This window comes from Novosphingobium sp. (assembly GCF_036820275.1).
Classification (GTDB): Bacteria; Pseudomonadota; Alphaproteobacteria; order Sphingomonadales; family Sphingomonadaceae; genus Novosphingobium.
The window spans coordinates 1-99019 of sequence record NZ_DAISLT010000015.1; the positions used below are offsets into that span (position 1 = coordinate 1).

98 protein-coding genes and 3 tRNA genes are annotated in these 99019 nt (G+C 65.4%); 62 read left to right on the forward strand and 39 right to left on the reverse strand.

Annotated features, from left to right (window positions below; genetic code table 11):
- Window positions 1-208 (forward strand): BlaI/MecI/CopY family transcriptional regulator (locus V7066_RS13310; RefSeq protein WP_334183528.1); only part of this gene is annotated, 208 nt, incomplete at its 5' end.
- Window positions 205-1887, forward strand: a complete 1683-nt coding sequence (locus tag V7066_RS13315) for a M56 family metallopeptidase (protein WP_334183529.1) — start codon at window positions 205-207, stop codon at window positions 1885-1887. The genes V7066_RS13310 and V7066_RS13315, both read left to right, overlap by 4 nt.
- Before the next feature lie 42 nt (window positions 1888-1929).
- On the opposite strand, the gene V7066_RS13320 is transcribed toward V7066_RS13315, so the two are convergent.
- Together V7066_RS13320 and ypfJ are read right to left on the reverse strand one after the other, a co-directional pair.
- Window positions 1930-2589, reverse strand: coding sequence for a hypothetical protein (locus tag V7066_RS13320; protein WP_334183530.1), 660 nt, complete (start codon window positions 2587-2589; stop codon window positions 1930-1932).
- 76 nt (window positions 2590-2665) lie between these two features.
- Window positions 2666-3535 (reverse strand): KPN_02809 family neutral zinc metallopeptidase, encoded by an 870-nt coding sequence (gene ypfJ / locus V7066_RS13325; RefSeq protein WP_334183531.1) that lies wholly within the window; start codon window positions 3533-3535, stop codon window positions 2666-2668.
- A gap of 212 nt (window positions 3536-3747) precedes the next feature.
- Here ypfJ and V7066_RS13330 point away from each other — a divergent pair, with 212 nt between their 5' ends.
- The 4 genes from V7066_RS13330 to V7066_RS13345 all read left to right on the forward strand — a co-directional run bounded on the left by V7066_RS13330 (window position 3748) and on the right by V7066_RS13345 (window position 8790).
- The gene (locus V7066_RS13330; protein WP_334183532.1) at window positions 3748-5295 is read left to right on the forward strand and encodes a M28 family peptidase; all 1548 of its coding nucleotides are present in this window, start codon (window positions 3748-3750) and stop codon (window positions 5293-5295) included.
- Window positions 5296-5578: 283 nt separating this feature from the next.
- Window positions 5579-7036, forward strand: coding sequence for an IMP dehydrogenase (gene guaB / locus V7066_RS13335; protein WP_334183533.1), 1458 nt, complete (start codon window positions 5579-5581; stop codon window positions 7034-7036).
- A 25-nt stretch (window positions 7037-7061) separates the two neighbouring features.
- The gene (locus tag V7066_RS13340; RefSeq protein ID WP_334183534.1) at window positions 7062-8234 is read left to right on the forward strand and encodes an RsmB/NOP family class I SAM-dependent RNA methyltransferase; all 1173 of its coding nucleotides are present in this window, start codon (window positions 7062-7064) and stop codon (window positions 8232-8234) included.
- A gap of 49 nt (window positions 8235-8283) precedes the next feature.
- Window positions 8284-8790, forward strand: coding sequence for a tetratricopeptide repeat protein (locus tag V7066_RS13345; RefSeq protein ID WP_334183535.1), 507 nt, complete (start codon window positions 8284-8286; stop codon window positions 8788-8790).
- Between the two features lie 209 nt (window positions 8791-8999).
- On the opposite strand, the gene V7066_RS13350 is transcribed toward V7066_RS13345, so the two are convergent.
- Window positions 9000-9482, reverse strand: a complete 483-nt coding sequence (locus V7066_RS13350; protein WP_334183536.1) for an RNA pyrophosphohydrolase — start codon at window positions 9480-9482, stop codon at window positions 9000-9002.
- Window positions 9483-9760: 278 nt separating this feature from the next.
- Between V7066_RS13350 and V7066_RS13355 the strand changes: the two genes are divergently transcribed.
- Together V7066_RS13355 and V7066_RS13360 are read left to right on the forward strand one after the other, a co-directional pair.
- Window positions 9761-11728, forward strand: coding sequence for a 2-oxoacid:acceptor oxidoreductase subunit alpha (locus V7066_RS13355; RefSeq protein WP_442947328.1), 1968 nt, complete (start codon window positions 9761-9763; stop codon window positions 11726-11728).
- A 17-nt stretch (window positions 11729-11745) separates the two neighbouring features.
- Window positions 11746-12759 (forward strand): 2-oxoacid:ferredoxin oxidoreductase subunit beta, encoded by a 1014-nt coding sequence (locus tag V7066_RS13360; protein WP_334183537.1) that lies wholly within the window; start codon window positions 11746-11748, stop codon window positions 12757-12759.
- Here V7066_RS13360 and V7066_RS13365 read toward each other — a convergent pair.
- Window positions 12752-13474, reverse strand: a complete 723-nt coding sequence (locus V7066_RS13365; protein WP_334183538.1) for a phosphatase PAP2 family protein — start codon at window positions 13472-13474, stop codon at window positions 12752-12754. The two genes, V7066_RS13360 and V7066_RS13365, sit on opposite strands and share 8 nt — an antisense overlap.
- A gap of 41 nt (window positions 13475-13515) precedes the next feature.
- Between V7066_RS13365 and V7066_RS13370 the strand changes: the two genes are divergently transcribed.
- Both V7066_RS13370 and V7066_RS13375 read left to right on the forward strand, forming a co-directional pair.
- Complete coding sequence (locus V7066_RS13370) at window positions 13516-14892, forward strand: cryptochrome/photolyase family protein (protein ID WP_334183652.1); 1377 nt, start codon at window positions 13516-13518, stop codon at window positions 14890-14892.
- A gap of 74 nt (window positions 14893-14966) precedes the next feature.
- Window positions 14967-16268, forward strand: coding sequence for a cyclopropane-fatty-acyl-phospholipid synthase family protein (locus tag V7066_RS13375; protein ID WP_334183539.1), 1302 nt, complete (start codon window positions 14967-14969; stop codon window positions 16266-16268).
- Here V7066_RS13375 and V7066_RS13380 read toward each other — a convergent pair.
- From V7066_RS13380 to purF, 3 genes are all read right to left on the reverse strand, one after another.
- A complete protein-coding gene (locus V7066_RS13380; protein WP_334183653.1) occupies window positions 16265-16615 on the reverse strand; it encodes a PilZ domain-containing protein in 351 nt (116 codons plus the stop codon). The genes V7066_RS13375 and V7066_RS13380 overlap by 4 nt on opposite strands.
- Before the next feature lie 95 nt (window positions 16616-16710).
- Complete coding sequence (locus V7066_RS13385; protein ID WP_334183540.1) at window positions 16711-17442, reverse strand: SDR family NAD(P)-dependent oxidoreductase; 732 nt, start codon at window positions 17440-17442, stop codon at window positions 16711-16713.
- Entirely contained in the window at window positions 17439-18887 is a 1449-nt protein-coding gene (purF, locus tag V7066_RS13390) for an amidophosphoribosyltransferase (RefSeq protein ID WP_334183541.1), read from the reverse strand. The genes V7066_RS13385 and purF overlap by 4 nt, the downstream gene beginning before the upstream one ends.
- Before the next feature lie 312 nt (window positions 18888-19199).
- Here purF and V7066_RS13395 point away from each other — a divergent pair, with 312 nt between their 5' ends.
- From V7066_RS13395 to V7066_RS13410, 4 genes are all read left to right on the forward strand, one after another.
- Window positions 19200-20441: a lipoprotein-releasing ABC transporter permease subunit gene (locus V7066_RS13395; RefSeq protein ID WP_334183542.1), complete on the forward strand. Its 1242-nt coding sequence runs from the start codon at window positions 19200-19202 to the stop codon at window positions 20439-20441.
- A complete protein-coding gene (locus V7066_RS13400; RefSeq protein ID WP_334183543.1) occupies window positions 20434-21108 on the forward strand; it encodes an ABC transporter ATP-binding protein in 675 nt (224 codons plus the stop codon). Before V7066_RS13395 ends, V7066_RS13400 begins: the two co-directional genes overlap by 8 nt.
- An 88-nt stretch (window positions 21109-21196) precedes the next feature.
- Entirely contained in the window at window positions 21197-21481 is a 285-nt protein-coding gene (locus tag V7066_RS13405; RefSeq protein ID WP_334183544.1) for a hypothetical protein, read from the forward strand.
- Window positions 21465-21962 carry a glutathione peroxidase gene (locus V7066_RS13410; RefSeq protein ID WP_334183545.1) on the forward strand — a complete coding sequence of 166 codons (498 nt, stop codon included), beginning with the start codon at window positions 21465-21467 and terminating at the stop codon, window positions 21960-21962. Before V7066_RS13405 ends, V7066_RS13410 begins: the two co-directional genes overlap by 17 nt.
- A 19-nt stretch (window positions 21963-21981) precedes the next feature.
- Here V7066_RS13410 and V7066_RS13415 read toward each other — a convergent pair whose 3' ends face one another.
- A complete protein-coding gene (locus V7066_RS13415) occupies window positions 21982-22599 on the reverse strand; it encodes an RcnB family protein (protein WP_334183546.1) in 618 nt (205 codons plus the stop codon).
- A 298-nt stretch (window positions 22600-22897) separates the two neighbouring features.
- Here V7066_RS13415 and dnaE point away from each other — a divergent pair, with 298 nt between their 5' ends.
- A complete protein-coding gene (gene dnaE / locus V7066_RS13420; RefSeq protein ID WP_334183547.1) occupies window positions 22898-26497 on the forward strand; it encodes a DNA polymerase III subunit alpha in 3600 nt (1199 codons plus the stop codon).
- A gap of 19 nt (window positions 26498-26516) precedes the next feature.
- Here dnaE and V7066_RS13425 read toward each other — a convergent pair whose 3' ends face one another.
- The 3 genes from V7066_RS13425 to V7066_RS13435 form a co-directional block, all read right to left on the reverse strand.
- Entirely contained in the window at window positions 26517-26804 is a 288-nt protein-coding gene (locus V7066_RS13425; protein WP_334183548.1) for a hypothetical protein, read from the reverse strand.
- A gap of 76 nt (window positions 26805-26880) precedes the next feature.
- Complete coding sequence (locus V7066_RS13430) at window positions 26881-27231, reverse strand: hypothetical protein (protein WP_334183549.1); 351 nt, start codon at window positions 27229-27231, stop codon at window positions 26881-26883.
- A gap of 163 nt (window positions 27232-27394) precedes the next feature.
- Window positions 27395-28477 carry a PA0069 family radical SAM protein gene (locus V7066_RS13435; RefSeq protein WP_334183550.1) on the reverse strand — a complete coding sequence of 361 codons (1083 nt, stop codon included), beginning with the start codon at window positions 28475-28477 and terminating at the stop codon, window positions 27395-27397.
- Between the two features lie 100 nt (window positions 28478-28577).
- Between V7066_RS13435 and V7066_RS13440 the strand changes: the two genes are divergently transcribed.
- Complete coding sequence (locus V7066_RS13440) at window positions 28578-29159, forward strand: TetR/AcrR family transcriptional regulator (RefSeq protein WP_334183551.1); 582 nt, start codon at window positions 28578-28580, stop codon at window positions 29157-29159.
- Window positions 29160-29299: 140 nt separating this feature from the next.
- Window positions 29300-30145, forward strand: a complete 846-nt coding sequence (locus tag V7066_RS13445; protein ID WP_334183552.1) for a TauD/TfdA dioxygenase family protein — start codon at window positions 29300-29302, stop codon at window positions 30143-30145.
- 116 nt (window positions 30146-30261) lie between these two features.
- Here V7066_RS13445 and V7066_RS13450 read toward each other — a convergent pair whose 3' ends face one another.
- The 3 genes from V7066_RS13450 to cpdR all read right to left on the reverse strand — a co-directional run bounded on the left by V7066_RS13450 (window position 30262) and on the right by cpdR (window position 32284).
- Entirely contained in the window at window positions 30262-31485 is a 1224-nt protein-coding gene (locus tag V7066_RS13450) for an NADP-dependent isocitrate dehydrogenase (RefSeq protein ID WP_334183553.1), read from the reverse strand.
- Window positions 31486-31697: 212 nt separating this feature from the next.
- Window positions 31698-31772, reverse strand: a tRNA-Val gene (locus V7066_RS13455).
- A gap of 137 nt (window positions 31773-31909) precedes the next feature.
- A complete protein-coding gene (gene cpdR, locus V7066_RS13460; RefSeq protein ID WP_147219209.1) occupies window positions 31910-32284 on the reverse strand; it encodes a cell cycle two-component system response regulator CpdR in 375 nt (124 codons plus the stop codon).
- Window positions 32285-32449: 165 nt separating this feature from the next.
- On the opposite strand from cpdR, the gene V7066_RS13465 reads away from it, so the two are divergent.
- Window positions 32450-33403 (forward strand): N-formylglutamate amidohydrolase, encoded by a 954-nt coding sequence (locus V7066_RS13465; protein ID WP_334183554.1) that lies wholly within the window; start codon window positions 32450-32452, stop codon window positions 33401-33403.
- Window positions 33404-33748: 345 nt separating this feature from the next.
- Here V7066_RS13465 and V7066_RS13470 read toward each other — a convergent pair whose 3' ends face one another.
- Together V7066_RS13470 and V7066_RS13475 are read right to left on the reverse strand one after the other, a co-directional pair.
- A complete protein-coding gene (locus V7066_RS13470) occupies window positions 33749-34528 on the reverse strand; it encodes a SapC family protein (protein WP_334183555.1) in 780 nt (259 codons plus the stop codon).
- Window positions 34529-34684: 156 nt separating this feature from the next.
- Entirely contained in the window at window positions 34685-36109 is a 1425-nt protein-coding gene (locus V7066_RS13475) for an FAD-binding oxidoreductase (RefSeq protein ID WP_334183556.1), read from the reverse strand.
- A gap of 161 nt (window positions 36110-36270) precedes the next feature.
- Here V7066_RS13475 and V7066_RS13480 point away from each other — a divergent pair, with 161 nt between their 5' ends.
- Together V7066_RS13480 and V7066_RS13485 are read left to right on the forward strand one after the other, a co-directional pair.
- On the forward strand, window positions 36271-36876 hold the full coding sequence (locus V7066_RS13480) for a hypothetical protein (protein WP_334183557.1): 606 nt from the start codon (window positions 36271-36273) through the stop codon (window positions 36874-36876).
- Window positions 36877-37081: 205 nt separating this feature from the next.
- Window positions 37082-38518, forward strand: a complete 1437-nt coding sequence (locus tag V7066_RS13485; RefSeq protein WP_334183558.1) for a DEAD/DEAH box helicase — start codon at window positions 37082-37084, stop codon at window positions 38516-38518.
- 95 nt (window positions 38519-38613) lie between these two features.
- Here the strand turns inward: V7066_RS13485 and V7066_RS13490 are convergent, their stop codons facing one another.
- Genes V7066_RS13490 through V7066_RS13500 form a run of 3 tightly spaced genes read right to left on the reverse strand, consistent with a single transcriptional unit; the run spans window position 38614 to window position 42954 of the window.
- Window positions 38614-40911, reverse strand: coding sequence for an ATP-dependent helicase (locus tag V7066_RS13490; RefSeq protein WP_334183559.1), 2298 nt, complete (start codon window positions 40909-40911; stop codon window positions 38614-38616).
- A 49-nt stretch (window positions 40912-40960) separates the two neighbouring features.
- Complete coding sequence (rsmD, locus tag V7066_RS13495) at window positions 40961-41536, reverse strand: 16S rRNA (guanine(966)-N(2))-methyltransferase RsmD (protein ID WP_442947330.1); 576 nt, start codon at window positions 41534-41536, stop codon at window positions 40961-40963.
- 11 nt (window positions 41537-41547) lie between these two features.
- Window positions 41548-42954, reverse strand: coding sequence for a pseudouridine synthase (locus V7066_RS13500; RefSeq protein WP_334183561.1), 1407 nt, complete (start codon window positions 42952-42954; stop codon window positions 41548-41550).
- Window positions 42955-43053: 99 nt separating this feature from the next.
- Between V7066_RS13500 and V7066_RS13505 the strand changes: the two genes are divergently transcribed.
- Window positions 43054-44727 (forward strand): AmpG family muropeptide MFS transporter, encoded by a 1674-nt coding sequence (locus V7066_RS13505; RefSeq protein ID WP_334183562.1) that lies wholly within the window; start codon window positions 43054-43056, stop codon window positions 44725-44727.
- Here V7066_RS13505 and V7066_RS13510 read toward each other — a convergent pair.
- The 3 genes from V7066_RS13510 to trpB all read right to left on the reverse strand — a co-directional run bounded on the left by V7066_RS13510 (window position 44724) and on the right by trpB (window position 48161).
- Complete coding sequence (locus tag V7066_RS13510; RefSeq protein ID WP_334183563.1) at window positions 44724-46019, reverse strand: bifunctional folylpolyglutamate synthase/dihydrofolate synthase; 1296 nt, start codon at window positions 46017-46019, stop codon at window positions 44724-44726. The genes V7066_RS13505 and V7066_RS13510 overlap by 4 nt on opposite strands.
- A gap of 102 nt (window positions 46020-46121) precedes the next feature.
- Window positions 46122-46916 carry a tryptophan synthase subunit alpha gene (gene trpA, locus V7066_RS13515; protein WP_334183564.1) on the reverse strand — a complete coding sequence of 265 codons (795 nt, stop codon included), beginning with the start codon at window positions 46914-46916 and terminating at the stop codon, window positions 46122-46124.
- A 3-nt stretch (window positions 46917-46919) separates the two neighbouring features.
- Window positions 46920-48161 carry a tryptophan synthase subunit beta gene (gene trpB, locus V7066_RS13520; RefSeq protein ID WP_334183565.1) on the reverse strand — a complete coding sequence of 414 codons (1242 nt, stop codon included), beginning with the start codon at window positions 48159-48161 and terminating at the stop codon, window positions 46920-46922.
- A 244-nt stretch (window positions 48162-48405) separates the two neighbouring features.
- On the opposite strand from trpB, the gene V7066_RS13525 reads away from it, so the two are divergent.
- Window positions 48406-48873: an outer membrane protein gene (locus V7066_RS13525; protein WP_334183566.1), complete on the forward strand. Its 468-nt coding sequence runs from the start codon at window positions 48406-48408 to the stop codon at window positions 48871-48873.
- A 132-nt stretch (window positions 48874-49005) separates the two neighbouring features.
- Here the strand turns inward: V7066_RS13525 and V7066_RS13530 are convergent, their stop codons facing one another.
- Window positions 49006-49656 (reverse strand): phosphoribosylanthranilate isomerase, encoded by a 651-nt coding sequence (locus V7066_RS13530; protein ID WP_334183567.1) that lies wholly within the window; start codon window positions 49654-49656, stop codon window positions 49006-49008.
- A gap of 47 nt (window positions 49657-49703) precedes the next feature.
- Here V7066_RS13530 and V7066_RS13535 point away from each other — a divergent pair, with 47 nt between their 5' ends.
- The gene (locus V7066_RS13535) at window positions 49704-50126 is read left to right on the forward strand and encodes a DUF4019 domain-containing protein (RefSeq protein ID WP_334183568.1); all 423 of its coding nucleotides are present in this window, start codon (window positions 49704-49706) and stop codon (window positions 50124-50126) included.
- Window positions 50127-50280: 154 nt separating this feature from the next.
- On the opposite strand, the gene V7066_RS13540 is transcribed toward V7066_RS13535, so the two are convergent.
- The 4 genes from V7066_RS13540 to purB form a co-directional block, all read right to left on the reverse strand.
- Window positions 50281-51039 carry an SIMPL domain-containing protein gene (locus V7066_RS13540; RefSeq protein ID WP_334183569.1) on the reverse strand — a complete coding sequence of 253 codons (759 nt, stop codon included), beginning with the start codon at window positions 51037-51039 and terminating at the stop codon, window positions 50281-50283.
- A gap of 150 nt (window positions 51040-51189) precedes the next feature.
- Window positions 51190-51867 carry an orotidine-5'-phosphate decarboxylase gene (pyrF, locus tag V7066_RS13545; protein ID WP_334183570.1) on the reverse strand — a complete coding sequence of 226 codons (678 nt, stop codon included), beginning with the start codon at window positions 51865-51867 and terminating at the stop codon, window positions 51190-51192.
- A 4-nt stretch (window positions 51868-51871) separates the two neighbouring features.
- Complete coding sequence (locus V7066_RS13550) at window positions 51872-52216, reverse strand: LapA family protein (protein WP_334183571.1); 345 nt, start codon at window positions 52214-52216, stop codon at window positions 51872-51874.
- Window positions 52217-52306: 90 nt separating this feature from the next.
- A complete protein-coding gene (gene purB / locus V7066_RS13555; protein ID WP_334183572.1) occupies window positions 52307-53620 on the reverse strand; it encodes an adenylosuccinate lyase in 1314 nt (437 codons plus the stop codon).
- Window positions 53621-54026: 406 nt separating this feature from the next.
- On the opposite strand from purB, the gene V7066_RS13560 reads away from it, so the two are divergent.
- Window positions 54027-55052: an alpha/beta fold hydrolase gene (locus V7066_RS13560; protein ID WP_334183573.1), complete on the forward strand. Its 1026-nt coding sequence runs from the start codon at window positions 54027-54029 to the stop codon at window positions 55050-55052.
- 160 nt (window positions 55053-55212) lie between these two features.
- On the opposite strand, the gene V7066_RS13565 is transcribed toward V7066_RS13560, so the two are convergent.
- Genes V7066_RS13565 through radC form a run of 3 tightly spaced genes read right to left on the reverse strand, consistent with a single transcriptional unit; the run spans window position 55213 to window position 57911 of the window.
- Entirely contained in the window at window positions 55213-56346 is a 1134-nt protein-coding gene (locus V7066_RS13565; RefSeq protein WP_334183574.1) for an endonuclease/exonuclease/phosphatase family protein, read from the reverse strand.
- A gap of 52 nt (window positions 56347-56398) precedes the next feature.
- Window positions 56399-57172, reverse strand: coding sequence for an NRDE family protein (locus V7066_RS13570; RefSeq protein WP_334183575.1), 774 nt, complete (start codon window positions 57170-57172; stop codon window positions 56399-56401).
- A 1-nt stretch (window position 57173) separates the two neighbouring features.
- Entirely contained in the window at window positions 57174-57911 is a 738-nt protein-coding gene (gene radC, locus V7066_RS13575) for a RadC family protein (RefSeq protein WP_334183654.1), read from the reverse strand.
- 41 nt (window positions 57912-57952) lie between these two features.
- On the opposite strand from radC, the gene V7066_RS13580 reads away from it, so the two are divergent.
- The 10 genes from V7066_RS13580 (at window position 57953) to purT (ending at window position 67698) form a co-directional block, all read left to right on the forward strand.
- A complete protein-coding gene (locus V7066_RS13580; RefSeq protein ID WP_334183576.1) occupies window positions 57953-61174 on the forward strand; it encodes an intermembrane phospholipid transport protein YdbH family protein in 3222 nt (1073 codons plus the stop codon).
- Window positions 61171-61458 (forward strand): YnbE family lipoprotein, encoded by a 288-nt coding sequence (locus V7066_RS13585; RefSeq protein WP_334183577.1) that lies wholly within the window; start codon window positions 61171-61173, stop codon window positions 61456-61458. The genes V7066_RS13580 and V7066_RS13585 overlap by 4 nt, the downstream gene beginning before the upstream one ends.
- On the forward strand, window positions 61458-61859 hold the full coding sequence (locus V7066_RS13590; RefSeq protein ID WP_334183578.1) for a YdbL family protein: 402 nt from the start codon (window positions 61458-61460) through the stop codon (window positions 61857-61859). The genes V7066_RS13585 and V7066_RS13590 overlap by 1 nt, the downstream gene beginning before the upstream one ends.
- 389 nt (window positions 61860-62248) lie before the next feature.
- Window positions 62249-62569, forward strand: a complete 321-nt coding sequence (locus V7066_RS13595) for an AtpZ/AtpI family protein (protein ID WP_086493426.1) — start codon at window positions 62249-62251, stop codon at window positions 62567-62569.
- Window positions 62570-62622: 53 nt separating this feature from the next.
- Window positions 62623-63408 (forward strand): F0F1 ATP synthase subunit A, encoded by a 786-nt coding sequence (locus V7066_RS13600; protein WP_021233351.1) that lies wholly within the window; start codon window positions 62623-62625, stop codon window positions 63406-63408.
- 40 nt (window positions 63409-63448) lie between these two features.
- Window positions 63449-63673 (forward strand): F0F1 ATP synthase subunit C, encoded by a 225-nt coding sequence (locus tag V7066_RS13605; protein WP_007013775.1) that lies wholly within the window; start codon window positions 63449-63451, stop codon window positions 63671-63673.
- A 98-nt stretch (window positions 63674-63771) separates the two neighbouring features.
- Entirely contained in the window at window positions 63772-64266 is a 495-nt protein-coding gene (locus tag V7066_RS13610) for a F0F1 ATP synthase subunit B family protein (RefSeq protein WP_334183579.1), read from the forward strand.
- On the forward strand, window positions 64259-64864 hold the full coding sequence (locus tag V7066_RS13615; protein WP_442947329.1) for a F0F1 ATP synthase subunit B family protein: 606 nt from the start codon (window positions 64259-64261) through the stop codon (window positions 64862-64864). The genes V7066_RS13610 and V7066_RS13615 overlap by 8 nt, the downstream gene beginning before the upstream one ends.
- A 278-nt stretch (window positions 64865-65142) precedes the next feature.
- Window positions 65143-66501 carry a magnesium transporter gene (gene mgtE, locus V7066_RS13620; RefSeq protein ID WP_334183656.1) on the forward strand — a complete coding sequence of 453 codons (1359 nt, stop codon included), beginning with the start codon at window positions 65143-65145 and terminating at the stop codon, window positions 66499-66501.
- A gap of 30 nt (window positions 66502-66531) precedes the next feature.
- Entirely contained in the window at window positions 66532-67698 is a 1167-nt protein-coding gene (gene purT, locus V7066_RS13625) for a formate-dependent phosphoribosylglycinamide formyltransferase (RefSeq protein ID WP_334183580.1), read from the forward strand.
- Window positions 67699-67731: 33 nt separating this feature from the next.
- Here the strand turns inward: purT and gloB are convergent, their stop codons facing one another.
- The 5 genes from gloB to aroA form a co-directional block, all read right to left on the reverse strand.
- Complete coding sequence (gene gloB, locus V7066_RS13630; RefSeq protein ID WP_334183581.1) at window positions 67732-68490, reverse strand: hydroxyacylglutathione hydrolase; 759 nt, start codon at window positions 68488-68490, stop codon at window positions 67732-67734.
- A 112-nt stretch (window positions 68491-68602) separates the two neighbouring features.
- Window positions 68603-70315: a 30S ribosomal protein S1 gene (gene rpsA, locus V7066_RS13635; RefSeq protein WP_334183582.1), complete on the reverse strand. Its 1713-nt coding sequence runs from the start codon at window positions 70313-70315 to the stop codon at window positions 68603-68605.
- A 268-nt stretch (window positions 70316-70583) separates the two neighbouring features.
- A complete protein-coding gene (locus tag V7066_RS13640) occupies window positions 70584-71207 on the reverse strand; it encodes a (d)CMP kinase (protein WP_334183583.1) in 624 nt (207 codons plus the stop codon).
- A gap of 26 nt (window positions 71208-71233) precedes the next feature.
- Window positions 71234-71527: a CBU_0592 family membrane protein gene (locus V7066_RS13645; protein WP_334183584.1), complete on the reverse strand. Its 294-nt coding sequence runs from the start codon at window positions 71525-71527 to the stop codon at window positions 71234-71236.
- 49 nt (window positions 71528-71576) lie between these two features.
- Complete coding sequence (aroA, locus tag V7066_RS13650; RefSeq protein ID WP_334183657.1) at window positions 71577-72899, reverse strand: 3-phosphoshikimate 1-carboxyvinyltransferase; 1323 nt, start codon at window positions 72897-72899, stop codon at window positions 71577-71579.
- Between the two features lie 205 nt (window positions 72900-73104).
- Between aroA and V7066_RS13655 the strand changes: the two genes are divergently transcribed.
- The 5 genes from V7066_RS13655 to rimM all read left to right on the forward strand — a co-directional run bounded on the left by V7066_RS13655 (window position 73105) and on the right by rimM (window position 76542).
- The gene (locus tag V7066_RS13655) at window positions 73105-73425 is read left to right on the forward strand and encodes a TIGR02300 family protein (protein ID WP_334183585.1); all 321 of its coding nucleotides are present in this window, start codon (window positions 73105-73107) and stop codon (window positions 73423-73425) included.
- A 395-nt stretch (window positions 73426-73820) separates the two neighbouring features.
- Window positions 73821-73896, forward strand: a tRNA-Ala gene (locus V7066_RS13660).
- A gap of 201 nt (window positions 73897-74097) precedes the next feature.
- Complete coding sequence (gene ffh, locus V7066_RS13665; protein WP_334183586.1) at window positions 74098-75555, forward strand: signal recognition particle protein; 1458 nt, start codon at window positions 74098-74100, stop codon at window positions 75553-75555.
- Window positions 75556-75585: 30 nt separating this feature from the next.
- A complete protein-coding gene (gene rpsP / locus V7066_RS13670; RefSeq protein WP_334183587.1) occupies window positions 75586-76014 on the forward strand; it encodes a 30S ribosomal protein S16 in 429 nt (142 codons plus the stop codon).
- Between the two features lie 18 nt (window positions 76015-76032).
- Window positions 76033-76542 (forward strand): ribosome maturation factor RimM, encoded by a 510-nt coding sequence (gene rimM / locus V7066_RS13675; RefSeq protein ID WP_334183588.1) that lies wholly within the window; start codon window positions 76033-76035, stop codon window positions 76540-76542.
- A 48-nt stretch (window positions 76543-76590) separates the two neighbouring features.
- Here rimM and V7066_RS13680 read toward each other — a convergent pair whose 3' ends face one another.
- The gene (locus tag V7066_RS13680) at window positions 76591-76893 is read right to left on the reverse strand and encodes a hypothetical protein (RefSeq protein ID WP_334183589.1); all 303 of its coding nucleotides are present in this window, start codon (window positions 76891-76893) and stop codon (window positions 76591-76593) included.
- A gap of 101 nt (window positions 76894-76994) precedes the next feature.
- Here V7066_RS13680 and V7066_RS13685 point away from each other — a divergent pair, with 101 nt between their 5' ends.
- The 4 genes from V7066_RS13685 to V7066_RS13700 all read left to right on the forward strand — a co-directional run bounded on the left by V7066_RS13685 (window position 76995) and on the right by V7066_RS13700 (window position 79798).
- Window positions 76995-77909: a LysR substrate-binding domain-containing protein gene (locus tag V7066_RS13685; protein ID WP_334183590.1), complete on the forward strand. Its 915-nt coding sequence runs from the start codon at window positions 76995-76997 to the stop codon at window positions 77907-77909.
- Between the two features lie 60 nt (window positions 77910-77969).
- Entirely contained in the window at window positions 77970-78716 is a 747-nt protein-coding gene (gene trmD, locus V7066_RS13690; RefSeq protein ID WP_334183591.1) for a tRNA (guanosine(37)-N1)-methyltransferase TrmD, read from the forward strand.
- Window positions 78713-79081 carry a 50S ribosomal protein L19 gene (gene rplS, locus V7066_RS13695; RefSeq protein ID WP_334183592.1) on the forward strand — a complete coding sequence of 123 codons (369 nt, stop codon included), beginning with the start codon at window positions 78713-78715 and terminating at the stop codon, window positions 79079-79081. The genes trmD and rplS overlap by 4 nt, the downstream gene beginning before the upstream one ends.
- A 444-nt stretch (window positions 79082-79525) precedes the next feature.
- Window positions 79526-79798 (forward strand): HU family DNA-binding protein, encoded by a 273-nt coding sequence (locus V7066_RS13700; protein WP_334183593.1) that lies wholly within the window; start codon window positions 79526-79528, stop codon window positions 79796-79798.
- Between the two features lie 126 nt (window positions 79799-79924).
- Here the strand turns inward: V7066_RS13700 and V7066_RS13705 are convergent, their stop codons facing one another.
- The gene (locus tag V7066_RS13705) at window positions 79925-80767 is read right to left on the reverse strand and encodes a hypothetical protein (protein ID WP_334183594.1); all 843 of its coding nucleotides are present in this window, start codon (window positions 80765-80767) and stop codon (window positions 79925-79927) included.
- 24 nt (window positions 80768-80791) lie between these two features.
- Window positions 80792-81619: a TrmH family RNA methyltransferase gene (locus tag V7066_RS13710; protein WP_334183595.1), complete on the reverse strand. Its 828-nt coding sequence runs from the start codon at window positions 81617-81619 to the stop codon at window positions 80792-80794.
- A 164-nt stretch (window positions 81620-81783) separates the two neighbouring features.
- Here V7066_RS13710 and V7066_RS13715 point away from each other — a divergent pair.
- From V7066_RS13715 to tsf, 7 genes are all read left to right on the forward strand, one after another.
- Window positions 81784-81869: transfer RNA gene (locus V7066_RS13715), tRNA-Tyr, on the forward strand.
- A gap of 142 nt (window positions 81870-82011) precedes the next feature.
- The gene (locus V7066_RS13720) at window positions 82012-82761 is read left to right on the forward strand and encodes a phosphatidylserine decarboxylase (RefSeq protein WP_334183596.1); all 750 of its coding nucleotides are present in this window, start codon (window positions 82012-82014) and stop codon (window positions 82759-82761) included.
- Between the two features lie 95 nt (window positions 82762-82856).
- Window positions 82857-83663, forward strand: a complete 807-nt coding sequence (gene pssA, locus V7066_RS13725; protein ID WP_334183658.1) for a CDP-diacylglycerol--serine O-phosphatidyltransferase — start codon at window positions 82857-82859, stop codon at window positions 83661-83663.
- Between the two features lie 185 nt (window positions 83664-83848).
- Window positions 83849-84067, forward strand: coding sequence for a hypothetical protein (locus V7066_RS13730; RefSeq protein WP_334183597.1), 219 nt, complete (start codon window positions 83849-83851; stop codon window positions 84065-84067).
- On the forward strand, window positions 84064-84534 hold the full coding sequence (locus V7066_RS13735; protein WP_334183598.1) for a hypothetical protein: 471 nt from the start codon (window positions 84064-84066) through the stop codon (window positions 84532-84534). Before V7066_RS13730 ends, V7066_RS13735 begins: the two co-directional genes overlap by 4 nt.
- Before the next feature lie 609 nt (window positions 84535-85143).
- Window positions 85144-85899: a 30S ribosomal protein S2 gene (rpsB, locus tag V7066_RS13740; RefSeq protein ID WP_334183599.1), complete on the forward strand. Its 756-nt coding sequence runs from the start codon at window positions 85144-85146 to the stop codon at window positions 85897-85899.
- 146 nt (window positions 85900-86045) lie between these two features.
- The gene (gene tsf / locus V7066_RS13745) at window positions 86046-86969 is read left to right on the forward strand and encodes a translation elongation factor Ts (RefSeq protein ID WP_147219298.1); all 924 of its coding nucleotides are present in this window, start codon (window positions 86046-86048) and stop codon (window positions 86967-86969) included.
- A gap of 89 nt (window positions 86970-87058) precedes the next feature.
- Here the strand turns inward: tsf and V7066_RS13750 are convergent, their stop codons facing one another.
- The gene (locus V7066_RS13750; protein WP_334183600.1) at window positions 87059-87667 is read right to left on the reverse strand and encodes an NAD(P)-dependent oxidoreductase; all 609 of its coding nucleotides are present in this window, start codon (window positions 87665-87667) and stop codon (window positions 87059-87061) included.
- Between the two features lie 54 nt (window positions 87668-87721).
- Here V7066_RS13750 and V7066_RS13755 point away from each other — a divergent pair, with 54 nt between their 5' ends.
- From V7066_RS13755 to rpmE, 12 genes are all read left to right on the forward strand, one after another.
- Entirely contained in the window at window positions 87722-88165 is a 444-nt protein-coding gene (locus tag V7066_RS13755) for a winged helix-turn-helix transcriptional regulator (protein WP_334183601.1), read from the forward strand.
- 57 nt (window positions 88166-88222) lie between these two features.
- Complete coding sequence (locus tag V7066_RS13760; protein WP_334183602.1) at window positions 88223-89383, forward strand: DUF1624 domain-containing protein; 1161 nt, start codon at window positions 88223-88225, stop codon at window positions 89381-89383.
- Window positions 89384-89488: 105 nt separating this feature from the next.
- On the forward strand, window positions 89489-90211 hold the full coding sequence (pyrH, locus tag V7066_RS13765; protein ID WP_334183603.1) for a UMP kinase: 723 nt from the start codon (window positions 89489-89491) through the stop codon (window positions 90209-90211).
- A gap of 3 nt (window positions 90212-90214) precedes the next feature.
- Entirely contained in the window at window positions 90215-90772 is a 558-nt protein-coding gene (gene frr, locus V7066_RS13770) for a ribosome recycling factor (protein ID WP_334183604.1), read from the forward strand.
- A gap of 31 nt (window positions 90773-90803) precedes the next feature.
- A complete protein-coding gene (gene uppS, locus V7066_RS13775) occupies window positions 90804-91508 on the forward strand; it encodes a polyprenyl diphosphate synthase (RefSeq protein ID WP_334183605.1) in 705 nt (234 codons plus the stop codon).
- Window positions 91495-92268, forward strand: a complete 774-nt coding sequence (locus V7066_RS13780) for a phosphatidate cytidylyltransferase (protein ID WP_334183606.1) — start codon at window positions 91495-91497, stop codon at window positions 92266-92268. Before uppS ends, V7066_RS13780 begins: the two co-directional genes overlap by 14 nt.
- Window positions 92269-92273: 5 nt before the next feature.
- On the forward strand, window positions 92274-93425 hold the full coding sequence (locus V7066_RS13785) for a 1-deoxy-D-xylulose-5-phosphate reductoisomerase (protein WP_334183607.1): 1152 nt from the start codon (window positions 92274-92276) through the stop codon (window positions 93423-93425).
- Between the two features lie 32 nt (window positions 93426-93457).
- Complete coding sequence (gene rseP / locus V7066_RS13790) at window positions 93458-94858, forward strand: RIP metalloprotease RseP (RefSeq protein ID WP_334183608.1); 1401 nt, start codon at window positions 93458-93460, stop codon at window positions 94856-94858.
- A 172-nt stretch (window positions 94859-95030) separates the two neighbouring features.
- Window positions 95031-97676, forward strand: coding sequence for an outer membrane protein assembly factor BamA (gene bamA / locus V7066_RS13795; protein WP_334183609.1), 2646 nt, complete (start codon window positions 95031-95033; stop codon window positions 97674-97676).
- Complete coding sequence (locus tag V7066_RS13800; RefSeq protein WP_334183610.1) at window positions 97676-98278, forward strand: OmpH family outer membrane protein; 603 nt, start codon at window positions 97676-97678, stop codon at window positions 98276-98278. Before bamA ends, V7066_RS13800 begins: the two co-directional genes overlap by 1 nt.
- Before the next feature lie 21 nt (window positions 98279-98299).
- Entirely contained in the window at window positions 98300-98752 is a 453-nt protein-coding gene (gene fabZ / locus V7066_RS13805) for a 3-hydroxyacyl-ACP dehydratase FabZ (protein WP_334183611.1), read from the forward strand.
- A 134-nt stretch (window positions 98753-98886) separates the two neighbouring features.
- On the forward strand, window positions 98887-99019 hold a 133-nt coding region (rpmE, locus tag V7066_RS13810; RefSeq protein WP_334183659.1), incomplete at its 3' end, for a 50S ribosomal protein L31.

The following is a 99019-nucleotide window of genomic DNA, read 5'->3' on the forward strand; positions in this document are numbered from 1 at the left end:
GCTCGCCACCGAGCCGGACGGCAAGCGCTTCCTCTACTCCCCCCGGGTCGCCCGCGAGGCCTATGTCGGCAGCGAAAGCCGCCGGCTCGTCGACCGCCTGTTCGGCGGCCGGGCCGCGCCGCTCTTCGCGCATCTTGCCGAATCCGATGCGTTGACCGAAGATGACATTGCCGAGATCGAAGCCCTCCTGAAGGAGCTGAAGTCATGATCGAATGGCTTACCGATACGCTCGTGATGACCGGCGTGCTGATGGCGCTGGTGCTGCTCGTTCGCCGCCCGGTTTCGCGCTGGTTCGGTCCGGCCGCCGCCTATGCGCTTTGGGGCTTGCCGCTCCTGCGCCTGGTGCTGCCGCCGCTGGCCTTGCCGAGGGGGCTTTTCGCCAGACCGCAGATCGCCGTGGAGCCGATCACGGCGACGGCCCATGGGGTTCTGCCGCCTGCGTCGCCCATCGTCGAGACCGCTGTCACGGCAGTCCCTTCCGCCGCTATCCCGGTACAGGCCTCGGTTCCGGTCGAGCCCGGCCTGCTTGCGCAGATTCCCTGGTTTTCGGTGCTTGTCGCCGTCTGGCTGCTCGGGGCGGCGATCTTTCTCGTCCAGCGTCTGCGCAACTACCGGCTGATGCGCGCGGAACTGATGGCCGACGCCCGGCTCGTGGCCCATTCCGGCGATATCCGCATCGTCGAGACGTCGGCTGCCGCCTCGCCGCTCGCCTTCGGTGTCCGCGACAGGGTGGTCGCCCTGCCGCAAGGCTTCCTGGCGACCGTCGACTCGGAAAGCTCGGATTTCGCGATCGCCCATGAACTGGAGCATCACGCGGGCAACGACCTGCTGGCGCTGATCGTTCTCCAGCCGCTTTTCGCGCTGCACTGGTTCAATCCGATCGGCTGGGCGGCCTGGCGCGCCTTGCGGGCGGATCAGGAGGCGGCTTGCGACGCGCGCGTCATGACCGGCTGCAACCGCGATACGCGTGCCCGCTACGGCCGCGTGATCGCCTCTTTCGCGGCGGGAAGCCGCCTGACGCTCGCGGCACCGATCGCCGGTGCGCTGGCGGGAGAGAAGCCGATCATCCAACGCCTCAAGGCGCTGGCGACGCTCGAAGTCTCGCCTGCGCGGCGGGTGATGGCACGCAGCCTGTTCGCGTTCGCCGTCGTGGCGGTTCCCTGCACGGCTACGGTCACTTACGCGGCCATCGAGGAGCCGGAGGCGCCTGAAGCCCCGGCTGCCCCGCAAGCCGTCCCCGCTCCGATCGCTCCGGCCGCTCCAAGGGTGCCTTCGCGGTCTGACTGGCAGGACGTACCGGAAGTGCCGGAGCCTGCAGACGCGGCGGTCGCTCCCGAAACCCCCTGGGCGCCGACGCCGCCTACGCCGCCGCCCGCACCATCCGCGCATGTAAGCGAGGCGGACGTGCTGCCCGTGCCTCCGGCTCCACCAATGCCGCCGGAGCCTCCGGTCGCACCGTCACACGCTCGTGCCGAGTACGACCAAACCGCCAGGCGGTGGTCCCAGGATGCCCGGCGCATCGCGGCCGAAGCTCGGCGCAACGCGCCGCAAGTGGAACAATCGACCTCTTCGAACGGCAAGATCCAGACGATTCGCATCATCCGCAAGGACGGCGAGGGCGGGCCGAAGATCCAGCAGACGATCACGATCGACAGCACCTGCCCGGCGGATCGTGCGCGCGCCAACCGAGGTCCCGCTTCGACGACTTACGTCTGCACGGGCGTCCCCCGTGAGGCGCTGAATGCAGCGGCCCGGGCGATCGCTTCGGCCAAGGCGACGGTGGCTGCCAACCACGGGCTGGACGTCACGATCCGCAACCAGATCCTCGCGGAACTCGACAAGGAACTGGCGGACGCCCGCGCGGACATGCAGGGCGAAACGAACTGACGGTGGCCGGACTTGCCCATAGGGCAGTCCGGCCACGAACCTTCAGGGAACCTTCTGAACGACCGGCTGCGACGTATAAGCCACGCCGTCTTGCGTCGCGCCGCGTTCCGCCTTCGATGACTTCTGCTCGGCCTTTGCGTCGCTCTTCTTCGCGTTCTTCGTATCTTCCTCGTGCTGCTGAAGCGCCTTGGCCTGGATGATCGCGGGCGTTGCGGGGGAGGCGGGATAAGCGCAGCCGCGCTGGGCGCCGACACCCTTGAGGAAGCCGCGCCGGGCCACGCCCGCCTGGATCGCCGCGAGCACCGCGCGTTCCTGCGCATTGGCGCCGGATATCTCGCGAATCAGACCCCGGAAGGGGATGAACGATCCGACCACCCACTTCGCGACTTTGCCGGTGCTGACCCGGTCGCGGGCTTCCTGCGGCAGATCGAGATCGTCGCCGAGGATGCCGTCGAGTTCCTGCACCGCCGCGCCGAGCTGGCGGCACGACCGCAAGGACGTGAGATCGTAGGGCTTCTTGGTGGCGGCGATCAGCACCGGGGGGATTTCGGTCTTGTCGAGATTGAGGTCGGTCACCGGCGTCTTGGCCACGTCCATGGCATCCGGATCGTTATCGGTGATCGGCTTGTCCTGTCGCGCCTCGGCCGATGTGGCAGCGGCCAACGTCCCGGCCATGGCTGCAAGAATCAAGAAATGGCGCATCGTGTCCTCCTGAGTGCCCCTGGGCGGCGCGGTCGCACCCACGGGGAAGGAGGGAAGCGCCAGCCTCTAGAATGAATTACTGCTGGTTGAACGTGTCGCAGGCGTCCTCGTTCCCTGTTTCGAGGCCGCGCCGCAGCCATTCCATGCGCTGGGCGCTGGAGCCGTGGGTGAAGCTCTCGGGACTGACGCGCTGGCCGGCGTTCTTCATCAGGGTATCGTCGCCGATGGCGCTGGCGGCGGTGAGGCCTTCCTCCATGTCGCCGGGTTCGATGCGGTCCTTGTTGCGCCCGGCCCAGACCCCGGCATAGCAGTCCGCCTGAAGCTCCATGCGGACCTGAAGGGCATTGGCCTGCTGAGGGTTCTGACGCTGCGCGCGACGGACCTGGCCGTCCAGCCCGAGAAGATGCTGGATATGATGCCCGTACTCGTGGGCCACGACGTAATAGCGCGCGAAATCGCCCTTGGCGCCGAGCTTGCGGTCCATTTCGTCATAGAAGCTGGTATCGATGTAGATGCCCTGGTCGGCGGGGCAGTAGAACGGCCCCATGGCACTTTGCGCAGCGCCGCAGCCCGACTGGTCCGACCCGTTGTAGAAGTGCAGGTTCGGCTGCTCGAACGTGATGTTGGCCTTCTGGAACAGCGGCTGCCAGGTCGTGTTGAGCGAGGCCAACGCGTTGCAGGATTCCAGCGAATAGGCGTTCCGCCGACAGATAGAGGAGGCATCCTTGATCTGGCCGGGAAGCTGCTTCGGCGCAGGAGCCTGCTGCTGCTGGACGTTCTCCAGCGTGCCGAGCATCTGCCCCGGATCGACCCCGAAGACGAGCGCGCCGATCAGCACGATCACCAGCGACCCGCAGCCCAGCTTGCCGCCGGACCCGCCGGGGAAGCTGCGCCCGCCGCCCTGGCTGACGCGAATGTTGTCGGGATTGAAATCGTCGAGCCGCATCGCGTCTGATCCTTGGTCGAAAAGGCTGCCGGAGGCTGGGCATGGCGAGACTAGCCGCAGGCTTGAGGCTTGTTCAATCGAATTTGGTGCGGGGTTGTTCCGGCCCATCCCGGTCGGTTCGTTGCCTTGCGACCACAAATGCGACCGTCCGTTCGCAATTAAGCGAGAAATTGTAACAGCCCAGCGAAATCCGTCGTATAGGCTGAGGCACGATGCACAGGGGATTCACGGTAGGACTTGCACGCGCGGTCGGCGCGGTGACGCTCGGCGCGCTGCTTGTCAGCGGCAATCCCCTGTTCTCGGCAATCTCCCGCGCCGATCAGGAACTGGCCTCGCGCCTGCGGTCGCACATCGAAGTGCTGGCGAGCGACGATTTCGACGGACGGGAGCCGGGCACGGCGGGCGAGGCGAAGACCTTGCGCTACCTCGGCAAGCAGTGGTTCGATATCGGACTGGTTTCCGGAACCAACGATCCCGGCCACGAATGGTTCGCCCCGGTCACGCTCGTCGCCCGCGAGCCCGATTCCTCGGCGGCGCGGTTCCTGCGCAAGGGCGCGCGCTCGACGGTCTCGCCCGAAGGCGTGCTGGTGCTGACGTCGGGCAAGCGCAGCCTTGTGCGCAATGTGCCGATGCTGTTTCTCGGCAAGGGGCGCGGGCGGGACTATACCCGCAACGAACTGGCGGGCCGGGTCGCGGTCGTGCTCGACGGCGACACGCCAAGCGGAGAGCGCCAGAACGACCTGCTGGCGCTGGGCGCCTCGGCGGTGCTGACCGTGCTCGACGGGGATCGCAGTCTCGATCAGGTCGCGGCGCGGCGCAAGCGGACGGGCTACGCGCTTTCGGACGATACCCTGGGCGGCGATCTCGAAGCCTTCATCACCCGCGAGGCTATGGCTTCGCTGCTCAAGGGGACCTCGCGCTCGCTCGACAGTCTCGAAACCGCGGCGGCAAAGCCCGATTTCGTGCCGCTGGTGCTCGATGTGACCGCCTCGCTCGAAGCGACCACGCGTGAGACGACCATCCGCACCCACAACCTGATCGGCAAGCTGCCGGGCCGCCGGTCGGAATCCGGTGCAGTGCTGTTCCTGGCCCATTGGGACCACTTCGGCGAATGCGGCGAAGCGCCCGCCGAGGACGTGATCTGCAACGGCGCGATCGACAATGCCAGCGGCGTCGCGGCGCTGACCGAAGTGGCGCGGCGCCTCGCGCGCGGGCCGCAGCTCGACCGCGACGTCTATTTCCTGGCGACGACCGGCGAGGAACTCGGCCTGCTGGGCGCCCATGCCTTCGCGGAAAATCCGCCGTTGCCGCCGGGCCAGATCGTCGCCGCCTTCAATATCGATTCGATCGCGATCGCCCCCAAGGGCACGCCCTTCGCCATCGTCGGGCGCGGCATGACCGCGCTGGACGGGGAGATCGCCAAAGTCGCCAAGGCTGAGCGCTTCAAGCTGCGCGCCAATGACGATGCCAACGAATATCTGCGGCGGCAGGACGGCTGGGCACTGATCCAGCACGATATTCCCGCCGTCATGGTGACGACCGCCTATGGCGACATCGACCGCATGCGCGCCTTCTTCGACGGCGACTATCACCGCCCCAGCGACGATCTGGCGCATATGGCCCATCCGCTGGAACTGGGCGGTGCGGTGGACGACGTGAAGATGCTCACCGCGCTTGGCCGCTGGTTCGGCGACTTGCGGCGGGTGCCGACCAATCCGGTCGAGCCTGCGGCACCCGCGGGTGATCGCAAGCGCAAGTAACGTCTCCTATCGTCATTGCGAGCGCAGCGAAGCAATCCAGAGCCGCGTAAACCGCCCTGGATTGCTTCGCTGCGCTCGCAATGACGAGATGGGGGTAATGACGAAACAGGGCAGGGGTGAAACGGGGCAGGGCCGAAAGTGAGGGCACTATGCGGAAGCGGAGTTTCCGGATTTCCGCCGTTCGCCTCGTTTCGGTCCGGTACGAAAAGGCTCTAGCCCTGACGCCCCCCTTTGATTACATGGGCCGCCACGATTCTCCCCGGTAAAGGTTATGGTGGCGCTCATGGATATCCAGCTCGGACTTACTTTCGACGACGTACTGCTTCGTCCCGCGAAGTCCGACATCGTCCCCACCCAGGCCGATACCCGCACGCGCCTCACGCGCGGCATCTCGCTCAACATTCCCGTGATTTCCTCGGCGATGGACACCGTGACCGAGGCCGACATGGCGATCGTCATGGCCCAGCTCGGCGGCATCGGTGTGCTTCACCGCAACCTCACGATCGAGGAACAGTGCGCGGCGGTCCGCGCCGTGAAGCGCTTCGAGAGCGGCATGGTCGTCAACCCGATCACGATCTCGCCCGATGCCACGCTTGGGGAAGCGCAGGCGATCATGCTGGCCAACAAGATCAGCGGCATTCCGGTCGTGGAGAATTCGGGCAAGCTGGTCGGCATCCTGACCAACCGCGACGTGCGCTTCGCCGCCAACCCGGCGCAGCCCGTGCGCGAGCTGATGACCCATGAGCACCTCGCCACCGTCAAGGTCGGCGTGGATCAGGACGAGGCGCGCCGCCTGCTGCACGCCCGCCGGATCGAGAAGCTGCTGGTGGTCGACAACGACTTCCGCTGCGTCGGTCTCATCACCGTCAAGGACATCGAGAAGGCCGTCACTTACCCCGACGCCACCAAGGATGCTGCCGGCCGCCTGCGCGTCGCCGCTGCCACCACGGTGGGCGACAAGGGCTTCGCCCGCACCGAGGCGCTGCTGGCGGCCGAGTGCGATGTCGTCGTGATCGATACCGCCCACGGCCACAACAAGGACGTGGCGCTTGCGGTCGAGCGCGTGAAGAAGCTGTCGAACTCGGCGCAGGTCATCGCCGGCAACATCGCCACGGCCGAAGCGGCGCGCGCGCTGATCGACGCCGGTGCGGACTGCGTGAAGGTGGGCATCGGGCCCGGCTCGATCTGCACCACGCGCATCGTCGCCGGTGTCGGCGTGCCGCAGCTGACCGCCATCATGGATGCCGCCGAAGAGGCCGACAAGTCCGGCGTGCCGGTGATCGCCGACGGCGGTCTGCGCACCTCGGGCGACGCCGCCAAGGCGCTCGCTGCCGGTGCCTCGACCATCATGGTCGGTTCGATGCTGGCAGGTACCGAGGAAGCGCCGGGCGAGACCTTCCTCTACCAGGGCCGCGCCTACAAGTCGTACCGCGGCATGGGCTCGGTGGGCGCGATGGGCCGTGGTTCGGCCGACCGCTACTTCCAGGGCGACATCAAGGACCAGATGAAGCTGGTTCCCGAAGGCATCGAAGGCCAGGTCGCCTACAAGGGCCCGGCCAAGGACGTCATCCACCAGCTGGTGGGCGGCGTGAAGGCGGCCATGGGCTATACCGGCTCGGCCACCATCGAGGATCTGCGCAAGAACGCCCAGTTCGTCCGCATCACCAATGCCGGTCTGCGTGAGAGCCACGTCCATGACGTGACCATCACGCGCGAAGCGCCGAACTACCCGACGCGCTGATTTCGCCAGCGTCGAGGGCAGGGTTATGACGCCGGGTGCGCGCGTTCAGGCAGCGATCGAGGTTCTCGACCTCGTGATCGCGGCGGCGCGCGCCAATGGCGCACCTGCCGACCGGCTGATCGGGGACTGGTTCCGCACCCGCCGATTCGCGGGCAGCAAGGATCGGCGCGCGATCCGCGAACTCACTTATCGCGCGATCCGGGCCTGCGGCGAAGTGCCGGAGACCGGACGCGCGGCCATGCTGCGTGTGGCTGCGGAAGATCCGGAACTCGCGGCCTTGTTCGACGGGAACGGTCATGCGCCCGCTGCGATCGTTCCGGGCGAACCGGTGGCCGAAGCGGGCCTCGCGCCGCGCTGGCTGGTCGAGCGCTTTGCGGCAAGCGAGGTGCCGGAAGCCGATGCCCTGGCACTGCTCGACCGCGCGCCGCTCGACATTCGCGTCAATACCTTGCGCGGCGGACGGGTCGAACTGCCCGAAGGCGGCGCGCGTTCGGTGGCCGCGCATGGCTGGCGCTATCCGCCCGAAACCAGCATCGAACAGACCGACGCCTATGTCCACGGCGCCATCGAGGTGCAGGACACCGGCTCGCAGCTGACCTGCGAAGCCGTCGCCGCCCAGCCGGGCGAGACGGTGATCGATCTCTGCGCCGGGGCAGGGGGCAAGACGCTGGCGCTGGCCGCTGCCATGGAGAACGCCGGTACGCTGGTGGCCTGCGACGTGGACCGCACGCGCCTGTCCCGACTCGCGCCGCGTGCCGAACGGGCCGGAGCGACGGGAATCGAGACCGTCCTGCTCGATCCGAACAAGGAAGTGCAGGCGCTCCAGCGCTTTGCCCGTGCTGCCGATGCGGTGCTGGTCGATGCGCCCTGTTCGGGAACCGGCACCTGGCGCCGCAATCCCGAGGCGCGCTGGAGGCTTACCGAGGCGCAGCTGGCCCGCTACGTGACGGTGCAGGCGCGCCTGCTCGATATCGCCGCCGGTCTGGTGAAACCGGGTGGGCGGCTGGTCTTCGTGACCTGCTCGCTGCTCGACGAGGAAGGTGCGAACCAGGCGGAAGGCTTCCTGAAACGGAACCCCGGCTGGCAGGCGGTGACGCCGGTATTGCCCGCCGGAACCCCGCGCGGCCCCGGTCTCAGGCTCTCGCCGTGGCGGGACGGGACCGACGGCTTTTTCGTCGCGCGCTTCGAACGGCTGTGATAGCGTCCGTGTCATGATGAGGACGAAGCCCTCGGCCAAGGACATTTTGATGCGTTACACGCCTGTCGCGATTGCTCTTTCCCTTGTGGTCGCCGTTTCCTCCAGTGCTATCCTTTCCGCGCCGACCGCCGCGCTCGATCCGCGCGCGGCGACGCTGATGACCGAAGGACATGCGGCGATCGGCGCGGGGAACGTCAACGGCGCGATCGATGCTTTCGAGGCTGCGCTGACCGTCGAGCCGGGCAATGTCACCGTGCTTCTCGCGCTGGCCGACGCCACCCGCCAGCAGGGCCTTCAGGGCAAGGCGCTGCATTACTACCGCGTGGCGCTGACCAGCGATCCGCGCAACGTGGCGGCGCTGGCCGGGGAAGGCATGGCGCTTGCGGAAAAGGGCGCGAAGGACAAGGCCAGCCGCAACCTCGCGCGGCTCCAGACCCTCTGCGGCAAGGACTGCGCGGAATCCGAGGAACTCGCTGCAGCGATCGCCAAGGCCCCCACGACTCGCGTCATGACCGCCGACGCCACGGCACCGAAGCCGGTCGTTTCGGAAAACTGAGGTTGGTGGCTGGGCTTCGACAAGCTCAGCGTCCAGGCTGCTGAACTTTCTTCGTCATTGCGAGCGGAGCGAAGCAATCCAGAGTTGCGCAAAGCCGCTCTGGATTGCTTCGCTCCGCTCGCAATGACGAAACGTATCTTGAGGAGGACACCGGGAGGCAAGCGAGGGTATATCGAACCCTCGCAAATGGCCCCCAGCGCCCGGAAGGATCAGATCAGCGCGCGGAATTCTTCCAGCACGGTGCGGTAGACGCGCTTCTTGAACGGCACGATCAGGTCCGGCAGCAGCTCGGGATCGACCCACTTCCAGTCGCAGAATTCCGCAGGCTTGTGGGCTTCCAGATCGATGTCGCCGTCCTTGCCCTCGAAACGGGCGAGATACCAGGTCTGGCGCTGGCCGCGATACTTGCCCTTCCAGAGCTTGCCGATCAGTTCTTCCGGCAGGTCGTAGAGCAGCTCTTCCTTCGTGTGCGAGAGGATCGTGACATGCGCCTCGGTGGCGCCGGTCTCTTCCCATAGCTCGCGCAGGGCCGCGGCCTTCAGGTCTTCGCCATCGTCGACGCCGCCCTGGGGCATTTGCCACCAGTCGCCTTCCTTGGTGTCGATCCGCTTGCCGACGAAGACCTTGCCGTCGGAATTGACGAGCATGACGCCGACGCAGGGGCGGTAGGGGAGGGACGCGAAGTCTTTCATCGGTGAACGGGATTCCATGTTCGTTGGGAGAAGCGTGATTTCGGACAATCTGAGACGATGGCCGGAGCGCATGCCGGTAGAATGACCCAAGCCCGGACGCAATGCCAGCGCCATTTATGGTTCCCCGTTTACTAACCGAAGACAGCCCCCGGTTGTAAGTGAGGCGCGGTTTGCCGCGTCATGCGTTTTTCCATTTTGCAGCGGCAGATAGCGGGCCTAGTCTGCGCGAAGGGAAACAAGCTTCGTCGGCACAAGACCGGCGTTCCCTGGAGAGGACGATGATGGCGACAATCTCATCGGAATATGGCTCATCGGAACATGACGTATCGAGTCACGAGCAACGCGTGGCGGAAGCGGTCGTCGTGCGGTTCGCGGGCGATTCGGGCGATGGCATGCAGCTTACCGGGGGGCAGTTCACGCTCTCCACCGCGCTCGCCGGGAATGATCTGGCGACCTTCCCGGACTTTCCCGCCGAGATTCGCGCGCCGCAGGGCACTCTGTTCGGGGTCTCGGCCTTCCAGATCAACTTCGGATCCAGCGAGATCACCACGGCAGGCGACGCGCCGGACGTGCTCGTGGCGATGAACCCGGCGGCGCTGAAGACCAATATCCATGCGCTGAAGCCCGGCGGCATGGTCATCGTCGACACTGGCGAGTTCGGGAAGCGCAATCTCGAAAAGGCGAAGTACGCGGAGAACCCGCTGGAAGACGGCAGCCTCGCCAAGTGGGACGTGCTCGCCTTCGATATTTCCGCGCTGACGCTGGAGGCGGTGAAGCCGTTCGGCCTCGGCAACAAGGAGGCGCTGCGCTGCAAGAACATGTGGACGCTGGGTCTGGCGCTCTGGATGTTCGACCGCGACCGGCAGCCGCTGGTCGATTGGCTGAAGGCCAAGTTCGCGAAGAACCCGGTGCTGGCCGAGGCCAATATCGCCGCGCTCAATGCGGGACATGCCTATGGCGAGACGGCGGAGCTGTCCGGCCCGCTGCGCAAGCAGCACATCGATCCGGTCCCCAGCGAGCCGGGGCTGTACCGGACGGTGACGGGCGCCGAGGCGATTGCGCTGGGACTGGTCGCCGGGTGCCGGCTGGCCGGGCTGCCGATGTTCTTCGGCGGCTATCCCATCACTCCGGCTTCGGCGATCCTCCACCATCTGGTGAAGATGAAGGAATTCGGCGTCACCACGTTCCAGGCCGAGGACGAGATCGCCGCGATCTGCTCGGCGATCGGGGCGAGCTATGCCGGGCAGCTGGGCGTCACGTCCTCTTCAGGCCCCGGCATCGCGCTCAAGGGCGAGGGCATGGGGCTGGCGGTGATGACCGAACTGCCGCTGGTGATCGTCAATTCGCAGCGCGGCGGTCCTTCGACCGGCCTGCCGACCAAGACCGAGCAGTCGGACCTCTATCAGGCGGTCTACGGCCGCAACGGCGATGCTCCGCTGCCGGTGATCGCCGCGCGTTCCCCTGCTGATGCCTTCGAATGCGCGATCGAGGCCTGCCGCCTCGCCACGCAGTACATGACGCCGGTGATCCTGCTGACGGACGGCTATATCGGCAATGCCTCGGAGCCATGGAAGGTCCCCGATCCGGAGACTTTCGAGCCGTTTCCCGTCCCGTTTCTGGAGGAGAAGAACGGCGGGGACCGCGTGCTGCCCTACAAGCGCGACTCGCGCGGCGTGCGGCCTTGGATCAAGCCCGGCACGCCGGGTCTGATGCACCGTATCGGCGGCATCGAGAAGGCGGTGGACAGCGGAAACATCGACTATGCGCCGGACGTCCACCAGATCCAGACCGATGCCCGCAAGGCCCGGATCGACGGTATCGTGGAGACCATTCCGCCGCAGGAGGTCTGCCTCGGCGAAGCGCGGGGCACGCTGGTCGTGGTCGGCTGGGGTTCCACTTATGGGCCGATACACCAGGCCGTGCGCCGCGCCCGGCGCCGGGGACTGGCGGTGAGCCATGTCCATGTCCGCCACGTCTGGCCGCTGCCCGGCAACCTCGGCGAAGTGCTGGCCGGTTTCGACCATGTGCTCGTGCCGGAGATGAACACCGGGCAGTTCAAGACGGTGCTGCGCGACCGGTTCCTGATCGATGCGGTGCCCTTGAACAAGACCAGCGGCCAGCCTTTCGCGATCGCCGAACTGGAGGAGGCCATCGGCCGCTTCTTCGACCGGATCCCCGGTAACGAAGGCGGCGAGGTGGCGGTCAACGAGACCCAGCTTCCCGCGCCCGAAATCGAGCAGCCCTGAGAGCGAAAGAGCGCATCATGAACGACATGACCCCGATCGAGACCACGCTCAAGGACTGGGAAACCGACCAGGAAGTGCGCTGGTGCCCCGGCTGCGGCGACTATGCGATCCTGAAGGCGGTGCAGCGGACCCTGCCGATGCTGGGTGCGGACCCGAAGAACACCGTCTTCGTTTCCGGGATCGGCTGTTCGAGCCGATTCCCCTACTATGTCGAAAGCTACGGCTTCCACTCGATCCACGGCCGCGCGCCGGCGGTGGCGACGGGCATCAAGTTGGCCAATCCGCAGCTCGACGTCTGGCTGGTGACCGGCGACGGCGACGGCATGTCGATCGGCGGCAACCACACGATGCATGTGCTGCGGCGCAATCTCGATTGCCAGATCCTGCTGTTCAACAACGAGATCTACGGTCTGACGAAAGGCCAGTACTCGCCGACCAGCCGCACCGGCACGCCGTCACCGACTTCTCCTGCCGGGTCGGTCGATCGCCCTGCCAGTCCCTGCGCCTTCGCGCTCGGTTCGGGCGCGCGCTTCGTCGCGCGGGGATACGATGTCTCCAAGGACCTGCCGGACGTGCTGAAAGCCGCCTACCTGCATAAGGGCGCGGCCTTCATCGAGATCTTTCAGAACTGCATCGTCTACAACAAGGACCGCTTCGACGACTTCACCGACAAGGCCGTGGCGGCAGACCGGCAGGTACAGTGCCGCGACGGCGAACCGCTGCTCTTCGCCAAGGGCACAATGGGCCTTGCGCTCGATCTGGAAAGGCTCTCGCTCAAGGTCGTGGATGTCGTCGAGGGAGACTGGCAGGCGGCGGGCGTGCTGGTGCACAATGTCCGCAATCGCGCGCTGGCGCATATGCTGGTGGAGATGCCCTTCGGTCCGTTCCCGATGGCGCTCGGCGTCATTTACGACGATCCGGCGCCGACTTTCGAAAGCGCCGTTATCGCCGAGCGGGAAGGGCTGATCGCGGGCAAGAGCGCCGATCTCGGCAAGCTGCTGGCGCTGGGCCAGACCTGGACGGTCAGCTGACCTTTTCCGGACCGGTGAGTTCGTCGGCGGCATGGACCACCGTTGCAGCGGGGCGATAGAGCAGGGCGCTGGCGAGGAAGGCCCATCCGGCACCGCCCAGCCATCCGGCCATGACGTCGCTCGGCCAGTGGACGCCTAGCCAGACGCGGCTCCAGGCGATGGCGAGGCTCAGCAGCATGGCTCCGGCAACGAGCGTATGCCGCACCGAGGCGCGCGGGCTGAGCGCGGCGAAGGCGAGCGCGAAGGCGATGTAGGACGAGGCGGCGTTGAAGCTGTGGCCGCTGGGAAAGCTGGCCCCTCCGGCCTCGGTAAGGTGCGGCACGATCTCCGGGCGCGGGCGGCCGAACACGGCTTTGAAGGCGACGTTCACGAGGCTGGCGCTGAGCACGGTCAGGGCCAGCAGCACGCCCTCCCGGCGGCAGCGCAGCCAGAACAGCGCAACCACCGCGAAGATCGTGTAGAGCTTGAGCTGCAGGAACCCGCCCATCGCAGTGAGGTCGCGCACCCATTCGAGCAGCCAGGTCGGGCCGAGCGGTCGCAAGTCGTGGGCACGCCAGAACAGCAGGCCCAGCCGATCGAACTGGGCGGTGCGGCCTGCGGGCATGGCCCAGGCGAAAGCCGCGAAGCCGGTCCAGCAGGCGAGCGCGGCGATCAAGGCCTTGCGCGGATCGATACGATGGCGAGGCTTGCGGGGGCTTTCGGAAGAGACCGGCATTGGCTTAGGGAACGAGCATGAGTGAAAAGCGTTCCGGCAGCATGAATTCCCCTGTCATCGTCTGGCTGCGGCGCGACTTGCGCCTGTCGGACCAGCCTGCCATCGCCGAAGCCGCCCGCCAAGGCCCTGTCGTTCCTGTCTATGTGCTCGACGACGAGACCCCCAAACATCGCCGGATGGGCGGGGCTTCGCGCTGGTGGCTGCACCATTCGCTGCAAAGCCTCGATGCGGCGCTGCGGGAGAAGGGCTCGCGCCTGATCCTGCGAAAGGGAAGCAGCGAGGACGTGCTGAAGGCCGTGGCGGAGGAAGTGGGCGCGCGCTCGGTCCATGCTCTGCATCACTATGAGCCGTGGTGGCGCAATGCCGAGAAGGCGGTCGGCAAAGTGCTCGACCTGCACCTCCATCACGGCAATTACCTCGCGCCGCCGGGATCGGTGCTGAATGGATCCGGACGGCCTTACAAGATCTACACGCCGTTCTGGCGGGCGCTGCACGAGCGGCTCCCGCCTGTCGAACCGCACCCGCGTCCGCACCGGATCGAGGCGCCTGCCAGCTGGCCCGGCTCGGACGATCTGGCCGAGTGGAACCTGATCCCCACCAAGCCCGACTGGGCGGGCGGCATGCGCGACATGTGGGAGCCGGGCGAGGAAGGCGCAAAGAAGCGCCTCCACGCCTTCGTCGACGAAGCCTCGGCCTATGAAGCGCAGCGCAACCTGCCGTCGGTCGAGGGCACTTCGTTTCTCTCGCCGCATCTGCACTTCGGCGAGATCTCTCCTTCGCAGGTCTGGCATGCCGTCGCCGACGCGGGCGGTTCGGTGGAGACTTTCCTCGGCGAACTGGGCTGGCGAGACTATGCGCAGAACGTGATCCTGCAATTGCCGGAGTACGGCGCGCGTTCCGCCAAGGAGGACTTCGCGCACCTGCACTGGCGCTCCGGGCAGCAGGCCGAGTCGGACCTGAAGGCATGGCAGCGAGGGCGCACCGGATATCCCATCGTCGATGCCGGGATGCGCCAGCTCTGGCACACCGGCTGGATGCACAATCGCGTGCGGATGATCGCCGCCAGTTTCCTCATCAAGCACCTGCTGATCGACTGGCGCGAGGGTGAGCAGTGGTTCTGGGATACGCTGGTCGATGCCGACTACGGCTCCAACGCGGTGAACTGGCAATGGTCGGCGGGATCGGGCGTGGACGCGCAGATGTTCGTGCGGATCATGGCGCCGCTCACCCAGTCGGAGAAGTTCGATGCCGCCGCCTATATCCGCGAATGGGTGCCGGAACTCGCCGATGTGAGCGATGCGGAAATACACGATCCCTCGCCGGGGCATCGCCCGCGGGGTTACCCCGCCCGACTGGTCGAACACCGTGCCGGAAGAGAGCGGGCGCTGGCCGCCTGGGCTAAATCCAAAGTCAAATGAGTTGCCGCCTAAGGGTCCTCCTAAGCGCCCCCTAAGCGGTTGCCCGGAGGCGATTTACGGATAATATTCGGGACATGAACGCAGAGGCGCCAGGCAGGGGAGAGGAGCTGGTCGAAGGCGGCCGCTCCATCGGCGTCGGCCCGCAATGGCTGGCGAAGTTCTGGTCCGGCGGGGTCTCGCGGGTGCTCGATCGCATCGATGCGGGGCTCCATCGCGGCTCGATCGAGACCATATTGCCCGATGGCGAGACCCGGCTGCTCGGCGGACGAGGCCCCGGATTCGCGGCGACCGTGCATATCCGCAGTTGGCGGGCGCTGCTGCGGCTGGCGACGGCGGGGTCGGTCGGCTGGTATCAGGCCTGGGAAGCAGGCGAGTGGGATAGCCCGGACCCGGTGCCGATCTTTGCCCTGTTCATGGAAAATGCCGTCAGCCTTGGCAATGTCGGCCGCGCTCAGGGGCCGTGGCGGGCCATCGCGCGGTTCCTGCACTGGCTTCACCGCAATACGCGCTCGGGTTCGTTGCGGAACATCCATGCCCACTACGACCTCGGCAACGATTTCTACGAGCAGTGGCTGGGCGAGACGATGCTTTATTCCAGCGGCATCTTCCCGCGTCCTGACGGCGGCCCCAATGCGCTCAGCCAGTTCGTGACCGAACTCGACGTGGCGCAGTCCAACAAGATCGGCGCCATCGCGCATCGGCTTGCGCTCCCCGAAGGAGGGCGGGTGCTGGAGATCGGCTGCGGCTGGGGTACGCTTTCGGCGTTCCTGGCCGAGACCGAAGGCGCGCGGATCGATGCCATCAGCCTGTCCGACGAACAGCTCGCCTATGCCCGCCACCGCTGGAACGGGCGGGTGGAAGGCGCAGGGGGACGCGTCGATTTCCTCAAGCAGGACTACCGCGATGTGACCGGCGCCTACGATGCCATCGCCTCGGTGGAGATGGTGGAAGCGGTCGGGCGCCGGTTCTGGCCCGATTTCCTCGACTGCGTGGCGCGCAATCTCAAGTCCGGCGGCCGGGCGGCGATTCAGTACATCGCCATGCGCAGCGAAATCTTCGAGGCCTATTCCCGCAGCGCGGACTTCATCCAGACCTTCATCTTCCCCGGCGGCCTGCTGATCCACGAGCCGGAATTCCGCCGTCTGGCCGAGGAACGGGGACTCTCGTGGGAAGACCGGCACGGGTTCGGGCAGGACTACGCCCGTACCCTCCACGCATGGCGGCACAATTTCGACGCGGCGGTCAAGGAAGGGCGGCTGCCCGCCGGATTCGACGAGCGCTTCGTGCGCCTATGGCGCTTCTACCTGATGTACTGCGAGGGCGGCTTCAGGGGTGGCGGCATCGACGTGGCGCAGGTCACGCTGGTGAAGGCTTAGGGCAGTTTCCGATCGCGCAGTTCGCGGCGCCATTGTTCGAGCACATTGTCGAGGATGATCGGGTTCAGCAATTGCTCGAAGGCGCAGCCGACCAGGCCGTCTTCCCACCAGACCACGCGGGCGGGCAGGGCTTCCATGCCGGGCAGGGTGAGCCAGCAATAGGTCCCCGGATGGATGCGGCTGATCGCCGTGGCCGAGAACCCGGAAAGCGAGAGATCGCGCACCGCGGTCTGGAATCCCTTGGTTCCGGAGGCCCGGAAACCGGCGGGAATAGAGATGCGCTGGCGAACCGCGCTGCGGTCCTCCTGGGCGGCGAGTTCGTAGATGTCCCGCGGGGCTTTCGTCATCATTTTCCCGAGACCCCCTTTCCTGAAAATCTTGCCTGAAACGGGCGACATACGCGCCGACCATGGCAGGAAATCAGGAATGGGTTACCACAGGGTTAAAATGTGGATGCGACGGTTTCCCGGTGCCGGGTCTCGAACGATTCGCCCAGCAGGGCGACCAGACGTTCCGCCACGACTTCGGGCGGCTTTACCGAAGCCGGAGCCTCACCCGGATAGGCGCGGGCGCGCATGGCAGTGCGGGTGGCGCCGGGATTGACCACGGCGACGCGGACCTTCGAGGTGTTGCGGGTTTCCTCGGCATAGCAGTCGAGCAGCATGTCGCTGGCGGCCTTGGTGGCGGCATAGGCGCCCCAGAACGCGCGCGGCTTTTCCGCGACACCGCTGCTCAGGCCGATCACGCGGGCATCGTCGCTCTTGCGCAGGAGACCGTCGAAATTGGCGATCAGGGCCTGCGTGGCGAGGACATTGGTGGTCAGCGCCTTGTTGAAGGCACGCTGGTCGATGTCGGCCACGCTCGTCAATTCGGGCAGGACCGCCGCGTTGACGACGAGGATATCGAGCTTGCCCCAGCGCTGCGAGACGGCGGTGGCGAGGCGGGCGATGCCGTCCGGCTCGACCAGATCGACCGGCGCGATCGTCGCCGAGCCGCCCGACTGGTAGATCCGGTCCTCGATCGTTTCGAGTGCCTTGGTGTCACGCCCCGTCAGCAGGACATGCGCCCCGGCTGCCGCGAGCGCGACGGCGGTGGCCGCACCGATGCCCCGGCTGGAGCCGGTTACGAGTGCGACCTGACCTTCGAACGGCTTCCCGCCTGCATTTTCACTCACGCTGCGTTGCGCTCCCCGGCGAAACGGTCGGTGAAGTCCGTCAGCTTGGTGGGATATTCGCCCGAGAAGCAGGCGTCGCAGAACTGCGGGCGCTTCTTGTTGCGCTTATCCTCGCCGACCGCGCGGTAGAGACCGTCGATCGAGACGAAGGCAAGGCTGTCGGCCTTGATGAAGTCCGCCATGGCCTGGATGTCCATGTTGGCGGCCAGCAGCTTCGAACGCTCGGGCGTGTCGACGCCGTAGAAGCACGAATGCTCGGTCGGCGGGCTGGCGATGCGCATGTGCACTTCGGCGGCGCCGGCGTCGCGCATCATCTCGACGATCTTCATCGAGGTGGTGCCGCGCACGATCGAATCGTCGATCAGGATGATGCGCTTGCCTTCGACGATGGCGCGGTTGGCGTTGTGCTTGCGCTTCACGTCCGCGTGGCGGGCCGCGTCACCCGGCTGAATGAAGGTGCGGCCGACATAGTGCGAGCGGATGATGCCGAGTTCGAAGGGAATGCCCGACTGTTGGGCATAGCCGATCGCGGCAGGGACGCCGCTGTCGGGAACCGGGATCACGACGTCGGCGAGGGCAGGCGCTTCCTTGGCCAGCTCCATGCCGATCTGCTTGCGCACGCCATAGACCGAAAGGCCGTCCATCACCGAATCGGGACGGCTGAAATAGACGTGCTCGAAAATGCAGGGGCGCGGAGCCGGATTGCCGAAGGGGCGGTGGCTGGATATCGTGCCCTTGTGGTCGACCTGGACCAGCTCGCCCGGCTCGATCGAGCGGATGAACTCGGCGCCGATCACGTCGAAAGCCACGGTTTCCGAGGCGAAGACGGTGGCGTCGCCGATGCGGCCCATGACCAGCGGGCGGATGCCCAGCGGATCGCGGCAGGCGATCATGCCCTCGGCCGTCATGCAGATCAGCGAGTAGGCGCCTTCCACCATGCGCAGCGCGTCGACGAAACGGTCGAGCAGCGTGGGGTAGCGGCTGGTCGCGACAAGGTGGATGATCACCTCGGTGTCGGAGGTCGACTGGAAGATCGAACCCTTCGAAACCAGATCGCGCTTCAGCGTCATCGCGTTGGAAATGTTGCCGTTATGGGCGATCGAGAAGCCGCCCGCGGCAAGGTCCGCGAAGAGCGGCTGCACGTTGCGCAGCCCCGATCCGCCGGTCGTCGCGTAGCGGACGTGGCCCGAAGCCATGGTGCCTGGCAGGGTGTCCAGCTCTCGCTGGGAGAACACCTGCGCCACATGGCCGAGGCCGCGATGGGAGTGGAACTCCTCGCCGCTGAAGCTGGTGATGCCCACGGCCTCCTGGCCGCGATGCTGAAGGGAATGAAGCCCGGCCGCGGCGATGTTCGCTGCGTCCTTGGAGCCGATTACGCCGAAAACGCCGCACTCTTCGCGCAGCTTGTCCCCGTCGGCGTCTCGAAAGGGATGTGTCATGTTCATGGATGTCGTCCGGGCTGCCGTCGCGCCAAATCGCCCGCGCATTTGGAGCGAGTTGGCTTCAAATGCAAGGCCCAGCAGCGAAACGCCCGTGAGTCCGTGAGGACGGCGGCTTTGAGCGCCCTCGATGACGGCCTGATGACGATGCGAAGGAGCCGAATCGCACGCTGAGCGTTTGTGCTGCTTCTTTATGCGTCCATTCCGGATGCACTCCCGTTCATCCTGCCGACACGCGTGATATCCCATCAGCTTGCCAGCTTTCCGACATGTGCTTAATGCCGGGCTTATCTGCCCGATCTCAGACGGACCCGTCGCTTGATCCTATCCCCTTTCGAATGGACCATCGCCAAGCGCTACATGCTGCCCGGAAAGGGCGAGCGCTTCATTGCCCTCGTCGCCGGCATCAGCCTGGCGGCGGTCATGCTGGGCGTCGCCGCGCTGGTGATCGTCATGAGCGTGATGAACGGCTTCCGCGCCGAACTGTTCGACAAGATCGTCGGGCTCAACGGCCATGCGATCATCCAGGCTTACGGCGGTCGGCTCGACGACTGGCAGGGTGTGCTGAAGGACGTTCGCGCGACGCCCGGCGTCACCCGCGCCTCGCCGCTGATCGACCAGCCGCTGATGACCACCTTCAATGGCCGGGTCGAAGGCATTCTCGTGCGCGGCAACACCCGCGAAGATCTGGCCCGCCTCAACGACAAGGTCAAGGCGGGGAACCTCGCCGAACTTGCCGCGGGCAGCGACAATGTCGCGATCGGCTCCCAGCTCGCGCAGAACCTTGGCGCGCAAGTGGGCGACACGATCACCGTCATCAATCCGCTCGGACGCTCGACGCCCTTCGGCACGGTGCCGCGCCAGATCGCCTATCGCGTCGCCGCCATCTTCGAGATCGGCATCTACGACTACGACAAGGCCTATGTGGTCATGCCGTTACAGAATGCACAGACGCTCATGCTGTCCGGCGACGCCATCGGCATGATCGAAGTGACCACCAACAACCCCGACAAGGTCGGCGAAATCCTCGCGCCTCTCGAACGCCAGCTCAAGGGCCGGGCGATCGTCACCGACTGGAAGACCATCAATGCCTCGCTGTTCGAGGCGCTGGCGGTCGAGCGCGTGGCGATGTTCGTGGTGCTCTCGATCATCGTGCTGGTGGCTGTGTTCAACATCCTGTCCTCGCTGATCATGCTGGTGCGCGCCAAGACGCGCGACATCGCGATCCTGCGCACGATGGGCGCGACCCGGCGCTCGCTGCTCAAGGTCTTCGTGACGACCGGCTTCTGCATCGGCGCGCTAGGCACGGTGGCCGGTGTGTTGCTGGGCATGGTGTTCCTCTATTTCCGCCAGCCCATCGTCCATTTCGTGGAGATCGTGACCGGCCAGAACCTCTGGGATCCCTCGATCCGCTTCCTGACCGAGCTGCCCTCGCGGCCCGATCCGGTGGAGATCGCGGTGATCTGCGTGATGGCCCTGATCTTCAGCTTCCTCGCCACGCTCTACCCCGCCTTCAAGGCGGCGAGCACCGATCCCGTGCAGGTACTGCGTTATGAGTGATCCCGTCGTTCGCCTCGACAAGTTGACCCGCAGTTTCGAGCAGGGCGGTGTCCGCATCGATGTGCTGCGCGGCGTCGATCTCAACGTCCAGCCCGGAGAGATCGTTGCGCTGCTGGGGCCTTCGGGTTCGGGCAAATCGACGATGCTCCAGGCCATCGGCCTTCTCGAAGGCGGCTTCGGCGGCCGGATCGAGATTGCGGGGATCGATGCCTCGAAGCTCGGCAAGGACCGCCGCGCCGCGGTGCGTCGCGATCACATCGGCTTCGTCTACCAGTTCCACCATCTCCTGCCCGACTTCAACGCGATCGAGAACGTGGTCCTGCCGCAGCTCATCACCGGCAAGTCGCGCGAGGAATGCGAGACGCGGGCCACGGAACTGCTGGGCGCGCTCGGCCTCGGCCAGCGGCTGGACCATCGCCCGAGCAAGCTCTCCGGCGGCGAACAGCAGCGCGTGGCCGTTGCCCGTGCGCTGGCTAACAAGCCGCGGCTGGTTCTGGCCGACGAACCCACCGGCAATCTCGACGAGAAAACCGCCGACAAGGTCTTCGCCCAGTTCCTCGAACTGGTGCGCGGGCAGGGCAGCGCCGCGCTTGTGGCTACCCACAACGAGCGTCTGGCTGCGGCGATGGACCGCGTGGTAAGACTGCATGACGGGGTGCTGACCTGACGTTCCTCGCCTGACGTTCATCGGGGGAACATCGTTGATGGTCTAAGCGTTTTAGCTATCGAGGCAAGACGCGCGAAAGGAGCGTTTTATGAGCGACTTTCCCACTACCATCCAAGGCCATCCGGCGGGCGAAGGCACCGGCTGGAACGACAGTGCAGAACTGCACAAGACGGCCGACGGTGGGGGTGTATTCAACGTATTCAAGGCTATCCGCAGAGATACCGTGGCCAATCTGATCCGCTACGTCATGCATTTGCCCGAAGCGGACCAGGACAATTATTCCGTTCAGAAGGACGGTGACAGGCTGCTGGAAATCGGGGAGATACGCCGTCTTTATCGAAGGACGGATTTCCCTCATGGCGTCACCGGCTGAACCGCGCACGATCGCGGATTTCGAAGCGCAACTGCCCGGCGGCGAGGCGGTGAGTCTCGCCGACCGGCTCGGCAAGGTCTTGCTGGTGGTCAATACGGCCAGCAAGTGCGGCTTCACCCCGCAATATGCCGGGCTGGAGGAACTCTGGCGCAAGTACCGCGACCGGGGCTTCGAGGTGATCGCCTTCCCCTGCAATCAGTTCGGAGCGCAGGAGCCCGGTTCGGCCGATGAGATCGCGTCGTTCTGCGAGGTGAATTTCGGGCTCTCGTTCCCGCTCATGGGCAAGATCGATGTGAACGGCGACCATGCCGCGCCGCTCTGGACCTGGCTCAAGCGCGAGGCGCCTGGCCTGCTCGGCAGCAAGTCGATCAAGTGGAACTTCACCAAGTTCCTGATCGGCCGCGACGGCAAGGTCGTGCGCCGTTACGCTCCGACAGACAAGCCGGAACGCCTGGAGAAGGACGTCGAGGCGCTGCTCTGAAGGGCAGCGCCTCCCACGCTCAGTAGAATGCGCCGTAGATCACGTCGACGACGCGGCGACTCCGGCGATTCACCAGCAGGAGATCGGGGCCGTAACGGACCCAATAGTAACCCGCGGGCGGCGGGCCGACGCCGATCATGCCGTAATCCTGGAACAGGTAGGATGACGACAGGAAGATCGCCGGCAGCATCATATTGATCGACCAGCGGCGATATGTGTAGCCGCGCGGATATCGGTACGCCGGCGCGCGCATCGGCCGGAAGGTGCCCGGTCGGCCCGCGCGGTTCGCTCCCGGCTGACCGGGGCGGTATCCGCCTTGCGGAGGCCGGTGGTCATTGCCTGCGCCGGGGCGGCCCGGCTGGCCGTGGTTGCCGCCGGGCCGGGTGGGTTGCGGCTGGGGAACCGGCTGCGGAGCGGGTTGCGGCCTGTTGCTGCCCGCACCCGGATTGGTCGGCCTTCCGCCACCGGGCTGACCGGGACGATTGGCTCCGCCGCTACCTCCACCACCGGGCGGTCTCGCGCTCTGGCCGTGCGACCCATCGGGCCGGTTTTGCTGTGCCATGGCCGCGAACTCCAAAGGCAGGATGCCTTCGGGTGCCAGCAGGAGAGGGACGAAAGCGAGATAGGCGAACTTCATTCACGCGTCTCCAGAACTGCCGCTTGGACGAAAGACGTTAAGCGCCGGAACCGGCGCGGCATGTGCATGAATCCTCAAGGGTTCTTGAAGAAGCCGGAAGCGGAATGTCCGGCAAGGACAGGAACATGCGCGACCATGAGCCGATTTCCCGTCGTTTTCAAGGCGCTCTTTGGAGAGCGCGTGGCTGCGTTCCGGCAAGCTCAATCTGCGCCATTTTGGAGATGTCGTTCGCCCTATCCCCCGCCTTATCCCCAGACCCGCCTTGATCGGGGGTGGGGGCAATGCCTAAATTCCGCCGATGGCCCACGCACCTTTCGTACCGCTCCGCATCTTCTCCAGTTTCACGATGCTGGACGGCGCGATCGACCCCAAGGCCGCAGCCAAGCTCGCCAAGGAGCGAAACTTCCCCGCCGCCGCAATCTGCGACCGCAACGGTCTTTACGGCGCGCCGACATATGCCCAGGCCTGCAAGGGCGCCGGGGTGCAGCCGATCGTCGGCACCTTCCTCGCGGTTGCCCGTCCCGGCGCCGTGAAGCAGGGGCAGGACCGCCCGATCGACTGGCTGGCGCTCTTCGCCCAGAACGAGGCGGGCTGGCTCAACTTGTGCGATCTCGTCAGCCGAGCGCACCTCGACCGCCCGCTTCATCTCGAAGCCCATGTCGAACTGGATGACCTGCGCGGCCATACCGACGGCCTGATCTGCCTGACCGGCGGCGGCGAGGGCGCACTCGCCCGGCTCTACGCAGCGGACCGGGTGGAGGCCGCCGAAAGCTATTGCGACAGCCTGCAGGCGCTGTTCGGCAACCGCCTCTACATTGAGATCGCGCGCACCGGCGACGAGGCCGAGGACGGCAGCGAAGAGGACCTGATCGCGCTCGCCTATGCGCGGGATATCCCGCTCGTCGGCACCAACCCCGCGCAATATGCCGAAGCGAAGTTCCACGCCGCGCATGACGCCATGCTCTGCATCGCCAATTCGACCCAGGTCGATGCGGCCGACCGCCCGCGTTCCTCGCCGGAGCGCTGGGTCAAGCCGGTCGAGACGATGCAGGAAATGTTCGCGGACTTGCCCGAGGCACTGGCCAATACGCTCGTGGTCGCGCAGCGCTGCGCCTATATGCCGCCGCGCCGCAAGCCGCTGCTGCCCAGCCTCGCCGGTGACCTCGAAGGCGAAGCGCGGATGCTGGCGGACAATTCGCGCGCGGGTCTGGCCCAACGGCTGGCGCCCTACTGGCCGGACGTCACCGAGGAAGAACTCGATGCCGCCATGGCCCTCCAGGGCGAGGAGCGCGAGGCCGCCTACAGGGAGCTGGCCGAACGCGGCGTTACCGAGGATTTCCTCGATTATGCCAAGCGCCTCGATTTCGAGGTGCAGATCATCGTCGGCATGGGCTTCCCCGGCTACTTCCTGATCGTTGCCGACTTCATCAAGTGGGCCAAGGACAACGACATTCCGGTCGGACCGGGCCGTGGCTCGGGCGCAGGTTCGCTGGTCGCCTGGGCGCTGACGGTGACCGACCTCGATCCGCTCAAACTGGGCCTGCTGTTCGAACGCTTCCTCAACCCGGAACGCGTCTCGATGCCGGACTTCGACATCGACTTCTGCGAAACCCGTCGCGGCGAAGTGATCCGCTACGTCCAGAGCAAGTACGGGCACGACCACGTCGCCCAGATCATCACCTTCGGAAAGATGAAGGCCCGCGCGGTGCTGCGCGACTGCGGGCGCATCCTCCAGATGAGCTATGGCCGGGTCGACAGCCTCTGCAAGATGGTGCCCAACCATCCGACCGATCCCTGGACGCTGACCGAAGCCCTCCACGGCCGCAAGCAGCACGGCGTGACCAAGGATCCGCCGGTCGCCGAATTCCGCCGCGAATACGACGTCGACCACGAAGTGAAGCGCCTCGTCGATCTGGCCGTGCAGCTGGAAGGCCTGCCGCGCAACTCGTCCACCCACGCGGCGGGCGTGGTCATTGGCGACCGTCCGCTGGCGCAGCTGGTGCCGCTCTACCGCGATCCGCGCTCCGACATGCCGGTGACGCAGTTCGACATGAAGTCGGTGGAAGACACCGGTCTCGTCAAGTTCGACTTCCTCGGCCTCAAGACGCTGTCGGTGCTGAAGAAGGCCTGCGACCTCCTGGAACGCCGCGGCATCTCGATCAACCTCTCGACCCTCGCATGGGACGATACGGCGGTCTACGAGTTGCTCAAGCGCGGCGACACGGTCGGCGTGTTCCAGCTCGAATCGGAAGGCATGCGCCGCACGCTGGCGGCGGTGAAGCCGACCAACTTCGGCGACATCATCGCGCTCGTCTCGCTCTATCGCCCCGGCCCGATGGACAACATTCCGCTGTTCGGTCGCCGCAAGAACGGGCTGGAATCGATCGAGTATCCGCACGAGAAGCTCTCGGGAATCCTGAGCGAGACTTACGGGATCTTCGTCTACCAGGAACAGGTCATGCAGGCCGCGCAGATCCTGGCAGGCTACTCGCTGGGCGACGCAGACCTTCTGCGCCGCGCCATGGGCAAGAAGGTCCAGGCGGAAATGGACAAGCAGCGCCAGCGCTTCGTCGACGGCTGCAAGGACGTTTCGGGCATCGATGCGGCCAAGGCCAACGAACTGTTCGACTTGATCGACAAGTTCGCGGGCTACGGCTTCAACAAGTCGCACGCTGCCGCCTACGCGCTGCTGGCCTATCACACGGCCTGGTTCAAGGCCCACTATCCGCACGAATTCTACGCCGCCTCGATGTGCTTCGACATGCACCAGTCGGAAAAGCTGGCGATCTTCGTGGACGATGCCCGCCGCAACGGCATCCAGCTTGCCGCGCCGGACATCAACATGTCGGAAGCCGAGTTCTGCGTGGAGGAAACGCCGGACAGCCATGCCGTGCGCTATGCGCTGGCGGGTATCCGTAACGTCGGCGAAAAGGCGATGGAGGCGCTCGTCGCCGAGCGCGAGGCGAACGGCAAGTTCGTCAGCCTCGACGACGTGTTCCGCCGCGCCCCGGCCGGGTCGATGAACCGCCGCCAGCTCGAAAGCCTCGCTGCGGCGGGCGGTTTCGACGCTCTGGAGCCGAACCGCGCCAAAGTCCTTGCCAATGCCGACACTTTGCTGGCCGAGGCCGATCGTTCCTCGCGTGAGCGCAATTCCGACCAGAACAGCCTGTTCGGCGGTGACGATCATGTCGAGCAGGGTCTGCGCCTTGTCGAGGCGGATCCCTGGAACCGCACCGACCAGATGGCCAAGGAGCGCGAGACTTTCGGCTTCTACTTCGCGGCCCATCCGGTCGAGCAATATCGCGCAGTGGCATCGGCCAACGGCGCGCGGACGTATTCCAGTCTCATGACCGGCGGCGGCGCCGGTCGGACCGGCGCGGTCATGGCGGCCATGGTCGAGAATGTGCAGAAGCGGAAAACGAAGCGCGGCAAGGACTTCGTCATGGCCGACTTTTCCGACCAGTCGGGCAACTTCTCGGCTTCCTGCTTCGAGGAGAGCCTGGTCGAGAACTTCGTGCGGTGGTCGAAGGAAGACGCCTGCATTCTTCTCAACGTCGAGCTGGACAGCCCCAGCCCCGACGAGCCGCCCCGCGTGACGGTGCGCGGGGCCAGGCCGCTGAACGAAGTGAAGGCCGATGCGCGCATGCTGCTGACGCTCGATATCGACCGGGTCGAGGCGGTTCAGGAACTGGCGATGCTGATGCGTCCGGGCGCGCCGGGCTGCGGTGAAGTGGTGGCGACGCTCGATCTGGGCGAAGGGCGCAAGCAGAAGGTTCGGCTGGGCCGGGACTTCGCGCTGGACGGCGATTTCGCGGAGCATCTGGCCAGCGTGGCGGGGCTATCCAATGTTTCTCTGATCGCGCGGCGCGGCCCTGAAGGGCTTCGCCGCGCGGCCTGATCCGGTCCGCCGGTCAGGCTCAGTTGTTTTCGTTCTTGTTGAGGTTGTCGGCGGCGTTCTGCGCGGCGTCGCCTGCCTTGTCGGCCGCATTGCCGACACGGTTGGCAGCTTCGGAAATCGCGTCGTCCTTTGCGGTCTCGCTCTTCGTGCCCTGACTGAACAGGTAGATTCCGCCTGCCACCAGGATCAGCAGGATCAAGGCCATTACGATGCCCGTCGCCCCGCCGGAGCCGCGCTCACGGATGATCGTGGTGGTCGTCGTGGGCGCCTCGGGCGCGCGCTCTACGTTTACGGGGTCATCGGCCATGAGGTTTCCTGTCCAGTTCTTATCGTTGGGCAGGGAAACGTCCCAGTTGGCGTTAGGTTTCTGGCCGGTAGGCCGCTCAGGTCGTCACGCGGATCTGGCTGGCCGTGCCGACCCGGACATGGACCTGATAGTAGAATTTGCCTGATGGTTTCCCGTCGCTGGTGAAATCGATCCGCTGGCGCTGCGCCACGCCGCGCACGATCACGCGATGCCCCCGCAGGCGCTTGCGGACCCGGTCGAGATCGCTGGTGCCGACGAGTTGCAGCATCGCCGCCGGCGTCAGGGCTACCGTCAGGCAATTGCGGTCGCGATAATCGGCTTCGGAATTCAGGTAGAACAGGCCGTTCTGCTGCCCCACTTCGGCGACCGGCATGTCGAACATGCCCGCGACTCCGGCCTTGTCGCCAAGGTAGGAAGCATATGTCACGGCTTCGATCGGCGAGAGGCAGCCCCTGTCGCAGGAGAGCCTGAACGCCGGTTCGGCGGGGGGTCGGCTGGACGGAGGGGAGATGCTGGACACTACAGCATCAGCAAAAAGAGCGAGCGTTGCCAGGTACATGCCGTCTGTCTCCGGGAATGGAAGCGGCAGGCTATAACAGCGAGAGTTGACCGTCCAGCGACGGTCGGCGGAAACCGGAGCAATCGAGGATATGCGCGGGCCTCGCGAATCCCATGCGCTTCATGGCGATCTTGAAGCGGTGCCGGAACAGGTCCGCCCAGACGCCTTGCGGGCGCATCCGGGTGAAAAATGCCGGATCGTTGTCCTTGCCGCCGCGCATCGACTGGATCGTCGCCATGACTTTGCCCGCGCGGTCGGGGAAGTGGGCGTCCAGCCATTCGCGGAACAGCGGCGCGACTTCATGGGGCAGGCGGATCATGATCCAGGTCGCATGATGGATGCCCTGCTCGCGTGAGGCGGCGAGGATATCCTCCAGGAACGGGTCGGTGATAGAGGGGATGACCGGCGCGATCGAGACGTGGGCCGGAACGCCCGCCGCCGCCAGCTTGCCGAGCGCCGCGATCCGCTTGGCGGGCGCGGCCGCGCGCGGTTCCAGCAGGCGCGAGAGCCGGGCGTCCATGCTGGTCACCGAGATGGCCACGGATATGAGGTTCAGCCGGGCCATTGCGGCGATCAGGTCGAGGTCCTGCAAGACGCGGTCGGACTTGGTGGTGATCGTGACCGGGTGGCGCGCTTCCAGGCAGAGTTCCAGAATGCTGCGGGTGATCCGATAGCGCCCTTCGATCGGCTGGTAGGGATCGGTGTTCGTGCCCATGGCGATCGGGGCCGGGCGGTAGCTGGTTTTCGCCAGCGCCTCGCGCAGCAACCGCGCCGCATCGGGTTTGGCGAATAGCTTGGTTTCGAAATCGAGACCGGGGGAGAGGTCGTGATAGGCATGGGTTGGCCGCGCGAAACAATAGATGCAGCCGTGCTCGCAGCCGCGATAGGCGTTGATCGAGCGGTCGAAGGGAATGTCGGGAGACTTGTTGAAGGACAGGATGGAGCGTGGGTGCTCCTCGGTCACGGTGGTGGCGGGATGGCGGGCGGGGCCGTCGATATCCTCCATCGCGTCTAGCCAGTCGCCGTCCGCCTCCCGCTGGGGGAGATTGAAGCGCCGGCTCGCCTGGCCGCTGACGGCGCCTCTTCCCTTGTGGATTTGAGGATGGACTGGCATGCGACTCATATGAACAAAAAGAGAACAAAATGCAAGTCGAGCCGGCTTGGTTGATCTTGGATGCGCCAAGCCCTAGGCAGGCGCGCGAAAAGGAGATCCGATGGCAGGCGCAGCGCGCAGGATAGGGGCCGAGACATCCGCGACGCGGGCGCGCATCGTCGAGGCGACAGTCGAATTGATCCGGGACGAGGGTTACGCGGCGGCCAGCACGCGGCGCGTGGCGGCACGCGCTGGCCTCAAGCCTTCGCTGGTCCACTACTATTTCCCGACCACCGACGATCTTCTCCTCGAAGTGTGCCGGCAGGGCGCGGCGGACAGCGACCAGATGATCGAGGAAGCCTTGGCCTCGCCCGATCCCGTGCGGGCGCTCTGGGGCTTCTTCGTCGATACCAGCCGCACGGCGATGTCGCTGGAATTCATGGCGCTGGCCAACCATCGCCCGGCCGTTCGCGAGAAAATGGCCGAGCACAGCGTCGCCATGCGCAAACGGCAGGTCGAGATTCTCGAACATCTGGTGGGCGATCGCATGAAGGCGGTGGAAGGCTTCGATCCGGCAGGGCTCGCCGTGGTCCTGGCCGGCATCGGCCGCTGCATCGTCATGGAAGAAGGGCTGGGGGTCGACACCGGGCACGAGCAGGCGCGCGCCCTCGTCGAAGGGTGGCTCGATCGTCTTCAATCCTGATTTCAGGCATTCCCGACTCCGCAACAGCGATTGATCGCAGCGGCAAGCTCGCACGTCTTTGAACAGGTGTTCAGTTCATGGTATCGAACTTCCCTTGAGCCGCCCACCTAGCGGCCGAAGCTAACGGGAGAGTTCGAGAGATGTCGGTCGAGACCCAGACCAGGCTGAAGGCCGAAGAGATCAAGCCGAAGATCGGCAGCCGCGTCCTCAACACGAAAGAGGAACTGCTGGCCGGAGCGATCGCGACGGAAATCCGCGAGCTGCTGGAAGCGCGCGGGGTGCTGGTGTTCCCGCAGGTGAACTTCACGGACGAAGAGCAGGTCGCCTTCACCAAGACGCTCGGGACATTCGCGCCCGAGCGCAAGGGCGGCGAGGAAGTGATCTCCAAGATCACGCTCGACGCCAAGGAAAACCCGATGAGCGCCGAGTACCTCAAGGGCTCGCTCTACTGGCATATCGACGGCACCCGCAACGACGTGCCGATCCTGGCTTCGTTGGTGTCCTGCCGGGTGCCGAGCCCGCGTGGCACCGGCAATACCGGTTTCGCCAATACCTATGCGGCTTTCGAGGAGCTTCCGGCCGACAAGCAGGCCGAGTACGAGCAGTATCGCGTGGTTCACGGCCCCTGGGCCAGCCTCTTCTATTACGAGCCGGAACCGAGCCTGGCCAAGTTGCAGGGCTATTCCCAGATCGGCGAGCAGGAACTGCCGCTGGTGTGGAAGCACAAGTCCGGGCGCAAGAGTCTGGTGATCGGTTGCACTTCGGCCCAGGTGGTCGGCAAGTCCGCCCTGGAAAGCGCGATGATCATCCACGGCCTGCGCGAATGGGCGACGGGGGAAGGGTTCACCTACAGCCACGAATGGGAAGTCGGCGATCTCGTCATGTGGGACAATACCGGCACGATGCACCGCGCGGAAGCTTATGACCCGACTTGCGGCCGGATGATGCACCGCACGAAGCTCGAAGGCGAAGAGCCTTTCGAATAAGCAGCGTTCCGCCGGGCGGGGCCGCCTAGGCAGGACAAGAAAAAACCCTCCGCCTGCGAAGGCGGAGGGTTTTTTGTACCCCAGGTCCGAAGACCCGGGGTTCGAAAGCGAAAGGCTCAGCCCCAGTTCGCCATCTTGGCTTCGAGGTTCTGCACGATGGCCTCGAAGAACTGCTCGGTGGTCATCCAGTTCTGGTCCGGACCGATCAGCAGCGCGAGATCCTTGGTCATCTTGCCGCTTTCGACGGTTTCGATGCAGACCTGCTCCAGCGTCTCGGCGAACTTCACCACTTCCGGGGTCTCGTCGAACTTGCCGCGATAGGCGATGCCGCGCGTCCAGGCGAAGATCGAGGCGATCGGGTTGGTCGAGGTCGCCTTGCCCTGCTGGTGCTGGCGGTAGTGACGGGTCACGGTGCCGTGGGCGGCTTCCGCTTCGACGGTCTTGCCGTCGGGCGAGAGCAGGACCGAGGTCATCAGGCCGAGCGAGCCGAAGCCCTGTGCAACGGTGTCCGACTGGACGTCGCCGTCGTAGTTCTTGCAAGCCCAGACGAACTTGCCCGACCACTTGAGCGCCGAGGCGACCATGTCGTCGATCAGGCGGTGTTCGTAGACGATCTTGGCTTCGGCGAACTTTTCCTTGAAGCCTTCGGTGTCGAACACTTCCTGGAACAGGTCCTTGAAGCGGCCGTCATAGGCCTTGAGGATGGTGTTCTTGGTCGAGAGGTACACCGGCCAGCCGAGGTTGAGGCCGTAGTTGAACGAGGCGCGCGCGAAGTCGCGGATCGATTCGTCGAGGTTGTACATCGCCATGGCGACGCCCGGAGCCGGGAAGTCGAACACATCGAGGTCGATCTTCTCGCCGCTCTCGCCGTCCCACACCAGGCGCAGCTTGCCGGGGCCGGGGATCAGGGTGTCGGTGGCCTTGTACTGGTCGCCGAAAGCGTGACGGCCGACGACGATCGGGTCGGTCCAGCCCGGAACCAGGCGGGGCACGTTCGAGATCACGATGGGCTCGCGGAAGACGACGCCGCCGAGGATGTTGCGGATCGTGCCGTTGGGCGACTTCCACATCTTCTTGAGGTCGAATTCGGTGACGCGGGCTTCGTCGGGGGTGATCGTCGCGCACTTGACGGCGACGCCATGTTCCTTGGTCGCGTTGGCGGCGTCGATGGTGATCTGGTCGCCCGTCTCGTCGCGCTTCTGGACCGAGAGGTCGTAGTACTTCAGATCGATGTCGAGGTAGGGGAGGATCAGCCGTTCACGGATCCATTCCCAGATGATCCGCGTCATTTCATCGCCGTCCATCTCGACGATGGGATTCTTGACCTTGATTTTTGCCATTCCGGAAAACTCCCCTGGAGATGAGAATTGGGGGTCTCTTAGGCAGGCGTGGTGCGGCTGGCAAGGCGAGACAGGGACGTCCCGCCCGCTTTGCGCGGTGGCGGAGTTGCGTCGCTTGCATGGATTTGGCCAGGCCGGGCCGGCGACGGAAAATCGCGGCGGTCGAAAAAAGAAAACCCCGCTAAGTCAAAGACTTGCGGGGCTCTTTCGAATGGTGGGCGTAGCAAGGATTGAACTTGCGACCCCTACGATGTCAACATAGTGCTCTACCACTGAGCTATACGCCCGCACCATTCGGTCAGTCCGTTGCGGCTCCGTAGTGCCGCTCGGTGGAGTGGGCCTCTAACGGTGAGGCCGGAGCTTGGCAACCGGTTTTTTCAAAAAAGTTTCACGAGCCTGTGGGTAGTCCTGTGGATAGCTGGATTTACAGCCGTACATGCTCGGAAAGGCCGAAGAGGCGCTGAACTTCCATAACGATATCACGCAGATGGAAGGGTTTGGAAAGCACCTTGGCATGCGGCGCTTCGCGTCCCGCGCGCAGCGATACGGCCGCGAAACCGGTGATGAACATCACTTTCGTCATCGGGGAAATTTCGGCGCAGCGCTGCGCAAGCTCGATTCCATCCATCTCGGGCATGACGATATCCGAGAGCAGGAGGTCGAAATGTTCGTTCTGGAGATAGGGCAGGGCTTCGGTTCCCCGGTCTACCGCCAGCACCTCATAGCCGGCGTTCTCCAGGGCGCGGGCCAGATAGGTGCGCATGGCCTGGTCGTCTTCGGCAAGCAGGATGCGGATCATCGCGTTTTCATGTCCAAATTCGTTGTTGGCGTGTCGTACGCTGGTACGGGCGCTCCTATGAGCCAAGACATATACCTTGTCCGGTTAAAATTCTTGTTCGGAATGTTTACCTGACCGGGAACGGGACGCTTTGACAGGTGCAGGCGAAAGGGCCAGCTTGAAGACATGATCGATCCTTCGGGCGATAATGATTCGCAACAAGGTTCCGGCGGGCATATTCCCGATGCTCCCGGCATTCCTGCCTTCGTTCTGTCCGGGCAGGAGCCTTCCGCCATACCCGTGCTGATTGCGGTGCCTCATGCAGGCAGGGCTTATCCTGCGCGGTTGCTGGAGGGAATGCGCAAGCCCGGTGCGGTCTGTGTCAGGCTGGAGGACCGCTTCGTCGACCGGGTTGCCCGAGGGGTGGCGAAGGCGACCGGTGCGCCCTTGCTGCTCGCCCAGGCGCCGCGGGCGATGATAGACCTCAACCGCGCGCCCGACGATATCGACTGGGAGATGGTAAAACGGACTTCGCCCGCCGAGGGGCGGCGGTCGCTGCCCAGTCGCCGTGTAAGGAGCGGCCTGGGCCTCATTCCGCGCCGTCTTTCCGGTTTTGGCGAGATCTGGCGAGGGCGGCTTGAAGAAGCCGACCTTCGGGCGCGTGTCGATCTCGTGCACGAGCCTTATCATGCGGCCCTGTCCCGCGCGCTGGCCGGACTGTGCGATCGGTGGGGGGCGGCGCTGCTGCTCGATCTCCATTCGATGCCGCCGCTCGTGCCGCGCCTCGGGACCGAGCCTGCCCGTTTCGTGGTCGGGGACCGGTTCGGGGCAAGTTGCCACGGCAGTCTTGTCGGCACGGCCTTCTCGCACTTCGCGGCTGAGGGCTGGGAGGCGGCGCACAATCGCCCTTATGCGGGAGGCTACGTGCTGGACCGACACGGTGCGCCCGGCGAATCGATCCATGCCATGCAACTGGAAATCGACCGCAGCTGCTATCTCGATTCGCAGCTTTTGGAGCCGGGGGCAGGCATGGAGCCGATGATCGATCTGGTGTCGGGTCTGGTTCGGCGACTGGCAGCTACCGTCTGCGAACTGGCGCAGGGACCGGGCGGCAGGCGCTGGGCGCAGGCGGCGGAATAGCCGTGGTGCAGGATGCCAAAGCGTCCTGCGGCTGCCTCGAATATACTGATATCGTGGGGAATGCCTGCCTGTGCGGTGGGCATTAAAAAACCACCTCGCGCGATGCGCGAGGTGGCCAAGGTTCAGGGAGGAGGTGCACGATGTGCACCAGCCTGACCGGGCCATGAGGGTAGCGCCGATCAGGTAGCCCTAACATAGCAAGCCTGATGGCACATTCAACCCCTAGAATGAAGTAGGCGACATATCTTTTGCAAGCGCGTGTTTGAGGAGCGTCGCATAATGGCGCGGGGGTGTGACAAAATTGTCATAAATCCCCGTGCCGGGCATGTCGCCTGCCTTATTCCATCAGGCGGCCGGGAGAACCTGCGGGCCCTTGCCCTGCGAAACCTGGCGGCCGAAGATTTCACGCACGAGATCGAGCGAGAAGAGGTGGGCGTAGATCAGCGGCAGCATGCCGTTCTGGTTCCACTGGCGCAGCACGTCGCCGCGCACTTCGCGCAGCTTGGTCTCGTCGACCATCTGGAAGCCGCGATAAGTGAAGGGCTGGCCGGTGCCGATATCGATGTTCAACTCGCCGTCCATCAGCAGGTTGTGCTTGGCCAGTTCCGCCATGAAGTTCGCGGTCTTGGTGCCGGCGATCTCGAAGTTCTCGCAGAACTGGAGCATGTTCTTGGTGGTGTCGGTCGGCTCGGCCGGATCGGCATCGGTGAACAGCGCCTCGCCATCTTCGCCTTCGCCAACGAGATCGCTGGTCGGGTCGACGCAGAGCGACAGCTCTTCGGCATCCGGACGCAGGCGGGCCAGCATGAAGGGATAGCGGCGCGCATAAGCCGGGATGTAGACCGGCGTGTTCACGGTGCCGTCTTCATCGACGTAGACGTTCACGCCTTCGTTCATGCCCATCAGGATCAGCGGCACCGGGTTTTCGCCCGCGGTGAAGATGATCGGGAAGTTACGCTGGGCCTGCGGGAATTCCTCGACGGTCAGCGGAATCGAGTTCACGCCGACGAGCCAGGTCGCCTTGTCGGTGGAGCGGGTCTTCCAGGTGGCGTGCTGCTGCGAGTTGAGCGGCACGAGGTCCTTGTAGAACAGGGGCAGGGCAGGATTCTGCGGCGCGGTGGCCATTGCGTTACTCTCCGCAAGACATGGAAATTTTGAAGGCGACGCTTTAGAAGCTGGACGGGGCCCGCGCAAGCGCGCTGACCCGCTGAAACGGGGATATTGGGCGAGTCGGGCGCCAGTTTAAGCGGTGGCCTTCCCGACGCGCGCGAATCCTTCCGTTCAGATGAGCTTTCCGGGGTTGAAAAGGCCCTGCGGATCGAGCGCCTGCTTGACCGCGCGAAGCATGGAAAGGGCCACAGGATCGCCCAGCCGCGCCAGTTCGTCGCGCTTGAGCTGGCCGATGCCGTGCTCGGCGGAAATCGAGCCGCCCCATTCGGTGACGAGATCGTGGACATAGCGGCTGATCGTCTTGCCCTCGTTTGCCTGCCAGGCCGGGCCGTCGGTCACGCTGGGGGCGATGACGTGATAGTGTACGTTGCCGTCGCCGAGATGGCCGAAGGCGATGGCCTCGGTGCCGGGCCATTTCGCCTCGATCATCGGGATCGTCGTTTCCACGAAATCCGGCATTTTCTCGACGGGAACCGAAATGTCGTGCTGGACCGCCGGGCCGCGCGCGCGCTCGGCGGGGGAGATCGATTCGCGGATCAGCCACATGGCCTCGGCCTGGGCTTCGCTGGATGACATCGCCGCGTCTTCCAAGAGTTCCGCCTCGAAGGCATCGGCCATCATCGCCTCGCAGCGGTCGCGCAAGGTGGCGGCGGAAGAGCGGTCGGCGACGACTTCGATCAGGACGTGCCAGGCATGAGCCTCGGCCAGCGGTGCGCGGGCATCGGGCAGATGATCGAGAACGGCTTCGAGGCAGGCCTGGGGCAGGACTTCGAAGCCCTCCAGTGCCTCGCCCGCCGCCACCTCGCAGTGGAGCAGCAGTTTGCGCGCAGTGCCGAGCGAGGGAACGCCCGCCCAGATCACCACGCGCTCGGCCACGGCGGGCTGGAGTTGCAAGGTCGCGGCAGTGACCACGCCCATCGTGCCTTCGGAACCGATCAGCAATTGCTTGAGATCGAACCCGCGATTGTCCTTCTTGAGCGGGGTCAGCATCGAGAAGATCTGTCCGTCGGCGAGAACTGCCTCAAGCCCCAGCACCAGCGCGCGCATCGAGCCGTGGCGCAGGACCTGGGTGCCCCCGGCATTGGTGGAGATCAGGCCGCCGACCGTCGCCGACCCTTTGCCGCCTAGCGACAGGGGGAACCGCAAGTCCTGCGCCTCGGCCGCTTCGTGCAGGGTCTGGAGCACGACGCCGGCCTCGCAAGTGACTTGCCGCGCTTCGGTGTCGAGTGCGCGAATCGCGTTCATCCGCCGCAGCGATAGGATCACCGCTGAGCCGGTGGCATCGGGGGTGGCGCCCCCGGACATGCCGCTGTTGCCGCCTTGAGGGACGATCGGCACGCCATGACGGGCGCAGAGCCGAACCAGTCCCGCCACTTCCTGCACATCGGCGGGCGAGGCGAGGGCAAGCGCCTTGCCAGTATAGCGCCCGCGCCAGTCGGTGAGCCAAGGCGCCAACAGGTCGGCATCGGTGGTCAGTCCGCGCGGACCGAGGAGGTCGAGTGCTTCGGCGAGGAAGTCGGCATTGTTCGTCGTCATGAGAGCGCTATGACACAGGCGCGAAAGGGTTTCATCCCAGCAGTTTGCGGGATATCGCCTTCCACGTGCGTTGTGCCGAGTTAAGCGCTGGTTCAAGCTCTTGGTTTAACGCCAAGTGATCGTGGGCTAGCTGAACCTGCATCCGGGGATCGTTTCTTTTCATGAATCTCGCTTCCGTCCTGCTCTATCCCTTTGCGCTGCTGCTGCCCGCAGTTGGCTTGGGCGGCGCGCGCACGAAGCAGGATGATCGCCGGGAAGTGACGACGGTGCCCGCGGTGCCGGAGCAGCAGGGCTATGTCTGGCCCGACGAACTGCCCGATTCGCCAAGCGCATGGCCTTTTGCCGCCGAGGCTTTCGAGCATGTCGAGCCGGACAGTGCATGGCAGGTGCGAATCGAGCAGCGCATGACGATTCGCATCACCCCGCGCGCGCAGATGCCTTCGCCGCCGGACATGCTGATGGGCATGCCGGGGCGGGGCGATGCACCGCGCTATTCTGAGCGCAAGATCGGCAAATGCCTGCCGATGTCGGGCATCGCCGGAGTTCAGCCCGATGGCCAGAGCCGCCTGCTGCTGTTCATGCGCGATCGCCGCGTAGTGGGCGCGGATCTCGAGCGCGGCTGCCGGGCGGGGGCGTTCTATTCGGGCTTCCTCCTCTCGCGCACGTCGGACGGGCAGCTTTGCGTCGATCGCGACGAATTGCTGTCGCGCAGCGGAACGACCTGCAAACTGACGCGGATCCGCCAGTTGGTGGTGGCCGGTCGCTGAAAAGAGATAACGCCGGTTTGTACGCCGAATCGCCATGCTTGCGCGGATTTCCTTGACTTCTGCGGGATTTTCCGCATAGGCGGCGCGCAGGTGTACGATTGGCATGCGCGTGGATCGATTGATTCGTGGCTCGCTGCCGCGCCGCGACATTTTCGAAGTACCCCGTATTTCTCGCAAGACTCCTGCCAACGAGACCTGTCTGTCTATGAACTTTGCCGATCTCGGCCTTTCCGACGAATTGCTGCAAGCGGTGGAAACCGCGGGCTATAGCGAGCCGACTCCGATCCAGGCGCAAGCCATTCCTCCGGTCCTGATGATGAAGGACCTGATCGGCATCGCCCAGACCGGCACCGGCAAGACGGCCAGCTTCGTGCTGCCCATGATCGACATTCTCGCCCACGGCCGCCGCCGCGCGCTGATGCCGCGCTCGCTCATCCTGGAGCCGACGCGCGAGCTGGCCGCCCAGGTTGCCGAGAACTTCGAGAAGTACGGCAAGAACCACGACCTCAAGATGGCGCTGCTGATCGGCGGCGTGCAGATGGGCGACCAGCTCAAGGCCCTGTCCGCCGGTGTCGACGTCCTGATCGCCACCCCCGGCCGCCTGATGGACCTGTTCGAGCGCGGCAAGATCATGCTGACCGGTTGCGAACTGCTCGTCATCGACGAGGCGGACCGCATGCTCGACATGGGCTTCATCCCCGACATCGAGACGATCTGCTCGAAGCTGCCGACCAACCGGCAGACCTTGCTGTTCTCGGCGACGATGCCGCCGGTCATCAAGAAGCTGGCGGATCGCTTCCTGTCGAACCCCAAATATATCGAAGTCGCCCGTCCGGCATCGACGAACACCAATATCGTCCAGCACAAGGTTGCCGTGCAGACGCGCAAGAAGCGCGAAGTGCTGCGCCACCTGCTGCGCAATGACAACGTTTCGACCGCGATCATCTTCGCCAACCGCAAGACCACCGTGCGGGAACTGGCCAAGAGCCTCAAGGGCCACGGTTTCGCCGCGGGCGAGATCCACGGCGACATGGACCAGCCGGCACGTCTGGCCGAACTCCAGCGCTTCAAGGACGGCACGGTCAACATTCTCGTCGCCTCCGACGTCGCCGCGCGCGGTCTCGACGTGAAGGGCGTGAGCCATGTCTTCAACTTCGACACGCCCTGGCACCCCGACGACTACGTGCACCGTATCGGTCGTACCGGCCGTGGCGGCGCTTCGGGCCGGGCCTTCACGTTCGTGTCGCCGGAAGATGCCGAAGCGATCGACAACGTCGAGAAGCTGACCGGCGGCAAAATTCCGGTCTACGAAATGCCCGCCGCCGAAGCGGTCGAGGCACCGAAGGCTCGCACCCGCGAGGAAAAGCCCAGTACGCGCGAAGAAAAACCACGCCGCGAGAAGCGCGAGCGTGCGCCGGTTCGCGAAGAGCGTTCCGCACAGCGCGAGGAACGTCAGGAAGTCCGCGAGGAACGTCCTGCCTTCCGCGAAGAGCGGGCGCCGCGCCGGGAAAGCCGTGGCGACGAGCAGCGCCGCGAGCGTCGGGCCGACGGCAATCGTTCGCGTCGCCGCGAGGAAGAGCCTGCGGACGATGGCTGGAACGGCCCGATCCCCGAGTTCCTGAGCGTTTCCGCGCTGGCCTGACACACGCTTCGGGGGCCTTGCAGTCCCCGGTCAGTCACCGAAAACATCGCAAGACCCGCAGCCGAAAGGTTGCGGGTCTTGGCGTTTTGGGGACGTCAGGCCGGTTTCACGAAGCTGTCGAGCACGCGCTTGGCTCCGGCCTGCTCGAAGTCGATCTCCAGCTTGTTGCCTTCCTGTCCGGTGACTTTGCCGTAGCCGAACTTTTCGTGGAAGACGCGGCTGCCGATGGCGACGTCAGTGCGCGGCTTGGCCGCGAAGCTGGCGGCGCTGCGAGTCGATTCGGCGATCTTGCGCGGCGCGGCATCGAATTCCCGCGCGGCGGCGCGCTGCCAGCCGGGACCGCGCGTGACCGTGCGGGCGGGCTGGGCGCGGGCGACTTCAGCGAAAGGATCGTTGTGTTCGCTCCACTGCGCCCGCCAGAGCGAGGCGCCACCGGAGAGCGTGGTCTCGCTGTCGACATGATCATCCGGCAGTTCGGCAATGAAGCGCGAGGGGATCGAACTGGTCCACTGGCCGTAGATGCGGCGGTTGGCGGCATGGAGGATCGTGCACTTGCGCCGCGCCCGCGTGATCGCGACGTAGGCAAGGCGGCGCTCTTCCTCCAGGCTGGCGAGCCCGCCTTCGTCCATTGCCCGCTGCGAGGGGAACACGCCTTCTTCCCAGCCGGGCAGGAACACGTTGTCGAATTCCAGCCCCTTGGCGGCGTGCATGGTCATGATCGTGACCTTTTCCTCGTCCGAGGCCGCCTCGTTGTCCATCACGAGGCTGACATGTTCGAGGAAATCACCAAGGCTCTCGTATTCTTCCATGGCGCGGGCAAGTTCGACGAGGTTTTCGAGTCGTCCGCTTGCCTCGGGCGTCTTCTCGGCCTGTAGCGCGTCGGTATAGCCGCTCTCGTCGAGCACGGTGCGCAGGAGGTCGGCGGGGTTTTCGGTGCCGGAGAGGTCGCGCCAGCGCGCGAAGTCGCGCATCAGGGCCAGGAAAGTGTTGCGCGCGCGGGCGGGCAGTTCGTCGGTATCGGCGATCTCGATCGCGGCCATGGCGAGCGGAATGCCCCGGCGTCGGGCGAGCGTGTGCAGCGCTTCCAGCGCCTTGGCGCCGAGGCCGCGCTTGGGGGCGTTGTAGATGCGCTCGAAGGCGAGGTCGTCGGCAGGCTGGGCGATGACGCGCAAATAGGCAAGGGCGTCGCGGATTTCGGCGCGCTCGTAGAAGCGGAAACCGCCGACGATGCGGTACTTCATGCCGATCGAGATGAAGCGGTCTTCGAACTCGCGGGTCTGGTACTGCGCACGCACGAGGATGGCGATCTGGTCGAGCGGCGCGCCTTCGCGTTCCAGCCGCTCGATTTCGTCGCCCACGCGGCGGGCTTCCTCGGGCGCGTCCCAGACGCCGATCACGCGCACCTTGTCGCCCGCGTGACGCTCGGTCCACAGCGTCTTGCCGAGGCGCTGGGTATTTTCGCCGATCAGGCCCGACGCGGCGGCGAGGATTTGCGGGGTGGAGCGATAGTTCTGCTCCAGCCGGATCACCTTGGCGCCGGGGAAATCCTTCTCGAACTTGAGGATATTGGCCACTTCCGCGCCGCGCCAGGAGTAGATCGACTGGTCGTCGTCACCCACCACGCAGATGTTCTTGCGGACCTGCGCGATCAGGCGGAGCCAGAGGTACTGGACCTGGTTGGTGTCCTGATACTCGTCCACCATCACGTATTTGAAGCGCTGCTGGTACTGCTCCAGCACGTCGCGGTCGGTGCGCAGGATGTTCAGCATGTGGAGCAGCAGATCGCCGAAATCGCAGGCGTTCACGGCCTTCAGGCGGTCCTGGTAGAGCTGATAGAACTTCTGCCCGCGGCCATTGGCATAAGCCTCGTTCTCCGCCGCATCGAGATCGCCGGGATTGAGGCCGCGGTTCTTCCAGCGATCGATGCAACCGGCGAGTTGCCGCGCGGGCCAGCGCTTCTCGTCCAGCCCTTCGGCCTGGATCAGCTGCTTGAGCAGGCGGAGCTGATCGTCGGTGTCGATGATCGTGTAGTTCGGTTGCAGGCCGACGAGCTCAGCATGTCGGCGCAGCATCTTGGCGGCGATGGCGTGGAAGGTGCCGAGCCAGGGCATGCCCTCCACCGCCGGGCCGACCAGCTGGCCGACGCGCTCGCGCATCTCGCGCGCGGCCTTGTTGGTGAAGGTGACGCAGAGGATCTCGCTCGGCCAGGCCAGACGGCTGCGCACGAGATGCGCCAGCCTGCGCGTCAGCGCCGCCGTCTTGCCGGTGCCCGCACCCGCCAGCATCAGCACCGGGCCTTCGGTGGTCAGGACCGCTTCGCGCTGCGGCGGGTTGAGCCCTTCGATCAGCGGGTCGGAGGAAGGCTCGGGCAGGGGGGATTGCAGATCGTTCACCCGCGAACATCTAGAGAACGGGGTTCGGCGGCGCAAGGCCGCTTCGCGGTCAGTCCTCGCTGCGGCGCAGGATATGCAGGCGGGCCTTGCCGACGTCGCGCGTCGCCTCGACCGTGAAGCCGCGAATGGAAACGGATTCCGTCTTGCCGGTTTCGAGGCAGAGCCAGGTCTGCTCGCCGATCCAGCCGAGCCGGTTGAGCTTGTCGATCGCGACGCTGCCAGCCCCGGTCTCGTAAGGCGGATCGAGCAGCACGAGGTCGAGCGTTTCCTTGGCGGCGCCCAGCGACATCACCGAGCTGGCCCGGACGTCGCTTTGCGCCTGCGCGCGCAAGTTGGCGATATTGCCGCGGATCGCACGGATCGCCGCCGGGTCCTGATCGACGAAGAGGCAGTGCGCGGCCCCGCGCGAGAGGGCTTCGAGGCCGAGGGCGCCCGATCCCGCGAAGAGATCGGCGACCTTCAGCCCCTCGAACGTGCCGAGGCGGCTGGCCAGCATCGAGAACAGCGTTTCGCGGGTGCGGTCCGAAGTCGGGCGCGTGGTGTCGCCCTCGGGCGCGGCCAGTTTGCGGCCGCGCCATTCCCCGGCGACGATCCGCAGCCCTGTTTTCACCGCGCCGCCTTTCATGCCCGCACTCTTCATGCTTTGCTGCCCGGAAGCGAGCGGCGGAAGTTTTCAAGGTCGCGCGGGGAAATCTCGATGGCCATGCCCTTGGGCAGGTCGAGCAGTTGGAACGGGCCGTAGGACGTCCGGATCAGGCGGCTGACCTGAAGGCCGAGATGCTCCAGCACGCGGCGCACTTCGCGGTTCTTGCCTTCGGTGAGGGTCATTTCGATCCACTGGTTGCGCCCGGTGCGGCGCTCCATGTTGGCGTCGATCTTGCCGTAGACGACGCCTTCGATCTCGATGCCCTCGATCAGGTCTTCGAGCTGCGCCTGCGAGATGTCGCCGAACGTACGCGCGCGGTAGGTGCGCGGCACGCCGGTGGCGGGCAGTTCCAGCTCGCGCTTGAACGCGCCGTCATTGGTCAGGAGCAGCAGTCCCTCGGTATTGAGGTCGAGGCGGCCGATCGGCATCACCCGGCCGCTGCCTTCGGGCAGGGCGTTGCGCAATGCCGTGTAGATCGTCGGGCGACCGGCGGGGTCTCGCTCGGCCGTGAGCAGGCCGGCGGGCTTGTGGAAGGCGAAGAGGCGGGTTTCTTCCGCGTCGCGCACCGGATTGCCGTCCACGGTGATGCCGCGCAGGCTGGTGAGCACGGTCGAGGGAGTCTCGATGACATCGTCGCCCAGCTTGACGCGGCCCTCGATGATCAGGCGCTCGACCTCGCGGCGGCTGGCGACACCGGCGCGCGCGAGCAGCTTGGCGATGCGTTCGCCTTCGCGCACGGGCATCCCGGGCGTCTTCGGCGTGGGTGCGGCGGCCTGCGGGGCCGCGCGGGGCGGCTTGCGGCGGGGGCGCTCGGCGTCCGAGTAACGGGTATCGGCGGAACGGGGGCCGCCGCGCGCGGCATAGGCGCCGCCGCGCGGGGTGAATTCGCCGGAGCGCGCACCGGGGCCGCGGCGCTGTGCGCCGTCCCGAGCAGGGCGTTCGCCGCGGGCAGGGCCTTCGTCACGGAACGGCCGTTCGCCGCGCACCGGGCGTTCGGTGCGGCCGGGTCGATCGTCCCGCGTGCGGCGATCATCGCGGACGGGGCGCTCGTTGCACCCGAAAATTTCACCGCGATCGCTGCGCCCGCCGCGTGCGGGGCGCTCGTCACGGCCGCTGCGCTCTCCGCGCACCGGGCGCTCGCCGCGTGCCGGACGATCGTCCCGAGTCGAGCGGGTATCGCGCGAAACACCGTCGCGAGGACCACGGCCACGTCCGCTGCTTTCCTCCCGGCGACCTTCCTCGCGCCCGGCTCCGTCGGCGCTGCGCCGACCTCCGGGGCCTGAGCTGGCGTTATATCGAGAGCCGGAGCCGGTGCGGTCGGGGCCACGGGAAGAGCCGCCATCGCGGTAGGAGCCGCCGCGCTTCGGGCCGCCGGACTTGAAAGGAGGTTTGGACATTCGCCCGCCCATACCTGTTGATCGCCGCTTCATCCAGCCTTCCCTTCGGGAAACCATGCGTTAGGGTCGCCGCCGGTTCGCTCACGAGGAGAAAACGGGATGTCTGAAGCCACTGCTGCCCCGAAACCCGGCTGGGGGGCGGTGATTCGCGCTTTGGGCAATCGCAAGACCGGCTTCATGGCCGTCTTCGGATTCGCGGCGGGTCTTCCCTATTCGCTGCTGCTCGGCACGCTTTATGCCTGGCTCTCCGACGCGCATGTCGATCTGGAGACGATGGGCGTGTTCTCGCTGATCGGGCTGGCCTATGCCTTCAAGTTCCTCTGGTCCCCCGCGCTCGACCGGATCGACCTGCCGGTGCTGCGCCGTCTCGGGCGGCGCAAGCAGTGGATCGTGACCGCGCAGGTCCTGCTCGGCATCATTCTCGTGACGCTGTCGCAGCTCGATCCGGTGGCGGCGCTGGGGCTGTTCTCGCTGCTTGCCGGGATCGGGGCGTTTGCCTCGGCCACGCAGGATATCGCCATCGACGCCTGGCGCGTCGATGTGGCGGACGAGATCGCGACGATCGACATGCTCTCCACCGTGTTCCAGATGGGCTACCGCATCGCCGCGCTGGTCGGCGGCGCGCTGGCGCTGATCCTGGCCGAGCGCATCGGCTGGACTTCGGTGTTCCTGGTCATGGGCCTGATTCTCGTGGTGGCGGGCGTGGTCTGCCTCTTCGCGCCCGATGCCGACGCCACCGCGCCCAGCGCCGAAGACCGCGACGAATTGCTCGAATTGCGCGAGGCAGGCCAGCTCAGCCCCCGGGTCCGCACCATCGCACTGGCTCTGGTCGGCCTGCTCTGGGGCTGGGCGCTGGTGACGGTCGGCGTGTTCATGGTCCGCTCGCTCGGCAGCGATCCCGGCGCGCGCCCGGATGCCGTGGACTTCGTGGCGAAGACCGGCCCGCTGATCGTCGTCGCCACGATCATCCTGCCTGCCGCGATCGCCGCCGTGCTTGTATGGCTCCAGCGCAGCGGTCGGCATCTCCTGCCCGAGGCCGTGCCGCATGAGGGCAGCGGCTCGCGCGCGGCGGACCATCTCTATCGCGCGTTGATCCTGCCGCTGACCGAGCTGGTCGGGCGCATGGGTTGGGGACTGGTGCTGGCACTGGCGCTGGTGCTGACCTACCGCCTCTGCGATTCGATCTGGGGAACCTTCGCCTATCCGTTCTATCTCGGCGAGTTGAAGTACACGAAGGACGAGGTGGCGATCGCCTCCAAGTTCTTCGGCGTCGGTGCGATCGTGCTGGGGTTGGCGCTGGGCGGCACCCTGCTGACGGTGGTGGGCCGCATGGCGACGCTGACGCTCGGCGCCGTGCTCGCCGCCGCGACGAACCTGCTCTACGCGGACCTTGCCCTCGGCGGCGCGCGCATGGCGGTGATTGCCGATGTTCTCGGCGTCAGCTGGCTGGTCGAACAACTCGGCGGCCAGCCGCGCCTCGGCACGCTGATGGTGACCATCGGCATGGAAAACCTGGCGACCGGCATAGCCGGGGCGGCCTATATCGCCTGGCTCTCTTCGATCGTCTCCAAGGGCTACAGCGCGGTGCAATATGCGCTGCTGTCGTCGCTGACCCTGCTGGTCGGCACGCTGGGGCGCGGCGCGCTGGGCCAGCTCATCCAGGAGCAGGGCTATTACCGGATGTTCGTGCTCGTCACCTGGATCGGCACGATCGCGATCGTCCTGTGCCTGCTCGAATGGTGGCGGGTGGCGCGCAAGAAGCCTGCGGCTTAATCCGGCACTTCGTCGTTGGCCTTGAGGACCACGCCCGCGAGATAGAGCGATCCGGCGATCAGCACCGGCAGGCCGTCGTCCGGCAGGTCGGCGAGTGCGTCCGCCACGCTGTCGGCGGCGCGGGCTGCGGGGCCGAAGCTGGCCGGGCCGTGGCAATCGTGGCCCGGCACCGGCACCGCACGGATGCTGGCGATGCTCTGCTCCAGCGGGGCGGTGAGGGCGCGGGGGTCCTTGTTCGCCAGCATGCCGATCACGAGGTGAAGGCGCTGTCCCGCGAAATGGCGAGCGATGGCGAGCCCGGCATCGGGATTGTGGCCGCCGTCGAGCCAGACCTCGCGGGCACCGGCATGGCCGGTGAGGGGGCCACCCGAAAGGTGCTGGAGGCGGGCAGGCCAATGCGCCGCGCGGAGGCCTTCCGCCAGCGCTTCGGGTGAGACTGTGACCTGGTCCTGATGTCGCAGGATGGCGACGGCCAGCGCGGCGTTCTCGGCCTGATGCGTGCCCGGCAGCGTGGGGAGCGGCAGGACGAGTTCGCCGTGGCGGTCCGAATATTCGATCACGTCGCTTAGCGCAGCGTCCCAGTCGCGCCCGCGCATGTGCAGGGCTGCACCGGCACCCAGCGCCGCGCGTTCGATCTCCAGCGTGGCGCTTTCCGGATAGGCCAGCGTCACGAGCGGCGCGGGGCCGCGCACGATCCCGGCCTTCTCGAAAGCGATACGGGCGAGCGGTTCTTCCGGGGCGCCGTCTTCGGGGCGCAGGAGGAACGCCTCATGGTCGATGCCGAGCGTGACGATGCCGCAGGCCGCCGGATGGTCGAGGACATTGGTGGCATCGAGGCGGCCGCCGAGGCCGACTTCGATCACGCAGGCATCGGCCGGTTCGCGCGCGAAGGCGAGGAAGATCGCCGCCGTCGTCACTTCGAAGAAGCTGGGGCCAAGGTCTTCGCCCGCGTCGAGCACTTCGCGCAGCAGGTCGGCCAGCATTTCGTCCGAGATCAGCTTGCCGCCAAGGCGAATGCGCTCGTTGTAGCGGACCAGATGCGGCTTGGTGGCGGAATGGACTTTCAGGCCCTGCGCTTCGAGCATGAAGCGCAGGTAAGTGCAGGTCGATCCCTTGCCGTTGGTCCCGGCGACATGGAAGGTCGGCGGCAGATGCCTGTGCGGATTGCCCAGCCGGCCAAGCAGCGCATGGATCGTCTCCAGTCCCAGACGACCCTGCGGGATCGAGAGCGCGGCGAGTCGGTCAAGCTGGGCCTGAACGCGCGGGTCTTCGGAAACGGCGAAGTCTTTCATGGCATCCGTCCGGAAAAAGAACATCGCGGCAAGCCTTGGCGGCTGCCGCGATGTTGGAATTGCTGCGTCGTCATGCTTTGCGCAATGACGAAATTTGAAGGATCAGCGCGCGGCGTGAACCGCTTCGGCCAGCGCGGAGGTCAGCGCGCGCAGATGGGCGGGCGCTTCGGTGCCGTGCTGCTTGACCAGATCGACCAGCGCCGAGCCGACGACCACGCCGTCCGCCACCTTGGCGATTGCACTCGCCTGCTCGGGCGTGCGCACGCCGAAGCCTACCGCGACGGGGATCGTGCTGGCGGCCTTGAGCTTCGCTACGGCATCCTCGATCGAACCTTGTGCTGCCTGCTGCATGCCAGTCACGCCTGCGACCGAGACGTAATAGAGGAAGCCGGAGGAGCCTTCGAGTACGGCCGGAAGGCGCGTGGCATCGGTGGTGGGCGTGGCGAGGCGGATCAGCGAAACGCTCTTGTCGCGCAGGGCAGGGCCGAGCTCGGCATCTTCCTCGGGCGGAATGTCGACGCAGATCACGCCGTCGACACCGGCCTTGGCGCATTCGTCCGCGAACCAGTCCGCGCCGCGCGCGATCATCGGGTTGGCGTAGCCCATCAGCACCAGCGGCACTTGCGGATGGCGGGCGCGGAACTCGCTGGCCATGCGGAAGATGTCGGCGGTCTTCGTGCCCGCGTCGAGGCTGCGGATGTTCGCTTCCTGGATCGCCGGGCCGTCGGCCATGGGATCAGTGAAGGGCATGCCGAGTTCGATCACGTCGGCGCCGCCTTCGACGAGCGCGTCGAGATTGGCGGCGGTGTCGCCGTCACCTCCGGTGATGAAGCAGACGAGTGCCGACCGGCTTTTTCCGTTAATTTCTTTGGCGAATGCGGTTTCGAAGCGGGTCATCGATTAAAGCTCCACGCCCAGTGCTTCGGCGACGGTGAAGATGTCCTTGTCGCCGCGGCCCGAGACGTTGACGACGAGCAGCTTGTCTTCGTCCATCTCCGCCGTCAGCTGCGGCAGCGCCGCCAGCGCGTGCGAGCTTTCCAGTGCGGGGATGATGCCTTCCAGTTCGCAGCAGAGCTGGAACGCTTCCAGAGCCTCGGTATCGGTGATCGGCACGTAGTTCACGCGGCCGCTCTCATGCAGCCACGAGTGCTCCGGCCCGAGGCCCGGATAGTCGAGACCGGCCGAGATCGAGTGGGCCTCGGTGATCTGGCCGTCCTCGTCCTGAAGCAGGTAGGTCTTGTTGCCGTGCAGGATGCCGGGCTTGCCGCCGGTAAGCGAGGCGGCGTGCTTGTCGGTGTCGATGCCGTGGCCCGCTGCCTCGATGCCCGTCATCTGGACTTCGGGATCGTCGAGGAAGGGGTGGAACAGACCGATCGCGTTCGATCCGCCGCCCACGGCCGCCACCAGCATGTCGGGCAGGCGGCCTTCCTTTTCCAGCATCTGCTCGCGGGTTTCCTTGCCGATGATCGACTGGAAATCGCGCACCAGCTCGGGATAGGGGTGCGGACCGGCAGCGGTGCCGATGATGTAGAAGGTGTCGTGGACGTTCGCGACCCAGTAGCGCAGCGCGTCGTTCATCGAGTCCTTGAGGGACTGCGAACCGCTTTCGCAGGAGATCACTTCCGCGCCCAGCAGCTTCATGCGGAACACGTTGGGCTTCTGGCGCTCGATATCCTTGGCGCCCATGAAGATCTTGCAGGGCAGGCCGAAGCGGGCGGCGACGGTCGCCGTGGCGACTCCGTGCTGGCCCGCGCCGGTCTCGGCGATGATCTTGGTCTTGCCCATGCGGATCGCGAGCAGGATCTGGCCGATGCAGTTGTTGATCTTGTGCGCGCCGGTGTGGTTCAGCTCTTCGCGCTTGAAATAGATCTTCGGGCCTTTTCCGGCCGGTGCCTTGGCGCGGAAATAGTCGGTCATGCGCGGGGCGAAGTAGAGCGGGCTCGGTCGGCCCACGAAGTCCTTCATCAGTGCGTCGAATTCCGCCCAGAACGCCGGGTCCTGCTGTGCCTTGCGGTATTCCTTCTCGAGATCGAGAATCAGCGGCATCAGCGTTTCGGCGACGTAGCGCCCGCCGAACTGGCCGAAGTGGCCGGTCTCGTCGGGGAGCGTGCGGAAACTGTTCACGGGCGTCGGTGCGGTCATGATCAGGCCGATTGGCAGAGCGGCGCGGGCAAGTCCAGCACGTAAGAAGCCTTGGGTTCGCCCTATCCCTTTTCAATTGCAAAGCTTGCAACAGGCGTAACTGCATTGGCAACATAGTGTCTGTAAGTGGCAGTTTCGTGACGATTTCCCGTAATTATAAAATTTTCGTTCATCTGGGAGAAAGGTTGGGGGGAGCAGCGGGGCGCTCCCGGTGAGGGCCGGGAACATACTGGAGTTTAAGAATATGCGTATTGCACTCGTTTCGCTCGCCGCGGTTGCTGCCGTGGCCGCCGCCACCCCCGCTCTTGCCAACGAAGCGCGCGTCGAAGCCCGCACCGGCATCATCTGGGACGGCAGCAACAGCGAAGCAGTCGGCGGCGTTGCAGTCGGTTACGACTACGACCTGGGCGAAAAGTTCTTCGTGGGCGTTGAAGGTTCGGCGGACAAGATCCTCGCCGACAACTATCGCGTTTCGTGGGGCGTCGGCGGCCGCGCCGGCTTCAAGGTCACCCCGACCACCAAGCTTTATGCCAACTCGACCTGGCAGTCGAAGTTCAGCAAGTTCGGCAACAGCGCCGTTGCTGTCGGCGGCGGCGTCGAGCAGGCCCTGAACGACCGCTTCTACGGCAAGGTCGAGTACAAGCACCTGCTGATCGGCGACCACACCACCGACGCAGACGTCGGCCTGGTTGGCGTTGGCGTGAAGTTCTGATCGAATTCCGGCCCGACGCAGCTACCGAGTTCGTCGGGCCGGAGTCCGAATAGGGAATCCGCTCTGCAAGGAGCGTAAGCCAGGGAAGGGCGGTCTATGAGGGGCCGCCCTTTCTTGTTGTTTAAGAGCCCCTCAGAAGTCCGAGGCGCTGCGCACGGCGCGCGCGAAGGCTTCGATACGGTTCAAATCTTTGATACCCGGTGCGCTTTCGACGCCCGATGAGGTGTCCACCAGCGGTGTGCCGGTGAGCCGGACGGCCTCCGCGACGTTCTCCGGGGTCAGCCCTCCGGCCAGTCCCCAGGCGACAGGACCTTTCCAGTTCGCCACCAGCTTCCAATCGAAGCTGAGACCCATGCCGCCCGGCAGGGTTCCCTTGGGCGTCTTGGCATCGAACAGCACGAGATCGACCGCGCCCGCATAAGCGCTCGCTCTGGCGGCATCTTCCGCGGTCGCGACCGAGAGCGCCTTCCACACGGGAATGCCGAAGCGTGCGCGAAGCTCGGCTGCGCGTTCCGGTGTTTCACTGCCATGAAGCTGGAGGGTGTCGAGCCGGGCGCTGGCGACGGCCTCGGCGATCACCGCGTCCTCGGCATCAACGAAGAGGCCGACCCGCCCGATCCGGCCTTGCGCGCGCTGCGAAAGCGCGGCGGCTTCGGCCGGGGTGACGTTGCGGGGGCTCTTGGGGAAGAACACGAATCCGGCATGGGCAGCGCGCGCGCGAATCGCGGCTTCGAGGGATTCGGGGGTGCTTATCCCGCAGATCTTGATCGCCGCAGTTGGCATGTCGTGTTTCCGGCCTAGATTGCGGTCCCGATGCAAGGGGACCGACGATGAACAGACTGGGCCGCTATCTAATGCCATTTGCCGCCGCCGCAATGCTGGCGGGCTGCGGGGTGAAGGAGTCGTTCAAGGACGCCGAGGTCGAAGTCGGCAAGTTCCACCAGGCGCTGGACGCCGGTGACTTGCGCACGATCTGGCAGCAGGCCGATCCGGAATTACGACAGGGCGCACAGCGGGCGTCGCTCGAGAAGGTGCTGGACGCGGTGCAGCGCAAGCTCGGAAAGGTGAAGGAAGCCAAGCAGGTGGGCTGGAACGCCAATGCCACCACCGGCGGAACCTTCGTCACCCTGACCTACCAGACGACGTTCGAGCACGGCTCCGGTGTCGAACAGTTCGTCTATCGCAAGGGTGACGAAGGCAAAGTTACGCTGACCGGCTACGATATCCAGTCACAGGACATGATGCTCAACTAGGACGGGTCGCCATTCAGCCCATGCGGGCCTGCGAACCGCGATTTTCTGTGCTCCGGTGCTCACGGACATAATGTCCGCTGCGCTCCGGTGCTCGAAAATCACGTTTCTCGGCTCCACCTGGCCTAAATGGCGACCCGTCCTTGGAGTCCGACAATCAAGGAGCCAGTTCGAACTGGACCGTGACGTTGACGTTCGTTTCCAGCTCTCCGGCCGCCACCGGCGGGGCGGAAGCGAGCGAAACCATGTCCGCCTTGGCGCGGTACATGACCGGTGCAGGCGCGTAGCCGCCACTCTCGCTGATCGAGACGATGCGGGTAACATGCATGCCGGCGGCGCCGGCATAAAGGTCGGCGCGGGCGCGGGCGTCCTTGATGGCGGCCACGCGCGCTTCGTTCTGGGCGGCGTCGGGCTGGGACAGCGAGAAATTGGGTCCGTTGACCTGATTCGCACCCGCCTTCACGAGGGCGTCGATCACCTTGCCCATGTCGTCCAGCTTGCGCTGGCGCACGCCGACGGTGTTGCTGGCTTCGTAACCGACGATCTCGCGCGGGCCGTCGACGTAGCTGCCGTCGGGCTGGCGCTTGGGCTGGGCGTAGACCGGGTTCAGGCTGAGGTTGCTGGTCTGGATGTCCTTGTCGGCCACGCCTGCGCGCTTCAGCGAGGCGATGACCTGGTTCATCCGCGTGGAATTGGCATTGAGCGCCTCGCTGGCCGTAGTGCCTTGGGTCGTGACGCCCGCCGAGAAGTTCGCCATGTCGGGCGTACGCGTGGACGAGCCCTGGGCATTGACGGTCAGCAGGGTGTGCCCGGCGGCGATGGCGGGAACCAGGCCGGAGTCCTGGGCCATGGCCGGTACGGCCGCTGCCGAGACGATCGCGGCCGTGGTAACGGCAAGCAGGTTCAGGGAATTCATGAGGTCGCACTCTCCATTCGGCCATCCATTGGCCGGATCAACGATCTGGAGGGCGGGAGGTTGCCCGGCGCTGAACCGTGCATTTTGCGCTGTGAAAGGTTTGGGTGAATCGGGCGCCGATCCAGCTCGTCGACGCCCGGGCATTTCCGGTTAAAGCGTGGCTTCGATCGCGCGCGCGGCTGCCAGCGGGTCTTCCGCGCGGCTGATCGGACGGCCGATGACGAGCACGCTGGCACCGGCATCGCGTGCGGCGCGCGGGGTCATGATGCGCTTCTGGTCGCCATTGCCATCGGTGTCGGGGCGCAGGCCGGGAACCACGAAGAAACCGTCCTTCCACTGCCGGTGCACCGCGCCGACTTCATGGCCGGAGCAGACGATGCCGTCGAGACCGGCGGATTGGGCCAGTTCGGCAAGGCGCAGGGCCTGCTCGTGCGGCTCTGCAGCGACGCCGATGGCGTTGAGATCGCCGCCGTCGAGGCTGGTGAGCACGGTGACCGCCACGACCTTGGTGTTCTCGCCCGCCGCAGCCTTGGCGTCTTCCATCATCGCGCGGCCGCCCGCGGCGTGGATGGTGACGATCGAGGGTTCGAGGACGTGGATCGCCTGCATCGCACCCGCCACGGTGTTGGGAATGTCGTGGAGCTTCAGGTCGAGGAAGATCGGCAGGCCGAGCTTGTGCAGCTCATGGACGCCGTGGTGGCCGTGGGCGCAGAAGAATTCGAGACCGAGCTTGATCCCGCCGATATGCCCGGAAACCTTGCGGGCCAGCGCCTCGGCGGCATCGAGGCGGGGAAGGTCGAGGGCGAGATAGACGGGATTGCTGTTCATGGTCTCAGGATTCCGGGGAAGGTTCGGGAGTGGAAAGGTGCGTTACAGGCGATGCTTCGGGAACCGTTGCCGGAACGCTCGAAGGTACGCTGTTGGCGCGCAGTGAATTTTCGAGGCTGGCGATGCGGCGCTGGAGGCGCCAGCGCATCGCGCGCAAATAGAGCCAGACCGGCGCCATGCCGAGCACGAAGAAGACCAGCGCGACGAAGCCCACCGGCCACTGGAAGTGCATGTAGTTGGCACCGTCGAGGGGCCAGAAGTTCACGTCGACCCAGGTCCAGTTCATGACGATGAATGCGACCAGGATCGCGGTGATTGCGACCCACAGCACCGTGCGGACTATATGCATGTTCCCTCCGGCAATTTGTGTACCAAGACATTCGCAATCGCGCCTGATGCTAGGCGCGATTGCGAGGCATGGGAAGTGTCGGCGGGGGGCTTAGTTCCCGAAAACGCGAGCGAAGATCGTGTCGACCTGCTTGAAGTGGTAATCGAGGTTGAACTTCTCCTCGATCACCTCGACCGGCAGCGCGGCGGTGACTTCCTCGTCGGCCTTGAGCAGTTCGAGCAGCGAGAGCTGGCCGTCCGATTCCCAGACCTTCATGGCATTGCGCTGCACCAGGCGGTAGGACTGGTCGCGCGTCAGGCCGGCCTGGGTCAGCGCCAGCAGCACGCGCTGCGAGTGGACGAGGCCGCCCATGCGGTCGAGGTTCTTCTGCATGCGCTCGGGATAGACGAGCAGCTTGTCGACCACGCCGGTGAGGCGGGCGAGCGCGAAGTCGAGGGTGATCGTCGCGTCGGGGCCGATGAAGCGCTCGACCGAGGAGTGCGAGATGTCGCGCTCGTGCCAGAGTGCGACGTTCTCCATCGCCGGGTTCACCGACGAGCGGACGACGCGGGCAAGGCCGGTGAGGTTTTCGGTCAGCACCGGGTTGCGCTTGTGCGGCATTGCCGACGAGCCCTTCTGGCCGGGGGCGAAGTATTCTTCCGCTTCCAGCACTTCGGTGCGCTGCAGGTGGCGCACTTCGATGGCGAGGCGTTCGATCGAGCTGGCGATCACGCCCAGCACCGCGAAGAACATCGCGTGGCGGTCGCGCGGGATGACCTGGGTCGAGACCGGCTCGATTTCGAGGCCCATCTTGTCGGCGACATACTGTTCCACCGCCGGATCGACGTTGGCGAACGTGCCCACGGCGCCCGAGATCGCGCAGGTGGCGACTTCTTCACGCGCGGCGATCAGGCGCTTCTTGCAGCGCGCGAATTCGGCATAGGCTTCGGCCATCTTCAGGCCGAAGGTCACCGGCTCGGCGTGGATGCCGTGGCTGCGGCCGATGGTCGGGGTGTACTTGTGCTCTTCGGCGCGGCGCTTGATCGCGGCGAGCAGGGCATCGAGGTCTTCCAGCAGGATGTCGGCGGCCTTCACCAGCTGCACGTTCAGCGTGGTGTCCAGCACGTCGGAGCTGGTCATGCCCTGGTGCATGAAGCGCGCCTCGGGGCCGACCTGCTGGGCGACCCAGTCGAGGAAGGCGATGACGTCGTGCTTGGTCACGGCTTCGATGGCGTCGATCGCGGCGACGTCGATCTTCGGGTTGGTGCCCCACCAGTCCCACAGAGCCTGTCCGGCGCTGGCGGGCACGGTGCCCATCTCGCTCATCTTCACGGCGGCGTGGGCCTCGATCTCGAACCAGATGCGGTAGCGGGCTTCGGGCTCCCAGATCGCGGTCATTGCGGGGCGGGCGTAACGGGGGACCATGTTCGACTCCTAGTGTGACCTAGCGGGATGTGACCTTGCGGGCGGGGACCGGCTACTGCCTGGGCCTCTTGCCCGGAGCCGCTAGGGCGGGCTTGCGATAAAGGCAAGGGCGGGCAGGCCCGGCCTTGCCCGAATCATCGCGCCGCAAAGTGCCGGTTCCCGCGCAAGTTGACACGGTTTACACAGTCAGGAGAGCAAAAAGTCCGCCCCTTTCGTGTCCTTCGGCGCTTGCGAAAACCGGCAGGGAACGGCGATAGGATCTGCGCATGTGTAGCAGGATGTCAGGGCTAGCTGTTGTAGGAAAACGATTTTCCGTTTCTAAGGAGCCATTCGAAGCCTCACGCGCTTATCCGTGCACGGCTGAAGGGATGCCGCACCGGCTCCCTTCGCAACAGAAAGGACCGCGATGCGACGCGCGCTTCTGACAATTCTCGCCATGACTTTCTCGCTTGGCAGCGCCCCGTTTCAGGCCGACGCGCAGGACATCAAGCTGGAGGAATTCGGCACCGACCTCGAACGCTTTCCCTATCCCTGGACCGTCGAGCGGATGGATATCAAGGTCGGGGCCGAGCAGGCCTCGATGGCGTATATGGACGTCAAGCCGGAGCAGCCGAACGGCCATGCGGTGGTCCTGCTGCACGGCAAGAACTTCTGCGGCGCTACCTGGGAGGATACCGCCAGGACCCTGCTGGGTGCGGGCTACCGCGTGCTGATCCCGGACCAGCTCGGCTTCTGCAAGTCCTCGAAGCCCGCCTCGGCGCAATACAGCTTCGCGATGATGGCGGATGCCACGCATCGGCTGATGGAGAAGGTGGAGCTGGAGAAGGCGGTGGTGCTCGGCCATTCGACCGGGGGCATGCTGGCCTTGCGTTTCGCGCTGATGTATCCGCAGGCGGTCGAGCGGCTGGTGCTGGTCAATCCGCTGGGGCTGGTCGATTCGATGGCGGAGGGGGTGCCCTATGTTCCCGTCGAAAAGCTGCTCGCGGCCGAACGCGCCAAGGGCTACGCGGAAATGCGGCAGTACCAGCTCGACACCTATTATCATGGCGACTGGAACCCGCGCTACGACCGCTGGGTGAAGATGCTGGCGGGGCAATATGCGACCCCCGATCAGGACGCGGCCGAACTGGCGCAGGCGAAGACCTCGGAAATGATCCTGACCCAGCCGGTCAGCCATGAGTTCGGCAGACTCGCGGTGCCGGTCACCCTGATGATCGGCATGAAGGACACCACGGTCTTCGGCAAAGGCCAGGCACCGGCGGAAATTCGGGGCAAGCTGACATCGGTTCCGCAAGCGGCGCCGCGGGCGGCAGCGGCCATGCCCTCGGCGCGGATCGTCGAATTTCCCGATTACGGCCATTCCCCGCAAGTGGAGGCACCGGAAGTCTTCGGCGCGAAGCTGCTGGAAATCTTGTCCTCGCCCGCGCCTTAAGGCCGATACCGACCCGTCAGCTTTGATCTGCCCCCGTAGTCCAACCTTCGTCATTGCGAGCGGCGAAGCCGCGCGGCAATCCAGAGTCGCGCGGAACCGCCCTGGATTGCTTCGCTACGCTCGCAATGACGCGGGTCGCGGGGAGGCCGTCAGACGAAGCTCACCGGCCGGCAGTCAGTGCTCCCGGTATCGGGCTGCACCCGGGGCGGCGCGTTTCGGAAGCGTTCCAGCGCAGTTCGTAGGTGACGAGAAAACCGTCATGGTCGGAAAGCCGCGGGCTGCCCGGCCTGCCGTCGAACAGGGCCTCGACGCGGATCGGGCGGATCTGCACGCGGTCTCCGCTCCACAGGAACTGGAGGTCCTGCGTGTCCATCCAGGGCTCGTCGCCGTCCCACGACATGCGGACCTCGCAGCCCGAGGCGGGGTCGTGGCAGATGCGGTGGACCAGTTCGAGCGACTGGTAGCGCGAGAAATTCTCCCAGCGTTCTTCGGAGTGGCGCATGTTGAAATCGCCGCCGAAGATCACCGGCGTCGCATCGTCGTGGGTGCGGTCGATGAATTCGGAAGCCTCCAGCGCCTGTCGGTCGTGGGCGGCGAGGTTGCGGGGGGCAGGGGCCTTGGAGGCGCCGCGCGAATTCATGTGGGTGTCGTAGACGTCGATCAGCGTCGGCACGCCGGGAATGTCGATGCGGGCTAGTGCAATACCCTTGTTGGCGAGGCAGTCGAACCCGGCGCAGGACTTGCGTCCGTAGGCGCGCCGGTCGGTGTCGACGATGGCATAGCGCGAGGCGATGGCGAGACCGCTGCCGTAGACGTGAATGCCGAGTTCACCGCGCTTCCACCGGGATACGCCGGGCAGTTTCTCCCTGGTCGAGCCGCGCGCGCGGGTGGTGCGGCGCGGGCCGGATTCGATGGCGGGATAGTCGGAGGAACGGACCGCGCGCTTGGCCGGGTCTCCGAACATTTCCTGGAACAGCACAATGTCGGGCGCGGTACCGGCCGCGCGCATCTCCGCGAGGTGGCGGCCGATGTCCGTCAAGGAAGGCTTGCGACCGCTGCGCGCGGGCCAGCCGAGCCCCTCGATATTGTAGGTCAGTACCGAGAGCGTGGTCGTGGCGCTCTGGCCGTCGGCGGAGAGTGTGACCTGCGGGGGCAGCGCGGCGTCGCAGGCGAGCTGCCGGGTGGGCGGGGAAAGCGTGCTGCATCCGGCCGTCAGCAGCAGGAGGCAGCCGCTCAGCAGACGGGATGAGGAAAGGATGGGGAGCCGCTTCCGATCGGCCGGTCGTTGTCGCATAAGCCCCCTGTCGCACCGAACCGCTACGCGGTCTACCTATACAGGGGGCCACTTATACAGGTGTTTGTGCCTGAAAGGACGGCGAATTGGGCCAGGCGAAATCGATGCGGACTTCGCCCGTCACGGTTCCGTCCGGGGCGAAGCTGCGTTCGGCGATCAGGCCGCTGCCGCTGTGGTGGACGGCGATCACCGTGCTGCACCGCGTGCCGTAGTTCGGATCGCGGATGAAGACCGGGGCGAATCGCGGTTCCGGACCGTCCTCGGCGCGGGCGAGGTCAGCGGCGGGCGTTTCGGCAACCAGGCTGTCCAATAGCGGAGCCGGATCACCGGATCCTGCCGCGAGCCACTGCGTCACGGCCTGCTCTACTTGCACGGTCTTGGGCCATGGCAGGTCGAAGCCGCCGTTGGAGAGGCCGTGGATGCCGGGCGTGAGGGGACGCGATTCGATTCGCGGATAATTGGTCAGGAACCGCGCCTCGCCGGATGCCACTTCGACGAGATTGAACGGGTTCATCGCTGCAAGCGAATCGGGGAGCGATCCGGAGGTGCGGCCTTGCAGCAGGTCGGTGACAAGCTTGCCGCGCGAGGGTCTGCCGGGAACCGAGCCTTCGGGCACGCGGTAATTGGTGACGAGCACCATGCGGCCTTGCGTCGAGACACCCAGCCACGTCCCGCCGCCGAGGAGGTCGCGCCCGGCGATGATCGCGCTGCCGTCCTGCCATTCCGCAAGCGGTGCGGAAGGGCGCGCGTGGAACTCGTCGCGATTGCCTGCGACGACGAGCGGCCAGTCCGGATGGGCCTGCCAGGCCAGGGCCGCGACGCACATGTCAGATCAGGCCCTTGGCGCGCAGGCTGATATGCCCCTCGCGGCCGATGATGACGTGGTCGTGCACGGAGATTCCCAGCAGGCGGCCCGCTTCGGCGATGCGGTTGGTCACGTCGATGTCGGCGCGGCTGGGCTCGGGCGAGCCGGAGGGGTGGTTGTGGACGAGAATGAGCGCGGTGGCGCCGATGTCGAGCGCGCGGCGAATCACTTCGCGCGGATGGATCGCCGCTTCGTCGATCGAGCCGTCGCCGACGAGATCGTCGAGGATCAGCATGTTCTTGGCATTGACATAGAGCACCCGCACCCGCTCGCGCGTGAGGTGGGCCATGTCGATCGTCAAGTAGTCGATCAGCGCCTGCCAGGAGCCGATCACCGGCGTCTCGCGCACTTTCTGGCGGGCGAGGCGGGTGGCGGCGACCGTCACCACCTTCAGCGCGGCGACCGTGGCCTCGCCCATGTCGGGATGGCCCGCCAAAGTGCGGGGGTCGGCCTGGAGCACGCCCGCCAGCGATCCGAAGCGGTGGATCAGGCTGCGGGCCACCGGCTTCATGTCCCGGCGGGGAACTGCCTGCATCAGCAGGAGTTCGATGACCTCGTGATCGCCCAGAGCCTCCGCTCCGCCGTCGAGCAAACGCTTGCGCAGCCGCGCCCGATGCCCGCTCGGGTCCTTTCCCGGATCGGGCGCTTGGTCCGGAACCAGATCGGCGGGTTCATCGAAGAGACTGTTGCTGTCGGGCATAACGTGCACAGACAATTGCCTTTCCCGAGCGGCGAGCGCAAGTGAAGGACCGAATGCCGCAGGAGCATGACGAACCTACCGCATCGGCGGATATATCGCTGCCGCGCCGCAAGCGCAGGCGGGCGATCGCGCTTGCCTTGCTCACCAGCGCGGCGGTCGGGCTGGGCGCCGTGTGGTTCCTGCGCGAGGATATCGCCAAGAACCTGATCTCGGGCGAACTGGCGAAGCTGGGCCTTCCGGCCAGTTACGAGATCGAGGAAGTGGGGCCGACCGAGCAGGTGGTCCGCAACCTCGTGATCGGCGATCCGAAGCATCCGGACCTGACGATTGCCGAACTGCGCGTTGCCACGCGGCTCAACTGGGGATGGCCGGGAATCGGCCGCATCACCGTGATTCGCCCGCGCCTGTTCGGATCGCTTCATGGCGGCAGGTTCAGCCTGGGATCGCTCGACAAGCTGATGGAGCCGAGCGGCCAGACCAAGGATTACGCTCTACCCGACTACGATGTCGCCGTCGTCGACGGGCGCGCGCTTATCGAGAGCGACTACGGCCGCATCGCCGCCAAACTGGCGGGCGAGGGCGGGCTGCGCGGAGGCTTCAAGGGCGAACTTGCTGCCCTGTCGCCGCATCTCGCGGCTGGGGGCTGCGAGGCCGGGCGCACGACGCTCTACGGCAAGCTGCGCGTCTCCGACGGCAGGCCGCGTTTCACCGGGCCGCTGCGGCTGGCCGGTGTCACTTGTCCGCAGCAGTCGCTGAAACTGGCGCAGAGCGGCGCGCAACTCGATGTCACGCTGGATCGCCTGCTCGACGGTGCCGAGGGCAAGCTCGGCCTCGATGCCGGTGCTGGCGCATTCGCGGCGAATCGCCTGTCCGGGCTCACCGGAACGGGGCGCTTCACCTTCCGCAAGGCTGCGCTGAATGCGCAGTTCGACGTCAAGGCGCGCGGCTTGGTCACGCCGCAGGCCCGGCTGGCGGAACTCGGTTTCAACGGGCGGATGCGGGCGAACGCCGGTTTTGCCCATTTCGATCTCGACGGCGATGTGACGGGCCGGAACCTCGCACTGGGCGAATCGGTGAACGCATTGCTCGCAGGCGCTGAGAAGTCCGGCGAGCGCACGCTGGCCGCGCCGATCCTGCGGCAGGTTCGCACGGCGCTCGCCCGCGAAACGCGCGGCAGCAGGCTCGACGCCAGCCTCGTCCTGCGCCGGGAAGAGGGGCGCATCAGTCTTGTCCTGCCGCGCGGGCACTTGCGCGGCGGCAGCGGGGCCTCGTTGCTCGACCTATCGAAAGTGCAGGCGGTGTTCGGTGCGCGCCGTCCGGTCGTGACCGGCAATTTCGCCAGCGGCGGGCAGGGCTTGCCGAACGTGACCGGCCGCATGGAAAGCGACGCGCGCGGGCGCCTCGCGCTTCAGGTCGAGATGGCGGAATATCGCGCAGGCGATTCGCGCCTCGCCGTGCCGCGTTTCGCGCTGAGCCAGACTCCTGATGGCGCCATGCATTTCACCGGCGAGACGCGGCTTTCCGGCGCGCTGCCCGGCGGTTCCGCGCAGAACCTGATGCTGCCCGTCGACGGCCGCTGGGGTGCCGACGGCTCGCTTTCGGTCTGGCCGACCTGCACGAAGATCGGCTTCGACCGCCTTGCTTTCGCCAATCTCACGCTGGACCGGCGCGCTCTGCAAGTCTGCCCTGCGAAAGGGCAGGCGATCCTGCGCAGCCGGGGCCAGGGCTTCGATATAGCGGCGGGCGTTCCCGCGCTCGACGTGTCGGGACGGCTGGGCGAGACACCGATCCGTATCGCCAGCGGTCCGCTCGGTTACGCCCAGTTCGCGGGCAGGCCCGGCGCGCTGACCGCCAGGGCGATCGATGTCAGCCTGGGGCCGCAGGACGCGCCCTCGCGCTTCCGGCTCGCCACGCTCGACGCGCAAGTGGGCAAGGATATCGGCGGCGCTTTCGACGAAGCCGACATTTCGCTGGCCGCGGTGCCGCTCGACCTCAAGCAGACGGCCGGAAACTGGCGCTATGCGGGCGGCGTGCTGAGCATCGACCAGGCACGCTTCACGCTCGTCGACCGCCAGCCGGTTCCGCGTTTCCAGCCCCTGATCGCCCACGACGCGGTGCTGCGGCTGGAGAACAACGTCATCACCGCGCAGGCTGTCATGCGCGAGCCGAAAACCGATCGCGAGGTCGTCCGCGCCGATATCGTCCACGACCTCGGCACGGCGGGCGGTCATGCCGATCTCGCGGTTTCGGGAATCACTTTCGACAAGGACATGCAGGCCGAGGCGCTCTCGCCGCTGCTGCTGGGTATCGTCTCGAATCTGCAAGGCGAAGTCCACGGCACGGGCCGGATCGACTGGAACGAGCGGGGCGTGACCAGCAAGGGCCGCTTCGCCACCGATGCGCTCGATTTCGCGGCTCCGTTCGGTCCCGTGAAGGGCCTGACCGGCGAAGTCGTGTTCACCGATCTGCTCGGCTTGGTGACCGCGCCGGACCAGAAGCTGAAGATCGCCTCGATCAATCCCGGCATCGAAGTGAACGACGGCGAACTGTCGTTCCAGATGGAGCCGGATTTCCTGCTGCGCCTCAACGGTGCGCGCTGGCCGTTCATGGCCGGCACGCTCACGCTCGATCCGGCGACCATGCGAATCGGCGTGGCCGAGACGCGGCACTACAAGCTCAAGGTGAAGGGGCTGGATGCCGCGACGTTCGTGCAGCACCTCGAACTCACCAACATCAATGCCAGCGGCGTGTTCGACGGTGAAGTGCCGATGGTCTTCGACGAGCAGGGCGGGCGTATCGTCGACGGCTACCTGGCCTCGCGCGATCCTGGCGGCAGCGTCAGCTACCTCGGCGCGCTGACCTACAAGGACCTGTCGGCGATGGGCAATTTCGCCTTCGGCGCACTGAAATCGGTCAAGTACAAGCACATGGAGATCGGCCTCGGCGGTTCGCTGGCGGGCGATATCTTCACGCGGCTGAGCTTCGACGGCCTTAGCCAGGGCGACACGGCGCAGCGCAATTTCCTCACCCGCCAGATCGCAAAGCTGCCGATCCGTTTCATCGTCAAGATCAAGGCGCCGTTCTTCAGCCTGTTCGGCTCGATGCGCTCGCTTTACGATCCCACTTACGTCACCGACCCGCGCACCCTGGGCATCCAGAACGGCATGCCGTTCATTGTGCCTCCCACCTCTTCGGCCGCGCCGGACTCGATTCGTCCCGCGCCAGCCACCATTCAGCCTCCAGTCAGCGAGAATAACCCATGAAGGCCCTGGAATTGACCGGAAGCGTTCCGGCTGCGACAAGCCCGGCCATGATGAGCCAGGCACAAGACGACCCGCAGCGGAAGGGTTTCCGGTTCGGTGGGCGCGCCGTTTGCGCCGCGATGCTGGTGCTGGGTTTCGGATCGGCGCTGGGGGGCTGCGTGAACGTATCCGCTCCGGACAAGCCGATCGTCATCGAACTCAACATCAACATCAGGCAGGAAGTGATCTATCGGCTCTCCCAGGACGCGGAGAACACGATCAAGCAGAACGAAGGCGTATTCTGATGAGCAAGACCCGTTTGAACAGCTTCGTGACTCTGTGCGGTGCGGCGGCCCTGACGCTGGCTCTGGGCGCCGGAACTGCTGCGCTGGCGCAGGAAGGCCGCGATCCGGCCTATGCTGCGGCCCGCGCCGCAGGGCAGGTCGGCGAGCAGAAGGACGGCTATCTGGGCGTTATCGGCAATGCCTCGGCCGAGGTCCGCGCCATGGTCCGCGACATCAACAACAAGCGCCGCGCCATTTTCACCGAGAAGGCCGCCGGCAAGAGCACGATCGAGGAATATGCCTTCGCCACGGCCTGCCGCCTGATCGCGCAGACCCAGCCGGGCGAAAAATACCAGGCAACTGACGGCTCGTGGCAGGTCCGCGGCGCCGGTGCCCCCGATCGTGACCCGCGCTGCCCCTGACGGTTGCGCTTCCGGTTACGGATGAGCGTTCAATGCAGACTTACAAAAGGAGCGGTCGGAATTTTCGGCCGCTCCTTTTGTATGTCAAATGCCTGACGTCCGCGCGACCGTAAACCGACAAGCCCTTTGGCAGCTTGACGCGGTGAGGCAGGACGCGGTGTGCCGCGACGATTTTTCTTCGCCATCGTCCTTGCGGTATTGTCCGAGCATTACCATTTTCGAGACCTGTTCGGCACTTGGTCACACGGCTTGGCGTGTGAACAACTGTTGCCGTGCGCGTCCCGTCATGGTTGACTCGGGAATGCCCCCACCCTAAGGGGTCGGCGCCCTCGGCGGGCAGCCGTTGAACGCGTCATTACGTTCCTATTCGATTGAGGAGGAGCCGGGACATGAACGACGAGCCGTCCGCACGGGACCCTGTCGGCGAGGATGCGCGCCTCGATTCGCTGGACGATCGGCTCAAAGCCCTTCGCGAGCGGGAAGCGCAGCGTCAGAAGCCGGTCGCGGGTGCGGAAACCGACGATGCCTATCGTGCCGGTAACCGCGTCCTGGCCGACTTGCTCGGTGGGGTTGCCGGTGGTCTGTTTCTTGGCTGGGTGATCGATCACTTTGCCGGAACATCGCCCTGGGGTCTGATGGTGATGCTATTCGCAGGAATATTCGTCGCCTTCAGGAACATTATCAGGAATTCGAACCGGCGCCCGGATTGACCCGAAAGGGATGAGCAGGGGCGCTGTCGTTCATTGGCGACAGGGATATTCGCGTGGCAGCCGAAGCGAAGGTCGATCCGATGCACCAGTTCAGCATCCAGCCGTTGTTCGGCTCGGAAGGCTGGAGCATCGCCGGTTACAATATCGCCTTCACCAACAGCACGCTGTGGATGGCGATCGCCGCCGTGACGCTGGCGTTCTTCGTCGCTGGCGGCATGAAGCGGCAGCTCGTTCCCGGCCGTTGGCAGATGGCCGTCGAAAGCTTCACCGGCTTCATCGACGGAATGCTGGCCGCCAACGTCGGCCCCGGCGGCAAGAAGTACGTTCCGTACATCTTCTCGCTGTTCATGTTCATTCTTTTCGCGAACTTCCTCGGCCTGCTGCCGCTGGGTGTGATCGGCCTCCATGCCTTCACCTTCACCAGCCACTTCTCGGCCACGGGCGTTCTCGCGGTGCTTTCCTTCGCGATCGTCCTCATCGTCGGTTTCGCGAAGCACAAGCTGCACTTCTTCTCGCTGTTCGTGCCGCACGGCACCCCGGTGATCATGATCCCGCTGATCTTCTGCGTGGAACTGATCTCGTTCCTGGTGCGCCCGTTCAGCCTCGGTCTGCGTCTCTTCGTCGCGATGATGGCCGGTCACGTTCTTCTTGAGGTTCTTTCGAGCTTCGTCATCAGCTCCGGCAATGCCGGCATCGGCCTCTTCGCCATTGCCGGTCTGCCCAGCTTCATCCTGATGGTCGGCATCTGCGCTCTCGAGCTGCTCGTCGCCGGCATCCAGGCCTACGTTTTCGCTCTTCTCACTTGCGTCTATCTGAACGACGCAGAGAACCTTCACTGATTTTCAGTCTCACTCGAGTTTTCCAAAGGGAGTTTTTGAAATGGACGCAGAAGCTGCAAAGCTGCTTGGTGCCGGTCTCGCTGCTATCGGTTGCGGCCTCGCCTCGATCGGCGTGGGTAGCGTTTTCGCCAAGTTCCTCGAAGGCGCGCTGCGCAATCCGGGCGCCGCTGACGCCCAGCAGGGCCGCCTCTTCATCGGCTTCGCCGGCGCCGAACTTCTCGGCCTGCTGTCGTTCGTCGTTGCCGCGCTGCTGATCTTCGCCTGATCGCGCGCACTGATCCCCTCCGGCTGCCCGAACCCTTTGGTACGGCGGCCGGAGAGGACGCAAGAATTCTACCGGCCACTTCGAGACAGGGCTGACCCATGCCTCAGATCGCACAGCTAGCCGCGACGTATTCCAGCCAGATCTTCTGGATGCTGATCTTCTTCGGCTTCACGTTCTTCGTCGTCGGACGGGGAATGGTCCCCAAGATCATGGATACGGTTGCGCAGCGCGACAAGCAGATTGCCGACGACCTCGCCGCCGCCGAACGCGCTCGCGCCCAGGCCGATGCGGAGGAGGAAGCCTGGCGCACGCGTGAGAACGCCAACCGCGCCGAGGCGCAGGCCCTTATCGCGGAAGCCCGCGCCAAGGCCGCTGCCGTCACGACCGAGCGTCTCGCGACCGCCCAGGTGGCCATCGACGCCACGCTCGCCGAAGCCGAAACCCGCATCTCCGAGGCGCGCCGTTCGGCCGCCGCCGAGATCGAGGACGTCGCCGCCGACGCCACGCGCGAGATCGTCAGCCGCATTGCCGGCCTGACCCTCGACGACGGCGCGGTTCGTTCCGCCGTGAAGGAGAACCTGGTCCATGGTTGAGAACACTGAGCCGACCACTGCCGACACTGGTCCCGACACGGCCGTCGCCGAGGGCACTGCCCACGAAGGCGCGGAAATGGCTGGAACGCAGGCGGGCGTCGAACATCACGCCGAACCGCTGCTGCTGGGCGTCGCCCCGCCGGTCGCGGTCGTCAGCGCCTCGATGCTGGTGCTCCTCGCGATCATGGTCTGGAAGGGCCTGCCGAAGATGATCTCCGGCGGCCTCGACGGCAAGATTGCCGAGATCAAGGCCCAGCTCGAAGAGGCGAAGACCCTGCGCGCCGAGGCGGAAGCCCTGCGCAAGGAATATGCCGACAAGATCGCCGGTGCCGAAAAGGACGCCGCCGCTCTGCTCGACCATGCTCGCCACGAAGCGGAGACGATCGTCGCCAAGGCCCAGGCCGACACGACCGACGTCATCGCGCGCCGCGAGAAGATGGCCCAGGACAAGATCGGCGCCGTCGAACGCGCTGCCGTGACCGAACTGCGCCAGCAGGCCGCCGCGGCTGCCGCCGCTGCCGCCAGCGGTCTGATCAAGACCAACCACTCGGCCGATGCCGACAAGGCGCTGGTCGATCAGGCTATCGCCGGCATCTGATCCGTTCGGATCGGCTGTGAAGCAAAGAGGCCTCCGTGCGCTGCACGGGGGCTTTTTTATGTGCCGATCAGGGTCATGTTCGCTCCGGCCGCGATCCGGAGTTGACGGGCGATGCAATTGAGATCACAGCGACGCCCGCGCAGCCTATGTTGCTGCGGTGTTTCAGGAAGCGAGGACATGTCAAGCGACAGTTCCAGTAGAACCGCACGTCCGGAGGTCGTTGGCTAGTTCTCGCTGGCCTTTCGTCCGCCCGGGTCGTGCGGACGAAAGGTGTGATGATGGTGAACGACCTCCTCGCCGGCGTGACTGCCGGTGCCCGTCCCGCCAAGAGCGGGCTCTACATTGCCGATATCGTCGAGATGCTCCAGGCGCTGGCACCCGAGGCCGCTGCCGCCAAGCTCGGCCGCATGGCCGACGTGCGCGCGGTTGCCGTGCTCGACCGTCCCGAATTCACGGCGGCGCCCGAAGTCTTGCCGCTGCTGCCGCTGCCGCGTGCGGTCCATCTGGTCGCCCAGATGGCCGAGGACCGTGCGGCCGACGTCCTTGCCGGGATGGAAGAGGACGTGGCCGCCCAGATCCTCGGTGCCCTCGCGCCCGACGTGCGGACGTCGCTGCGCAGCCTGCTGGCCTGGCCGGAAGACAGCGCCGGTGGGATGATGACCACCGAATTCGTCGCTGCGCGGGTCTCGGCCAGCGTGGCGGACGTGCTGGATCTCATCCGTACCGTCGAACGCAGCCGCGAGACCGTCTACTCGGTGTTCCTCCTCGATGAGCGCGGCCGTCTCGATGCGACGATCTCGCTGCGGCGCCTGATCGCAGCCGCCCCCGATTCGCCCGCCATCGACCTCGCCCGCGATCGCGAGCCGGTCACGGTGACGCCTGCAACGGACCGCGAGGCGGTGGCCGACCTGATTCGCCGTCACGACCTGCTGGCGCTGCCGGTGGTCGACGATGCGGGGCGCCCGCTCGGCATCGTTACCGTCGATGACGTGCTCGACGCGCTCGTGGCCGAGCATACCGAGGACGTGCAGAAGTTCGGCGGCGTCGAGGCGCTTGACCGGCCCTACCTCGAAACCGGCTTCTTCGAGATGATTCGCAAGCGGGCCGGGTGGCTGAGTGTGCTGTTCCTGTCGGAAATGCTGACCGCCAGCGCCATGCAGCACTTCGAGGACGAACTCGCCCGCGCAGTGGTGCTGACGCTGTTCATCCCGCTCATCATGAGCTCGGGCGGCAACAGTGGCAGCCAGGCGACCTCGCTCATCATCCGGGCCCTGGCGATGGGGCAGGTGCGCCTGCGCGACTGGTGGCGGGTGGCGCTGCGCGAACTGCCCGCAGGCATGGTCCTGGGCGCGATTCTCGGCATTGTGGGCTTTGTCCGCATCGCCGCGTGGCAAGCGCTGGGCTTCTACGATTACGGCAGCCACTGGGTGCTGATCGCCACGACCGTTTCGGCGGGGCTGGTCGGGATCGTGACTTTCGGTTCGCTGGCTGGCTCGATGCTGCCGTTCCTGCTCCAGAAGCTCGGTTTCGACCCGGCCAGCGCCTCGGCACCGTTCGTCGCGACGCTCGTGGATGTCACAGGTCTGGTGATCTACTTCACCATTGCCCTTGCCATTCTCTCCGGGACGTTGCTCTAGGGCCGCGCAATCAAACGAAAGGACCGCCCCATGGCATTCACCGCGAAGATCCTGTTGCTCGGCTCGGGCGAACTGGGGCGCGAATTCGTGATTTCGGCCAAGCGACTGGGCTGCCAGGTGATCGCCTGCGACGCCTATGAGGGCGCGCCGGCCATGCAGGTGGCGGACGGGTTCGAGGTCTTCTCGATGCTCGACGGCGAGCGCCTGCGCGCCGCCATCGAGAAGCACAGGCCCGACTTCATCGTTCCCGAGGTCGAGGCTATCCGCACCGAAGTGCTGGCCGAAGTCGAGGCGGAAGGCTTCTGCGTCGTTCCTTCGGCCCGTGCGACGCAGATGACCATGAACCGCGACGCCATCCGCGAGGTCGCCGCCGTCGAACTGGGCCTGCGCACTTCGCGCTATCGCTATGCCGAAAGCCTCGACGAAGTGCTGGCCGGCGCCGAGCACACAGGCCTGCCCTGCGTCATCAAGCCGGTCATGTCCTCCTCGGGCAAGGGCCAGAGCACGGTGCGCGATGCCGCCGATCTGGAGAAGGCCTGGGACTACGCCGTCGCCAACATGCGCGGCGACCGCAAGCGGGTGATCGTCGAGGAATTCGTGGCGTTCGACTACGAGATCACCTTGCTGACGATCCGCAGCCGCGAGGGCGTCTCGTTCTGCCCGCCGATCGGCCACCGGCAGGAGCGCGGCGACTATCAGGAATCGTGGCAGCCGACGCCGATGGCACCTGCCGCCATTGCCTCAGCGCAGGACATGGCACGCAAGGTGGTCGACGATCTCGGCGGCTACGGCCTGTTCGGCGTCGAGTTCTTCGTGAAGGGCGAGGAAGTGATCTTCTCCGAACTCTCGCCGCGTCCGCACGATACCGGGATGGTCACGCTGATTTCGCAGAACCTCTCCGAATTCGATCTCCACGCGCGGGCGATCCTCGGGCTGCCGGTTCCCGAAGTGGTGCTGCATGGGGCAAGCGCCTCCGCGGTGATCCTGGCCGACCGGGACAGCGACTCCTTCGGCTACGAAGGCCAGGCAGAGGCCTTGGCGACACCGGGCGCGCAGATGGACTTGCGTATCTTCGCCAAGCCGGTGACGCGGCCCTATCGCCGCATGGGCGTGGCGCTGGCGCTGGCGGAAGATACCGACACCGCCCGCCGCGTGGCGGCGGAGGCGGCGGGCAAGGTCCGTATCGTCTACAAGTGAGGGAAGGGGGGGGCACGTGCCCCCCTTGTCGTATCAGAAGCTGTTCTTGGCTTCGCGCAGCGCGGCGAATGTCTCGACGGCGTTTCCGCCGCCCCAGCGGGCCTGAAGCGCGGGGTCGTCCGCGCGCAGGAACGGGTTGGTCAGGAGTTCGCGGCCGAGCTTGGTCGGGACGGTAGGCAGGCCTGTCGCCCGCGCGCGCTCGATATCGCGGGCATAGGCGATCAGTTCCTCGTTCTCCGGATCGGCATGAACCGCGAATTTCGCATTCGCCGCCGTATATTCGTGCGCGCAGTAGAGCATCGTATCGACCGGCAGGGCCTTGATGCGCTGGAGGCTCTCCCAGAACTGCGCGGGCTGGCCCTCGAACATGCGCCCGCAACCCAGTGCAAAGACCGAATCGCCGACGAAGGCGACATGCGCGCCGGGCAGGTAATAGGCGCAGTGGCCGAGGGTATGCCCGCCGACATCGAGAACCTTTGCCTTCCAGTCGCCCAGCAGAACGATGTCGCCTTGCGCGACGGTGCGGTCCACGCCCTCGATCTTCCCGGCATCGCCTTCGGGCGCGATGACCGTGCAGCCGGTCGCGGCCTTGATGGCTCCGTTTCCGCCCGCGTGGTCCGGGTGCCAGTGGGTGTTCCAGATCTGGGTGATCTGCCAGCCCTTGTGGGCGGCCTGGTGCAGATATTCGTCGGCATCGGGCGTGTCGATGCAGGCGGTCTGGCCGCTCGCGGGATCGTGCAGCAGGTAGCCGTAATTGTCGCTGAGGCAGGGGAACTGGTGGACTTCGAGCATGGGATCTCTCCTTGAGGCCCTATGTAGCGATTGAAGCCCAAAGCAAAAGCCCGCCCGGATTGCTCCGGACGGGCCTTTGTTGGTTCACCTAACGGTGAAGCCCGAACTGTTCTTACGAACGGTTCTTGAGGGCTTCGCCGAGGATGTCGCCGAGCGAAGCGCCCGAGTCCGACGAACCGTACTGTTCGACGGCTTCCTTCTCTTCGTGAAGCTGGCGAGCCTTGACCGAGAAGTTCGGCTTCTTCGAACGATCGAAGCCGGTGACCATGGCGTCGAGCTTCTGGCCGACCTGGAAGCGGTCGGGGCGCTGCTCGTCGCGGTCGCGGCCGAGGTCCGAACGCTTGATGAAGCCGGTGGCGCCATCGTCGCCAGCCTGGACTTCCAGGCCGCCGTCGCGAACTTCGAGAACGGTGACGGTGACGACTTCGTTGCGACGCAGCGAGCTGCCGCCGGTCGCGGCAACGCCGCCAGCGGCCGGAGCGCCACGCTCAAGCTGCTTCATGCCGAGGCTGATGCGTTCCTTCTCGACGTCGACGTCGAGAACCACGGCCGAAACCTGCTCGCCCTTGCGGTGCAGAGCCAGCGCGTCTTCGCCCGAGATGCCCCAGGCGATGTCCGACATGTGAACCATGCCGTCGACGTCGCCGTCGAGACCGATGAACAGGCCGAATTCGGTGGCGTTCTTGACTTCGCCTTCGACCTGCGAACCGACGGGGTGCTTTTCAGCGAAAGCTTCCCAGGGGTTCTGCTGAGCCTGCTTGAGGCCGAGCGAGATACGGCGCTTGTCCGAATCGACTTCGAGAACGACCACTTCGACTTCCTGCGAGGTCGAGACGATCTTGCCGGGGTGGACGTTCTTCTTGGTCCAGGACATTTCCGAAACGTGGACGAGGCCCTCGATGCCGGCTTCCAGTTCCACGAAGGCACCGTATTCGGTGATGTTCGTGACGGTGCCCGACAGCTTGGCGCCGACCGGGTACTTGACGGCTGCGCCTTCCCACGGATCGCTTTCCAGCTGCTTCATGCCGAGGCTGATGCGCTGGGTGTCCTGGTTGATGCGGATGATCTGGACCTTCACGGTGTCGCCGATGGCGATCACTTCGCTCGGGTGGTTGACGCGCTTGTAGCTCATGTCGGTGACATGGAGCAGGCCGTCGATGCCGCCGAGGTCAACGAACGCACCGTAGTCGGTGATGTTCTTGACGACGCCTTCGATGACCTGGCCTTCGCTCAGCTTGTCGATCAGCTCGCTGCGCTGTTCGGCGCGCGTTTCTTCGAGGACGGCGCGACGCGACACGACGATATTGCCGCGGCGACGGTCCATCTTCAGGATCTGGAAGGGCTGCGGCACGTCCATCAGCGGGGTGACGTCGCGCACGGGGCGGATGTCGACCTGCGAGCCGGGGAGGAACGCAACGGCGCCGTCGAGGTCGACGGTGAAGCCGCCCTTGACGCGGCCGAAGATCACGCCTTCGACGCGCTTGCCTTCACCGAATTCGTTCTCGAGCTTGTCCCAGGCGGCTTCGCGGCGTGCGCGGTCGCGCGACAGCATCGCTTCGCCGTCGGCGTTCTCGACGCGGTCGACGTAAACTTCGACTTCGTCACCGACCTTGAGGCCGTGCTCGCCTTCACCGCGGGCGAATTCGCGCAGGGCAACGCGGCCCTCGCTCTTCAGGCCCACGTCGATGACGGCCTTGTCGTTCTCGATGGCAGTGACGGTACCCTTGACGACGCGGCCTTCGAAGCCGTCATCGGCGACACCGCCGAGCTGATCGTCAAGCATCTTCGCGAAATCGTCGCGAGTCGGATTGGCAGAAGTAGCCATTAAAGGTTTAATCCTGTTTAGTTCTTTCCGGCCAGGCGGTTTGATCCGCCGGTCTTTCCTCCGCGCTTCGCACCATGCGAGGCCCGGGCCAAAAGGGCCGAACCGCCACGGGGGCCGAATGCCGTCCGCGGCGTCCTTCGAACCTTGCGGTTCTCCAGACCGGCGGCCCCTACGCCCATGAGGGGTGAAATGCAAGGAAATTGGCGGATACGACGTGGTTTCGTCGCATTGCCGGGCCGGTCGATCCCGGCCGTTCAGTCGGGGCCGGTCAGGAGACCCGCAGCGCGTCCACCGCGGCGATGGCGGCGGCGATGGCTTCCTCGCGCTTGAGGTCGGAGGTGTCGATCACCAGCGCGTCGGCGGCGGCCACGAGGGGGGCGTCCTTGCGGCCCCGGTCGCGTTCGTCGCGCGCGGCGAGGTCGGCGGTGATGGCTTCCAGCGAGATGTCCCGGCCCTGGGCATGCATTTCGAGGAAGCGGCGCTGGGCGCGGGCTTCGACCGAGGCGACGACGAAGAGCTTGGCCTGGGCTTCGGGCGCGATCACCGTGCCGATGTCGCGTCCGTCGAGCACGGCGCCGCCGGGCTGCGTGGCGAATGTGCGCTGGCGTTCGTAGAGCGCCTGGCGGACGGTGGGGTGGATCGAAACGCGACTGGCGAGGCCGCCGCTCGCCTCGGAGCGCAGTTCGGCGTCTGCCAGCAGGCCCTCGGGAAAGGCGCAGGCGGCGAGGGCGTCCACGGGATCGTCCGGGTTGCCACCGTCGAGGAAGCACTGGCGACCGACCGCGCGATAGAGCAGGCCGGTGTCGAGGTGGGGCAGTCCGAAATGGTGGGCGAGGGCCTTGGCGATAGTGCCTTTGCCCGAAGCGGTGGGTCCGTCTACGGCGATAATCATCGCGCGGTCATGGCGGCTTGGGGCGTTCAGTGCAAGGTCGGGTGTTCCGCCGAAGCGGGCTGCTTGCGGCGCGAGAGCACGGCTTTCACCAGGCCCCAACCGGCAATGACCGCCCAGAGCGCTTCCATCGCGATCGAGGGCAGGTTCACGTTCACCATCAGCGAGATCAGCAGCAGGACGGCGCCCGCAAAATTGAGTCCGTGCTGGAGATAGCGGTTCGGCGCATCCTCATAGGTGATGTAGGCATAGGCGAGGATGCAGCATGCCGTGCCGATGAAGCCGAGGATATTGCTGAGCGATTCCGGCAAGTCGAGGATCATGGAGACTCCTGCGCAGGGACGGCGGGGTGCCGTCCCTGCAACAATGCTTTTATCCGGCGAGGCTGGCCAGCAGGTCTTCGAAGTTGGGGAAGCTGGTGGCGATCGGACGGGTATCGTCCACTTCCACGCCGCCGCTGCTGACGAGACCGGCAACGGCCATCGCCATGGCGATGCGGTGGTCGAGATGGGTGGTGACCTGCGCGCCCTCGGCCGTGCCGGGCAGCGGCGCGCCGCCGGTGCCGGTGATGACGAGGCCGTCCTCGCGCTCCTCGATTTCCGCTCCGGCCAGCGTCAGGGCGACGGCCATGGCGGTCAGGCGGTCCGATTCCTTCACGCGCAGCTCGTCGAGGCCGCTGGTGACGGTGACGCCCTCCGCCAGCGAGGCGGCGACGAAGAGCACGGGGAATTCGTCGATCATGGCCGGGGCAATGGCGGGATCGACTTCGATCCCCTTGAGCTGCGAGTGCCTGACCAGCAGGTCCGCCACCGGCTCGCCGCCGACTTCGCGTTCGTTCAGGAATTCGATCTGGCCGCCCATCTGGCGCAGCACTTCGACAAGGCCTGCGCGGGTGGGGTTGAGGCCGACGTTCTCGATCACGACTTCGCTGCCCGGCGTCACCAGTGCGGCGACGATGAAGAAGGCGGCCGAGGAGGGGTCGCCCGGCACGTCGATGACCTGCGGCTTGAGTTCGGCCTCGCCCTTGATGGTGATGACGCGGGTGCCGTTGGCTTCCACGGTGACGGTGAGGTCTGCGCCGAAGCCCTTGAGCATGCGTTCGGAGTGGTCGCGGGTCGGCACCGGCTCGATGACCGTTGTGGTGCCCGGCGTGTTGAGGCCGGCGAGCAGGATCGCGCTCTTCACCTGTGCGGAGGCGACCGGCAGGCGGTAGGTGATCGGCACCGCAGGGGAGGCGCCGCGCACGATCAAGGGAAGGCGGCCACCCTCACTCGCCTCGAAGCTGGCGCCCATTTCCGAAAGCGGATCGATCACGCGGCCCATCGGGCGCTTCGAAAGCGAGGCATCGCCGGTGAAGCTGACATGGATCGGATGGCTGGCCACAAGACCCATCAGCAGGCGCGTCGAGGTGCCGGAATTGCCCATGTCGAGCGGGCCTTCGGGCTGGAGCAGGGCGCCGACGCCCACGCCGTTCACCCGCCACTCACCGTCTCCGACGCGCTCGACCGAGGCGCCCATGGCGCGCATGGCAGCGGCGGTGGACAGCACGTCTTCGCCTTCCAGCAGGCCCGTCACGCGGGTTTCGCCCACGGCCAGCGCGCCCAGCATGATCGAGCGATGGCTGATCGACTTGTCGCCCGGCACGCGAATCCTGCCCTTCAGCGGTCCTGCGGGCAGGAAACGGCGGGGGCGCATGGGGGTGGTGGTGTCGTGGCTCACGGGCGTGCTTCTTTCGAGGCTGGAAGGGGCGCAAAATCGCCGGGCTTTTGACAGCGGCTGCGGCCTATGGCAAGGCGCGCGCCCTGATGTGGCCGGGACGCTTGATTTTGCGGGCCGGCCCTCCCATCAAGACACGGAATTCTCGCCCGTACTCTACGGGCGCGCAGTATGAGGACATTTCATGGCAAAGCCTGAGTGGGGCGCCAAGCACGGCTGCCCGAAATGCGGCACCCGCTTCTACGACCTGGGTAAGGACGACCCGGTCACCTGCATCGAGTGCGGCCATTCGTGGCACCCGGAGCCGGTGCTGAAGTCCAAGCAGCCGATTCCCTATGAGGAAATCCAGAAGAAGGAAGTCGTCGAGAACGAGGATTCGGATCTCGCCGAAGACGATCTGGACATCGACGACGACGGCGATTCGCCGGACAACGACGTCGACCTCGGTGGTGACGACGATCTCGGCATCGGCGGCGGCGACGACGACGGCGACCGCGACGAGTAAGTCTCGGCCATTAGCTGTTTCAGGAAAGGGCGCGGTGCTTCGGCAGCCGCGCCCTTTCTCGTTTTCAGCCTCGTTTTAGGGCTGCCAGCTTCACTCCACATTTCGTCATTGCGAGCGTAGCGAAGCAATCCAGGGGCGGTTTGCGCCGCTCTGGATTGCCGCGTCGGCTTCGCCTCCTCGCAATGACGAAAGGAGGTGTGAAGTCGGAGAGCCTTGTAGGGTGGGAAGGGCTTTCGGTGCACCCTATCCGAAAAATGACAGGCCCGTGAAATTTCCTCTTGCCAGCCTGAGGAACCCCATCTAGAGGGCGGCCTCCCAAGCGGAGGCAAGTCATCAACGACGGGCTGAAACGAGGGAACGGATCGAACCTCCCAGGTCGATCTGCTGAAATGATTGGGGCCTTAGCTCAGCTGGGAGAGCGCCTGCATGGCATGCAGGAGGTCAGCGGTTCGATCCCGCTAGGCTCCACCATTTCTTATGAAATAGCCTTTCAAAGTCATCTTGGTTCGGCTATTTCGACATATCAGTTTCGCGGAAACGCGATACGCTGGCCGACGAGGTTTCGTCCGCCGGCGTTTTTCGCATAACGTTTCCGTCACGCCGGTCAGCGAGGTTTCGCCCACCGGCGTTTTTGGCGTTCTGGCGGCTGCGGCTGCCGATAAGGAGTTTGGCATGTTCGACAGCCTGTCTGATCGTCTTGGTGGCGTTTTCGACAAGCTGCGCGGTCGCGGCGCGCTCAAGGAGCAGGACGTCCGCGATGCCATGCGCGAAGTGCGCATCGCGCTGCTCGAAGCCGATGTCGCGCTCCCCGTCGTGCGCCGCTTCATCGACCAGGTTACCGAAAAGGCCATCGGCCAGTCGGTCCTGAAGTCGGTCACGCCCGGCCAGCAGGTCGTCAAGATCGTCAATGACGCGCTGATCGAGATGCTCGGTGGTGACCAGACCGCCGAACTCGATCTGGAAGCGGTTCCGCCCGTCGTCATCATGATGGTCGGTCTGCAGGGTTCGGGTAAGACCACCAGCACCGCCAAGATCGCTCGCATGCTTCGCGAGAAGCAGGGCAAGAAGGTCCTGATGGCCTCGCTGGACGTCAACCGTCCGGCCGCACAGGAACAGCTTCGCGTTCTGGGCGAGCAGGTTGGCGTTGCCACCCTGCCGATCATCGCCGGCCAGCAGCCGACCGAAATCGCCACCCGCGCGATGCAGTCGGCCAGGCTTCAGGCTGTCGACGTGCTGATGCTCGACACCGCCGGCCGTCTCCACGTCGACCAGCAGCTCATGGACGAGATGAAGGCGGTTGCCGCCATCGCGACTCCCCGTGAAACGCTGCTCGTGGTCGACTCGCTGACCGGCCAGGACGCGGTCAACGTCGCGCAGTCGTTCTCCGGCGAAGTCGATCTTACCGGCGTCGTGCTCACCCGTATGGACGGTGACGCGCGCGGCGGTGCGGCTTTGTCGATGCGGGCCGTCACCGGCAAGCCGATCAAGTTCGCGGGCACCGGCGAGAAGATGGAGGCCCTTGAGGCCTTCCACCCGAGCCGCGTCGCCAACCGCATCCTCGGCATGGGCGACATTGTCTCCATCGTCGAGAAGGCCGCCGAAGCGGTCAAGATCGAGGACGCCGAAGCGCTGGCCAAGCGCATGGAGCAGGGCAAGTTCGACATGAACGACCTGCGCATGCAGCTCGGCCAGATGCAGAAGATGGGCGGCCTCGGCGCGCTGGCGGGCATGATGCCGGGCATGAAGAAGGCCAAGGCGGCGATGCAGGCCTCGGGCATGGACGACCGCGTGCTGCTGCGCATGGATGCGATCATCGGTTCGATGACTCAGAAGGAACGCGCCAACCCCGCGCTTCTGAACGCCAAGCGCAAGATCCGTGTCGCCAACGGCTCGGGCACCAATGTCCAGGACGTCAACAAGCTGCTGAAAATGCACCTGGAGATGTCCAAGGCCATGAAGCAGATCAAGAAGATGGGCGGCCTCAAGGGGTTGGCCGCGATGTTCGGCAAGGGCGGTCTCGATGCCGCCATGCCGGGCCTCGGCGGGCCCGGTGGCATGGGCGGCCTTCCGGGCGGTCTGCCCGGAATGGGCGCCGGTGGTCCCGATCTCAGCAAGTTTCTGAAGAAATAATTTTTGAAGATTTGAAGGAAAGGTAGAGCAATGTCCGTTTCGATCCGTCTGTCGCGCGGTGGCGCGAAGAAGCGTCCTTACTACAAGATCGTCGTCTCCAACTCGCGCGCTCCGCGCGACGGCAAGTATCTTGAGCAGGTCGGCACCTACAACCCGATCCTCGCCAAGGACGACGAAAACCGCGTCCGTCTGGTCGAAGACCGCGTGCGTTACTGGCTCGGCGTTGGCGCTCAGCCGACCGACCGCGTTGCCCGCCTGCTCGACAAGGCCGGCATCAAGGAACGCGCCGCGACCGTGAACGCCCAGAAGGGTGAGCCGGGCCAGAAGGCCAAGGACCGCGCCGAGGAAAAGGCCGAGAAGCTGCGTGAAGCTGAAGAAGCTGCCGCCGCTGCTGCTGCCGCTCCGGCCGCTGAAGAAGCGCCTGCCGAAGCAGCCGCTGAGGAATCGACCGAAGCCTAAGCTTCAGGTCAGATCCAGATGGCTGGTCAAGACCGCCCCGTCACGCTTGCTGCCATAACCGGCGCGCACGGCGTGACGGGCGAGGTTCGCCTCAAGCTGTTCGGTGAAGGCGTGGCGGCGCTCAAGCGCTACCGCGCCTTCAACGATTCCACCCTGACGCTCGCCAAGCTGCGCGACGACGGCAAGGGCGGCGCGATCGCCCGCTTCGAGGAAGTGCCGGATCGCACGGCTGCCGAGAAGCTGCGCGGCACTGCGCTCACCGTCCCGCGTGCGTCGATGCCGGAACTGGAGGAGGGCGAGTACTATCACGCCGACCTGCTGGGCCTGCGCGCCGTTTCCGATGCGGGTGACGAACTCGGCATCTGCATCGCCGTCGAGAATTTCGGCGCCGGTGACGTGATCGAGATCGAGCGTCCGGTCGGTGAGGATGGCAAACGGCGCCGTTTCATGGTGCCGATGACCCCCGCGGCCGTCCCCGAGTGGGATCACGAACGGCTGGTCATCACCGCCGTCTTCGCGGAAGAATAAAGGAAAGGCCGTCCCTCGGGGCGGCCTTTTCGCTTTCGGGGGCGGTGATCAGGCAAGCGCGGCCTGCGTGCACGAGCGTGCCGCTTCCGCAGGTGTCTGCGGGCAGTCGATGGCGAGCACCAGCGGTGCAACCATGCCCAGGCTTGCCCCCGCGAGAATGCCGCCAATCACGCCGATCCCGGTCAGGCGGGCCCGACGGGCCAGCGGCGATTCCGGCCTTTCCTGTCGCGGCGATCCGCGGCGAAACCGAGCCCTGGCTTTCTCGGCCAGCTTGGCCAGCCCGTTACCGAGCCCTTCGGAAAACCGGTCATGACCGGCGTTCCACTGCTGCATGAAGTGTTGATCCTGCATTGTCCGGTTCCTCCATCGGATGACCGGAATCTGCGCGATCCTGCGTGTCCGCGCCAACAAAGCCTCTGGCGGAACCTATAAGGCAGCCTTATCATCTCGGGATGGACCGCCTGCCGCCCCTGACCGCCGTTCGCGCCTTCGAGGCTGCCGGTCGCCACGAGAATTTCTCGCGCGCGGCCGAGGAACTGGGCATGACCCAGGCGGCGGTCTCCTATCAGATCCGGCAGCTCGAAGACCGCGTCGGCAAGCCGCTGTTCGTGCGCGAGAAGGGGCGCGTACGCCTTTCCGATATCGGGCGTCGGCTGCTTCCAGCCCTGACCGGAGCCTTTGCATCGATGACCGATGCCTTCGCCGCAGTGTGGAGCGAAGACGAGAATGTGCTTTCGCTCAACGCTTCCGTCTCCATCGGCGCGACTTGGCTGAGCGAGCGGATTGGGCGCTTCCAATTGCGCCATCCCGATCTGGCGGTGCGCATGTCGCTCAGCAATGAGGTGATCGATCTCGCCACATCGCCTTACGATGCGGCGATCCGCGTCGGTTTCGGCAAGTGGGAGGGCTTGCGCGCCGAATTTCTGTTCCGCCAGCACTTTTCGCCAATCTGTTCGCCCGCTTTCCTTGAAAAGAATCGGATCGAAAGGCCGGAAGACCTGCTGACCGTGGAGCGCTTTGCGCCGAACGATCGTTGGTGGGCAGGCTGGTTCGCCGCCGCCGGGATCGGTACGCTGCCGCCGCCGCGAACCGGGATCGTATTCGACAACCAGCTTCAGGAAGCGACCGCGATGCGCGATGGGTTCGGCATCGCGCTGCTGTCTCCGCTGTTCTGGCGCGCGGATCTGGAAGCGGGGCGCCTGGTCCAGCCCTTCAAGACGCTCTACTACGTCGGACCCGCGCAATGGCTGGTCCATTCGGAAAGCCGCGTGGGCGTGCGCAAGATCGAGCGCCTGCGCGAATGGCTGCGCGAAGAGATCGCCGCCGACCGCGCTTTCCTGCCTGCCGAAGTCTGGGAGCCGCTCTGAAAGGCGCAATTCCGGCGCTTCCCCCTTGCCGCAGCCGCCGAATTGGGCTTTGCGCGGGGCATGACTTTCAACGCGACCGTCCTCACCCTCTATCCGGAGATGTTCCCTGGTTCGCTCGGCGTCAGCCTTGCGGGCAGGGCGCTGGCGGAGGGCAAGTGGGCCATGAACCCCGTCCATATCCGCGATTTCGCGACCGACAAGCACCGCACCGTGGACGATACCCCCGCAGGTGGCGGCGCCGGAATGGTGCTCAAGGTGGACGTTCTGGCCGCTGCCATCGACCATGCCCGTGCGATCAATCCCGACGCGCCGATCATCGCCATGACGCCGCGCGGGAAGCCGATTTCGCAGGCCCGCGTGCGCGAACTGGCCGAGGGCCCCGGTGTCACCATCCTGTGCGGCCGCTTCGAAGGTTTCGACGAGCGCATCTTCGAGGGCCGTCAGGTGGAAGAGATGTCGGTCGGCGATGCGGTGCTTTCGGGCGGCGAACCCGCGGCAATCCTGCTGTTAGACGCTTGCATTCGGCTGCTTCCCGGCGTAATGGGCGCGGCTTCCAGCGGGACCGAGGAATCGTTCGAGGACGGTCTTCTCGAATACCCGCAGTTTACCCGACCCACCGAGTGGGAAGGGCGCACGATCCCTGAAGTGCTGCGATCGGGGGATCATGCGAAGATCGCCGCCTGGCGGAAACGGCAGGCGGAGGAAGATACACGGTCACGCAGGCCGGACCTTTGGGAACGTCGCAGTGACGTTCGGGGCCAGTCTGCCTCTGGTGCGCGGCGCAAAAACGAGGACTTAGGTTCATGAACCTGATTCAGCAGATCGAGGCCGAGGAAATTGCCAAGGCCGCCAAGGATATCCCGACCTTCCGTCCGGGCGACACCGTCCGCGTCGGCGTGAAGGTGGTTGAAGGCACCCGTACCCGCGTCCAGGCTTACGAGGGCGTGTGCATCGCGCGCTCGAACCGTGGCATGGGTTCGAACTTCACCGTCCGCAAGATGAGCTTCGGTGAAGGCGTGGAGCGCGTATTCCCGCTCTACTCGCCGAACATCGATTCGATCACCGTTGTCCGTCGCGGCGTCGTGCGTCGTGCGAAGCTGTACTACCTGCGTGGTCGTACCGGCAAGCGCGCCCGTATCGCCGAGCGCCGGGTCAACGACGTCAAGGCGTAAGCCCTGGCCGATTGTCCGGCTCGCAAGGGCCGGACAGCCTGAGAGGCGGTTCGATTTCGAACCGCCTTTTTTGCGCCCGGCTTCTGCCGGCGCGTTTTCGGGGACAGGCGCTTTTCGAAAAGCGCCGCTCACCTTTAACCCGGTCTTTACCGAGTTGAATCCATTCGCGGAATGGTTCGCAATCCGCCGCGAGGCGGGGCCCTGCGAACGTGCCCACATCTTCTTGGCGCCTTCACGGCCGGGGCGGATATCTCCACCCGCACCATGCTGCGCTGCACAATTCGGAAATTGTCATCTGGATGGCGGAAAAACGCGATAAACTGCCAGTTTTGGTTTTGTTTAGGCTTTGACACCGTGGGTAAAACCCGCTCAATTCCGTCCGTCCTGAGGCGATTCAGAATATCCCATCGCATCCTTCCATTGAAAGCTTAGGGGGTTCCCATAATGAACAAGAACGATCTCATCAGCGCTGTCGCGGACACGAGCGGTCTTACCCGCAGCGATGCCACCAAGGCTGTCGAAGGCGTGTTCGATGCCATCACCGGCGCGCTGAAGTCGGGCGACGAAGTTCGCCTCGTCGGCTTCGGCACCTTCTCGGTCGCCAAGCGCAAGGCCTCGACCGGCCGTAACCCGCGCACCGGCGAGCCGATGGAAATCAAGGCTTCGGCTCAGCCGAAGTTCAAGGCCGGCAAGGGCCTCAAGGACGCTGTCAACTAAGCATCCTTGCAGCCTGCTGCGCCTCGCAGGCTGAAAAGATTACGCCGCGCCGACCACAGGGTCGGCGCGGCGTTTTTCGTTTTGCAGTCGTAAGCGGCAGGGGCGTGAGCCGCCTGCCGCTCGGGATCAGGGTGTCAGTTTGACCAAGGCGGTCGGAGCGGCCGGTGTGCGGGGATCGATCTTCCACACCAGCGCCTTGCCGTTCGGTGCCGGAGCCGGGCCTTCGTCGGTATTGTTGGCCAGGACCTCGCCGTCGGTGGTCAGGGTGAACGTTCCGTCGGCCTGGACCTCGCCCGGCTTGGCCTCGCTGTCCCCATCGCTGCTGCTGTCGCCGAAGCCGCTCATCAGCGAACTCATGCCCGAGGTGCCGCCCTGCGGGCCGAATGAGGGGGCTGCCATCCGCACCGAGCCGTCCCGGCGCAGCGTGAGCTGGACGAAGCTGTTGCTCATCGCGAAGCCCTCGATGGTGGGGAAGGCGAAATCGTGGTCGAGGCGCCCGGTCATCGCGAAGTCGACATCGAACTTGCCGTTGCCCACGTAGACGACCTTGTTCCACCCCACCTGGCGGCGCAGTTTCTCGGCGATCTGTTCGCCGGCCTGGGGATCGCTGGGATCGAGGCCGCCGGTCAGCATCTGAGCGGCCTTTTCGTCGCTCTTCTTCTTTTCGGCGCTCGACTTCTCCCAGTCGGCCTTCTGCTGGGCGAGTTCCTCGTCGGTGCAGGTGCGCTCCTCGTAGTCGTCGTTGTGGCAGGCCTCCGGCTCGAAGGTCTTGGGCTTCGACATCTGGAGGGGCACCATCACGATCTCGCCCGCATAGCGGAAGGTGAAGGTGCGATTCTTGCGCAAGTCGAGCGTGGAGGTGAACTTGCCCGGTGCGAAGATGCAGGCCGTCGCCAGCAGGGCGAGGGCGGTGACGCCCAGCCCTGCGAGAAGGCGGCGTCCCCATGGACGCCGTTGGATGCAATTCATGATCTGTGCCCCTCTGATAGACGATTACGCAGGCCGGGTCGCTGCGGCGTAGAGCGCGATGGCGGCAGCGTTGCTGACGTTCAGGCTCTCCATGGCGTCGCTGATCGGCAGCTTGGCGATCGCGTCGCAGTGCTGGACGATATTGTGGCGCATGCCGTCGCCCTCGGCGCCGAGCACGAGCGCGACTGGCCCTGCGGGCAGGGCCTCGCCGAGCGTCGACTGCGCCGTGCCGTCGAGACCGATTCGCCAGTAGCCCGCCTCGGCGATTTCCTCGAGCGCGCGCGCGAGGTTCACGACGCGGACCCAGGGCAATACTTCCAGCGCGCCCGATGCGCTCTTGGCCAGCGTGCCCGATTCGGGCGGTGCGTGGCGATCCTGCGTGACGATGGCGCAGGCGTTGAAGGCCGCCGCCGAGCGCATGATGGCGCCGACGTTGTGGGGATCGGTCACCTGATCGAGCACGACGACAGGGCGCGAGGGATCGCCGTCGAGAACGTCGTCGATGAAGATGTCATCGAGTGGCGCACATTCGAGCACGAGGCCCTGGTGCGGCGCGTCGCGCGCGACGAGGCGGGCGAGGTCGGCGGGTTGTGCCCATTCCACGGGGAAATCGGTGGGCAGTTCGCCGTCGAGTGATTCGACGCCTTCGCGAGTCGCCCAGAGCTTGCGGTGGCTGCGATTCGGATTCTTGAGCGCGGCCTCGACGGCGTGGCGGCCCCAGAGGCGAACCATGCCTGTGCTCGCACGCCCGCTGCCACGGCCGTTCTTCATCCGGCCTGCGCGGCCGCGCAGCGGTTTCCCGGAGCGGCCGCCTTCGCGGTCACCGTCTTGCCGGTCGCTACGATTGGTCATGAAAATTGTCCTTATTCGAAAAAACTATGCCGCTCCTGCCATTCCCCCCATTGACAGGCAAGGCCGGGTTCTACATAGGCGCGCTCCTCGGCAGCGAGGCTCTGGTTTCGGAGCTTCAACACAACGGGTCTTTCGATAGACGGACCCCCGCCAGTAACTGGTGTGGACAGGTGGCCGAGTGGTTAAAGGCAGCAGACTGTAAATCTGCCCGTGCAAGCGTACGCTGGTTCGAATCCAGCCCTGTCCACCACCGGTTCTCTTCAAAAGAGCATTCCCTTCGGGGACCCCGGACCCTATCCCCGTCATGAAATATCCCCGCCAGTCCGGCGATTGGGAACGCGGCGCGCCTCCCCGGCATTGCGGGAGGTGTGCACAGTGACTAGAGGACGGTGATGCCCGGAGAAATTCTCGATAATCAGGGACGCGGCGAAGCGTCCTGGAGCTGGCCTTCCGTTCATCCGGAGGGTCGTAAGTTCGGCGCCATCGCCGCAGCCCTGGCGCTGGTCGGCTGGATCGTGTTCGGCCCGCTGGTCGGCCTGCCGCTGGTTCTGCTGACCTATTGCGTGCTGGCGTTCTTCCGCGACCCCGTTCGCGTGACGCCGCAGGACGATCGCTACATCGTGGCGCCTGCCGATGGCCTGGTGACGCTGATCGGCAAAGTTTCGCCGCCGCGCGAACTGACGGTCGAGGACGGCAGCGGATCGCAGCCGATGCCGACCGAGCCGGTGACGCGCATCTCGATCTTCATGAGCGTGTTCGACGTTCACATCAATCGTAGCCCCATCAGCGGCACGGTGCGCCGGGTTATCTACATTCCCGGCAAGTTCCTCAATGCCGACCTCGACAAGGCCAGCGAAGAGAACGAGCGCCAGCACATCCTGGTCGAGCGCGGCGATGGCCTGCGCGTCTGCTTCACGCAGATCGCCGGTCTGGTGGCGCGCCGTATCGTGCCGTTCGTGAAGCCGGGCGACATGATCGCCGCCGGTCAGCGGATCGGCCTGATCCGCTTCGGCAGCCGTGTCGACGTCTACCTTCCGGCCGGGGTCGAGCCGAAAGTGCTCATGGGCCAGCGCATTGTCGCCGGCGAGACGGTTCTGGCCGAACTCGGCTCGGCGCCCATGATCGAGGGTATCGCGCAGTGAACGGCGAGCCTGGCGGCATTCGGGGTGATGCAGGGGAGGGCGCCGCAGAAGGCGACGGTCAGCGCCTGCGTCGCCGCTTGGCCGGCGGGCTGCCGATGCGCGTTTTCGTTCCCAATGCCATTACCGCCGCCGCGCTCTGCTCGGGCCTTACCGGCATTCGCTTTGCGATCGGCGGCGACTATCAGCGAGCGGTCCAGGCGATCATTCTGGCGGGTCTGCTTGACGGTATCGACGGCCGCGCCGCGCGCCTGCTGAAGGCGCAGACGCGCTTCGGTGCGGAACTGGACAGTCTGGCCGATTCGATCTCGTTCGGCGTTGCGCCCGCGCTGATCGTCTATCTTTGGACCTTGCACCAGCTGCCCAGCATGGGCTGGATCGCCGCGCTGGCCTTTGCGATCTGCTGCGTGCTGCGTCTGGCGCGTTTCAATTCGCGTCTCGACGAACTGGACCAGCCGCACAAGGAAGCCGGTTTCCTGACCGGCGTACCCGCGCCGCTCGGCGCGGGACTGGCGTTCCTGCCGATCTATCTCTGGATCGCGACCGGCGTATCCGAGTTCGCCAATCCGATCGCGGTCGGTGTGTGGATGGTGCTCGTCGCCGTCCTGATGATTTCCAGCCTGCCGACTCTGGGCTGGTCCCGCATGCGTCCGCCGCCCAGCATGCGCCTTGGTGTCCTGGCCTTGGTGGGCCTGACCGTAGCCGCGCTGTTGACGGAGCCGTGGTACACGCTGGCGGTCATCACACTCGTCTATCTGGTGCTGATCCCGATCGGGATCGCCGCTTATGCGAAGTTCAGGCGGCGAGTTCCGCTCCAGACTCCAGTCCGGGCCACTCCAGGCCAGGCCGTTCCGCCGCATTCCACTGCGGGTGACGGCGAGGACGCGCCGAACGGTCCTTTCTGAGCGTGGCGAGCGCGGGCAGAGGCACGCGTTCGACCGTTCGCCAAACTATTGTCAGCGATTCGTCGCAGGCGCGAAGCTGCGCCGGAAGCGCACGGGCGGCGCCGAGATGGCGACGCCAGCTTGCGGCGATGACCTGGGCGGAGACCAGTGCAGCCACGGCGAAGAGACAGGCGGCAAAAGCAGTCATGACCGTTCCTTTCGAACCATCGTCCATGATCCCGAAATTTCCCGTGAACCCGAAGCGGGCGGCCGTTGCTGCCCCTGTGGAGAGCTTGTGGAAAATTCAGAATCGTTCTATTAATGTTCCTGTGATGCTGTTGTTCTCAATTTGTTCTCACGCTGTCAAGCTGAAAACCTTTGGTTCTCGCGGCGCGATCCAGGCCTTTGCGGGAACTTCGGCATGAGTGCGGATACACGCGGCGCACTGGCGGAGCTGGAAGGGCTGCGCGACTGGTGCGAGGAGAATCAGTTCGAGATCGAGGAAATCGATTCCGAGGAACTCGTGCTCACCGATCAGGAGACGGACAGCGTCTGGTCCGTGTTCGGCGTCGAAGACTGGATTCAGATCAAGGGCCTCGTTCTTGAGGAAGTGGAACCGGGGCCGGCGCTGTGCCTGACCTTGGCGCGTTTGCATGACCGTCTGCTGGGGTGCCGGTTTTCGATCGATGCGCAGCACGGGTTGATCATCATCGTGGACCTGATGCCGTCATGCCGTTCGGGGGAGGCGGTCGCCGAGGCCATCATGCAGATGCAGGCAATCATCGATCACACCAGCGATCTGATCGAGGAAGCCATAGCCAACGAGGTGCCGGCCGATGATCGCACGATCGATCATGCCTTCAGGCTGGAAGGCTCACGGCGCCTGCACTAGCCGCTGCTCACGCCGGATGGTGCGATGCCGAGCGACTGGCTCGCGGTCGCCGGCTTGCCGCGGATTTCGGCTCTGACGCGGTCCATCGCCTGCTGCTTTCGCGATGCCGAGCGTCGCCGAGCGCGGGAACGAAGTCCAGCCAGGCGACGAGGAGCGTTCTTGCGGCCACGGCCGCTGCGATTCCGAACAGGATGGATATGACGGCATTCATGGGCTGCGTCCCTTGGTCCGCGTCCTCTCCCCCGAAAGGCGTTGCTTGATGGAAATCCCGCAAGGCCCGTCGCGAAGCGCTTTTTGCGGCGACGGTCTGCTGGGGATCACTCTGTGGAAAAACGGTTGGAGGCAGTTGGTTTCCGGCAGGAAACCGGGCTTTCGCGGCTCTGCGACGAACCGCCTCAGCGCAACGCCGGATCGCGAAGCAGATTGGGGCTGGCCTTTTTCAGGGAATATCGCTAAGGGCGGCCCCGCTCGACGAACGATACCGAATTGGCGGTATTCTGCGACTCGGGCAATCCACATGGAAAGCGCACATACCGGTGCTTTGACGGTCGGGTTTCCCATCCGCCAGGTTCCTGCTTTCCAGAGGCTCAACCGGAAAGGAATTCTATTATGGCGGCACCTGTCGTCACCATGTCGCAGCTCATCGAAGCCGGCGCGCACTTCGGTCACCAGACCCATCGCTGGAACCCGCGCATGAAGCCGTACATCTTCGGCGCGCGCAACGGCATCCACATCATCGACCTGTCGCAGACCGTGCCGCTCTTCGCGCGCGCTCTCGAATTCGTGCAGTCGACCGTCCAGGCCGGCGGCAAGGTGCTCTTCGTCGGCACCAAGCGCCAGGCTCAGGAGCCGATCGCCCAGGCCGCTCGCGCCTGCGGTCAGCACTTCGTCAACCACCGCTGGCTGGGCGGCATGCTCACCAACTGGAAGACCATCTCGGGTTCGATCAAGCGCTTCAAGGCTCTTGAAGAGCAGCTGGCGGGCGACACCACCGGCCTGACCAAGAAGGAAGTCCTTCAGCTGACCCGCGAGCGTGACAAGCTCGAGCTGTCGCTCGGCGGTATCCGCGACATGGGCGGCATCCCGGACGTGATGTTCGTGATCGACGCCAACAAGGAAGAGCTGGCCATCAAGGAAGCCAACGTCCTTGGCATCCCGGTCGTCGCCGTGCTCGACACCAACGTGAACCCGCAGGGCATCGCCTTCCCGATCCCGGGCAACGACGACGCCAGCCGCGCCGTGCGCCTGTACTGCGAAGCGATCGCTCAGGCTGCCACCAAGGGTGGTCGTGACGCGCTCGTCCAGAGCGGTGCCGACATCGGCGCCATGGACGTGCCGGTTGCCGAGGAAGCAGTCGAGGCCTGATAGGTCCGGCGACGACTTTTTCGTCATGGAATTGTCGCGCGCCGGGTCCAATGGGCCTGGCGCGCGTTTCATTTCCGGGTCGCGATGCGGCCTGGGGCATTTTAAGGCCGTGAAATGCGGCCCCACCAAGCAAAAGGATTTGAGCGATGGCTTACACCGCCGCTGACGTGAAGAACCTGCGCGAGCGCACCGGCGCCGGCATGATGGACTGCAAGAAGGCCCTCGACGAAACCGGTGGCGATCTCGAAGCCGCCGTTGACGCGCTGCGCGCTCGCGGTCTGGCCGCTGCCGCCAAGAAGTCGAGCCGTACGGCTGCCGAAGGTCTGGTCGGCGTTGCCGTCACCGGCACCAAGGGCGTTGCCGTCGAAGTGAACTCGGAAACGGACTTCGTTGCGAAGAACGACCAGTTCCAGGACTTCGTCCGCAAGACCACCGAAGTCGCTCTCGGCGTTGCCGGCAACGACGTGGAAGCCCTCAAGGCTGCTGCCTATCCGGGCGGCGGCACCGTTGGCGACGCGCTGACCAACAACGTCGCGACCATCGGTGAGAACCAGCAGGTTCGCCGCCTGAAGACCGTCGAAGTCGCTCAGGGCCTCGTCGTTCCCTACATGCACAACGCTGCTGCGCCGAACCTCGGCAAGATCGGCGTGCTCGTCGCTCTTGAATCGGAAGCTTCGGCTGACGTTCTAGAAGCCCTCGGCAAGCAGATCGCGATGCACATCGCCGCTGCCTTCCCGCTGGCCCTCAACGCCGACGATCTCGACGCCGAGCTGATCGCTCGCGAGCGCAAGATCGCCGAAGAAAAGGCTGCCGAATCGGGCAAGCCCGAAGCCGTGCAGGCCAAGATGGTCGACGGCGCGATCGCCAAGTATGCCAAGGAAAACGCTCTGCTCTCGCAGGTCTTCGTCATGGACAACAAGACCCCGATCCAGCAGGTCGTCGACCAGGCCGGCAAGGACGCCGGTGCCAAGATCGTGCTGAAGGACTACGTCCGCTTCCAGCTCGGCGAAGGCATCGAGAAGGAAGTCACCGACTTCGCAGCCGAAGTGGCTGCTGCCGTCGCTGGCTGATTCTTCGGGCTGATCCTTCGGGATACCGAACAAGAGAAGGGCCGGGAAGCATTGGCTTCCCGGCTCTTTTTCTTTGCCTGCTCGATGGGTCAGTAGGCTGCCGTAAACCGCGCACGGCTGTGCTTGGGGGCTTCGAGTTCGTCGACCATGGCGATGGCGTAGTCGGCGAAGCTGATCTTGCTCTCGCCGCTGTCGTCGGTGACGAGCTGGTCGGTGCCGGGGCGATAGCTGCCGGTGCGCGGACCTTCGAAGATCAGCGCGGCGGGGGAGAAGAAGGTCCAGTCCACATCGTCCACCTGCCGGAGCGCGTCGAGGAAGGTGATGCCGCCCAGCGCGAAGGGCTTCCATTCCTCCGGGAAGTCAGGCGAATCGATCACGCGAACGCCCGGTGCGACTTCGAGGCTGGCGGCGCCGCCGGTGACCAGCAGGCGCGGAACCCCCGCCTTGCGGATCGCGGAGAGCAGGGTCTCGGCGGAAACATCGAAGTGCAGGGCGCTGATCACCGCGTCGCTGCCGGCGATGAGGGCTGCAAGGGCTTCGGGATCGGCGGCATCGCCCGCTTTCGCGACGACGCCGTCGATGGCCGGGATCTTCTCGGGATTACGGGCCAAGGCGAGGACCTGATGGCCGCGTGCGGCGGCTTCCCTGGTGATTTCCGATCCGGCGCGGCCGCTGGCGCCGAGGACTGCAATCTTCATTCCGGATACTCCACTGGTTTCCAATAGTGACCAAGTGTGTCATGGAGTGTGCCTATGCAAGAAGGCACTTTCATCGCACCGGGTTACCCGGAGGAAACCGGGGCCAGGCAGCCGGACGTCTACGCCGCGAACTGTCCGACCCGGCAGCTGCTCGACCGCATTGCCGACAAATGGAGCGTGCTGATCCTCACGACGCTCGGTTCGGGGCTTGGCGCGGGCGAGATGCGCTTCAATGCGTTGAAGCGCCGGATCGACGGAATCTCGCAGAAAATGCTGAGCCAGACCTTGCGCTCGCTGGAGCGGGACGGGCTGGTCGCGCGCCGTGTCGTGCCGACCGTGCCGGTGACGGTCAGCTATGCGATTACCCCGCTTGGCAGCGAATTGATCGAAGCGCTTCAGGCGATGATCGACTGGGCCGAGCGGCGCATGGCCGAGGTCGCGCTCTCGCAACTCGCCTACGACGCGCGGGAGAAGGAGCTGGCGGGCCTGTCCTTTTGAGTGCGGAAGTCCATTCCCGATCTTGAAATGATATAACATGACGGTAAAGCGCCTGGAATGAACCGTCTCGAAGCCTCTTCCACGTCTCGCCCGCGCATCGTGGCCATCGATGCCTTGCGGGGGCTCGTCATGCTGCTGATGCTTGTCGATCATACCCGTGAGTTCTTCTACCTCGACCGGCAGGTGTCCGATCCGATGGATCTCGACGCCACCGATCCGGCTCTGTTCTTCACGCGGCTTGCGGCTCATTTGTGCGCGCCGGTCTTCGTGGCGCTGACCGGGGTTTCTGCCTGGCTCCACGCGCGCGGAAACGCGGCGAAGGCGAGCGAATTTCTGGCCAAGCGCGGCCTGTTCCTGATCGTGCTGGAAGTGACCGTGGTGAATTTTGCCTGGACCTTCGATCCGCTGCCCCGGACCTACTTCCTCCAGGTGATATGGGCGATCGGCCTGTCGATGCTGGCGCTGGCGGCGCTGGTGCGCCTGCCGCGGACCGGAGTCCTCGTCATCGGTGCGGTGCTGGTTCTGGGGCACAATCTCCTCGACGGAATTACGGTCGATCCGCAGGCGCCGGGCCATGCGCTCTGGGCGATCCTGCACCAGCGAGACCTGATCCAACTGCCTTGGGGAGCTGCCGCGCGCACGTCCTATCCGGTGCTGCCGTGGATAGGTACGATGGCGCTGGGCTATGCCGCCGGACCCTGGTTCGGGCGGGACGCCGATCCCGGCGCGCGGGGCAGGGCGCTGCTGCTGTTTGCGGCGGTCGGCCTGGCCCTCTTCGGGGTCCTGCGCGCAGTGACGGGCTATGGCGATACGCAGGCCTGGGATCTGACCGGCGAGGCCATGCATGACGCCATGGCTTTCGTGAACGTCACGAAGTACCCGGCTTCGGCCTGCTTCCTGCTGCTCACCTTGGGGGGCGGTGCGCTTCTGCTCGATTTCTTCGAGCGGGCTGACAGGGAGGGGCGCAGCCGCCCGATCCGCTGGCTGGCGGTGCTCGGCGGAGCGCCACTGTTCTTCTATATCCTGCATCTCTATCTGCTTCACGCCGGGAACCGCATCGCCGGTGCAGTGCTGGGCGCCCCGGGCCTGCTCAGCGTGCCTTCGGTGGGCTGGATCTGGGCGGTCGCGGCGCTCGTGGCCGTACCGTGCTGGTTCGCCACCCGACGCTTCGGTGCGATCAAGCGCGCCAGTTCGGCCTGGTGGATGCGCTATCTCTGATGGGGTAGAACGGACCGCCCCGCGCTCATCCACAAGCTCGCCCCTTGGCAAGCCGCCCGCGCGCTCCTAAAGCCGGGCGAAATGCCCAGAGGAGATTGTGCGGCCATGAGTTCTTCCCCCTACAAGCGCGTCCTTCTCAAGCTGTCGGGCGAAGTCTTGATGGGAAGCCAGCAGTTCGGAATCGATCCCGAATTCGTTACCGAGCTTGCCAAGGAAGTGAAGGCGGCCAAAGAGACCGGCCTGGAGATCTGCCTGGTCATCGGCGGCGGCAACATCTTCCGCGGCATGGCCGGCGCCGCGCGCGGCATGGACCGCGCGCAGGCCGACTACATGGGCATGCTGGCCACCGTCATGAACGCGCTGGCGATGCAGAACGCGCTGGAGCAGATCGGCGTCGAGACCCGCGTGCAGTCCGCCGTGCAGATGGACCAGGTCTGCGAGCCGGTGATCCGTCGCCGCGCCGAGCGTCACCTGGAAAAGGGCCGCGTGGTGATCTTCGCCGCCGGCGTCGGCGCGCCCTATTTCACCACCGATTCGGGTGCCGCCCTGCGCGCCGCCGAAATGCGCTGCGATGCCCTGCTCAAGGGCACCAGCGTGGACGGCGTCTACGATAGCGACCCCAAGACCAACCCGGACGCCCAGCGTTACGATTCGGTCGACTACGACACCGTCCTTGCCGACAACCTGAAGGTGATGGACGCTTCCGCCGTGGCGCTCTGCCGCGACAATTCAATCCCGATCGTCGTGTTCTCGATCCGCGAGCAAGGCAATCTTGCCACCGTTCTCGCGGGCGGCGGCACCAAGACGGTCGTCCAGAAAGGAGCCTGATCCATGGCCAAGTACGACAAGGCGGACCTCGAGCGCCGCATGAACGGTGCGATCGAAGCGCTGAAGCACGACCTCTCGGGCCTGCGCACCGGCCGCGCCAATACCGCGCTGCTGGAGCCGATCATGGTCACCGTCTACGGTGCCAACACCCCGATCACCCAGGTCGCGACGATCTCGGCGCCCGAACCGCGCATGCTTTCGGTGCAGGTCTGGGACAAGTCGAACATCGGTCCCGTCGAAAAGGCGATCCGTTCGGCCGGTCTGGGTCTCAACCCGATCAACGACGGCAATACCTTGCGCCTGCCGATCCCGGATCTGACCGAGGAACGCCGCAAGGAACTCGCCAAGCTCGCCGGCTCCTATGCCGAGAAGGCCCGCGTCGCCGTGCGCAACGTGCGCCGTGACGGCATCGAGAACCTGAAGGCCGACGAGAAGAAGAAGGAAATCTCGGAAGACGAGCGCAAGCGCGGCGAAACCGAAGTCCAGAAGCTGACCGACGACATCATCAAGCAGCTCGACGACGTCTTCGGCTCCAAGGAAAAGGAAATTCTCGGCAAGTGAGGCGCGCAAGCCTCGCCGCGAGGGAGACCCGATGGCCAAGGTAGACCCTGCGAAGGGTGATCCCGTTTCGGCGCGCCACGTTGCCATCATCATGGATGGCAACGGGCGCTGGGCGAAGAAGCGCCACCTGCCGCGCGTGCTGGGTCACCAGCGCGGCGTGGAGGCGGTGCGCCGCGTCGTGCGCGGCGCGCGGGAGATGGGGCTGGAAGCGCTGACGCTCTACGCCTTCTCCACCGAGAACTGGCGGCGGCCGGAGGAAGAGGTCTCCGACCTCATGAGCCTGATGAAGCGCTTCATCCTCTCCGACCTAGATGAGTTCGCGGCGGCCGGTGTGCGGCTCAAGATCATCGGCGATTACCAGGCGTTCAAGCCCGATGTCGTCGAACTGATCGAAGGCGCGGTGGCGAAGACCGCCGCCAATACCGGCACCACGCTGGCGGTGGCGCTGAACTACGGCTCGCAGGACGAGATTGCCCGCGCGGCGACCAAGGCGGCGGCACAAGGCCCGATCACGCCGGAAACCATTGCGGTGCAGCTCGACACGGCGGATCTGCCGCCGCTCGACCTGGTGATCCGTACCTCCGGCGAAGTGCGCCTGTCGAACTTCCTGCTCTGGCAGGTGGCTTATGCCGAAATGCTGTTCACCGACGTGCTGTGGCCGGACTTCACCGCCGAGCACCTGCGCCAGGCGCTCGAAGACTTCACCGCCCGTGAGCGACGCTATGGCGGACGCTGATCCCCCGAAGAAGAAGTCCGACCTCGGGGTGCGGACGGTTTCGGCGGCGGTCATGCTGGTCGTCGCCGGTGGCGCGCTCTGGCTGGGCGGGGTGGTCTGGACCGCTTTCGTCTGCGCCGTGGCGCTGGGCGTGCTGTGGGAATGGGTCCGGCTCGCACGCGGCGGCACCCAGCATCCGGGCGAGCGGGCGGCGTTCAATTTCGGCGGCATGCTCTATGTCGGGATCGGCGCGGCGATGCTCCTGTTCCTGCGCAATCCCTTCTTCAGCCTCGCCCCGTTGCTCACGATCCTGCTGGCGGTGATCGGCGTGGATGTTGGCGCCTACTTCACCGGGCGCACCTTGCGCGGCCCGAAGATCGCACCGTCGATCAGTCCGTCCAAGACCTGGTCGGGGCTGCTGGGCGGCGTGCTCGGCGCGACGCTGGTGCTGTTCGGTGCCGCACGGTTCTGGCAGGAGGGGCTGCTTTCGGTCCATCCGCAGGGCAATGCCGCAGACGGCCCTGCCTGCTTCGGCATGCAGCCCTGCTGGTATCTGACCGCGAACGCGCTGCCGCTCTTCGTCACTTGCCTGCTCACCGGCATTCTCGTCGCCGTTTGCGCGCAGGCGGGCGACTTCTTCGAAAGCTGGATGAAGCGCCGCGCCGGGGTCAAGGATTCCGGCAATTTCATTCCAGGCCATGGCGGTTTCTTCGACCGGCTCGACGGCTTGCTGGCCGTGCTTTTCGTGCTAGGCCTGATGATCCTTTTCCAGCCACGATGATGAGCATGCGCACCATATCCGTTCTCGGAGCCACCGGCTCCATCGGCGCATCGACGCTGGACCTCGTTCGCCGCAATCCGGAAAGTTGGCGCGTCGTCGCGCTGACCGCCAACGGCAACGTGGCCGAACTGGCAAAGCTGGCGGTAGAACTTTCCGCCGAACTCGCTGTCGTCGCCGACGAGGCCCGTCTCCCCGAACTGCGCGCGGCGCTTGCTGGGAAGGGCATCGAGACTTCAGGCGGCGCTGCGGCGCTTGTGGAAGCGGCCGCGCGCGGCGCCGATGTCACGGTCGCCGCGATCGTCGGCTGCGCGGGTCTGGCGCCGACGATGGCCGCGATCGAGCAGGGCGGCATCATTGCGCTGGCCAACAAGGAAGCGCTCGTCTCGGCGGGCGAAGTGATGACGGCAGCGGTCGAGCGCCATGGCGCCACCTTGCTGCCGATCGATTCCGAGCACAACGCGATCTTCCAGTGCCTCCAGGGCAACAGCCTCGACCATGTCCGCTGGATCACGCTCACGGCGAGCGGCGGTCCGTTTCGTGACTGGTCGCTCGACCGGCTGACCCTGGCCACCCCCGCGCAGGCGATCAAGCATCCGAACTGGGACATGGGCGCGAAGATCAGCGTCGATTCGGCGACGATGTTCAACAAGGGCCTCGAACTGATCGAGGCGCATTATCTCTTCCCGATAGGTCTCGATAAGCTCCGCATCATCGTCCACCCGCAGTCCGTCGTCCATTCGATGGTCGAGTACCGTGACGGATCGACGCTGGCACAGCTTGGCCCTTCCGACATGCGCGTGCCGATCGCTTCGGCGCTGGCCTGGCCGGAGCGGATGGACACCCCCTGTGCGCCGCTGGATCTCGCCGAAATCGGCGAACTGACCTTCCGCAAGCCCGACGAAGTGCGGTTTCCCGCAACCCGCCTCGCCCGCGAGGCCGCGGAAGCGGGCGGCGGCATTCCCGCTGTGCTCAATGCCGCGAACGAAGTGGCCGTGGCTGCCTTCCTTGGCGGTCAAATCCCGTTCACGCGCATCGCCGCACAAGTCGAGGACGTGCTCGGCGCCTACGCGCCGCCCGCACCTGCGAGCCTGTCGGACGTACTTGCGGTTGACGGCGAGGCGCGAGCAAGGGCAAGCATGCTGGCCGGGACTGCGTAAAGAGACGCGGTCCATATAGGATTCCCTGAATTGTGACCGCATCGCCCAACCTGCTGACGACGATTTTCGCATTCCTGCTGGTGCTCGGGCCGCTCGTGCTGATCCACGAGCTTGGCCACTATCTGGTCGGGCGGCTGTTCGGCGTGAAGGCGGATGCCTTCTCGATCGGCTTCGGCAAGGAGATCGCGGGCTGGACCGACAGGCGCGGCACCCGCTGGAAGCTCTCGATGCTTCCGCTGGGCGGCTACGTCCAGTTCGCAGGCGACATGAACCCCGCCTCGGCACCCACTGCCGGGGAAGACGGTCTGACGGCCGAGGAGCGCGCGAAGACTTTCCATGTGAAGCCGCTGTGGCAGCGCGCGCTGATCGTCTTCGCCGGGCCGCTGACCAACTTCGTGCTCTGCGTGCTGATCCTGGCCGGTTTCGTCTATGCCCACGGCCGTCTGATCGCGGAGCCGGAAATCGTCGGTTTCTCGGAAACCTCGTCGGCCAAGGCTGCGGGGCTGGAAATCGGCGATCGCATCGTTGCCATCGACGGCGACAAGATCTCCAGCGTCACCGAGATACCCGAACATACCGTCTACTTCCCGGGCAAGACCGTGAACCTCGCCGTCGAACGGCAGGGGCGCACTCTGGTTCTGCCGACGAAGATCGCCGGTGAAGAGGTCAGCGACGATTTCGGCAACAAGGCCAAGATCGGCGATCTGGGACTCGATTTCGCGGTTCCGGTGGTCAGCGGGATCATGGAAGATTCTCCGGCGGAGGAGGCCGGAATGAAGGTCGGCGACCGGATCGTCGCTGTCGGCGAGACGCCGATCAACAGCTTCCGCGAAGTGCCGCCGCTGGTCATGCCGCTGGCCGGGAAGCGCACCACCGTCACCGTGATGCGGAGCGGCGAGGCCCATGTCTTGCCGATGACCATCGGCAGCGCCGTTCAGAAGGACGAGAAGGGCCAGTCGGTCACCGTCGGCAGGATCGGCGTCGAGTCCGGTTTCGGTCGTCTCGAAAAGGTCGGTCCGCTCCATGCGCTGGGCATCGGCGTCGAGCGCAGCTTCGGCCTGATGGGCACGATCGTCACCGGAATCCGCCAGATCGTCACCGGCGACCGCTCGGTTCGCGAGCTTGGTGGGCCGATCAAGATCGCCAAGTATTCGGGCGAGCAATTCTCGCTCGGATGGGAGCCTTTCGTGGGCTTCGTGGCGATGATCTCGATTAACTTGGCATTCATCAATCTCCTGCCAATTCCTGGGCTCGACGGTGGACACCTGGCTTTCTACGCGGCTGAACTGGTCCGTCGTAAGCCCTTGGGACTACGCAGTCAGGAATGGGCGATCCGAACCGGGGTGGCACTTGTGCTTGCCCTGATGCTGTTCGTCACTGTCAACGATCTGGCATCTCTTCCGATTTTCGGGGGCCTGAATTTCGGGGGATAGCCTGGAGAATTCATCAGCCATCACATTTCCGCCGGGATTGGCTGCTTGATTGGACGTCGTCCATCGGGCAGATGGGCGCGATTGCCTGTCGACATGACGGGTAGCCTGGCGGGTCGGTCGAAGTCCTCGCGAAAGCGAATACGGGAATTTGCGTAGAATGATCGGATTGGAAATGGGTCGCAGCACTGAAGCTCGCCGTGCGCCGCAGCTTGCCGTAGTGCTTCTGGGGACCACGATCCTCGCTGGAGCGCCTGTCGCCGCTCTTGCCCAAAATGCACCGGCAACCGCACCTGCATCCGCTGCTCCGGTTGCGGCGCCTGCGCCCGAAGCCGGCGAAACGATTCAGACGATCCAGGTCAAGGGCGCCGAGCGCCTCGAACCGCAGACCGTGCTGTCCTACATCCAGCTGCGCGTCGGCCAGACCTACACCAAGGCGGCAGGCGATACCGCGCTAAAGGACCTTTACGCGACCGAGCTGTTCTCGGATGCACAGGTCAGCAACGACAACGGCGTCGTGACCATCACGGTCAAGGAAAACCCGGTCGTCAACCGCATCATCCTCGAAGGCAACAAGCGCATCAAGGACGACAAGATCCTGCCGGAGATCAAGGTCTCTCCGCGCCAGATCTTCACGCGTTCCAAGATCCGCGCCGACGTCGCCCGCATCATCGAGTTGTACAAGCGCCAGGGCCGCTACGCCGCGACGGTCGAGCCGAAGATGGTCAACCTGGACCAGAACCGCGTCGACATCGTCTTCGAGATCACCGAGGGCGACAAGTCCAAGGTCCGCCAGATCAACATCCTTGGCAATGAGCATTTCTCGGCCGGTGAACTGCGCGCGCAGATGGTGACCAAGCAGGCCCGCTTCACGCGCCTGTTCAGCTCGGGCACCAGCTACGATCCCGACCGCATGGCCTTCGACCAGCAGAAGCTGCGCCAGTTCTACCTGACGCAGGGTTATGCCGACTTCCGCGTCGTCTCGGCGGTGGCGGAACTGACGCCGGACAAGAAGGACTTCATCATCACTTATGTGGTGGAGGAAGGTAAGCGTTACAAGTTCGGCGATGTGAAGGTCGAAAGCCAGCTGCGCGACTTCGACGGCGAGAAGCTGGCGAAGAACCTGACGATCCACAAGGGCGACTGGTACGACGCGAAGAAGGTCGAGGACACGATCGAGGGCCTGAACGACACCGCAGGTGCCTTCGGCTACGCCTTTGCCGACGTGCGTCCGCAGTACGATCGCGACAAGGAAAACCTCACCATGGGGCTGACCTTCGTGATCCAGGAGGCGCCGCGCGTCTATGTCGAGAAGATCGACATCAACGGTAACACGCTGACGCAGGACAAGGTCGTCCGCCGGGAGTTCCGTCTGGCCGAGGGCGACGCCTTCAACTCGCTCCAGGTCAAGCGCTCGACCAACCGCATCAAGTCGCTCGGCTACTTCCAGGAGAAGTTCGAGGTCGAGCAGAAGCCGGGCAGCGCCGAGGACCGCATCATCCTCGAAGCCAACCTTGAGGAAAAGCCGACCGGCGAGCTCCAGCTTTCTGCCGGTTTCTCCAGCCTCGAACGCTTCATTTTCCAGGCCTCGATCCGCCAGCGCAACTTCCGCGGCCGCGGTCAGACGATCGGTCTGTCGGGCAGCTATTCGTCCTACTCGAAGTCGATCGAAGCCAGCTTCGTCGAGCCCTATCTGTTCGACAAGAACGTGTCGCTGGGCGTCGATATCTATCGCCGCGACTACAACAGCTTCAACTACTACAACTCCGACCGTAACACGACCTACCAGCAGTCCACCACCGGCTTCCAGGTCCGTGCCGGTGTGCCACTGACCGAATATCTGACCGCGATTGGCCGCTATACGCTCAACTATGACGACGTCTCGCTCGATAGGGGGACGTACTATACGATCGATCAGAACGGTAACTACACTTGCGATCCTTTGCGTGCAGGTCGTTATCTCTGCGACGCCATCGGCAAGCGCCTGAGTTCGATCATCGGTGGATCGCTGATCTACGACAATCTCGATAACCGCATGCGTCCTACGCGCGGCGAGACCATTTCGGCGAACGTGGACGTTGCCGGCCTTGCCGGCGACGTGAAATATTATCGCGTTCGTGGTAACGCTGCGAAGTATTGGCCACTTGGCAAGGGCTTCATTTTCTCCATTCAGGGCGAAGGTGGTCTTATCAAGGGCTGGGGCGGTAACGATATTCGCCTGACCGACCGTTTCTATCTCGGCGAGCCGCAAATTCGCGGTTTTGGCATTCGCGGCGTCGGTCCGCGAGTGGTGCGTCAGTACCTTACCGCGGACAGCGATGGAAATTACACCGTCAACGGTCAGGATTCGGACGACGCGCTTGGGGGCAAGTATTACTACATGAGCCGGGCGGAGCTGGAAATTCCGCTGGGTTCCGGTGCGCGCGAAATGGGCCTGCGTCCGTCGATCTTCGTCGATGCTGGGGCGGTATGGGCGATCAAGTCTCCGGCGCTGAGCGATTGTAAGGCTGGCTGTTTCATCGGTTCGCGTGATTCAAGCGGCAATCAGCTTTACACGCAGACGGCGTCGGACGGCACGACGTCAACCACGACGAGTGCGACGAACACGGTGACGGGCGCTGCGAACGCCGCGATCGGTACCACCAGCTACTTCACCGAATCCTTCCTCGGCAACACCTGGAAGCCGCGTGTGGCCGTCGGTTTCGGCGTGAACTGGAACTCGCCCTTCGGGCCGTTCCGCATCGATATTTCCAAGGCGCTGCTCAAGTACGACGGCGACAATACCAAGACCTTCACTTTCAACGTGGGAACTCAATTCTGATGAACATGCTTCTCAAGTCCGCCGCTCTCGCCTCGGGCCTGGCGTTTGTCGCTCTCGCCCAGCCTGCGCTGGCGCAGGCCGTGCCCGCGTCGAAGGTTGCCGTGGTCGATCTCGACCGCGTTGCGCGTGAGTGCAACGCCTGCAAGACTGCCAACCAGTCGCTTCAGCAGCAGATCCAGGCGTTCGAAGCCCGTCGCAACCAGCTCCAGACCTCGCTCCAGCCGGAAGCCCAGGGCCTCGAAACCGCCGTCAAGGCGCTGAACGGCAAGCAGCCGGACGCCGCGCTGCAGACCCGCATCCAGGCCTACCAGCAGAAGGAACAGCAGGCTGGCCAGGAGCTGCAGGGTCAGCAGCAGCAGATCCAGCGCAACCAGGCCTATGTCGGCCAGCAGATTCAGGCGCAGCTCCAGAACCTCTACAAGCCCGCGATGCAGAAGCGCGGCGCCAACGCGCTCGTCGAAGTGGGCCAGACGCTTGCCTACGATCCCGCGCTGGACGTCACCACCGACGTGCTGACCGCGCTCAACGGCGCGCTGACCACGATCAACACCACGGCACCGGCTCCGCAGCAGCAGCCGGCTCCGGCGGCCTCGGGCCGTTAAGGGCAGCGGCGGGTTAAAGCGATGAGCGATTCGACCGAGTTCGTCTATGACACCGCGAAGATCCTGGCGGCCCTGCCGCATCGCTACCCGATGCTGCTGGTCGACCGTGTGGTTTCGTTCGACGAGAACGAGATCCACGCGGTCAAGGCCGTGAGCTTCAACGAGGACTTCTTCCAGGGGCATTTCCCCGGCCGTCCGATCATGCCCGGCGTCCTCCAGATCGAGGCGCTGGCGCAGGCGGCGGGGATCCTCGCCATCGAATCGCTCGGGCTCGCCGGAACCGGAAAGCTCGTCTATTTCATGGCGATCGAGGAAGCGAAGTTCCGCAATCCGGTAACCCCAGGCAACCTGCTCGATCTGCGCGCCGGCTTCGTCCAGAAGCGCTCGCGCGTCTGCAAGTTCTGGGGCAAGGCTTCGATCGGCGACAAGGTGACTTGCGAAGTCAATTTCACCGCGATGATCGCGGATGCCTGAGCAGCACGCCTGACAGGGCGGGGGAAGGCTCCGGTCGTCCCCTTGACCCTTGCTTTTTTGGGGGCTCCCGTGTATGGGCGCCGCTTTCCCAAGCAGGCCGGTCGGAACCGGCCATATGCGAAGAGAGATACGACATGAAGGCCGATACGCATCCCGACTACCACATGATCACCGTTCAGATGACCGACGGTTCGACGTTCCAGACCCGCTCGACCTGGGGTTCGGAAGGCGACACGCTGGTTCTCGACATCGATCCGACGTCGCACC

Coding starts and splice junctions, on each gene's coding strand:
- V7066_RS13315 (WP_334183529.1), top strand. CDS start 205: ATGATCGAATGGCTTACCGATACGCTCGTGATGACCGGCGTGCTGATG.
- V7066_RS13320 (WP_334183530.1), bottom strand. CDS start 2,589: ATGCGCCATTTCTTGATTCTTGCAGCCATGGCCGGGACGTTGGCCGCT.
- ypfJ (WP_334183531.1), bottom strand. CDS start 3,535: ATGCGGCTCGACGATTTCAATCCCGACAACATTCGCGTCAGCCAGGGC.
- V7066_RS13330 (WP_334183532.1), top strand. CDS start 3,748: ATGCACAGGGGATTCACGGTAGGACTTGCACGCGCGGTCGGCGCGGTG.
- guaB (WP_334183533.1), top strand. CDS start 5,579: ATGGATATCCAGCTCGGACTTACTTTCGACGACGTACTGCTTCGTCCC.
- V7066_RS13340 (WP_334183534.1), top strand. CDS start 7,062: ATGACGCCGGGTGCGCGCGTTCAGGCAGCGATCGAGGTTCTCGACCTC.
- V7066_RS13345 (WP_334183535.1), top strand. CDS start 8,284: ATGCGTTACACGCCTGTCGCGATTGCTCTTTCCCTTGTGGTCGCCGTT.
- V7066_RS13350 (WP_334183536.1), bottom strand. CDS start 9,482: ATGAAAGACTTCGCGTCCCTCCCCTACCGCCCCTGCGTCGGCGTCATG.
- V7066_RS13355 (WP_442947328.1), top strand. CDS start 9,761: ATGATGGCGACAATCTCATCGGAATATGGCTCATCGGAACATGACGTA.
- V7066_RS13360 (WP_334183537.1), top strand. CDS start 11,746: ATGAACGACATGACCCCGATCGAGACCACGCTCAAGGACTGGGAAACC.
- V7066_RS13365 (WP_334183538.1), bottom strand. CDS start 13,474: ATGCCGGTCTCTTCCGAAAGCCCCCGCAAGCCTCGCCATCGTATCGAT.
- V7066_RS13370 (WP_334183652.1), top strand. CDS start 13,516: ATGAATTCCCCTGTCATCGTCTGGCTGCGGCGCGACTTGCGCCTGTCG.
- V7066_RS13375 (WP_334183539.1), top strand. CDS start 14,967: ATGAACGCAGAGGCGCCAGGCAGGGGAGAGGAGCTGGTCGAAGGCGGC.
- V7066_RS13380 (WP_334183653.1), bottom strand. CDS start 16,615: ATGACGAAAGCCCCGCGGGACATCTACGAACTCGCCGCCCAGGAGGAC.
- purF (WP_334183541.1), bottom strand. CDS start 18,887: ATGAACATGACACATCCCTTTCGAGACGCCGACGGGGACAAGCTGCGC.
- V7066_RS13400 (WP_334183543.1), top strand. CDS start 20,434: ATGAGTGATCCCGTCGTTCGCCTCGACAAGTTGACCCGCAGTTTCGAG.
- V7066_RS13405 (WP_334183544.1), top strand. CDS start 21,197: ATGAGCGACTTTCCCACTACCATCCAAGGCCATCCGGCGGGCGAAGGC.
- V7066_RS13410 (WP_334183545.1), top strand. CDS start 21,465: ATGGCGTCACCGGCTGAACCGCGCACGATCGCGGATTTCGAAGCGCAA.
- V7066_RS13415 (WP_334183546.1), bottom strand. CDS start 22,599: ATGAAGTTCGCCTATCTCGCTTTCGTCCCTCTCCTGCTGGCACCCGAA.
- dnaE (WP_334183547.1), top strand. CDS start 22,898: ATGGCCCACGCACCTTTCGTACCGCTCCGCATCTTCTCCAGTTTCACG.
- V7066_RS13425 (WP_334183548.1), bottom strand. CDS start 26,804: ATGGCCGATGACCCCGTAAACGTAGAGCGCGCGCCCGAGGCGCCCACG.
- V7066_RS13435 (WP_334183550.1), bottom strand. CDS start 28,477: ATGCCAGTCCATCCTCAAATCCACAAGGGAAGAGGCGCCGTCAGCGGC.
- V7066_RS13440 (WP_334183551.1), top strand. CDS start 28,578: ATGGCAGGCGCAGCGCGCAGGATAGGGGCCGAGACATCCGCGACGCGG.
- V7066_RS13445 (WP_334183552.1), top strand. CDS start 29,300: ATGTCGGTCGAGACCCAGACCAGGCTGAAGGCCGAAGAGATCAAGCCG.
- V7066_RS13450 (WP_334183553.1), bottom strand. CDS start 31,485: ATGGCAAAAATCAAGGTCAAGAATCCCATCGTCGAGATGGACGGCGAT.
- cpdR (WP_147219209.1), bottom strand. CDS start 32,284: ATGATCCGCATCCTGCTTGCCGAAGACGACCAGGCCATGCGCACCTAT.
- V7066_RS13465 (WP_334183554.1), top strand. CDS start 32,450: ATGATCGATCCTTCGGGCGATAATGATTCGCAACAAGGTTCCGGCGGG.
- V7066_RS13470 (WP_334183555.1), bottom strand. CDS start 34,528: ATGGCCACCGCGCCGCAGAATCCTGCCCTGCCCCTGTTCTACAAGGAC.
- V7066_RS13475 (WP_334183556.1), bottom strand. CDS start 36,109: ATGACGACGAACAATGCCGACTTCCTCGCCGAAGCACTCGACCTCCTC.
- V7066_RS13480 (WP_334183557.1), top strand. CDS start 36,271: ATGAATCTCGCTTCCGTCCTGCTCTATCCCTTTGCGCTGCTGCTGCCC.
- V7066_RS13485 (WP_334183558.1), top strand. CDS start 37,082: ATGAACTTTGCCGATCTCGGCCTTTCCGACGAATTGCTGCAAGCGGTG.
- rsmD (WP_442947330.1), bottom strand. CDS start 41,536: ATGAAAGGCGGCGCGGTGAAAACAGGGCTGCGGATCGTCGCCGGGGAA.
- V7066_RS13500 (WP_334183561.1), bottom strand. CDS start 42,954: ATGTCCAAACCTCCTTTCAAGTCCGGCGGCCCGAAGCGCGGCGGCTCC.
- V7066_RS13505 (WP_334183562.1), top strand. CDS start 43,054: ATGTCTGAAGCCACTGCTGCCCCGAAACCCGGCTGGGGGGCGGTGATT.
- V7066_RS13510 (WP_334183563.1), bottom strand. CDS start 46,019: ATGAAAGACTTCGCCGTTTCCGAAGACCCGCGCGTTCAGGCCCAGCTT.
- trpA (WP_334183564.1), bottom strand. CDS start 46,916: ATGACCCGCTTCGAAACCGCATTCGCCAAAGAAATTAACGGAAAAAGC.
- trpB (WP_334183565.1), bottom strand. CDS start 48,161: ATGACCGCACCGACGCCCGTGAACAGTTTCCGCACGCTCCCCGACGAG.
- V7066_RS13525 (WP_334183566.1), top strand. CDS start 48,406: ATGCGTATTGCACTCGTTTCGCTCGCCGCGGTTGCTGCCGTGGCCGCC.
- V7066_RS13530 (WP_334183567.1), bottom strand. CDS start 49,656: ATGCCAACTGCGGCGATCAAGATCTGCGGGATAAGCACCCCCGAATCC.
- V7066_RS13535 (WP_334183568.1), top strand. CDS start 49,704: ATGAACAGACTGGGCCGCTATCTAATGCCATTTGCCGCCGCCGCAATG.
- V7066_RS13540 (WP_334183569.1), bottom strand. CDS start 51,039: ATGAATTCCCTGAACCTGCTTGCCGTTACCACGGCCGCGATCGTCTCG.
- pyrF (WP_334183570.1), bottom strand. CDS start 51,867: ATGAACAGCAATCCCGTCTATCTCGCCCTCGACCTTCCCCGCCTCGAT.
- V7066_RS13550 (WP_334183571.1), bottom strand. CDS start 52,216: ATGCATATAGTCCGCACGGTGCTGTGGGTCGCAATCACCGCGATCCTG.
- purB (WP_334183572.1), bottom strand. CDS start 53,620: ATGGTCCCCCGTTACGCCCGCCCCGCAATGACCGCGATCTGGGAGCCC.
- V7066_RS13560 (WP_334183573.1), top strand. CDS start 54,027: ATGCGACGCGCGCTTCTGACAATTCTCGCCATGACTTTCTCGCTTGGC.
- V7066_RS13565 (WP_334183574.1), bottom strand. CDS start 56,346: ATGCGACAACGACCGGCCGATCGGAAGCGGCTCCCCATCCTTTCCTCA.
- V7066_RS13570 (WP_334183575.1), bottom strand. CDS start 57,172: ATGTGCGTCGCGGCCCTGGCCTGGCAGGCCCATCCGGACTGGCCGCTC.
- radC (WP_334183654.1), bottom strand. CDS start 57,911: ATGCCCGACAGCAACAGTCTCTTCGATGAACCCGCCGATCTGGTTCCG.
- V7066_RS13585 (WP_334183577.1), top strand. CDS start 61,171: ATGAAGGCCCTGGAATTGACCGGAAGCGTTCCGGCTGCGACAAGCCCG.
- V7066_RS13590 (WP_334183578.1), top strand. CDS start 61,458: ATGAGCAAGACCCGTTTGAACAGCTTCGTGACTCTGTGCGGTGCGGCG.
- V7066_RS13595 (WP_086493426.1), top strand. CDS start 62,249: ATGAACGACGAGCCGTCCGCACGGGACCCTGTCGGCGAGGATGCGCGC.
- V7066_RS13605 (WP_007013775.1), top strand. CDS start 63,449: ATGGACGCAGAAGCTGCAAAGCTGCTTGGTGCCGGTCTCGCTGCTATC.
- V7066_RS13610 (WP_334183579.1), top strand. CDS start 63,772: ATGCCTCAGATCGCACAGCTAGCCGCGACGTATTCCAGCCAGATCTTC.
- V7066_RS13615 (WP_442947329.1), top strand. CDS start 64,259: ATGGTTGAGAACACTGAGCCGACCACTGCCGACACTGGTCCCGACACG.
- mgtE (WP_334183656.1), top strand. CDS start 65,143: ATGGTGAACGACCTCCTCGCCGGCGTGACTGCCGGTGCCCGTCCCGCC.
- purT (WP_334183580.1), top strand. CDS start 66,532: ATGGCATTCACCGCGAAGATCCTGTTGCTCGGCTCGGGCGAACTGGGG.
- gloB (WP_334183581.1), bottom strand. CDS start 68,490: ATGCTCGAAGTCCACCAGTTCCCCTGCCTCAGCGACAATTACGGCTAC.
- rpsA (WP_334183582.1), bottom strand. CDS start 70,315: ATGGCTACTTCTGCCAATCCGACTCGCGACGATTTCGCGAAGATGCTT.
- V7066_RS13640 (WP_334183583.1), bottom strand. CDS start 71,207: ATGATTATCGCCGTAGACGGACCCACCGCTTCGGGCAAAGGCACTATC.
- V7066_RS13645 (WP_334183584.1), bottom strand. CDS start 71,527: ATGATCCTCGACTTGCCGGAATCGCTCAGCAATATCCTCGGCTTCATC.
- aroA (WP_334183657.1), bottom strand. CDS start 72,899: ATGCGCCCCCGCCGTTTCCTGCCCGCAGGACCGCTGAAGGGCAGGATT.
- V7066_RS13655 (WP_334183585.1), top strand. CDS start 73,105: ATGGCAAAGCCTGAGTGGGGCGCCAAGCACGGCTGCCCGAAATGCGGC.
- ffh (WP_334183586.1), top strand. CDS start 74,098: ATGTTCGACAGCCTGTCTGATCGTCTTGGTGGCGTTTTCGACAAGCTG.
- rpsP (WP_334183587.1), top strand. CDS start 75,586: ATGTCCGTTTCGATCCGTCTGTCGCGCGGTGGCGCGAAGAAGCGTCCT.
- rimM (WP_334183588.1), top strand. CDS start 76,033: ATGGCTGGTCAAGACCGCCCCGTCACGCTTGCTGCCATAACCGGCGCG.
- V7066_RS13680 (WP_334183589.1), bottom strand. CDS start 76,893: ATGCAGGATCAACACTTCATGCAGCAGTGGAACGCCGGTCATGACCGG.
- V7066_RS13685 (WP_334183590.1), top strand. CDS start 76,995: ATGGACCGCCTGCCGCCCCTGACCGCCGTTCGCGCCTTCGAGGCTGCC.
- trmD (WP_334183591.1), top strand. CDS start 77,970: ATGACTTTCAACGCGACCGTCCTCACCCTCTATCCGGAGATGTTCCCT.
- rplS (WP_334183592.1), top strand. CDS start 78,713: ATGAACCTGATTCAGCAGATCGAGGCCGAGGAAATTGCCAAGGCCGCC.
- V7066_RS13700 (WP_334183593.1), top strand. CDS start 79,526: ATGAACAAGAACGATCTCATCAGCGCTGTCGCGGACACGAGCGGTCTT.
- V7066_RS13705 (WP_334183594.1), bottom strand. CDS start 80,767: ATGAATTGCATCCAACGGCGTCCATGGGGACGCCGCCTTCTCGCAGGG.
- V7066_RS13710 (WP_334183595.1), bottom strand. CDS start 81,619: ATGACCAATCGTAGCGACCGGCAAGACGGTGACCGCGAAGGCGGCCGC.
- V7066_RS13720 (WP_334183596.1), top strand. CDS start 82,012: ATGCCCGGAGAAATTCTCGATAATCAGGGACGCGGCGAAGCGTCCTGG.
- pssA (WP_334183658.1), top strand. CDS start 82,857: ATGCGCGTTTTCGTTCCCAATGCCATTACCGCCGCCGCGCTCTGCTCG.
- V7066_RS13730 (WP_334183597.1), top strand. CDS start 83,849: ATGACCGTTCCTTTCGAACCATCGTCCATGATCCCGAAATTTCCCGTG.
- V7066_RS13735 (WP_334183598.1), top strand. CDS start 84,064: ATGAGTGCGGATACACGCGGCGCACTGGCGGAGCTGGAAGGGCTGCGC.
- rpsB (WP_334183599.1), top strand. CDS start 85,144: ATGGCGGCACCTGTCGTCACCATGTCGCAGCTCATCGAAGCCGGCGCG.
- tsf (WP_147219298.1), top strand. CDS start 86,046: ATGGCTTACACCGCCGCTGACGTGAAGAACCTGCGCGAGCGCACCGGC.
- V7066_RS13750 (WP_334183600.1), bottom strand. CDS start 87,667: ATGAAGATTGCAGTCCTCGGCGCCAGCGGCCGCGCCGGATCGGAAATC.
- V7066_RS13755 (WP_334183601.1), top strand. CDS start 87,722: ATGCAAGAAGGCACTTTCATCGCACCGGGTTACCCGGAGGAAACCGGG.
- V7066_RS13760 (WP_334183602.1), top strand. CDS start 88,223: ATGAACCGTCTCGAAGCCTCTTCCACGTCTCGCCCGCGCATCGTGGCC.
- pyrH (WP_334183603.1), top strand. CDS start 89,489: ATGAGTTCTTCCCCCTACAAGCGCGTCCTTCTCAAGCTGTCGGGCGAA.
- frr (WP_334183604.1), top strand. CDS start 90,215: ATGGCCAAGTACGACAAGGCGGACCTCGAGCGCCGCATGAACGGTGCG.
- uppS (WP_334183605.1), top strand. CDS start 90,804: ATGGCCAAGGTAGACCCTGCGAAGGGTGATCCCGTTTCGGCGCGCCAC.
- V7066_RS13780 (WP_334183606.1), top strand. CDS start 91,495: ATGGCGGACGCTGATCCCCCGAAGAAGAAGTCCGACCTCGGGGTGCGG.
- V7066_RS13785 (WP_334183607.1), top strand. CDS start 92,274: ATGCGCACCATATCCGTTCTCGGAGCCACCGGCTCCATCGGCGCATCG.
- bamA (WP_334183609.1), top strand. CDS start 95,031: ATGGGTCGCAGCACTGAAGCTCGCCGTGCGCCGCAGCTTGCCGTAGTG.
- V7066_RS13800 (WP_334183610.1), top strand. CDS start 97,676: ATGAACATGCTTCTCAAGTCCGCCGCTCTCGCCTCGGGCCTGGCGTTT.
- fabZ (WP_334183611.1), top strand. CDS start 98,300: ATGAGCGATTCGACCGAGTTCGTCTATGACACCGCGAAGATCCTGGCG.